Raw genomic sequence first — 115,343 nt, 5'->3', positions numbered from 1 at the left:
GTATTTGCCGGAAGTCGTCTGGGATACCAGCGCCTACAAAGGTAGAACTATGGAAAATCAAAGTTTGCAGGAGATCGAACGTGATTATTTGAATGGCTGGTATGTGAAGAATTTAGCCTTGCATTCTAATAAGACATTTGGAGTGGAAGATTATTATACAGATTTTGCGAGGGTAAATATTTACAACATCATAGACTTCAACGAAGCTCACAATCTTTCATTCACCACAACCACTACAAACCACCATCCAAAATTGCTTTTTTATAGTGCAGATGGACAACTCGTGGTTTTTGAAGACCGCAGGGTGAGGCAATTTCGTCAAACTTATTCCGAAGAAAAACTAATCGATGAGGAGATCGATACCAGTAGCTATGAAGTGATGATGCTTCTGGAAGATGGATTCTGGAGAGTTCGGCACATACAGCAGGTAAGATCATATTTTGAAAATGATGAGGTAGAAGTAAACGCTGACTGGCATATTAAAGGTGATCAACTTTATTTTAAAAATAGGAAGTTCCAGATCAAGGGCATGAATTACTATCCGCAGGATAGTCCGTGGGATATGTATGGTGAGAATTTCGAAATTGAGGTGATAGATGATGATTTCCAGTTACTTAAAAACGAAGGCTTGAATACTTTAAGACTGTTTGTGGCTTACGAAGATTTTGGTAAAGCAGGCATTATTCCTACAAAAATTGAAAAATTGCGTAAGGTGATGGATGCTGCAAATTCCAAGGATCTAAAGGTGATCCTCACGCTGTTCGATTTCTACGGAGATTATTCGGTTATGGACTGGACGCTAACTCATGAGCATGCGCGACAAATAGTAGATGAGTTCAAAGATCATCCTGCACTTATGGCCTGGGATCTTAAGAACGAACCAGATCTTGATTTCGATAGCAGGGGAGAAGCGCTAGTGAAACGATGGCTGGAAGAAATGGCTTTCCAGGTAAAGAAGATCGATCATAAACATCCAGTTACAATAGGTTGGTCCAATGCAAAGGCTGCTGAGAATCTTAAAGAAACGGTAGACCTGGTCAGTTATCATTTCTATGAGCCTATGGAGAATTTCAAGAATTCCCATCAAAAACTAACAGAAAAAGTCTCAAAACCTATTGTAGTTCAGGAGTTTGGACTGTCTTCCTATAATGGACTTTGGAATCCCTTTGGTGCAGATTTAACCGAGCAGGCTGAATATCATAAGTATATGCAGCAGCAATTCTCCAACTCAAAAATTCATTTTGTTTCCTGGACCTTGTATGACTTTCCTGAAATTCCAAGCGAGGTTGCTGGTTCACTGCCGTGGAGAAAGAAAAAACAGACGGCCTTTGGTTTTATTGATTTTGAGGGGAACGAGAAACCAGCTTTCGAATTTATCGAATAGATTCTCAAAGTAGTGCTGCTTCAAATTTAACTACTTCAATAGTTATCGTATTAGACATAAACCAGATAATTTTATTTCAGAAGAGATAAGAAGAGCTGCGAGGCATTATCTAAGTCGGTTAGGCTACAAACAAAAAAGGATAGAAATTTCTTTCTATCCTTTTCATCTAACCAATAACCAATAATCAACCTATTCAAACAAAATTTAAATTCATTTTAGCACGCAAAAGCTTCTGAAATTCATCAAGATAAAGCTGAGCGATTTTCTCCATTGGTAAACTGCAGGCAGCATCATAATTTACTTCTCCAATAGTTCTTCTGTGCAGATCGTTTTCTATGATCTTCTCCATAGAATCTGCCAGCGAATCCACATTTCCAGGTTCAAAGAACTCTCCCACATATCCTTCTTCCTCTACCAGCAATGCAAGATCACCCAGATTAGGCATGACTACTGCTTTTCCGTAAGAACCTGCCTGGTGCAGTACTCCAGAACTACCTGTAGTAGAAGTATAAGGAAAAGCTACTAATGTGCTTTCTCCAAAGATCACGGGAACATCTTCTTCTTCAACATAGCCGGTAAACGTAAGATTTCTCACATGATCATATTTTTTCATAACTCCGGCAAGATATCCTGGAGTATTCGGACTATCAGTTCCAGCGATCACAATTTCCAGTTCCTGGTTTGTTCTCTCTCTTAACTTTTCAACTGCTTCAATAAGAATATCTACTTTCTTATACGTTCCAAATTTTCCGAAGGTCATGATCTTTTTAGGTCCTTCAGGAAGATCAAAATTAGGTTCCGGCGGAGTTTCAAAAGATCCATGAGGCACCTGCATCACATTCTCTGCCTTATATTTATCCTTGATCACATCTACATATTTTCCTATGGTAAGAGCTACGGTATCTGCCTGCAGCAACACTTTAGTAAGCCCTGTACCCATCATGTTATATAATTTCTGAAGAAATTTGTTCTGTGTGAAACCAGCGTTTCCAAGATCTACCTGTTCCAGTATATTATGAAGTAATACGATCGTAGGGATTCCTTTTAACCTGAACAGCAAGGGTAATAAAAGTCCTAAAGCTGCCGGGATCTTTTTATCGCCGAATTTCATAAACTGAAGATTGAAAAGAATTGCATCAGGCTTTTGTTTTACCACATTTTTATAGATGCTGTATATGTTCTTGTAACTATTGAAGTTCCAGCTTTCCTTTACACTTACTTTACAGTTATCTGTATTAAAGTCTATTTGTTTAGGTTCCTTAGTATGATCTGTGATCAATACAAGTTCATCAACTTCTGGTTTTTGAGCGAATTGTTTAGCAAGATGATAACCATATTCGTTCAAGGTTACTTTGCTTGGCGGGTAAGCGGTGATTAGTGCAAGTTTCATAATAGTGGTTTTAATTAGATTCTATGTAAAGATCTCATCTTTATGTCTTTACTGAAGATATTTTCGTTCGGTTGAAGTTTAGTTTCGACTAATAGATCGTTTTATATGATAAAGAAAATAGATCCCCTGTACGATCAATAGAAGTGTCATAACAAAGATCTGTGCTTCTACAACCATCTCCAGGCTCTCATGTTGAAAGAAGATCACCGTAAGCTGAAGTAGGCCAAAAATTCCGGAGAGTAGTACAGGAAGGTATTTATCTAAAGAAAGGAAGTAGTACACAAAAACGTTAGCTATGGCAAAAAGTGAACTTGCAAGGGCATATTTCCATAAAAGTGATGCAACTTCCACATAGGCCTCTCCAAACAGGATATTAATGATCAATGCTGGAAACATAGCATTCACAACTACGATCGCAATAGCAAGAAATGTGATCATTCCAAGATATTTAAAGAATAACCTGGTCGTGTCCAGACCTTCTTTTTCCCGCTTAACTACTTCCGGTAGTAATAGCATGACGAACATCCAGGCTACAAAATACACAGCTCTTCCAATAAGTGCCAGTGATGAATACAAACCTGCTTCATGAGCATCAAAAAAATGTTTTACCATTAAGATGTCTCCATTATTAATAAGAATCTGGGTAAGTTCATAAAAGGCAGTGACCACAACGAACTTCCTTAAATGTTTTAATTCCGCAGAATTTATTGAAGGAAGCACTTTTTCAGAAATTCTTTTAAAAGGCAATAAACCTGGAACAAGGCTAAGCAGGATTCCAAGGGCTACCAATTCTGAACTACGAAAGGGTAACAACATAATAAAGGCCAGAGTTAGTAGCAATCTGCTCAACATCTCTCCCTGGTATGTTATAGAAAGTTTTATAAAATCCTGTTCTCCCTGGAAATAACCTCTGTTTACGCTCATCAAGAAATAGACTGGAACTCCCATTCCAAATATTCTGAACATTGTTGCTGAACCTGTATTAAAAAATGCCTGTAATTCTGATGCTCCAATCAAGATCACCGCACCTAGAAGCGCACCAATGATAATACTCCATTTCCTGCTGTATTTAAGAAATGCTTCTTTCTTGCCGCCATCAAAAGTCCCGATGAACTTAGCGACGCTTAATTGAAGCGTCATCGCTACAAATGATAGAATGAGTAGAAAGGTGATAAGGATCGCAGCATCTGCAAATGCTTCAGGACCAAGAAGTCTTCCTAATATAAGATTGTAGAGATAGTTTCCTACGTTAACAATCAATGCACTGATCATAAAAACCTGGGTGGGTTGCAGTACAATATTCAGTTTGTGTAATTTTAAGGTGATCATGGTGGTGGTTTTATCGGGTTCTAGGCACTCAGCTGGAAATAATTAAATTCAAATAGATTACATCCGGAATTTAAAAAAGCAACCTGGAGACTGGGATTATTCGCTCCTTTAAAGGTTAGATATTTTCCTTCTGCGGTAGCATGAAGTAATAGTTCGTAGAATGCATAAACTCCTGAAACATCCATATTATCAAGTAGAGTAAGGTTTATGATGACTCGGGATTTCATCTTCAGCATAATTTCAAAGTATTTCTTAACTTGTTCAGCATTGTAGGATGAAACCTTACCGTGTAACTCAAATACTCCTTCGTTCTCATAGATATTTAGCGACATAATTTTAGTTTTTCGGTTCTTAACTACCGCTAAGATCGTTTCTAAATCAGGGAATTAAAGCCAAGCTTCGATGAATGGCAGGTTGCTGTAGATGAATTATCGAAGATGTGTTTGTAACTTGCTTTCAAAGATTCTAACCACCCAAATCATGAATTTTAGATATTTATTTATTGTACTTGTTTCACTTATTTTTCAATCAAGATCCAACGCTCAGGAAATGGACCAGGGTTTTGGCTACCTGGAAAATGGAGAATTTGCTGCGGCTAAAGATTTCTTCTCAGAGATCCTCGAAAACTATCCTGATAATAAGACTGCCAGGCTTTGTTACGCCAGAGCGGTAGGATTGCTTGACGATCCCTCTAAAGCAAACGACCTATTTAGCGAACTACTGAAGGAATATCCGGGTGATCTCGAGATTCAGCTTAATTATGCCGAATCTTTACTTTGGAATAAAAACTATAAGGAAGCTGAAGTTTACTATAGGGAACTGGTAAAGAAAAATCCTGACAATTTCGGAGCCTTATTAGGTTACGCGAATACGCTTAGTAATTTAAAGGAATACGAACAGGCACTAAGCCTTATTAATAAATCACTGGAGGTATCGCCTCAAAATCCTAACGCGATGTTATCCAGAAAATATATCAGACTGGGATACGCCAATCAGTTTTTAACTAACCGCGACTATGAGACTGCGATTCGCTATCTGGATGAAAACCTGGGTGAGAATGAACAGGATCAGGAAAGCTTACTTAATAAGGCAAACGTTTATTTAATTCAGAAGAATGGAGCAGGGGCAAGGGAGGTTTATGAGAAACTGGCGCTTACCAAGAACGATAGTATTTTAGCATTCAATGGGATTTCTCTTTCTTACCATATTGATGGTGACGAAAAGGAAGCACTAAAATATGCTGAAAAGGCTTATGAACTTTCAGGATCTTCTTCTAATAATGAACGTGTACTCGACGCTGAAGAACGTTATATACAGGCTTTGACCTGGAATAGGAAGTTCTCTCAAGCTGAAGATCTAATCGCAAAACTAAAGCAGAAATATCCTGGAGAATCCCGTATCCTGGCGTTGGAAGCAAGTATGGGGATGTATACAGGCGAGTTTAGAAATAGTATAGAAAACTATAAATCGATACTTGCTCAGGATTCAGCTTCTTTCGATGGAAACCTGGGAATAGCTAATGCCTACTTTGCAAATTCTGAAATCATAAAAGCAAAGAACGCTGCTGAAAGGACGTTGGAATATTATACGAATCAGCAGGATGCACAACAGTTTCTTACAAAACTGAATAATACTTACAGACCATTACTGGAGGAAAACATAAGTTACTCTTTTGACAACGGTGATAACGAAGCCGTGGCTTCAACGACCAGGCTGGTACTACCATTGAGTACAAAACTGCAAGTTTCTGGAGCCTATACTTTTAGAGAGACCATGAATTCAAATTCAGATCTTGAAGCTACTTCTAATCAGTTTAATCTTGCTGCGAGGTATCGATGGAGTCCTGGACTAATGTTACGGGCTAACGCAGGTTTTGTAAAAGCTAATTCTTCCCAAACAGAATATACAAACGCTGTAGGTGAGATCGCTGCCGGGCTAAAACCATTTGTTAGAGATGATCTTGAGATCGGTTATCGCAGGGATATACAGGATTTTAATGCGGAATTACTGAACAGGCAGATCGCCGGGAATCATTTCTTTCTGAATAACAATTACTCAACCAGGTATGGACTAGGGTGGTATTTACAATATTTGCACACCGAGCAAAGCGATGATAACACCCGTGATCTCCTTTTTACTTCTTTCTATTACAGTTTTCTGAAAAAACCGGTGCTAAAAGGTGGACTTAATTATCAATTCATACAGTTTAAAAACCAGGTGCCTACCATATATTTTAGTCCCGAGCAATTTCATGCTACCGAGATCTTCCTGAACTTTTTAAGTAATGATCCAGATTCCAGGATCTCTTATGATCTTACAGCAGCCACCGGATTCCAGTTTATCGAAGATGATGAGAAACAGGGCACTTATAGATTACAGGGAAAGTTTGGATATAACATCAGCGATCGATTCATCGCAGGTATCTATGGGAATCACAGTAATATTGCCTCTGCTACAGCTGCTGGTTTTACCTATACTGAATTCGGTATTAATTTAAAATGGAACTTTACGAAAGCACCAATATTCAAGTACTAATTCAAAGCTTTAAATTGGGCTGATACCAGCCTTTTACAGGAAAATCTCTAATAAGAACCTCCAATTCATCTTCCGTAACCGGTTTGATGAGGTATCCAGATAACTCGCTGAATTGTTTTGCTTTTTCAAGATCTTCAGAATCATCTGAAGAAGTTAGCATGTAAATGTGCACCTCCTTTTCTATCTTTTCCTCGATGGATCTAAATTCTTTAAGAAATTGCCAGCCATTTAGAAATGGCATATTAATATCTAATAGCACTACATCTGGAAGCCCCTTCTGATTATCAAGACTATTTTTAATCCTATCTATACCTTGTTCACCGTCAAGAAATTTTTCAACTTTTACATCAGGATTTATTTTTTTCAAGGTCTTACTCGTTACGAACTGGAAGACCTGATCGTCGTCAATTAGGAAGAATGTCATGATGAATATTGTTTTGACTGAAGGTTAGTATGAATTTAGTGCCAACTCCTGGTTTGCTTTTTACCTGTATACCGGCGTTCAATGATTCTAATTGTGTTTTTACCAGGAATAGACCCATGCCTCTGCCCGAAACATTGCGATGAAATCTTTTATACAGTTTAAACATATCATCGTCGTATCTATCCAGATCAATTCCCAGGCCATTATCTTCAATGATCAAAATTCTTTCAGTTTCATTGATGGAAGTGCTAATCTTTATGCAACTTTTTTTAGCAGGATCCCGGTATTTGATCGCGTTCGAAATAAGATTTTGAATTATACTCTGCAGGTAGATCTTCGAAAATTTGATAGTTTTCCAACTACTGAAATCTAATTCTACCTGCACAGTTTGATCAAGAATTTCCAGGTATAAACCTAAGCAGTCCCTAATAAGAGGCTCAACGTGGATCTTTTCAGTTTTAACCTGGTCATCATTCAGAACCCTCACATAAACAAGTAAATCTTTTACAAGCGTATTAATACTACTGGTAATGGTATTCAATTTTGGAATGTAGGTTTTTAGTTCGTCGTAATCTTCAGACCCGCTAACCATGGAAACCAGGGCAGACATGCTCGTGGTGGGCGCTCTTAGATTGTGAGCAACAATGCTATTGTATTCTTTTAACTGCCTGTTTCTTAATTGTAATTTATTCTGAATAGAAGACAGTAAAATATTTTGATTTTCAAGCTTGTTCTTTTTCTCTTTTAGTTCTTGTAGATACTGAAGTTTAATAAGTTCATTTTTTGTTTCTCTATTTGAAACATATAGAATGATAAGTAAGAAGATAAAATTGATGAACAGTAAGGAAATGTAGAAGTTCTTAGCTGCAGCAAAAACAGTGGCATTTGAAATTTTAGAAATAAGAAACCATGAATTTTCAGTTTCAATATGTGCATATCCATCCTTTACCAGATTCAAATTAGAGGTAGCTTCTTCAAAATCAAGTCTTTCAGCAACCCAGAAACCTTCATCATCATTTATAACCTTTTGGTTAGTTTTTAATAAATTCCAGGTTTCCGGATGATCGATGTCAAAACCAACAGCCTTATCTGGAGTAATGAATTTTTCAAATTCTCTTGATCTATCTAATGAATTGGATAAATAATTTGCTTCATTATCAATAACATAAAAGTTCGAGGTCAGTTCTTGATTTAGTGATTTTAGAAGTTCTTTCGCATCGTAATTAATCACCACAATCCCTAATCGATGACCATTCCCGGAAAACAATGGAGCACTTCCTCTTATAACCGGTTTGTAAGGTTTTTCAACTTTACCAAATTCATTATTGAGATTAAGAGGAGATACATAGAGCGCGCCGCTATCCAGAGCTATAGTTTTCTGAAAATATCCGTTTTTGCTTTTATTCTGAAGATCCTTTCGCGTTTGAATCCCATCATCTGTTCTGTCAATTCTAAAGACTTCATTTCCATCTATATCAATCAGTCGGAATTGACTAAACTGATTGGTGCCTACCATAAAGTTTCCAAGTTTCTCTTCAAATTTACTATTACTACCGGGTATAAAGTCAGCTTCTAGAAAGTCATATTGACTCCAGTAAAAAATGCTGCTAATAACTGGCGTAATACTTTCGACAATAAGATTAGACTTAGCAGAAAGATCTTTGAGTTCTAAATCAGCGAGGTTCGACCTTTCATTATAAAAAATCCAAACCGAAAGCAAAATGCTTACTGTAAAGAGAGGTAGGTAGTATTTTAAAATTCTTTTAATCACTATGGTAAAGCGAATAAAACTGGTTAGGTAATGGAAGCTGATTCAATATTTTCGGGGGAAAGACTTGCAAAAATGGACAGTCTTCGTGATAAATATAAAATTAAATTTGTCAAACACTTGTTAAAAAAACTGATATTTAAGGTGATTTCCATAGATATTCAGGATTAATGGAGATTATAAGTTACTAAAAAACAATAAGCCAGGGACCCCTCCCTGGCTTATCAACCTAACCACCTAAAAACTTAGTGAGTAACCAACAAACTAAGTGTAAATTTATGCCTTCCATTTAAGATCAGTACACCTTTGTAAATCCCTGGATTTACAGCTCTTAATCTTACAGGTAATTCATTTTTTGTATGGACATCGTCATATATTTTTGAGTAAATTATCTTCCCGGTAAGATCGTAGATATAGATCTCTGCAGTTGCAGCTTCCATCGGCAGGACCACACTGGTTTCTGACTTAAATGGATTTGGATAATTATATGCTTTTTTCTGAACCAGGCTGTCCACTTCCGCGATATCGGTCACAGGCTCTGGTAGTGGTTCCGGCTCGTTCACGGTCACGCTTGCAGAGAACACAAGGTTCTGGATATGAAGGTTAAATTCCTGATAACTGCTATAATCACCCTGAACAGAAAATACGATCGCTTTTAACTCCTCACCTTTATAACCACCGGTATCATTTTTAAATTCTGATAGCGCTATACTCATTGCACTCAGCTCATCGCTGGAGTTCAACTTAACTCTATATCGATCATTCCAATCCTGAAGATCATTTGTTACCAGGATCATTTCTATTTCCAGGTTGTTTTGAATTTCGAAATTTAATGCTTCGAATTGAGATGGATCGAACACCTGATCTCCTGGCATGATACTTCTGAAGATATTAGCGGTACCAAGGATGCTTCCATTTACAACCACATTACGTTCAACATGATGCTCTCCAGCTGCTGCTGTATAATTTGAATGTTGTATCGCAAATTTGTCCACCTTAGTTTCAGTATCCAGGTAATCTATACCCCATGGGCCGTCTGCAAGGTAAAGTGCATCTGCCTGTGGTGAATTTTCACCGCGTATTTGCATACCAATGTCAAACAGTCCACCAGTTTCTACTGTGATCTCTTCTTCATAGCTTTTATCCAAACTCAATGTTTTGTTATAATCTATTTCCGAAGAAGTTTCAGTTTCTCTTATCTTTCCATCGATTGTGAAACCGGAATCACCTTCTTTATTTTTCACGATAAGATGAAGCCGGCTGCCCTCATAAAAACCACGTTTTACAAAGACAGTAGGGTACCTGCCGACTATCTTATCGCTTTCCAATGTCTGGAAGGCATTAATTTTATCTATTACATGACCAGCAATACTGCTCACCTGTCCCATATCTGCACCCCAAACCTGGAAGTTTAGGTAATCTCCTTCCGGGTAATCTGCAATGTTCCAGTAGGAGTGGAGTTTAGGACTGCCATCTAAGTGGATTGAAAAGTTAACCGCATATTCCAGTTGACCTGAAGCTCTCAGTATTTTAATCATAATAAGCTCGTGTCCCTTCAATTCTATTGTTCTAATATCTTCGAGGCTAGAGCTATTTAAACGGTCACAGATCACCTTGGAATGATCATAGATCCCATTAGAAGTACTGGTCATAAGCGCTGCCGCGACCCTTTTATCTCCCTGGTAATAATCTGCGGAAAATACCGCACTTGCATTGGTAATTCCCATTAGATCCTCAGGGCTGGAAATCCTGGCATTCTCGGTACCGAACATCCCAGTTTCAGGAATAAGCGAAGAAAGATCTATTCCTTCAGCATTTTTATGAACTGAATATTTTTGATGGAATTTTTCCTGTCTCGCTTTTTGAAATTTATTATAGTTCGTTTTTAGTCTTTTAAAGTTTCTTTCAGCAATCAAACCCGCTAGTTTTCCATTGCTTTCCAATCCTCCTTTGTTTGCTGAGCTTACATCTGTAGCGCTCTTAACGTCAGCAACATTATTCACTTTGATGGCAGAATATGGATTGGCAGTCACATAAAATATAGCATCATTAAAATCCTGGTCGCATGATGCATAATCTCTTCTTATATCTTCAAAGCCTAGATAGATTCTCTCGTTTTCAGGATCTGCAAGTAAAACGGTATGATGCCTTAATTGTTTTTGCTGTTCAGGATTAAATTGTGGATCTGAAAATACCTGCCACAATCCCCAACCAACATTATTACCGTTCCAGGCATTTGCAAGAAGAACCCAGCCAATCCCAGTACCGGCCTTGAAATCACCTAGCTTTACTTTATTTCCTTCTCTTAAACCACCACCAGACCACTCTTTTGAAGCATTTGGAAAGATGATAGTGATATCGTTATCTGTGGGTTTAGTGCGTTCGGAATCATTAACGTTATAGGTATAAAATCCCAGTACATTCTTATAACCAGCACCTTCTTTTACAAAGCTTACCCATACCGCTGCATCTTCTGCCAGTTCGATATTGGTATCATAACCAGCAGAGATGTAGTGCGGATTATAATCTGGAACCGGATAACTTTCCGGTAGGGCGGCATCGATCATTGCCATACTTTCAGCAGAGATGTAGTCGTCTACCGGCTCCAGATATTTAGGTACTCCCTGGCCATCATATTCACCAAGATATTGGAACTGCTGTGCAGTAACCTCTTGTATTAAGATGAGACAAAAAAAGTGTAGTAGTGTTTTCATAACCTGGGAGTAAAATTAATTTTTGATTTCTCTCTACCGATACTTATTCGTTTGCTGTAGGTAAGCAGACGATAAAAAAGTATTAAGTGTCGGTAAATGGTTTAGGCAAAATGAACACCGTAGCGTTCTATGACCTCGTTGCGGATGTTTTTGATCTCTTGTTCTTTTTCCTTCGGAACAATAAGAAGGACTTCATCGTTTTCAAGGATCATATAATCCTTCAGTCCGTCGACTAAAACCACCTTATTGCTTTCAGTTCTAATAATATTACCCGTGGCTTCAACTGGGATGAATCTAGTGTTTACCACTGTATTGGATTCGGCATCACCGGGAAGCTCATCTTCTAGCGAACACCAGGTTCCAAGATCGTTCCAGGAAAATGAAGCTGGAATTACCATCACTTCTTCTGAATTTTCAATGATTGCGTAGTCGATACTAATGTTTTCAGCGTACTGGTAATGACTTCTAAGGAAATTCGTTTCATGCGGATTGTTATAAAAAACCTGCCCGATTTTGAATAAGTTGTACATCTCGGGAAGTAACTTCTTAAATTTATTCAGGATTGTTTGCGCTTTCCAAACGAAGATCCCGCTATTCCAAAGGTAATTTCCCTGGTGCAGAAAACTTTGCGCCGTCTGGAAATCTGGTTTCTCTGTAAATCTCTGGACATCATAAACCTGTGCGGTTTTATTATGATCGTATTGTATATACCCATAACCGGTATTAGGGAAGTGAGGTTTAATACCAAATGTAATAAGTCTTTCACCTTCCTCAGAAGCTTCAAATGCCTTACACATATCCTGCTCAAAAAGATCTTCTTCCTGGATCCAGTGATCACTTGGTGCTACCAGCATTCTGGCTTCAGGATCCAGTTTATGAATTTTCATAGCTGCAAGCAAGATACATGGAGCCGTATTTCTCATGATTGGTTCTAAAACTATTTGCGAACCTGAAATTTCAGGTAATTGTTCCATTACGATATCCTTGTAAATTGCATTGGTAAGCACAAGAATATTTTCAGCTGGAATAAATCGGTTCAAACGATTAAACGTATTTTGAATAAGCGTTTTACCACTACCCAGGATATCCTGAAATTGTTTTGGATTGCTTTGTTTGGATACAGGCCAGAATCTGCTTCCAACTCCTCCTGCCATGATTACTGCATAGTTATGATTTTTCATCGCTTTCAATTTTAGATGTTTAGGTACTTATTTGATGTAAAGATACCGGCACAATGCGATGTGTGTGGGAATATTCGTCTAAGCAGAATCTAAGAGCGACGAATGGAAATTATGTAAAGATAAGTTGTTAAAGCAGGTTCAATCTTTTCATGAGTTCCGGGCGGTTACTACGGCTAACGGGAACAACATCTTTTTCAATTAGTACGCTATTATCTTCAATATCGATAATATGCTTTGTATTAATAACATAAGATCTGTGCACCTTCAGGAAGAGGTCTTCAGGTAATTTATTTTCGATCTTTTTCAGCGTAGAATGAACTGTATAGTTCTTTTCGAATGTCTTAATTTGTATATAATCACCTTTAGCTTCTATTAGGTAGATACTCGGAATATCGATCTTTATAAGTCTACGGTCAATATTCACATAAAGGTCATTCTCAGTTTTATTAACGTCTGATGTAATTTCGGTTGGCTCTGTAATAGCTTGTTTTGCAGGTTTAGAATTCTCAGCTTTTTGAACTGCCTTTTTAAAACGTTCCGAAGTTATTGGTTTCACTATATAATCTACGATACAGTCATATTCAAAAGCTTCTATTGCAAAGCTCCTGTCTGAAGTCGTTAAGATTACATTTGGTGGATTTTTTAAAGTTTGAATAAAGTCAAAACCTGTAAAATCTGGCATATGGATATCCAGAAAGATAAGATCCACTTCATTTTGGTTTAGATATTTGATCGCCTGCAAGGCGTTAGAGAAATCACCAACAAGGTTGAGTTCCTTATGAGTATCAATAAGCTGACTTATGATCATTCTGGCCGTAGCCTCATCATCAATAACTAAACATTTCATGAACCGGTAGTTTAAGACTTAGCAATAAAATCGCTCATATTCTGAAGGATCTCATTAAAGCTTTTGTGCTTTTTTGGATCATTCTCACGGAGTTCTTCTTCATAGATTTCCGCGAAGCGATAACTTTCTTCAAGGCCTAAAATACTAATTTTGTGCTTAAGTTTATGAACATTTGAGGCAGCTTCAGTAAAATTGCCTTGTTCTATATTTTGGTGATAAACAGCTTCTTCCTCAGGGAATTCTCTTTTTAAAACATCTAAGAGTTTGTTTTCAAACTCTTTATCTCCACCAGATAGCTGATGCAGGTAGTTTAAATTTGGTTGTTCATTCATTTTGGTAAAGTAAAATAAAAACTCGTTCCAACGTCTTCCTTGCTCTCCAGGCTAATCTGCCCTCCATAGAAATCGACCACTTTTTTGGCGATCGAGAGCCCTATTCCAGTCGAGTTCTGGTTAGTATCGATCTTTTCAAAGATCTTAAATATCTTATGGTGATGCCTTTCAGGAATTCCTTTGCCGGAATCCTTGATCTCGAATTTCCAAAGTTCGCCGGCATCTGCTACATTGATCTCGATCTTACCCTCATGTTCAATGCTTTTAACAGCATTGTGAATGATATTTTCGAACAGTTGCTGAATTCTAAACTTATCTGCCTTGATAACCGGAAGTTTTTCTGAAATTTCTACTTCAATACCATCTGGAATAACCAGCAGGTCTACAATTTCCTGGACCATGTATTTCGTATCCACCTGGTACTGTCCATGATCTGCCATCTCAATAGTGGAGTAGTTGAGGATGCCTTCAATTAGAGCATCCATTTTCTCTACATTCTTCAGTATCATATCGAAATGCTCTTTTCCTTCAGCAGTTAAACTGTCGTAATTGTCTGTCTTGATCCAGGAAATTAGAGTATCTACGCTTCGTAGTGGGGACTTTAGATCGTGGGATACCATATGAGCGTAATCTGTAAGCACCTGGTTTTTGTTTTCCAGGTTCTTTAGAAGCTGCTCCTGTTTTCTAGCGGCTATCTGTAATTCTTCACTTTGCTCACGTATATGCTCTGCTAGGTCTTTGATCTCAAATTCACCGTTTTCCTTCTCAAATTCTTTTAGATTCAAAGCCTGGATCGCAGTAGTGATGCTATCAAGAATATCCTTTTGATACATTACATCTGTGCGGAGCTGCTGGTTGGCATCAAAGAGTTCATCAGAACTAATGCGCATAGCACGCTGTAGCATGTTGAACTGTTCTTCACTGTTATTATAAGATTCATCGATAGCGGTGAGAAAAGCTTTAATTTTCGGGTCTTCCAAGGCTTCTTCATCCAGGTACTTGCTTACCTGGCGTTGCAACAAACTATTCATTCGCTTAGTAGGGTTAAAGTCATGGTTTGATTGTGTAGGGTTCCATTGCTTTCCCCATAAAAAGGTGCTATTTCACCATAGGAATAGAATCCACCAACGGCGACATCCTTTCCAATTACATTGATTACTTCCTCGATCTCTTCTTCTGCTCGTTGGCTAAGGACGAGTCGGCGGCCAATACAACTAACAAGAAGTGCCAGCTCAGGTTTTTTCTTTCGGTTCTGGTTGGCCAGACTTGCCGCATCCTGTGCACCATTAAGTAATGCATCTGCTGAAGCCATCATTAATTGAACTCTTGAACCCTGAGGTACATCTCCCGCCAGGATCATAGAATTGTTCTCTCTATCTATATTTAGAATGGTACGTACTACGGGGTGTTTTTTTCCTTTTTCTCTAACGTAAAGAGGGTAGAATAGGGAAGACTGCGGTAACTCAGCAGATTTTTCTCCCAGATATTTTGAATACAGATCAAGAGCTGGCTGTCCATCCAGTTCAAAAAGGACATTATTTTCAGATTTTGTGATAAGTCTTTCAGGACCAAAAGGAATCCATCCACCAACGCTTGCGAAGGATACTTCAAGATCATCGCCATAAAATCCTATGACCACAACTTCACCTTCTTCCGCAGCATTTAAACCGGCTAAGGTTTTCTCAAATCTTGGTCCGTCACCACACATACCACCAGTAACACAAAAATCTTTATGCTCCTCATGCTCCAGACCACGCAATAGATCACTTCCGTTAATAAAACTTCCTTCTGAAATCACAAAAACATGTTTAAGATTCTTATGATCCAGTTTACTGATCAACTCTTTGCCCAGCGCCATTCCATCCATGTTATAATTGTGAATGTTAGCAGTTTTAATTTCAAAATGTGATCTTTCAAGGTCGATAAGGGTGGCAACAGCCCCATTTTCACTAATTCTATCACCCAGGATCTCTCCGGCGGCAGTCCCGAAAACCAGGTTCTTATATGGAAACTGATCTTTACAAGCTTCAGTAAAACTTTGCTTTTCTAAAAGATGGCGATCACCAAATATTAAAACGATCGGGTTTTCTAGATCTGAAGTTTCAGTATTAGAATTCCAGTTTCCAGCTTCATATTTTGCCTGTGCTACTTTCATAAACTCTTTTTTATACTGAAATTAAAAGTGGTGCCAATTCCAGGTTTGCTTTCCAGCCAAACTTTTCCATCATAAAGATCGATGATCTTTCTTACGATACTTAGACCAATTCCAGTAGATTTCTTATGGTCTGAGGCAGTGTTGAAAATCTGGAAAATACGATCATGCTGGTCTTCTGGAATGCCAATTCCATTATCCTGTACAGAGAATATATATTCCATTGCATTTTCCTCCACATCCACTTCCACAATTCCCTGTTCCTTATCGATGTAGTTTACAGCATTAGATATAATATTCTGGAATAGCTGCTGAATTCTGGTAGTATCAGCCTGAATGACCGGTAATTTGTTCTTGATGGTCACTTGTATGTGATCTGGGATATAGATCATGGCGATGATATCTTCCACCAACGCCTGAACGTCTACTTTCTCGACGCTTGCTGAACTACGATCTATACTGGAATACTTCAGAATGTTCTCAATAAGGTGATCCATTTTTTCCACCTTATCCTGCATAAGATCAATATTCACAAGGCTATCTTCACCTAACTGATTCCTGAAATCTTCCTTAGTCCAGCTCAGTAGTGCCGAAATATTCCGAAGAGGAGATTTTAGATCGTGGGATACGATATGAGCATAATCATTTAATTCCTGGTTCTGAACCTCCAAATCCTTTAAAAGTTCCACCTGTTTGTTTTCAAGGTCCTTACGATCTGTAATATCGAGATGGATGAGGATGGAGCCAATCATCTCACCTTGCATATTATAATTGGGTGTACCACTTATAATCCATGTTCTTTTTTCACCAGTTTTATTAAATACCGTAATTTCATAACTAGTGGTAATTCCGGTTTTTTTATGGTCCTCTATTGTTTCAAGTAATTGTTTAGACTCATCAGTTAATAGAAGATCTGCTGGATGTTTACCCTTCAATTCTTTCTCTGTGTAACCACTAATATGCTGGAAACTCTGGTTCGCCATAATTATATGGTCATTATTATCCACTTCCAGCAGTCCCAGGTTCATATTCGCAATGATGTTACTATATTTTTCCTTCTGAGCCTTTAAAGATTCTTTATAACGTTTTCTAATAGTGATGTCATCATAGCTCCAAAGGTGCCCTTTATAGATGCCATCACTAAAAATTGGGATATAACTACGTTCGAGATAACGTCCATCTGCCATTTCAATCTCTTCTCCAATTACTGTTTCTCGTTTTTCTAGTAGTTTTTTTATTCTTAATACAAAATTTTCAGGTTCTGCAAAAAGCCTTTTAGATTGTTCTGCGGCACTAGAGCAGTCGGCACCGGTTAGAGCAGCAGGAGGAGCCGGTATTTCGAAGAGATCACAGAATCTCTGGTTCGTAAGACTTATCGTTCTATTTTCATCTTCCAGCAATACCGCACTCTGCATGTTCATAATAAGAGTGGACATCCTGTTTTCAGACTGTTTAAGTTTATTACTGGCTTCTTTGCGTTCTGTGATATCTTCAACAGTAGCCACAAGATATTCAGTAACACCATTTTCGTCTGGAACGGCAGTAACACTTGTATTAGCCCAAAGCAGAGAGCCATCTTTTTTAAAATAGCGTTTTTCCATCTGGAAAGACTGGATCTCTCCTGCGAAAAGCTTCTCCCTCAATTTTAATGTTTCCTCGCGGTGATCTGGATGGGTGATCTGGTTTACATCCACCTTCTCAAATTCTTCAGGCGTGTATCCAAACATCTTACTCATGGCACTATTAACCATAAGAAGGCCTCCGTCCATGGACCTGGCGAGGGACACCCCAATCGGGGAGTTTCCGAAGATAATATCAAGCTGTCTCTTCTGGTGTTGCATTTGCCGCTTCATCGCGGTTTCCTGTGTAATATCCCGTGCAATGCCCTGTGCAGCGACTGGCTCGCCTTTAGTATTATAAATGATGCTGGCATTTATCTGTACGATCTTTTCATCCCCATTCTTGGTAATGATCACCGCACGATAATTATTAAATTTCCCGTGGATGGTAAGCTCTTTAAAAGCTTCAAAAGTATATTCTTTGTATTGGTCCTTTACGAGTCCAATTAAATTAACATGTTCTTCTTCAGGGTCGAAACCAAGTAGGTCCTTGGCTGCCTGGTTCATCTTGATAACATCGCCAGAAAGTTCCATGACTATAAAGGCGTCGATCAAAGTTTCAAAAACCCCTTCCAATTCAGAAGTTTTTCTATTCAGCGTTTCCTCAAGTATTGAATTAGTTTGGCGTAATTCTTCTGAGACATTATAAAGCTCCAGAGACTTTTGCTCCAATATCGCTTCAGCCGCCTTTCGGGCAGCTTTCTCACGCACAAGTGCACGCTCTAAAATTTCAATGTTTTTAGCTAACTGCATGCGGCTCTTTGTAAATTCTAAATCTTACCTGTGTTCCATTTTCCTGAATCTTTTCCAGTTCGATCCTGGAATTTTCATGATAATGTGAAAAGGTTTGCTCCATGAGTGCTTTTGCAAACATATACATAGATCGATCTGAATAATACATCATTTCAAGAAAATGATCGTCCTGCTGAATGATACGAAAGGTGGGAAGCTCAGCTCCCGGATATAGTTTTCTAACTTCTACATGAATGTGATTTTCTATAGAAGCAAGCATTTCCAAAGGCCCACTATACAGGCTGAAAATATTTGCATGGTTCTTTTCCAGAACTGCAAAAAATGTTTTTCCGTAGGCATACAGAAGATCATTTACCCCCAAACCAGTTTTTTCTGAAAGCTTTACAATAAGGCTTTGCATTTCAATGAAGTCATAGGTTCCAACCGAAGTATATATTCCTCCTGAAGCCAAGTTAGACTCATTGATAATCTGGTCCAGAACTTCCAGGCCAAACTCTTTTTCTACCATCTCCAGAAACTCAGTAAAAACAATTCCTTTCATATTATACTTTAATTAGTTCATTGATACTCCAGTAATCCAGTACGCTTTTTAGTTTATACACATAATCATCATACTTAAGAGGCTTTATAATGTATCCTGCGATTCCAATATTAAAACATTCTAACAGATCCTTTCTGTTATTTGAAGTTGTTAGAATAATTGTTGGAATATACTTTAGATTATCATCCTGCTTCAAAATACTAAGAAATTCAATACCATTCATTTTAGGCATGTTTAAGTCCAGTAATATTATTTCCGGTAACCTATCCTTTTGTTTTAAAAATTCCAGCGCTTCTTCACCATCTCTTGCATTATGAACCACATGCTTTAATTCTACCGAATTCAGGGTGCGGTTTAGTTTCATTACCTCAATTTCATCATCTTCGATAAAAAGGATATTTAACTTACGTTTCATAGGGAATTGTTTTAGTCAACCAAAGATGCCATAATAGTCGAGTTTAAAGGCTTTAATTCGTTTAAGCAGGGTTTAGCTTCGTTCAGTTGCACCTTAGTGTAGACCAATAGACTTACTGCGAAAATGCCGGTTTAAAAGCGTTTACTATTAAATTCATTTAACTTTTAGCCATGTCAGGTTAACCATTATAATCCCATTTCAATACTCTAATCAACCATCTAAAAACAAGCGGCTTAAAACTATTGAAGTACTTTTTTAGCGTTGAAAATTCTTAATTCACTATGTTAAACGAGCTTAATATAGAAAGATTTTTCTTACTCATTTTTAAATTTTGTACATTTTATGTGCCTAAACGCATTAATTTTTACTGTTTAACGACCTATTACGTATATTTCAACTTAAATCGAGAGCATGCGAAAAGTTCTGGTCATCCAGGAAGATATCATCATTTTAAAGATTCTGGAAAGGCTTGTAACCGTAAATCATTTTGATTGCAAAGCCATAAGATCGCTGGATGCACTTACAATAGAGGATCAGGAAAGTGATTTTGAATTCATTATCACAGACATTCTTTTTGAAGGAATTGCACCTTTAGAATTCGTAGCCCAGGTGCAGGAAGTTATTCCGCATAAAAACTTATTAGTGGTTACGAATATGGGACAGGACAAGATCAAAAAGGAGATCTTCGCATTAAAAGATATAACAGGCTTTTACGCAGTGCCTATAGATCTGGACGAAATCGAATCAACAATTCAGGCATATTCATGACCGAAGCGGGAGTTTTGCTTTTTATTAAGTGCGTGCTGGCGATCCTGGTCGTTTACTGGATTTCCATAGCGGTCACCATGATCTATAGAAAGAATCGTATGCGAGCACTCGATCGCATTGAGCATACCTTTGCCGATGTCGTAAGCCGTTATCTCTATAATAATGTAGATGATCCCTTGCATATTAGTGAGATCAATGATCGCTTAAAAGCTGTTGGAATACGTAAAGGCAATAGAAACAACGTGCAGTATCTTATTCGATTGATGATACGAACCCAGCGAACTATACTTGGAGAGAATTATATCAAGCTCAAGAAGCTATATGCGCAGATCCCACCTTACAATGCTTCATTCACGAAAATTTCCAAATGGGGATGGTATTCCAAAGCTCGTGGAATTCGGGAGATCTACGAGATGAATCAGTCTCAGCACATGAATGAGGTCTTTAAATTTCAGAATAACAAAAACGTATTCGTGCGAAGAGAAGCACAGATCGCTATGGTTGTGTTTATGGGATGGGAATCGCTTAGGTTTCTTCCATACTTAAAACGTAATATCACCTTGTGGCAACAAATAAAGATCGTTGAAAAGCTCTATGATCTATATCCAAAACCAGAAATGAAATGGTTAAAAAGAGCCTATATGACCGATAAGCTTTTCGGTAAAAAACTGGTCATGAGAATTATTAGAAAATTTGAATTGCATACTGAAATTCCGTTTATCATGGAGCATCTGGAGCATGCTGATTATGAGGTACGCGAAACAGCTATTTACTGTATACAGACTTTCGCTCTGTCTACGGAAAGAATGGATTATATTAAGGATGTTTACGAAAGCGTTGCAGATCCCGTACAGCAGGCGCAACTTTTAAATTATATCTATGACAATTCTGATATTGACGTTGACTTCTACCTGAGACAGCTTAATGGAAATAATGAAGAGCTTAAACTGAACGTTGCTGAAATTTTATGGAACAATGGATATAAAGAGAAGGTCCAGGAATTCTATTACCAACAATACCCTGAAAATTCAAATTTAAATGTTGAATGATATAGAAAGGTTTTTTAGCGGGGAATATGTATTCCTGGCGGCAAACTATTTTTTCTTTGCATACGGGATCGCCCTCATGACGATGTATTTCGCAGGAGTGATCCTGGCCAGTCGTGCCATACGCCGAAATAAGAAGAAATCACGATTCCTTCAGGTGAATGATATTGTTAGTGCCACTGATATTCCTTCGGTATCGCTTATTGCACCTGCTTTCAATGAAGGTCTTACCATAATTGAGAACGTAAAAAGCTTATTATCCATACAATATCCATACTACGAACTCATCCTGGTAAATGATGGAAGTAAAGACGATTCACTGGAAAAACTCATCAAGGAATTTAAACTGGAGAGAAGAGATGCGACCTTTATTACGCAGCCAATTCCTACAGCGACCGTTAAATATGTATATAAGAGTACGCTTTCGAAGTACACGCATCTAACCGTACTCGATAAAAACAATGGTGGGCGTGCAGATGCTCTGAATGCCGGGATCAATTTTGCAACATCAGAACTGGTGGTTTGTACAGATGCAGATTGTATCATCGAGCAGGATGCCTTGCTTAAAATGGTTAGACCTTACCTCGAAGAATATCACAGTGAAATAATCGCCTGTGGTGGAGGTATTGGAATTGCGAACGATTCGGTCGTAAAGAACGGGGTGATGAAAGAACTTCGTTTGCCTAATAATCTGGTGCCCATGGTACAGGTCGTTGAATACATTAGGGCATTTCTGTTAGGTAGAATGGCCTGGAGCGAAATAAACGGACTCATGCTCGTGTCTGGAGCTTTTGGTATGTATCCTAGAAAAAGGGTGATCGAGGTTAGTGGGTTTGACGCAAAAACAGTTGGAGAGGATCTTGAGCTATGTATTCGCTTAAGGCGTTTGATGGAAGAAAAGGAATTACCCTATAAAGTGGTTTATTTACCGGAAACCTTATGCTGGACAGAAGGGCCGCCAGATTATGATATTTTAATTAAGCAACGTGATCGCTGGGCGAGGGGACTTTGGGAAACTTTGAAGATCCATAGGAAATTGTTCTTCAACCCTAAGTATCGATACATGGGAATTTTCTATTATCCTTACTGGCTGTTTTTCGAGTTTGGAGCGCCTATTATTGAATTTCTGGGAATCATTTGTATCATCGCTTTTGCTTTCTTCGGAATGATCAACTGGACGATGGCAGTGCTATTATTTACGGCCGCTTACATTGTAGGATGTATCTTTTCCACAGCTGCTATCTTTATGTATGTCAAGAACTTTAATCATTATACCAAGCCAAAGCAAGTTATAGAACTTTTACTTGCTGCTTATCTCGAACCATTCCTGTATCATCCAATACTGGTATATGGACAAATGAAGGGTTATTACAAGAAGATCTTCCGTATTAAATCTGGCTGGGGAACTATGACCAGAAAAGGATTTAAAGTTTCCGACACCTAGAATCTATAGCGATAGCCAACATTGCCAATGAATTGATCACCTTGCCTGTTTGAGGTGATATCTTCGAACAAATAACCGCCACCTACCTGGAAAATATGATGAGGTCCAATAGTGAAATTCAAGCCAAGATTTGAATAATATGCTTCCAGAGACGGGTTCTCCTGTACTTGCGTAAAAATTGTGGTCTCATCTGGCGAAATACCCGTTCCAAGTCTTAAAAAGAAGAAATTATCTGCATTATTAAGATAGTAACGAACGTTCAACTGGTAGTTCTGGGTTAACTGATCATTGATCTCCGGTCCAAGGAAAACTCTTGAGTTGATATAGAATTTACCTTTGTACATAGTAAGCCCCAGAATTCCGGAGTAATAATCCTCATCTGAGAAATGTAGTAATCTCGCTCCGGTTTCTAATTCAAAGATCGAGAAGATATTGACAAATAAAGAGGCGCTGGTTCTAAGGTCGGGATACAAAGTTCCGTCTGAAATTCCCAGGTTTAGAAATGCATATACCTTATTGCTGAAAACAGGGTAAGATTCCAGCTCATATAAAGTACTCTGGTCATAGCCACGATCTGTATAATTTACCCGGGCGATCACTGCACTGCTGTTGAAATAATGTTGAAACTCCGGACTAATGGTTTGCCAGTTCTCACGATTATACTCGTCACTAAAATAGATGTATTGATAATTTACCCCAATCTCATCCCTAATGGTTCTCTTTAATATATTCTGAAGGACATATCGCTTGTTTTGATCCAACTCACGATTATTGAAAAGGTCTAAAGCGATCTCTCTGGAAGCTTTTTTATCTTTATTCTGAAGTAAAAGTTCAGATTTAAGGATAAGCATATTCGCACTTAAACTCTGTGTTTTTTCTAATTGTTCAAGGTAAGCCAGAGCATCTTCAGGATCCTTTAATAATTTTGTATGGCGAACGGTAAGTTCTCTAACACCCGGGTAATCTTGGGCATTCTGCATCAGAAATTCAAGATCTGTAGTAGCCTGATCAATACTGTCCAGAGCCCATAAATTCCGAACCCTTAAGATTCTGATATCATGATATTCTGGAGCAAGCTGCAATCCCCGGTTAGTGTATTGTAAAGACTCTTGATATTGTTTATCCTGGTAGAGTTCGAGTCCCTGGAAATAAAGGCTATCTGTATTTTTTTCGGTGATTTGCTGTGCGTTCACCTTCACAAAAGCGAAGAAGAACAGGCAGAGTAAAAGTGATCTATTCATAGAAGTTGATTTGGGCAAAACCGGGGTGAAGATAATCATATTAAGCGATTTGCGACAAACCTGAACTAAAATTGTCCATGCTGCGTTGTAAAGCAGGCCAACGCAATAAATACGTATTTTTAATCAAATTCCATCTTATGAAATTGCTTTTCCATCTGACTTTTCTATTTCTTATCACTTATAATTTTCAGGCTCAGACTGAAGAAACGATCGAGTACAAAGATGGCAAACTTCACTACAGTACGTATGGGGCTGGAGACCCTGTTCTAATCATAAATGGTGGTCCTGGGATTAGTAGTGCTGGTTTTGGAGAACTGGCGAAATTGCTTTCAGAAGATAATATTACTATAATATACGATCAAAGAGGTACTGGAAATTCAAAGATTCATACCAATACAAATACCGACTTTACGATCGATCTCATGGTGGAGGATATTGAGATTTTAAGAAAACACCTGGGATATGAGAACTGGATCGTACTGGGACATTCCTTTGGCGGAATGCTCGCTTATGCCTATGCGGCAAAATATCCTGAAAGAGTAAGCGCAATGATACAGTCGCACTCAGGCGGCATGGATCTAAGATTAAGAGATTACCCGGATCTACGGGATAGATTAAGCAGATCCCAGCAAGATGAATTGAATCAGTTAGTTCTGAAAATCAGTTTAGGTGATACTTTGAGAGAAACTCGTTACCAGCGGGCAAAGCTAATGGCGATCGCTTATTTGAATGATTCCACCAGAACTTCGGAAGTAGCAGAAAGGCTTATGACAACAGATCGAACCATTAATTCGCAGGTTTGGGCTAATATGAACCTCATTGGTTTTGATGTTTCCGAAGAGATGAAAAATTTTAATAAACCTGTTTTGATCCTGAATGGTATAGATGAAATTGTTCATAAAGATATTGCGATCTATGCAGATAGTGTTCTTCCAGATTCGAGATTGATTTTAATGAAAGACTGCGGTCATTATGGTTGGATTGAAAAACCTGAAATTTATCTAAAAGAGGTTAAAGAATTTTTAAAGTCCAATTAGAGACTCAGATGTTCTACTTATACTCTTAACTTTCTCAAAAAAGAAGATGATGTTAGATAGTATTAGTAGTAAAATAGAATTGCATAACGGTTATAAAATGCCGGGTTTAGGGCTTGGGGTATATAAAGCCGATAACGGAGAAGAGATCAATAATGCAATTGCAGCTGCTCTTGAAACTGGTTACAGATTGATAGATACCGCAACATTTTACGGAAATGAAAAGGGAGTAGGGGAAGCGATTAGAAAAAGCGGTATTCCTAGAGAAGAGATCTTTATCACATCCAAGCTTTGGATAGAAGACCAGGGGATGGAAACCACACGCAAAGCTTTTGAAGAGACTCTGGAAAGAATGGAACTGGAATACCTAGATCTATACCTGATTCACTGGCCAAAGCCTGGTAAATATCTGGAATCCTGGAAAGTTTTGCAGGAGCTTTACGAGGAAGGAAAAACTAAAGCCATTGGAGTTTGTAATTGCATGATCCATCAGCTGGAAAGTATTAAAGAACTCGGAGGTGTGCAGCCCATGGTTTTGCAAAATGAATTTCATCCTAAACTAGTTCAGCAGGATATTCTTGACTACTGCAAGAAGAATAAGATCCAGTATCAGGCCTGGTCACCACTTATGCGAGGAGAAATATTAGAGAATGAGCTTATTGGAACTATTGCTGAAAAATATGGAAAGTCTGAAGCACAAATAGTAATTCGCTGGGATCTGCAAAAAGGGGTTGCGACTATTCCGAAGAGTGTACATAAGCAACGAATTCAGGAAAATGCCGATGTCTTTGATTTTCAACTAACGGAAGATGAGGTAGCTGAAATTGATGCTCTGGAAGATAATACGCGTACTGGAGCTCATCCAGATACTTTTATGGAAGAAATGGACCTTTAGTAAGGCTATTGTTTACTCGAAATTATTTTGAATTCTCTACGAAACCAGCTTATTTTTGCAAAGCAATCGAGATGTGGCGCAGTCTGGTAGCGTCAACGCCTGGGGGGCGTGGGGTCGCAGGTTCAAATCCTGTCATCTCGACAAAAGAAACCGGCAACAATTGTGTTGTCGGTTTTTTTATGCTTCGGAAGCACATGAAAATTACTATTGAGCAATATTTATATATTTGCGGCAGTTTAAGATTTTCATACATCGTTTGACCAATATTGCTGAATGCACCAATTAACTGTTATAGTTCCTTTATTTAACGAAGAAGAGAACCTGCTCCGCGTTGAGCAGAAACTTGGAGAGTTTGCAGAAAAATCCAGTGTTCCGACTCAAATATTACTGGTAAATGATGGGTCAACAGATCAAAGTTTGAAAATAGTCAGGGAAATCTGTGAAAGATCTGAACATTTCAGTTACATATCCTTTACGAAAAATGCCGGTCTAAGTGCGGCGATCAAAGCTGGGATCGACCACGTAACCACCAGTCTTACCGGATATATAGATTCCGATCTTCAAACAGATCCTGAAGACTTTGAAGTTCTGCTAAAAGAAATCAATAATTATCAATTAGTAAACGGGTATAGGAATCAGCGTAAGGATTCTTTTAAAAAGAATCTTTCCTCCACAGTCGCCAATAACGTCAGGAACTTTTTCACGAATGATGGGATGTATGATACGGGTTGTCCCCTAAAGATCATGCATACAGATTACGCTAAGCGAATTCCCTTTTTTAAAGGACTGCACAGGTTTGTACCGGCAATGATCATGTTACAGGGAGGTAAAGTGATTCAGATCCCAATTCGCCATTACCCAAGAGTAGCCGGAACAGCAAAATTTGGACTGCGAAATAGGTTGATCAAACCTTTAATAGATTGCTTTGGTTATTTATGGATGAAGCGAAACTATATTCATTACGAAGTAGGAGAGAAGCATTTTAAATAGATCATCTGCCAGTCTTACGCAATTTCTTGGGACCATACCAAAGCCAGAACCCGGTAATGGTAAATACTAGTAATGCAATCCCCATACTCACAGAGTAGATCAACTTAAAGTAGCCACCGGTGCCCAGGTAATCATCTACAATAGAACCATCATGAATATTCTCTATAACATCTGATCTTCTCTGGCCAATACTTAGCACTTCACCTGTAGCACCATCAAGTTGTATCTCGTGAATGTGATTTTCGAAAAGAAACTTTACAATACCTTTTTCCTTGCGAATATCCATCCTGTCAATATCGCTGGATAATGAAGATGAAACCGAGTCCTTCAATGTTTGTTGGGCAATATTTTCAAGGACAGCAATAGACTTCCATTCTTCAAAATTTGAAGTTTGTCCGCTTTGGGTTTCTGGAAGAATATAGCCAGCAGTATTTTTCTTGGCTCCCAGAAGGATACCGGAGACGGAAACGATAAAAAAGAATACGAATAAAAAAGCACCCATAGTACGATGGATCTTTCTGAAAATTCTTAAGATCCGGGCTTGTTTTATTCTTGATTTCTGTTTATTCATAGGGACTTCACCTTCCGACGAAAATAGGAAAATGTTTCAGAAAACTATCATACTACCTAAAATTTGATCTCCAGATAAAGAGCTGGCTCCTTCCGAAGAAACTTAAAGCTGTATAAGCATTATAAACCAGGCTAAATTTTCAGAAGAATGTAAACTTTGGATGCTAATTTCTTGGTTTGAATGCAGGTTCAAAGCTTCTCTCTGATTCTGTAAATCTATGCTTGAATTGAAAGTATACGAGTGATCCAATTACAGGAAATAAAAAGATCATAAGGATCAATAATACCTGCAGAATGGGAGAACTGAACCTGGTTTTTAGAATATCCACCAGTGCCCAGATCCATAGAACGAGGCTTAGAATGATCAAAGTGATGATGATAGTACTCCACATAAAAAATCTCGTTTTCTTAATTAAAGATATTTTCGAATTACAATTTAATAAAGGCTGATCAATTTGTCCAGTTAAACTGAGACGGATTCTTTTTAAATCTTCTAAGATCTCTTTTAGAAAAGTCCTGTGTAAAGATTTCCTGAGTCATTTCCATGGTGTATTCTTTGCCAGAATCGATAACTCCTGAATAATCTTTAGCATAGAAAATTGGCTTCAGAAAATTAAAATTAGCCTCATCCTGTTTCAATGCATTCTGGCGGTTTCCTTCAAATTTTTCACTATAAATGTAATTTACAGAAAAATCGAGTCGGTGTTTCTGGTCTTCGAATTTCTGTGCATCGCCAAGATATTGGTTTGGATATACCTCTTCTCCTGGAAGAACCTTGATTTCCTCCAAACCCTGGTAATTTGCATAGGTTCCGTCTTTATGCTCAATAATAATACTATTTCGTACATCCTGGGAGATACTATCAGCGCTTGAATTTCTTACTTCTACAACTACACCTTCCCTCATTGCGTGAACGGGAAAACTCTCACCTTTGGTGATTATATAGGAGATCCAGTTTCCGGTAACCATTGCTAGGTTTTCTTCTGCATTTTGTTGACTGGTCTCTACTATTCTGGCGGTTTCTGAAGTTTTCAAAGGTAACAAGTACTTAAAAGTTGAGTCCACTTCAGGATTTGGAATGCCCCGTATATAGGAGAAGGTATATGAATAGCCTATTTCCTCTTCCCGATTAATTGCACGCAATACGGTAAGATTGCCATAATCATGATCCAGAATCTGTTTGTGATCACCGTGATTGGTATTTTTAAGATCTGGAAACTCCAATTTTAGATAGTAAGTGCCTGGTTTATTCTTCCGGTAACTGAACTCGATACTTTTATCACCTCTGCGCTCATGCATGATCTCGATATCCGGAAGTTGCGCATTGGAGTTGGGTGTATAGAACATAAAACTAACAAGGATACTTAGAAACAGGTATTTCCACGTCATAGGTTAAAAAACTTTTTAAAATTGAACTGGATTTAAAATTGTTGAATTTATAGTTTTATTAGATTTTTTCGGCAGAGCTAATTCGTTTTTTCTTTTACAAAGATCAGGCAATGCTGCCAGGGTAAATTCTCAACATTCTGCTCCAGTTTAAAACCGGAGGCTTTAAATTCTTTTACGGCCTGTTTTTCACTCATTTTGTGAATTTCCTTGATCGGAATGCTCGCATCCTCAGCTTTATATTCGATCAAATAAATTTTACCATCAGAAGTCAGAGATTTGTGCATGGATTCTATCATTTCCTTCGGAAAATTAAATTCATGATAGACATCCACCAGCAATATTTTTGAAACTGAATTCTCATCCAGATTTATACTTTTTTCTGAACCCTGAATGGTTTGAATATTATTCACCTGTTGTTCTGACTGCTTTGTTGAAATCGCCTGAAGCATTTCTGGCTGTATATCCACCGCATAAGTAAAACCTTCGGTAGCCAATTTCGCCATTTTAAAAGCATGATATCCACTGCCGGCACCAACATCAGCGATCGTATCACCAGGCTGGATATTCATGTTCTTCAGTAACTGACTCGTATTTTCCTCCTTTTCGCGATCAGATCTTTCCAGCCAGTTTATTCCTTGATAACCCATGACATGCGCGATCTCTCTACCCATATACCACTTTCCAATTCCGTTTGGATCACCGTTTTTAAAAGTATAGGTTTCCTCTTCGTTGCTTTCTTTTTTTGTCTGTCCGCATGCTGTCATACTTAATACAAGCAGCAATAACAGGAACAAATTGTAATGATTTTTCATAGCATCTTTTTCATAAAGTTACGATTTAATGCTTTTTCTGAAGCTTTATTACCAACAGGCTGAATTTACTAACGATTTTCAAGTAAGATAACCGTACTGAGTCAACCGATTTAAATCATCGATTTCCCGAAGATTACCACTGTCCATAAGCATTATTCGATCTGATAGTGATATTACGTTGCGGTAATCATGATCTGTAATAATGATGCCTTTGTGTTCTTTTCTTTCCTGTATAAGTTGCGAGATTACTTCTCTGCTGGTAGGACTGAGTCCGTTAAAAGGTTCGTCCAGTAATAGAAATCTGGATTCAGAATAAAGCAATAGCAGAACTTCCAGAGTTCTTTTTTGTCCTAGACTTAGATGACCTACGCGCTCACTCAATATCGGCTTTACCATAGGCAAATCCAGAACTATTCTGCTATACTGCCGTCTAAGAAACAGTTTGATAGTACTCTTAACATTTATACTCTTAATTAAAAAGCTATCCTGCGGTAAGTACTTGATATCTTTTATAGATTTCGAGCCTGAATAAACCTTGTCATCAATTTTTAGAAACCGACTGTCAGCTCTCAATGACCCAAACATGATCTTCAGTAACGTTGATTTCCCACTTCCGTTTCTTCCCAGTAAACCAACCACTTCTCCTGTTGAACACTGCAGGTAGACATCGTTCAGGATCTTTTGACCATCATAAGCCTTTTGTACACTATCAAGTTGAAGTTTACTCAAAAAGCTGTGATATAAGGATCATTAAAACCGAAATAAAGATTGTACTTAAAAAGAGCTGAACTCTGGAGAATCCGTTATTTAGATAAAAATATAGTTCTTTAGGTGGATTGATGCTATAAACACTTAGGTGGATTAGAAGACTGCTAAGAAAGTAGAAGAATCCAAAATTTGAAAATTCAGAAGTTAGAGCGGCTATCAGTAAAGAAATAGGTAATGCTGTGAGCATAATATTTCTCTGAAAAAGCAATAAGTTCAAAAAGATTCTCATTAATTATATTCTGAAAATAGTTTTATCGATACTCAGGATTTTCGAAATTCCAGCGCTTCCCATCTTCCCAGCCTTCGGCCGAATTTCCATAAGCAGGATAACCACCTTGATCTTTGAGACTGGACGCCAAATGCATTAAATTATAGGTCATGAAAGTAGTATTCTTATTAGTGAAATTACTTCCAAAACCAGCTGGTGGATCAAGTTTATCGTCTTTCCACTCAGTATCACCGTAACTCGGGCCAGGGCCAACTTCTCCTATCCAGCCTGCATCTGCCTGAGGAGGAATGCTAAAACCAACATGTTGCATAGAATAAAGAATCCCCATCGCACAATGTTTGATCCCATCTTCATTCCCGGTGATAAGCGTACCTCCAACCTTACCGTAAAATACATACTGACCTTTATCGTTTTGAACACCGCTCATGGCATACAACCTTTCTATAAGTTTCTGGGCCATGGAAGATTTTTCGCCAAGCCAGATTGGTGTTCCAAGAACTAATATATCTGCAGCCATGATCTTATCATAAATAGCTGGCCATTCATCCTTATCCCAACCATGTTCTGTCATATCGGGATAAATACCAGTAGCAATATCATGATCGATAAACCTTATTTCTTCCACTTCCACATTTTCCCGCCGCATGATCTCTGCGGAAAGTTCTATTAATTTTGATGTATGGCTCTCCCTTGGTGATTTTTTCAGCGTACAGTTAATATAGATACAACGTAGATTACTGAAGTCTGGCTTACTCATGATCCAATTCTTTTATTAAACTTTTTTCAATTTAATAAAAATATGAAACTTTACTCAGCATTGGTGTTCACCGTTATTTAGTCTCTTTTTTTAGCTGGATCTTTATGATTCCATTAATCTCCTCGCTTGTATACTTTGCGATAGAGTCCTGATCTTTTAATACATCAATTTTCGCAATGGTTTCCGGATCCATATCTTTCAGCATTGAGCTATGTGCGGCTTTTCCATCGACTAGATACAAAACATCCTCTTGCGCCAGATAATCATTATCTCTAACGGTCTCCTGATAAGATTTGGTTTTGATCATGAGTACTCCGTTAAGCCCTTGTTTCCCAAACTTATCCTCAACATCGCTTTGTTCTTTCTTAAGAACAGCATAAGAGGTTATTTCAAATTTTGAAATACTGAGTGTATCTAGGATATCAGAGGTTAGAAGTTGTTCATTTAAAATGATGACAGGATCGCTGGCAATTTCTTCTTTCTGAATTAGATCTGCGATAAGGTCATGCAAATAGTTATCCTGACTTTTCTTTTCTGAAATTTCCTGAGCATTTAAGTTAAGTGAAAGTATTAAAAGCAGGCTTGCTAAGATTTTACTCATTTGGATGTCTATTATTTATAGCTGAAATATATGATTTACGATCAAGATAATTCCTGGTATTACATCTTATTCTATAAAATCTGGCGGGATAAATTTTATAATAGGTCGGTAGCTGCAGATTCTACGATGCTGAATCTTTGATCTAATTTATATTTTAAAAATAGCATGATCAAAACTGAAATGATCATGGAGACGACCATCAATTTATATTGTTGGCGTAGATCCCTGGCAGCATTGAGTTTTATTTCAGCAAGTACCTGCTCAAGTTCTTCTGAAGAATAATTTCTGAATTTCACGCCATCCAAACGTATACGATCACTATTGATCGGGTCCCGAAGATCTTCCTTGAATTTAGGTTTCTGTGAATACAGTAATGATTTATTGTGCTCGTGTAAACTTTTAGGACCTCGCTCTACAGACATGGAATAGTGATTTTCGTAAGACATTCATTTTCAATGTATTTAAAGTTAGTAAAATATTTGTAATTCTGTAAACTGAAGTTTTTGCACTATATCTGGTTTTAAGCATTTCGAATGAAAACTGCTTATTATCTTGCGAACTTTAAATTTTTCAGAAGTAATGAAACAAGAACGAGTTGATAATTTAGAAATTGAAATTTTATCTGATAACTGGTACACGCTCAAAAAAGTAAATTTTGACTTCAGAAAAAATGATGGTAATTGGGAGCGGCAAAGTAGAGAGGCTTATGATCGCGGAAATGGAGCGGCAATCCTACTGTACAATTTAGAAAAGAAAACTGTGATTCTTACCAGGCAATTCCGGATGCCTACTTTTTTAAACGGAAACTCTTCAGGGATAATGATCGAAGTCTGTGCTGGTCTGCTTGATCAAGATAGTGCTGAAGATTGTATTCGAAGAGAAACGCAGGAGGAAACCGGGTATGAGATCTCCAATGTCGAAAAAGTTTTTGAAGCTTATATGTCTCCAGGTTCGGTGACCGAGATCGTACATTTCTTTATAGCTGAATATCACGAAGACATGAAAATAAGCGAGGGTGGAGGTGTAGCTGAAGAACAGGAAGACATTGAAGTCCTGGAACTTAAGTTTTATGATGCGTTAAAAATGATTAAAACGGGAAAGATAAAAGATGGTAAAACGATCATGCTATTACAGCATTTACAATTGAAATTACTGCAGGCAGATTCATAAATCTTAGTCGCGCTTCTCTAAGATTTTTATAATTCGGTCGTAAACAATTTCAGAAATACTCCAGGTATAGCCATCAAAATTTGCGGTATTAACGAACTGGATCACTACCGTATCGATATTTGCATGATATTTTGCAATACTCTGGTAACCTGGGATGAGTCCGGTATGATCGTAAACATAGATGGAAGAATAAATCTCATTCTCCTCTTTGGTAAGTAATTTACCAGTATTCAGAGCTTTGACAAAGATTCCCACATCCTGCGCAGTAGCGATCATCGAATGATAATTAGTAGACTTGATATCTTCTTCAACTCCAACATAATAACCACTCATTAGCTTATCCTGATCAATATCATCCAGGCTGAAGAAAGTATTTTTCAGATTTAATGGCTCAAGAATTCTATCCTGTATCACCTGCGTATTGGAGTTATTGGTAACCTTCTCCATTAGCAAACCTAACAGGAAATAATTCGAATTTGAGTAAGCATAGTCGGTTCCAGGTGCGAAACTGGCGGGTTTGTCAAGAAAAAGTTTCAGGGTCTGCTCTGTATTTTCTGGCGGATTCATCCAGAAATCCGGGACATCAGTAAAATTAGGCATACCACTGCGATGCTGGACCAGCATTTGAACGCTGATATTTTCAGCATACTCAATTCGCCCGGCAAACTCAGGAAAATAATTAAGAATGCTTTCATCCAGGGATATAAGGTCGTCTGCTACTAGTTTTGTAATTGCGACCGCATCATACAATTTGCCAATACTCGCAATTTTGAAATAAGCTTCGGGATAAGCTCTTATAATGCGGTCGCGGTCATGCCATCCTGCGGCATATAATTCTGCTGGCTGATCTCCCTGCTGAATATAAACGATGCTTCCGTCAAAGCCATGCTCGATACCTTCGTTTAATTGTTCCTGCACATTGTCTGGTAATGGTAGTATCCAAGCCCAGATGAGTATCCAGGGAACGAAATAGAGCGATATCAAAGTACCAGCCAAAAGTATGGTTCGAATAACAATCTTACTTTTTGTAGCAGGCATTAATAGTACAGTTATCTATTAGAGTTCTTTCAAATATAACTTAAAATGAACTTTCAGGAATTTCGGAATGATAATCCAGTTTTCCAATTGATAATAAAATACAAGTATTTCTAAATTTATTTTGTCGCCCTCCTTTCTTCCAGCAGTTTCTCAATCTCTGGCAGGTTCTCATAGTATTCTTCAAGATTCCAGTCCATTTGAAATGATTGCTGCAAATAAGTTTCCATAGAAGGTAGTCCAAATTCAGCACGTAGTTTGTCAACTTCTTCAGGAATTTGAAGCGGCTGTACATATTTCTTACCGGTATTAGAATCGATAAAAATCTGGCTACCATAAATTTGTTTCTTTCCTTCACGAAGGGCCTTTCGATCTTTTAAAAGAGCCAGGTTCGCTGGGAATGTTTTGTTATCCTGAACAGCTTCTTCAATTACCGGAAGATATTCCTTTTGAGTTTGCAAATCGCCATGCTGAATCACCAGGAAAATTGTTTGATTCCCTTGCATGTTGAGATCATCTGGCCACCCGTCCTGAAGTATGTTTTCTACCTGGTACAGATTAATTGAATCCTGTTTCTTCATTTGCTGAATCAGATCCTTCATTTCATCTGAATTCATCTTTCCTTCCTGCTGAAGTTTTATGAGCCCGAATCTTATATCCTGGTCGGTCTTCCAGATCGAGTCCAGTTGTGACTGAAAATTTTGTGGTTGATTTTGTGATGTGGCGATACTACTTGCTACAAGCATCGCAAGGCTTATGATAATTTTGATCATGAATTATAGTTTTGATGGTGTACTAGTACAACGAATTAGACTTTAGTTTGTTACAACTTTTTTTCGAAAAATTAATTTTAACCTGAATATTTCGTGTAAAGTGCTTATAATCAAATAGCTGTAGATGTTTTCCTTCAAATGAATAATTTTACAGAAGCTAGTATTTAAGGTAACTTCAGTAAATAAAACATCATAACGGTTAGAACTACGGTATCTTGACTCTAAAGTATCATTTTTCGAATAGATCTTCAATAGCAATAAATAATTCCGTAGAAATTCAAAGTTTAATTAAGTAAAGGCCAGACGCCGCTCCATTTAATAATTGCCAGTAGTAGTGCGACAATTCCCAGCGCTATAAGGAAAACTCCCTGCCAGTAAAACGTTCTTATACCCCAGAATTTCCAAAGCCTTTTATCCTCAGACGGGTTCCCACGAACATCTTTAAAGAAGAATTTATGTACAATATATGCGATAATGATAAATGCGATGATGGTTGATATCCAGAAAAGTAGCATCTTATATTTTAGTTATTTAGTGAGGTAAGATAGATCATTAAATATCACTATATTCTAAATAATGGTAGGAATTAAGTCTAAACTTTTACGAACTCTTTCTAGTTGATCTTATAGTCCAGAGGAAGAAGTTCTGATATTCGTTTTTCAGACATTATACCTTTTAAAAGGATGGCTTCTGGTGGGGATGGATTCCCAAATTGATCTATGGTAAACGAATTTTTAGAAACGATGGCAGATTGCTCAGTTTTATCGTAGAGAATATTCAAGTCATCTTCAAGTAATTCTATTCTTCGATTTTTTCCTTCCTCGCTAATGTTGAAAAATTTATAGGTAGGCACCTGAAAACGTTTATGATAGATTGCAAAATTGTTTTCTTCTAGTTTTTGTTTATAAAGTGAGCACATAAAATGCAGTGATGAGCCATAGTAGCTACGATCTCTGTTTCTCAGTATCCTTCTGCCGGTTTTTTTCTTTAATGGCTGAAAGTAGGCTGAACCGGCAAAATAAGTAGAATAGGGTAGAAGTAAACCACCATTCATTTGAAATCTTAGTTCAAAGTCGGCAAGCCGGTATCTAATTGCGTAACCTAAATATTCGTTGTGTATGATTAAGGGCTCATTTGCGGTAGCGATTATTGTTTTTTCTGATGGGGAATATCTAAGCTTAATCGCGTCCTCGTTAACGATCTTACAGTTATATTTCGCGTAGTTCCGTCCCAGAAATTCTTTTCTAAAATGCTTGAGTTTTCGTGACCTGCTCCATGGGTCTATTTCAAGGTAAACTGTTTCCAGCTCCTCACGTTTAATAGGTAAGTAGTATTTTGAATTTGCCGATTTCTTTAATATTTCAGAAGCATCAAGTACAAGCGCTTCGTAACCAAGAGAAGTAATTATAAGTGCGGAATTATTATCCATAAAGGAGATATCAAAATTTCCATCCTGATTTGAAGAAACTCCAATACTGGTTCCGTCAAAGTATATGGAAGCACCCATAATTGCGGTTGAATCTTCAGCACTAAGAACGGTTCCAGAGATCCTATTCTGGGAATGGACTGTTGAGGCAGTCATAATCAATAGAACACAAATAATACTTAAGAATCTACTTCGGAAGAGAAATTTGACCATATATAATCATAATAACGCTCTAATATAAAATAATTAAACTTCAGAAAAGAAAAAGCCATCCGGAATTGGATGGCTTTTATGTCAAACGTTTAGAGTTTTATTGAACCAGGTGTTCGAATTTCTTATATTCATACTGAATGATCTCGGGTTCGGCATCTATGAACTCCTGGGTAGCAGTTTCATAATCATTGAAAGATTTCAGCACAATTCCATTTCTCTGGTTCTTGAAGGTGGAAAATAATTTGACTTCGAACCATACTTTATCCAGTATTTCCATCTCATGATCGCTCACCAGGTTAGAGCCGCTTAGAATATCGTTCATCCGCTTTTTTGCGATTTCGTTAACCTGATTGATCGCTGTTACATGTGTAGGCATATTTCTCAATGCACCAACAACTACAAGATTTTTCCCGTAATGTATCTCATTTATATACTGGTCTCCATATTTCAGTGAAAACAGTTCAGGGTTTTCGAGTCGTTCTGCATCAATAGCCAGCCTTTCGTCTCTGCTCAGGTCAATTAGTCCTGCCCGACCTTCATATTCTTTATAACCAACTATTAAAACCTGGTCTTCACTATATGGATACTGTTCAATAATAGATTGGTACATCTCAAAATTAACAGCATGCTGTACGGCAAATTTTGAAGATGGTGGGTGCAAACCTGCATACTTTCTGTAAGCGATCACATCATCCTGAGGATTAGCATTGAATTGCCAGATGGGACTATGGTTGATAGAGGTTCCTATTGCTAAGTAGCCGTTTTGAGGTTCATTAAAAGGATTAGCTTTTGGAGCGTGGTTACTCGTTAGAATACCCGAACCAAAATCATCCTGACCATTAAATTGCTGTTCCAGAATCATTTCAGAATTTTCGGTGATCTTTACGGTTTTTACCCCTGTTTCCAGATCATAAGTAGTCATACTTTTATCCCGGCCGTTTGAACTTATAAATTCAGTGGATGTGATTTCTCCATCTGTGTAGGTGTGTTTCGAAGTCCCAAGTGCGCTGTAAACGATTTTTTCTGAAACTAAACCATTCTCATACGCCGTTTCGAACCAAACATCGCCCTCAGGAGTATAGTACCTGGACCATAGAGGTCGGTTTTGCTCATCTCTTCTCACCTCCATATATAATTCCCGATCCTCATAGAAGTTATATACTTTAGCCGATTTGATGAATCCATTTTCATGATATTTAACCTCATGTATAGGTTGATCTTCTGAGTATATATGTTTTGCTTCTTTGATCCAGCCATTGTCGTACTGACTCAGAATTTTTAGATGATCGTTAGATTTTATGGAATAATCGATTGATGGTGTGCTATCATCTGCCGTGCAGGAAGAAAATAGAACTGTAACTGCCAGTAGCAGCGACATGTAAAATTTGTGATGCATTGATGTAATTTATGATGTTTGTCAAATTTAGAAATTCCCGTTTGATATCCAAATATAATTGACCTCCACACTTCAGCACTATTAGCAGTGTATAGGGAACAATAGAAAACATTCAGTACGCTAATTATTTGAACTACTAACGCTTAGAGTTAAACCTTTGCTTATTCGCTCATTCTCTTCGGAAAAAAATAAATTTTACTCTTCAGATTCAATAAATTCAATTTCTATCAGGTAATAATGCGGGATATCAAAAGCAGTCCCCAACTTTTCAGGATCAATTTCAGACTGTGCTACCCGGCAATAGGATCCCGACCCATCAGGATTTCTGTTAGGTGTTATAATCGCCATCAAATGAAAGGCTTTATTGATATCTTCCTGCAATATTTTTTTACTTCCGAAGAAATCTTTGGCGACATACCTGCCATTGTCGTTGGTAAGTGCGAAATGAGATTGTCTGCTGCCAAATTGTTGACCCCTTAGCCAGATCTTAAGATCACCTTGATCAATCTTACTCATCAATTTAAAGGAAGTATGACTGGAGTCGATCTTAAACATTTTGTTGCCACGCTCGTCGAAAAGACTACTGGTTTCAATTAATTTACCATCCAGAAATTCTTTCATTCTAAGCACATAATAACGCCCCTTGATAGATTCACCATTAAAACTGAATTCAGATTTATTGATATTCTCAAAATCATATAATAATTGCATTTCTTCAGTTTCCGCACGAGTCTTGATGGAAACATCGATCATAGCAGTTTCAGCCTGAATCTGCTTATTGATAACTTCTGAATTTTCGATTTGATCTGATTGTGCCTGGATCAACAAGGGAATAAATGCCAGGCTTATTAGTAATTTTTTCATTGAATTATTTTTATAGATTCGAGAGCAAAAATTCCGAAGTAGGTAGAAATATTCTGAAATAGGAACTGTCGAATTCGAATGACTTATTAGTCCATATTTGACTCAAGTTTGCTGATAAGCTTCTGAGCTTTGACCTTTAGAGAATCAAGTTCTGAAGTCTTGCCAGACACAACAAATTTGATGTTATCTACTTTTGTGGTTTTTATACGGACATTCCCGTTTATTTCAAAAATCAGGTTAATCTCTGTTGCAGGTGTGTTGTTTGCAAAAATCGTATCCAGAGAATTCCAATCGAACTCAGTTAATTCTATTAGTTTTTTAGTTTCGAATTTAAGTTCTGTAACCGAATAAGGAAGCCTTGGATCGGACTTCTGTTCCTGAGCATTTATGCCGGTAAAACAGAATAATAGTGCAATAATGACTACGAATTTGAATTTCATTGTTGGTGGTTTTAATTAATTTGAGATAAACTCATTGGAGCACATCAGTCTTCAGTCAATAGTTAAATATACATAACTGGCGGAAAAAACTGTGATTTAGTCTGAAATTCTTTCTGAAGACACTTCAGCAAAAAATTAAGGGTATTAGTTCGGTATTTTTTCTGCTCTGCAATTAACATCTTCAGAAGTTAATCAAGTTCTGGCTTCATAATTAATAATGCTTACGGCGTCGTATATAAATTCTGAAAAATATCTAAATTGAGAAGAATAGTGGATTTAAAAATTCACCATATAAATGTAGCTGAGCTTATTAAGGTTGGCAATAAAAGGCAAAAACTTTATAACATATCTGCCAGGAAAACAATCAGAAAGATCCATCCTAAGTATAAAATCGTATAGGTGATTGAGTAGGATATGGAGAGCACAATATTTCCGAAAGTTTTACCAGATCTGCTAAAAACCAGTTTTAATGCTCTAAAAAATATCCAGTAGAGCATCAGAATAAGGATGAACAAGGTGAACCAGAACAAAGCTTCCAGTAATATGAATAATAGGATCATGGCTATCGTCATGAGGATCCAGAGCAGAATGGAAATAAGAAAACCTGCTATCCCATCCCCCACATCTGAAGTGGGCATTTCAAAGTTACCCGGAGTATCATCACCAAAAAATTCTCCCTTTTTATAACTTCTGAATTTGGGGAAATTATCCTTGAGTCCGGCGCCTGTATAGAGACCATAAGTCATGAACAGGAATAGAATAATTCCTATCATAGATAGAGAAAGGTAGAGGTTTGTAGTGATTCCTCTATTATAAGTTATTCCACTCAGCCAGACACTTAGAAAAGTAGCGGTTACAACGAGAATAGAAATTATAAATACTGTTTTACCTTTGAAGTAGTTTTTCTTTATTGATTGACGCATTGATAAAAAAGTGAATTTATTTAAGTTGAACTACACATCTTACTAAGATAATATTTGCCATAATGAAGCAGTTTTTTTAAAGTGTCTTAAGACCTATGGTCATGGTGATTGGCAGATGGTCTGATCCTATATCTGGTCCTGTTGCTCTTTTAGTGACCTGAAGATGTTTAGATACTAAGAAATGATCCAGGGTTGTCTGTAAGACATTATGATCGGCAGGCCAGGTTGGAAGAAGACCAAAACCAATCCTACTATCCTTTAGATTTTGCTTCAGCAAGCTATCAAAATGAGGGGAAAAGGATGAAGTATTGAAGTCACCAGCAATAATTAGATTCTTAGAAAACCTGGGAATATCTTTGACAATATTAGACAATTGCTTATTCCGATTCAAGAAGGACTGCTGGCCAATTGGTGGAACGGGATGAGTCGCCACGACCGTAAATTCCTGTTCCATACCACTCACATTTCCAATAATAGAAGGTTTGTCATTGAGACTGAAATAGTCTACTGAGCTTTTCATTTGGTACTTACTCAATAGAGCGATCCCAAAATTATCGTTTCTGGGAACAATTTCTGTGTATTGATAGTTGCCGATCACAGGCTCAAGTGAGCTTAACCATTCCGGAGTTAGTTCCATTAAAATGAGTACATCCGGATCCTCATTTTCGATGTAATTAATGGTTAGTTCTCTATTCGAATTACTAGAAAGTAAATTAATACTTGAGATCTTGAAATGATTGTCAGTTGAAGGAATTGATGTTTCGGTGTAAAACGGAATGATAAAATAAAGATTCGACAGAAGATTGATGCTTAGTATTAGAATTGCCAGCACCTGTTTTCTCAACAGTATTAAGGTAGGAAAGACTAATAAGATCGAAATGATAAGAAGTTGCATCTTAAAATTTGAAAATATATCGATTAACCAGTAGTTGGTTATGATGTGGGGCATTACTGAGGCTAATAGAACTGCGATTAACACTATCCAAAAGATTCTTTTAAGAAAGGTTTTTTTCATATAACTGCTAAAAAGATATTTGTTCAAAGACTAATTTAGATAGCTAAGGAATGTCCTATAGACTATCTGATTATTATTTGAGCGTAAACAATCTATAGTGCATAAATACCGATAGTTTTATTAAAATAATAGTTTAACTCTGACTTTTGTCTGATCTCCTAAACAAATTGAAATGAATAGCTATATTCTATAGCCAATTTGAATTTAGTTGTGATGAATATCTACGCGCCTGGAAGGTGTCAAGCTTTTCGATGAACTAACTTTGGGTAGGATAGCTCTGGCTATAGAAACGGGATTACTTAAGTGGTTTTGATATCTGATTTGTTGCGTTAAGTTATTGAACTCAGGAATTTTTAAATTGCTTGCATTTAACGGTTTCGGTTGTCCCAAGTTGGGTTCAATATTCCTCATTCCATAATTTGTAGTTAGTGGTTATAGTTAGTCTCATTTACCCAATGAAACTTCCTATTAATTAATCTAAAGTCAGATTTAGGTTTTCTTTTAAATAGAATAGAGATAGAATCAGCATATATAGTTCCATTCAACTCCAGTTCTTGAGGATTAATAAACTTATATAAAAACCGATGTGATACAGAATCATTCTCACTTCTAAAAATAATCTCATTCAAATCGGAATTATTTTTAAAAAGATATCTGTCTATAGAATCTGTCATTTTTTTTATAGTAGCTTTATTCTTCTCATCAACTATTAAATACCTCCATCTATAAGTATCCGTTAGAAGTGGAGATAGAATATCCTTGTTCTTTACAAATAATTGTGTTTCCCAAATTCCATATAACTCTGATTTTTCCTTTAATTGTTCAGTAGCTTTAAATCTTATTAAGGTTTGTATTAATACCGCTCCCATAACTACAAAGACTAAAAATCTTTTACCGATTGTAATAATTTTTTTAAAATTTGTGTTTTTTAGTGGAACATAATATTCCACTTTTTCTATTGTTTTGTTTTTAAAGAAGAAATCAAACACTCTTTGACCATTAACTTGCAATAAAATCAGTGCCATTATGAATAGATGAGCCGAAACTAATTTTACTGGAATATCATAAGTCAGGTTCATCATAAGAACATTGCTCATTACCCCTATAATTACTAAACTGCCCAGAGTGACTGTTTTTCTGAAAATCAATAAGATTCCACCAAGGATTTCAATAAAACCAATAAAAATGTTATAAAAAAAAGAGTGCCCCATAAAAGTCCAGGCCAATCCCATAGGCGACATATTACCAACAGTTTCCACTAATCGTTCTAAACTATGGTCAGCAAATTGACCTTTATATACTTTAGCTAAACCATAAATAAGCATCGCGAATATAAGGGTGAGTCTAATGATAACTTGAAACCAGTAAAAAAGCTTATTATAAGAATTTCTTTTAAGGTCAATTATTGACCATATTAATACTATTGGAATGGTTAGGAATAAGTTAAAACCCAACCTAACATAATCAAAGGCTCTATCTCCACTTCCAGTACTTTCCATTGTAAAATCAGTTCCCCAATTCAAAACGTATTCAGCAAACCACCTTAACGGAGTGTCCAATAAATAAGAGGACAACAATAAAAGAATGTACAGAACAATGTAGGTGAATAGAAATTGAAAAATAAGTTTATTCGTAAAATTCCAATGCTCTTTTCGTTCTTGAGGTAAAATCATATTGTTGAGAGTGATTATTTCGGCTTGTTGCCAACGGTTTCCTTTACTTCGCTTATTAATAAATATACCTTTGAGATGAAGAAGGAGGAGAACTAAAACGGTCTCGAGATTACAGATCCAATAGCCGTAAGAGTCCTCCATTCTTCATACGGGCAGCAAGAACCATTTGGAATACCAGGTCTTATTATGGACCCGTTAAAGGAGTTAGTTAATGCGCCCTTCAAATAATAATTTTTTAAAAATATGAAAAATTACCAAGAAGTAATCGGAATTGATGTTTCAAAAAACAAGTTAGATGCCTATGCTTACAATCGTAGTTCCCATCGGGAGTTCAGTAATGATGTGAAGGGTTATAAAGCCTTGTTGCAATGGGCTAACGGTAAGGAACAAAAAGTGTTTTTCTGTTTTGAGAATACCGGTCATTATTCCTTGAAGTTAGCGTTGTATTTATCTTCAAAGAAGCAGGTATATGTACAGGAAAATCCTGTAGTAATCAAACGTTCTTCCGGAGTGATCAGAGAGAAGAATGACGTGGTAGATGCCATGATGATCGCCAGGTATGGCTGGCTTCACCGTGAGGAACTTTCACCGAGTGAGCTGAAAGATAATGAACTATTAGAAGTAGGCAGGTTGCTGGCTTTGCGTGATCAGCTGGTTCGTAGTCGTACGGGATTGAAGAATACCCTTTCAGAGCTGAAAAAGTTGCTCAGCAGCAGTTCTACAGATACCTGTTGTAAAACGCTTGTAAGCTCTATTACTCACCTGACTTCTCAAATAAATAAAATAGAGAAGCAACTAAAATCACTGATAAAGACTTCTGAGGCATTATCGCAAAATTATAAGTTGATCAGTTCTTTAAAAGGTGTTGGTTTAGTTGTAGGCGCCCAGTTGCTTTATCACACCAATAATTTTGAACGCTTTAATAGCTGGCGCCAATTCTCCAGTTATTGTGGGACGGCTCCCTTTGGTCATAGTTCGGGAAGCAGTATTCACAAAAAGCGAAAATGCCACCCGATGGGAGATCGGCAAATGAAGAGCCTGCTTAGCATGGCGGCCTGTACAGCCATTCAATATGACAGTGAATTACGGCAGTATTATAAGAAAAAGCGGGAGGAAGGTAAGTTAAAGATGATTGCGCTAAACAATGTCCGCAATAAACTGTTATCCAGAGTGTTTGCAGTGGTGAAGAGAGTGACGCCTTATGTGGAATTACAAAGATTTGCAGCCTGAAAAAATTAGCACAAAAGGCTTGGATTTAACCTTGGAATACGGTTATCGCCAGTTGGCGGAGTAAGGGACTCGGATTTGTCGGCTTAGTATTGGTTTGTTGGTCAAGATAATTATTTTCTTACTAACGCTGCCGCTTATTGGCGATGAACCGTTGTTGTAAAGCGTTAATTACTAGATCTTTAAATTTAATTTTATCGTCCACGTGAAATGTTAGATTCTTAAATTTTCTTTTCATTCCGTATAATCCAATTAATGTATTTTCTTTTTTTAACCTAATAATTAAGTTATGACTTTCTAATTCTCCTAAAAGAGATAGATTCCGAGTTTCCTTATTTAGCTCTACATCTTTTGATGATACTTCTATACTTTCGATATCTTCTATATTAATGGTGGCCTCCTTCATAATTCCATATCTAAGAAATAGTTTGTTATTTTCTATTGATATTGGTCTTTTAAACATTGATTTTAAGAATCCGAAAATTTGAATTCCAGTGTAAATACTTAAAAATGTCAAAATCCAAGCAGCAGTATTGCTCCATTTTGCTAATAAAATGTGTATTACAGCCGTTTCAATTGCTACTAAAAATATGATTACAATCATTAATGCGATTGTGCCGCTTTCTTTGTGGTAAGAAAACTCATTTTCTTTTAAATCTCTTTTTTTCCAATAAATAAACCCATAATAAAAAACCGCAATTTCTGTAACAACAGGGATAACAAATCCTTTGGGAAGTATTTCATAACAAGTGTTCTTTAATGTGGTAAAAAAATCAAACGATTCGGTTTTGTTTAAGTTGTAGTGTTTTATTCCTTTTCTGACATTGTATATTACAAATGATAGAATTGATATTTCAACGATAGGGAGTACCCAAGTTTTAAAAAGATTTAAATAATACTGATTTTCTGATGGGAGAATAATTGAACTTATTACGATTCCGAGTATTAAAAATGGAACTACCGTTGTTTTAGGAATATTTGTTTTTCTAATTAGCAAAAAATATATAAACGGCACTGTCAATAATAAGTCAAACGTTATTCCTGTGGCTAGATTATTTGAGTTATTTATAAATAGTTGTGATTTCGCAATGAAAATGATCAATCCAATAATCAGAAATGGTATTCCAAATATGATTAGGTTTTTCTGAAGATTTATTGTTTTGTTCATATTTTCATTTTAATGCTTTACAACGGTTACGGTTATCGCAAGTTGCGGGAGTAGGGACGCGGACTTGTCGGCTTAGTTATTTTCTTTCCTGGTTTCTAAAATTATACTTTTTCCGGCTATACCCGTTATTTGCGATGAACCGATGTTGTGCGTAGTTTTTATTCCGATTGATTATTTATCCAATCTATTAATTCATTTTTATTTATTGCATCCCAAGTGGAATCTGGATTCTTTTTTTGTGATTCATTGTCTTCTGGTTGTAAAACAATTAATTCTGTTTTTTCATTTCCTGCAAGTTCCAATTCGGCTAATAGTCCAACCATATCAGGTGAATTGTTGTCATACATTGTTTTAAGATGCTTTTTTAGCCAATACTTTATTGCAGGTTCTATATATGCTCTTACTGCATAACTAGTGTAAAACTTAATGTTCTCATTTTTTTCATCAAAATAGCTATAAGCTGAGAAATCGTAATAACCGTCGGGATTGTTTTTAGGTGTGCCATTAAGATGTGTTTCTAACATATAGGTAGCGAATGTTGGTTCCCATAAATTATTGCGTTGATTTCTTTTTTCTCTATCAAATTTATACCATTCGCTTGCCCAATCTAACACTGCATTACAAACTACAATACCTTGTATGTTTAATTGAAACCCATAATTATCTTCCTTCATAAATTCGATATGTTTCATTACCCTATGTCCCGACAATCCAACTCCAATAAAAAAGATATTTTCGTTAGGTAAATTGTATTTTTTAAAGACTTGATTGATTATTATATGTGAGGAGCGGGCAGATTTTTTAGAAAAATAAAAATCAAAAGGAATTTCATTTGAAACTGATAGAACTGCAAAATTCTTTTCAGAAGCCTGGTCATAAATCTGTTTTGAATTTTTATTCTTTTTATCGTATCCTGAATCTTCAAGAAATACTAATACACCTTTTATATCTTTACTTGTAGGTAGCATTAGTGTGTAGCCACTTTGAATGAATGGTAAAAAATCTTTTTCTCCTATTCCAATCCTAATACTATCATTTTTTCTTTGTTCATATTCTTCAACAATGTTCTGTGAGATGGTCTTATTACTGTAACTTATAATTAGATTGAGTAACAAGAATAGTTTAAAAATTTTGTTCATATCGCTGGATTCAAGGTTGTAACGCAACAAAGCGTATTAAAAGGTTAGGTATTCAAATATAATTTTTTTCGTTCAAGATCCATCATTTCCTGTGGCGTTTTAAACCCTAGGATTTTACGAGGTCTGTTATTGAGTTTATCCTGTATAATTTTCAATTGTTTTTCATCAATGGTATTAAAATTTTTTCCTTTTGGAAGGTATCTTCTAATGAGTCCGTTAGTGTTCTCATTGGTTCCTCTTTCCCAGGAAGAATAGGGGTGAGCGAAGTAGATTTGCATTCCTGTTTTTACAGTAATTTTCTTATGTGCTGCCATTTCAACTCCGTTGTCGTAAGTCATCGTTTTCTTAAAAACTGGATCCATTTGATTCAAGGTTTTGGAGAATTTTTTACTGACGTGATCAGCCTTTTTATGATCTAATTTCACAATCAATGTGTATCTAAACTTGCGTTCTATGATAGTCCCTATGACACTTTTGTGATTGGCTCCCACCATAAGATCACCTTCCCAGTGACCGCTTTCTTCTCGAAGGTTAATATGCGCTGGTCGCTGGTCAATGCTAACCTGATCGATAATTCTGCTTCCTTTTACCTTACGTTTTTTTCTTGATCTTCTACGCTGTGTTCCTCTGGCCAGAAGCTTGATGAGCTTTAAATTAAGCCTTGCTTGTGGCTTATTGTAGATGTGCTGATAAATAGCTTCGTGAGAAATAGTCATCACTGGATCATTGGGATAATCATCTTTGATCCTTCCGGATATTTGTTCCGGTGACCAGTCTTTCAAAAGACCTTTGTAAACATAAATACAGAGCCTTTTATAGGTGCTTATTTTATCCTTGTTTTTTTTATTGAGGTAATCGTCTTTAGCAATATAATCAGCTATATCAGCACTGTAATATTCCCCTGGTTTAGTGATCCATCTGTTCACTTCTCGGGTAATGGTTGAACGGGATCTACCCAGCTTGATTGCAATAAAGGATTTGGACCTATTTTCTTCTAAAAGAGTCTGGATAATCACCCTCTCTTTATGAGATAATCTCCGGTGTTTTTTTAGTTCCATACAACAAATCTAAAGTTATGATTTGTTGCGTTAAGTTATTGAACCCAGGATTTTATTTGCAAATTGGCTACAACGGTTACGGTTATCGCAAGTTGCGGGAGTAAGCACGCGGACTTGTCGGCTTAATATTGGTTTGTTGGTCATATTAATTATTTTCTTAATAACACTGCCGCTTATTGGCGATTAACCGTTGTTATGTATTGTGCCATTGCAGAATTATTTTTCTTTAGTAGCTAATTTTTCCAGTACTTTTTCATCCGAAAAATTTATTATTATTAGTCCGCTTTTTGCCCTAGCTCCGTAAAGAGATTGAGATTTCATGTCGTTTGAAAGTGATATGTTCTCAATGTTATTTTCAATTAAATGAGAATTAATCAGAGCAACTCTCTTTTTGCTTATATTACTTTCCAATAATATTCCTTCTGAGTTCTGCGATTTCAAGATATATAGCGGTCTATGTTGAGTGGTGCTTTTAAAGCCGTCAGGTAATTGAGTTTCGCCGTGAGCATTGGTCGGAGTATAAAAGATATTCGAATCAGATATAAGTCTTTCTTGGATTAATTTTATCTGCTGTTCTAAATTTTCAGTTTTAAATTTAATGTTCCACTGATCATTCTGTTCTTTTGTGTCAATAAATTTAAATTCTTCTTCCTGGCTAAATAAAGGATTGATAAAGAGTAGTGTGAGGGCGATAATAAGTTTTTTCATAGTGGGTTTTTCAAGTTTTGGCATAATACATAACGGTCTCGGTTATCGCAAGTTGCGGGAGTAGGGACGCGGACTTGTCGGATTAACTATTTTATTTCCTGGTTTCTAAAATTACGCTTTTCCGATTAAACCCGTTATTTGCGATCAACCGATGTTGGCAATTGACCTTAGTTGGTCCAATCTACAATCCTATTTTTCATGTTTTCATATTTAATTCGATAATTTATATAGAATAGGCAAGTCCATACTGCAGCCACTACTATACAAGTAATTGAAGTTAGAACAGTGGTGTTTTCAATTTCATTTTCAACCATCACTAATGAAAACAAAGTAATCAAAATCATTAGAATCAACATTATCGATATATAGCTTGCGACTTTTTCAAATCTCATTTCTAAGAAACCCGTCAGAAAATTCCAGCCTTTCAGTTTAGCAGAAATATCAGTTTTATTATTTGAAAAATCTACTTGAAATATGAGAGGTTTTGTAGTTGTTATTATAATATTATTCTCAATCTCAGAGTAAGATTCGCAGCATTTTTCTAAATGCTCGGTTAGTTGTGATTTTTTATTCATTTTATATATCGGGTTATTTGACTTTTTTAGACTGGTCTGAGTTTATTAAGAAGCAACTTTTAATATTTTCTTTAAGTTCAAGTTTTCATTGGTTTGTTGCCAACGGTCTCCTTTACTTCGCTTATTAATAAATATACCTTTGAGATGAAGAAGGAGGAGAACTAAAACGGTCTCGAGATTACAGATCCAATAGCCGTAAGAGTCCTCCATTCTTCATACGGGCAGCAAGAACCATTTGGAATACCAGGTCTTATTATGGACCCGTTAAAGGAGTTAGTTAATGCGCCCTTCAAATAATAATTTTTTAAAAATATGAAAAATTACCAAGAAGTAATCGGAATTGATGTTTCAAAAAACAAGTTAGATGCCTATGCTTACAATCGTAGTTCCCATCGGGAGTTCAGTAATGATGTGAAGGGTTATAAAGCCTTGTTGCAATGGGCTAACGGTAAGGAACAAAAAGTGTTTTTCTGTTTTGAGAATACCGGTCATTATTCCTTGAAGTTAGCGTTGTATTTATCTTCAAAGAAGCAGGTATATGTACAGGAAAATCCTGTAGTAATCAAACGTTCTTCCGGAGTGATCAGAGAGAAGAATGACGTGGTAGATGCCATGATGATCGCCAGGTATGGCTGGCTTCACCGTGAGGAACTTTCACCGAGTGAGCTGAAAGATAATGAACTATTAGAAGTAGGCAGGTTGCTGGCTTTGCGTGATCAGCTGGTTCGTAGTCGTACGGGATTGAAGAATACCCTTTCAGAGCTGAAAAAGTTGCTCAGCAGCAGTTCTACAGATACCTGTTGTAAAACGCTTGTAAGCTCTATTACTCACCTGACTTCTCAAATAAATAAAATAGAGAAGCAACTAAAATCACTGATAAAGACTTCTGAGGCATTATCGCAAAATTATAAGTTGATCAGTTCTTTAAAAGGTGTTGGTTTAGTTGTAGGCGCCCAGTTGCTTTATCACACCAATAATTTTGAACGCTTTAATAGCTGGCGCCAATTCTCCAGTTATTGTGGGACGGCTCCCTTTGGTCATAGTTCGGGAAGCAGTATTCACAAAAAGCGAAAATGCCACCCGATGGGAGATCGGCAAATGAAGAGCCTGCTTAGCATGGCGGCCTGTACAGCCATTCAATATGACAGTGAATTACGGCAATATTATAAGAAAAAGCGGGAGGAAGGTAAGTTAAAGATGATTGCGCTAAACAATGTCCGCAATAAACTGTTATCCAGAGTGTTTGCAGTGGTGAAGAGAGGAACGCCTTATGTGGAATTACAAAGATTTGCAGCCTGAAAAAATTAGCACAAAAGGCTTGGATTTAACCTTGGAATACGGTTATCGCCAGTTGGCGGAGTAAGGGACGCGGAATTGTCGGCTTAGTATTGGTTTGTTGGTCAAGTTAATTATTTTCTTTCTAACGGTCCCGCTTATTGGCGATTAACCGTTGTTGTGCGTAGGCCGTAAACTAGTAATTCTTCTATTCTATATTTTTGATTAACATTATTTTTTTACTATCCCAATTTAAAATAACACGGTAATTTTTGAAAAAATCAGCACCAAACCTCTTTTCTAAATATTGCTCTGAATACACTTGGACATTTTCTAAAGTTGAATTTCCAAATTCAATTTCATTGATAATTCCTATATAAGATTCCCTGGTTGTATTTTGTTCTCCATAAATTCCAGTAACACCTTTGGTCTTAGATTTTTTGAAATCTAAGATTTCGCCATTTTCTGTTTGCTTTTTGAATTCAGAAAATGGTACTACGATACCTCCATTATACCCTAAATCAACAGTGAAATTCCAAACTTTCTTTTTATTCAATTTACAAGCGATAGCGGGTACTCCTGCTACACCGATAAATAACTTGTTTTCAATTATGTTTTCAGGTATTTCTAATTTTGATTCTTTATCCGTTATTGTAATTTCTTGCTTTTTGAAGTCAATATCCCAAATAGCATGCTGCATTAAATTAGCTCCTATAAATCCGTCAATATTTAAAGAAGACCACACTGATACATCATTAAAATTATTGATTAAAGCAGTTGTTCCGGTAAAATCTATGTTTCCGATTTTAACATTCTCTAATCGGGTATATTTATTTTGGACCTTTTTGTTATAAACATCACCTGCTTTTGCAGAATCTATAGCTTTTAAATTCAAACTTTCAGCAAGTTCATTTGATACCAGATTAGGAGAGCCTGTGTCTAATAGAAAATCATAGTTTTTATTTTCGATTTCTACAGGGATAATTATAAAACCATTTTTAATTTCGAAAGGAAATGTAGCACTATAATTTTGCTGAGTTGTTTCACCTTCTTTAAGGTGCTTTACGGCTTTACTAAGGGAACAACTATTAAGTAGAATAATTGTTATAAAATAAATAAATACTCGTGCTATTTTCATTTTCTAAACTTTGGAACTGAATTTTTCTTACGGCTTACGTACAACGGTTCCGGTTATCGCCAGTTGGCTGAGTAAGGGACGCGGATTTGTCGGCTTAGTATTGGTTTGTTGGTCAAGATAATTATTATTCCTATTAACACTGCCGCCTATTGGCGATTAACCGTTGTTATATACTGTGGCGACAGTTACAATTTTAAATTTGAACTCTTTTTAGTTATTTAAATTGTTCCAACTATGAAATTAAGAAGTTGATATAATGCAATTCCTAAAATCACTCCAATTATTATCCAGGGAAGTCTTTATTTAAAGCTCAGTTTTAATACTTGAGAATCTACAAGATCTCCATTTTTATAAACTTTAAGTTTTATCTCTTTCATATCAAATTGCTTATAACTTGATATTAGTGAAAAATTATCTTCTTTTATTTTAAAGTTGTGATCCGTTCCAGAAAGAGAATATTTATTTGACTTTTCTTGTCCGTCAACAATTATTTTTTCTCTTCCAAGAATGGAATTGATAAATTTAATTTGGTTGGATTCAATTTGAAATACAGTGTTTATCATTTTTTAATGAGGATTTTTCCAACCATCTATTGCAGCTTCAAGAGTAAAGTCTAAAAATACTAATATCACAATTATCGAGAATATTATTCCTAAAATTTTTAATATGCTGATTTTCATAAATTAAAAATTAGTTTAGTAACCAAAGAGTCCTGCTTTGAAATGCTCCCAATCTGAAAATATGGTTCTAAATATTAAGAATGCAACTACGAATGTGATAAGAAAAATTAGTAGATGAGTTTTTTTTGATTTTAATATTCTAGCCATTGTCATTTTAGTTGAATGTTTTTGATTGTATTGAAATTGTTTATATAGATTATTTCAACTCTTTTTCTTTAGTTATTGGTTGATTTTTTGGAAAAACGTTACATTTTAATCAAATTTTGAACGTTAAAAGTTCGATTTTCGTTTTTGAGCCATTGTATATAACGGTCTCGGTTATCGCAAGTTGCGGGAGTATGGACGCGGATTTGTCGGATTAGTTGTTTTCTTTCCTGGTTTCTAAAATTACACTTTTTCGACAAAACTCGTTATTTGCGATCAACCGATGTTGCCTGCAGTTCTTTAGGATACTAAATATTACTCAAAAACTTAATACTAAATTAACCTTTACATTTTACCAAAACTTCCACCAGGATTTGAGATTTTTCTGTTCAAAGTCCTTACTTGGATAGATATCAATGATATGATTATAATTTTCAATATCTGTAGCAATCAATTCAAATTTTTCCTCAATTAAATTAAGGGCTTTTACTGAGCCTCCAAAATCAAAGACGAAGTTTCGATTGGAGCTATTAGTAATATGAACATTGTCATATTCTTTATCAGTCTTAGAAATGAAAACCATTATCCAATCACCGTTTTTAAAGTCGTAATTTTTATCAATCTGATCAGTTCTATAAAAACCCCGAGTAAACGGTGAGTGATTTTCAAGTCCTATTGGATATTCAATGTAATTTACGAAGTAATTGAATCTTTCGATGTCTGGAGTATTAGTGAATAAGATTAAAAATGAATCAGTAGTACCTTTTTTTCTGAATAGCTGAATTCCTCTAACAAACTCTGTATTAGCATACAGATTTGCTAAATTCATTAAAACATTTTCAATGATGTAAGTTTGGACATTCTCAACTATTATATAACATTTCATTTTTCTTCTTTGTAATACTATTGGTGAATTGCAGGCAACTGTCTCGGTTATCGCCAGTTGGCGGAGTAAGGGACGCGGATTTGTCGGCTTAGGATTGGTTTGTTGGTCAAGTTAATTATTTTCTTTCTAACGCTGCCGCTTATTGGCGATTAACCGTTGTTGCCCACAGTATTTTTTTATTTAGTTAATGATTGTTCAAAATTTTCAATCAAAATTTTACCATTGTATTCACTTGAATAATTTATTGATATGCTGAATAAATGATTTTTGACATAAGTATTATAAATTAGCTGAGTCAATAAAAGTTCATCCGTCTTTTCATTGTAAATTCTTTCTTTTATAATATAGAAATCATATTCTCCAATTTTCTTATTATCCAATTGTTGGTCAGATTTAATGCCTTTAATATCAGAATATGTGTCCTTTATTAAATTTGCAATGAATTCTTGATGCTCAGATAAGGTCATTTTCTTGGTTCCTTCCAATGGTTCAAATGAAGAAGAAAAGTAGTTGCTTTCGTCAATTCCAAACCCAACTAAATATGGTCGATTTTTACGTGCTTTTACTCCGTTAGGAAGATTTTCTTTTGCTGCATTATAGCCAATTTCTTCTAAATCTTGCTCAACTTTTAATAACCTTATTTCATAACCATCAGGTATTTTTATCTGCCAATCAAAAAGGTTGCATTTATAAATTCCATTTTCAATTTCCCCATTTTCTTCTATTACTTGAGAATTTGCATCAAAAGAAGTTATAAATATTGTTAAGAATAATAGAAATATCTTTTTTTTCATATTGTGGGCAACGGTCCCGGTTATCGCCAGTTGGCGGAGTAAGGGACGCGGATTTGTCGGCTTAGAACTGGTTCGTTGGTCAATTTAATTATTTTCTTACGAACGGTACCGCTTATTGGCGATTAACCGTTGTTACCTGCTGTGGCGACACCTCTTAATTTGTTGTTTATACTTTATATTATTTATTAGCGCTTTGATGTATTCTTCAACTTACTTTTTCTGTAATAAAAAAAGACTAGGTGGAATATAAGCATCGCAACCATAAGTTCGTATCCACTTTTCATTTCATAATCCCCATCCCAAAAAACAAGTTCTTGAAATGAGTCGAAAAATAGAATGATAATGCCAAACCCGAGAGCTCCTTTTAGTTCTTGTAATTTCAATTTCTCAATATTCTTAGTTACATTTTTTTCTTTAGAAAAGACGAGAACTATTAAAGCGATCAAGATTATATTTTTCAGGATCCAAACTAACCTGGTCTGATCGATTAATAATAAATCAACATATGAGTTTTTAAAAATTAATGCTATAAGCGTAATTATTCCGATACCTAAGGCAAACTTTTTAGAGTAATGAGGTAGTAAATTTTCGTTCATTTCTTAAAACTATATATTAATAAATTATTATTTGAAGGAAGATTTTTTTGTTTTGTATTTTTCGCCTGGATTGAGTTATCTATGATATATTTCACATTTTCTTTCTGAAGCCATTGCAGGTAACGGTTACGGTTATCGCAAGTTGCGGGAGTAGGGATGCGGACTTGTCGGATTAACCATTTTCTTTCCTGGTTTCTAAAATTACACTTTTTCGACTAAACCCGTTATTTGCGATGAACCGATGTTACCTGCAGTTTTTAACGCGAACATCTTGCATCCAAATACATACTTAAACTTCCAGTTTGTGATTTCCATTCATCCATTGCTTTTTGTCTGGAGTAGGTCTTGTGCAATGGAGATTTACTTGCAGGTATTGCGAAAAATTTACTTTTAGTTTTTGATTTCTTACTTTCTATCCATTGAAGAGTTACAAGAAATTCATCTAATTCTTTTTTTAGGTATATGTTGTATGGATCTAAATCAATTGATTTCCATCCAGTTTCTTCATTTGTAATTTCGATTATTATATTATCTGATATCATTAATTTTTGAGGTTTTCCGTCTTTCAAACTATAAATGTTAAGCCTTAGTTTTAGTTTTTCAAATTCGTTAGTGGATATGGCGAAATTGAATTTTTCTAGACGGCAATTGTTTTTCAGTTTAAAGTTCATTCCGATTTCTTTGCTTAATCTATCATCAACTTCTTTTTCTTTAGCTGTATAATAATTAAAGTGCATAAATCCCAGACCCTTACCTGTTCTTCCTAGTTTTCTGTTTTTGAATTTTTTAGTTTCCAGGACGACTTCTGCTAATTGGTTTTCTTCCGTTTCCATCCGAATTGATTTTCCTTGTTGCCTTATCAGATCTGCTACCGATTTCCTTAATGTTTTGAAACCTATATACGAAAATGCAACTGTATCCTTCTCTGATATATTTGAAGGTATTTTTAGCTTGAAACTACCATTCTCATTTGAAACTGTTCCAGTATTCTTATTTGGAATTCCAATATTTACGAAAGGAAGTGTTTCATTATTTTGATCCGTTACATTTCCTTGTAATATAATTTCTTGTGAAAAACCGTTGGAAACTAGAATTAAGAATAGTAGGCAAGTCAGATAAGTATTGTTCATTTATTCAGCTACTTTAATATATCTGGAATTCAGATTCGTCTCAATCCATTCATTTTCTGTAAAATCATAAACTTTAAAATCAAAAGAGATTTCAAATTCATCTTTATTTATTCTGCTGATTTCAAAATTTGTGATATCGTAATACTCAAATTCAGGGGTAGAATCAGATTCAATTTCAACATCATTATTTGTCAGTTTATAAATAAAATAAGTTATAATATTATCATATCTCATGTTCATTTTTGCGAAGTTGTCATTTCCTTGAAAAATTGAATCTATATGTTGAATTGGAAATCGAATGTCTAAAAATTGAGTGAAATTTGACTCATATCTTTTAGTAGGTCTTGCTACAGCAAAATTTTGACTCAATTCATTATCATATTTATAATCAATTTCATTACCGTTGAATGAAATATACTTTGATTTAATCTCTTGTAAATAATCGGTTGTTTTTAAACCATCATTATTTAAATCAATAGGGAGACTACTTGAAATCGATGTTATTTTATAGATTCCTTTAAAATCATTTATTTCAATTTCGTTATCATCACTATTGCAAGATATAGCAAAAGTTGATAAGATAATAAGGGTAAGTTTCGATAAGATTTTTTTCATAATTTAATTATTGTACTAGCCATTTTATAAAATTGCAGGTAACGGTCTCCTTTACTTCGCTTATTAATAAATATACCTTTGAGATGAAGAAGGAGGAGAACTAAAACGGTCTCGAGATTACAGATCCAATAGCCGTAAGAGTCCTCCATTCTTCATACGGGCAGCAAGAACCATTTGGAATACCAGGTCTTATTATGGACCCGTTAAAGGAGTTAGTTAATGCGCCCTTCAAATAATAATTTTTTAAAAATATGAAAAATTACCAAGAAGTAATCGGAATTGATGTTTCAAAAAACAAGTTAGATGCCTATGCTTACAATCGTAGTTCCCATCGGGAGTTCAGTAATGATGTGAAGGGTTATAAAGCCTTGTTGCAATGGGCTAACGGTAAGGAACAAAAAGTGTTTTTCTGTTTTGAGAATACCGGTCATTATTCCTTGAAGTTAGCGTTGTATTTATCTTCAAAGAAGCAGGTATATGTACAGGAAAATCCTGTAGTAATCAAACGTTCTTCCGGAGTGATCAGAGAGAAGAATGACGTGGTAGATGCCATGATGATCGCCAGGTATGGCTGGCTTCACCGTGAGGAACTTTCACCGAGTGAGCTGAAAGATAATGAACTATTAGAAGTAGGCAGGTTGCTGGCTTTGCGTGATCAGCTGGTTCGTAGTCGTACGGGATTGAAGAATACCCTTTCAGAGCTGAAAAAGTTGCTCAGCAGCAGTTCTACAGATACCTGTTGTAAAACGCTTGTAAGCTCTATTACTCACCTGACTTCTCAAATAAATAAAATAGAGAAGCAACTAAAATCACTGATAAAGACTTCTGAGGCATTATCGCAAAATTATAAGTTGATCACTTCTTTAAAAGGTGTTGGTTTAGTTGTAGGCGCCCAGTTGCTTTATCACACCAATAATTTTGAACGCTTTAATAGCTGGCGCCAATTCTCCAGTTATTGTGGGACGGCTCCCTTTGGTCATAGTTCGGGAAGCAGTATTCACAAAAAGCGAAAATGCCACCCGATGGGAGATCGGCAAATGAAGAGCCTGCTTAGCATGGCGGCCTGTACAGCCATTCAATATGACAGTGAATTACGGCAATATTATAAGAAAAAGCGGGAGGAAGGTAAGTTAAAGATGATTGCGCTAAACAATGTCCGCAATAAACTGTTATCCAGAGTGTTTGCAGTGGTGAAGAGAGGAACGCCTTATGTGGAATTACAAAGATTTGCAGCCTGAAAAAATTAGCACAAAAGGCTTGGATTTAACCTTGGAATACGGTTATCGCCAGTTGGCGGAGTAAGGGACGCGGATTTGTCGGCTTAGTATTGGTTTGTTGGTTAAGTTAAATATTTTCTTTCTAACGCTACCGCTAATTGGCGATTAACCGTTGTTAGCTGCTGGCCGATATAGTTCGAATATTCTATTTTCCTCATTGTCTTTATCGAATCGTTCTTTGTTCAATTGAAATTGATTTTTAATTAAAAGACTGATTGAACTTTTATTTTGGTTTTGAGTAAAGGCTTCTATCTTCTCAAGGTTTAATTTTCGAAATCCAAAATTCAGAACCGCAATCATAGATTCATTCATAATTCCTTTTCGCTGATATTTTGGATCCAAATCATATCCAATTTCTGCAACTTTTCTATCCTCTGAGAAATTCCACAAACAGATCGAGCCTATCATTTTCGTTTCATTTTTCAGAGTAATGCACCAATAAATTAACTCATTGTTGGATATCTTCAAATTTGTGTTTAGAATAAATTCGAGCGCTTTTTTCTGAGTGTCAGCCTTTTTTCTCTTGATAAATTGATTTACAATTTCATCAGAGCGCAAATACGAGACAGTTTCCCAATCGGATTCTTTGAGTTTTTTCAGAACTAATCTTTCCGTTTTTATAATGGGAAATGTGTTCATTTTTAGTTAATTACTTTGAAATAGGCTTGCAGCTAACTGTTTCGGTTATCGCCAGTTGGCGGAGTAAGGGACGCGGATTTGTCGGCTTAGTATTGATTTGTTGGTCAAGTTAATTATATTCTTTCTAATGCTGCCGCTTATTGGCGATGAACCGTTGTTAGCCACCGTGTTAATTGTGTTCTATTATCCAATCTGAAATAATATTTAAAACTTTGGGAGAAATAGTTTGTTCTATTTCGGAATATTCGTTGGGCAAACCTGTTTTACTTTCTTGGAAAAGATGATTCAAATTATCTAATTTGATAATATCTATATTTTTATTACCAATATCCTGAAATACTTTAGAATTTTTTAAAGCTGGAACCTGTAAATCATTTTCTCCAAATAACGCCAATACAGGAATATCTATTTTCTTTAAAGGTAATGAAGGATCATATTTGATAAAATATTTCATCCACGGAGATGTTAAATTTACAATCAAATTATTCAGTTGACTTTCTCCCATTGAATTATTGAATCTTTCATTAAAGTATTCTTTGAGATCATTTTTAAGTTGCTCATCATTTCCTTTAAAATTTGAAATGATGTTATAAGCACCTTTGAATATTTCTTGACTTTGATTTACAGCATCTTCATTGATTCCACTTTTTTCTTCAATTAATTTTTTTTGTAATAATAAAAGTTGTTTTCCACTCAAACCAGGCCCAGCTAAAAGAACTATAAAACTAACATCTTTGGTTTTTGACGCAATCATAGGAGCTATTGAACCACCTTCACTATGTCCAATTAGACCAATTTTATTTTTATTGATTTCTTTTCTGGAATGTAAATATTTGATTGCAGCTTTTGTGTCTCTAGATAAGTCCTTAGAAGTTGCTTCTGAATATTCTCCTTCTGATTCTCCAACGCCTCTGTCATCGTATCTCAATACTCCAATTCCATTTCTTGTTAAATAGTCTGATAATATTAAAAATGGCTTATGATCCATTATTTCCTCATTTCTGTTCTGAGGACCACTACCACTTATTAAAATTACAGTTGGAAAATCTTTTTTGTTCTTTGGTATAGTTAGAGTTCCTGCTAATTTAATTTTATCTATCTCATTATAAAATGAAATATCTTCAGAATTATAGGGATATGGTTTTTGAGGTTCTTGGGGTCTAATAATTTTTTTAATGGGTTTTTCTCTCGTTAAATTTAGCGTTAGCGACATTCCTCCTTGTTTGAAGGTGCCGTTTATTATTTCGTCATTTTTATCATAAACACCATCGTATTTTACACCTAAAGCTGAAATCTTCATTTCTAAAATTGAATCTTCATATTTCGTTTCATCAACTTTTATATCAAATCCACCTTGTTTAGGACTATCCATTGTAGATAGATAAGTAGAGTCATTTTTTTGTAAATGAAATACAAGTGGCAATTCCGTTCCCTGTATGTTTAAATTCCCATACCAATCACCAGTGATATCTTGTGCTTGAATGAAATTAATAGTTAGTAATAGGCTGAATAAAATATAAAAGTTCTTCATTTTCTTAATAGTAATATGGTGGCTAACGGTTACGGTTATCGCAAGTTGCGGGAGTAGGGATGCGGACTTGTCGGATTAACTATTTTCATTCCTGGTTTCTAAAATTACACTTTTTCGGCAATATCCGTTATTTGCGATGAACCGATGTTGGCAGCTGGCTTTTTGCGGGCTCACTTTTATTTAGTTAGATAAAGGGTTGGTCCTTTTAAGCCTATTTGTTTAAAGCCTTGTTCATTCATTTTATAATGCAATTCTGACATTTCGTTAAGATATTCTTCTAATGGTTTTAAGCCAATTTTTTCTCTTCTTTCATTTACACTGGAACTATCTTTTAATTCTTTTGGGTAAGCTTGGCAAATTTTCCAATTATAGTCAACTTGTGTTCCGTACAATTGTTTTTTTCCACTATTTAATCTAACTCTATCTACCAATAATCCATAACTGTTAGCGTCTGCATTTCCTTTTTCAACTTCTACCTTCATCTCGTCTAGGACTTTTTGTTGAAACTCAAGATCATTATCAGCGTGTTGAACCACCAACCAAAAACTTTGGGATCCTCTTTCTCCTGCTAAATCATATCCAACGTATCCATATTTATTAAATATTTCTTTTATTTTTTTCTGATTTTCTCTGTGAAGGCTATCTTGTTTAGATTTCCATTCTCTTTCAGATAATTTTTTATTTTCTCCTCGGGCTATATCAGAAGCAATTTGATCAATCTTTCTTATTTTCTCTAATTCATTTTCTAACTTTTTATTTACTTCAGTTTTTTCTACAACTATCTGTTCATTGGATTCTTTTTCTTTACAACTAAAAGTGAGTAAAGTCAGAATTAGAGTTATAAATATTCTTTTAATCTAAAATTTTGATTAAAGCTTGCTGCCAACGGTCTCGAATAATCGTCAGTTGTGGTTGAAGGTATTCGGATTAGTCGGCTTAGGATTTAAATTCTTGGTTACTAAAAATACTATTTTATTTGAAATGGCCACAATTGCGAATATTCGTTGTTAGCCACAGTTACATTTCTAGTTATTTCTAGGTTTACTATACTTTATTTCCCAAGTGTTTTTTTTCTTTTTAAAATACCAGCTTCCAGTCATCCCGACAATTCCAGTAGATAGACCGATTAAGAGATAAAAAATTCCATAGCTGTTTTTGAGATTGAGAATAAGGGGCAAGCGCGTAAAAATTTCTGCTGCAAAAGCACAATATAGTCCAATAACCGACCAATACATCCAGGATAAATGTGATACAATTGGTTGTTTAAAACCCTTTTTGTATAATGGAATCATTCCCAGAATGAGTGTAACTGTGCTAATAATTGCGAAAAAATGTAGCACTCCGAATGCATTGTGCACACGATATATTGAGAACGCTGATGCGCAAACTATAAGCATCGAAACACCATAAATTCTTCCTGTTCTTACATGAAATTCAGTTCCCTTTCGGTTGATCAAAATTAAACTTCCAGTTATTAATGCGATGATGGCGAAAATAGTATGTATCCATCCAATTGAATCGTGTGGCATCTTAGACAGGTTTTTATCAAAGATGAATATAAATTCAGATTGATTAATTTTTCTTCTACTGTACTGTAGAATTTAATAGATGAATTGTAAAAGTAATTGAGAATTAAAATTTACAATATGATATAAGCTTCCATAATGAAGCATTTCACAGATCAAAAGAGGAAATTGGATCAACGAATCGCAATATTGTAATTGTGGCTAACGGTCTCCTTTACTTCGCTTATTAATAAATATACCTTTGAGATGAAGAAGGAGGAGAACTAAAACGGTCTCGAGATTACAGATCCAATAGCCGTAAGAGTCCTCCATTCTTCATACGGGCAGCAAGAACCATTTGGAATACCAGGTCTTATTATGGACCCGTTAAAGGAGTTAGTTAATGCGCCCTTCAAATAATAATTTTTTAAAAATATGAAAAATTACCAAGAAGTAATCGGAATTGATGTTTCAAAAAACAAGTTAGATGCCTATGCTTACAATCGTAGTTCCCATCGGGAGTTCAGTAATGATGTGAAGGGTTATAAAGCCTTGTTGCAATGGGCTAACGGTAAGGAACAAAAAGTGTTTTTCTGTTTTGAGAATACCGGTCATTATTCCTTGAAGTTAGCGTTGTATTTATCTTCAAAGAAGCAGGTATATGTACAGGAAAATCCTGTAGTAATCAAACGTTCTTCCGGAGTGATCAGAGAGAAGAATGACGTGGTAGATGCCATGATGATCGCCAGGTATGGCTGGCTTCACCGTGAGGAACTTTCACCGAGTGAGCTGAAAGATAATGAACTATTAGAAGTAAGCAGGTTGCTGGCTTTGCGTGATCAGCTGGTTCGTAGTCGTACGGGATTGAAGAATACCCTTTCAGAGCTGAAAAAGTTGCTCAGCAGCAGTTCTACAGATACCTGTTGTAAAACGCTTGTAAGCTCTATTACTCACCTGACTTCTCAAATAAATAAAATAGAGAAGCAACTAAAATCACTGATAAAGACTTCTGAGGCATTATCGCAAAATTATAAGTTGATCACTTCTTTAAAAGGTGTTGGTTTAGTTGTAGGCGCCCAGTTGCTTTATCACACCAATAATTTTGAACGCTTTAATAGCTGGCGCCAATTCTCCAGTTATTGTGGGACGGCTCCCTTTGGTCATAGTTCGGGAAGCAGTATTCACAAAAAGCGAAAATGCCACCCGATGGGAGATCGGCAAATGAAGAGCCTGCTTAGCATGGCGGCCTGTACAGCCATTCAATATGACAGTGAATTACGGCAATATTATAAGAAAAAGCGGGAGGAAGGTAAGTTAAAGATGATTGCGCTAAACAATGTCCGCAATAAACTGTTATCCAGAGTGTTTGCAGTGGTGAAGAGAGGAACGCCTTATGTGGAATTACAAAGATTTGCAGCCTGAAAAAATTAGCACAAAAGGCTTGGATTTAACCTTGGAATACGGTTATCGCCAGTTGGCGGAGTAAGGGACGCGGAATTGTCGGCTTAGTGTTGGTTTGTTGGTAAAGTTAATTATTTTCTTACCAACGGTGCCGCTTATTGGCGATTAACCGTTGTTGTTGCAAGTATGTTATTACGAAATAGTTGTTGTTTGAATTTTGTCAATTACCCAATCACCTTCATTATTTTTTCTAATAAAAACTCTACATCCAATGCCATTTAAAATTCCCATCGAATAACCAATTGACATTACACCAAACTTCTTATTTATATCAAATTGTATTCTACTAATCGATACAACAGAGTTTAGATAAAATTTATAATCTGTTCTCCAAATTTCTCTTCCTTCAGGTAAGTCCGATCTATAGATGAACCTTATTTTATTGTCAGCATTTAATTTGTCAAGATCAATCTTATATTTTTCATTGGTATTTATAGTATCAATATCTGAATTATTAAGATTGTAAAATTTTAGTAGTTGGCTCTTTTCGCCTCCCTCTAGTAAAAAAGTTGAATCGCTAATTGCAGTCACCAATTTTACAGAATCTTTATAATATTCAAGTTTTAATCTATCAAATTCCTTCCAACTTTTTTGTGATTCAATTGTATCATACTCTAATCTATTACCAAGAGAATCAGTTTTATACGCCGGTGCAGGAATAGGTATTCTATTATCTCTATGCAGAGAATCCATTAATTGCGGAAAAACTTCATATGCCACTTGCTTTTCGAACTTTAGATGATCGAATTTTTCATTGCAACTGGAAAGCAATGTTAGGACGGTTATGAAAACTAAAAATTTCTTTAACATATTTGCTACAACGGTTTCGAATAATCGTCAGTTGTGGTTGTACGTATTCAGATTTGTCGGCTTAGGTTTTTGTTAGTTGGATTCTAAAAATACTATTTTATTTCAAAAGGCCACAATTGCGAATATTCGTTGTTATACACTGGTGCGACAGAGCCGAGTGAGAACCTGAGATAGGCCACTGTCGGGAATACTCTGACTTTTATAAAAAATATTGCTCGTTTTGTTACAATTATTGCGTCTGAGTAAGCGTCCGTTTCTTGGTACTAAGCTTCTTTTTGATGAAATTCTTAGTAGCTAATTTGTTTTTGAGTAGCTACCAAAAGCTTCTTTACTTATTAAATTTTTCCTGAACGATCTTTTAGAATTTTCGATAGAACCAGGATTTTCTAAGTTTACGATTTACAAAAGATTCTTAGTTGAGAATTATCAATTGAAGCTTTCAAAATCCGAATTTTTCAGATTGGATTCTTATTGTCTTTAGTAGCTAAAATCGTTGCGGAGCACTTGTGTATAACTGTTTCGGTTATCGCCAGTTGGCGGAGTAAGGGACGCGGATTTGTCGGCTTAGTATTGATTTGTTGGTCAAGTTAATTATTTTCTTTATAACGCTGCCGCTTATTGGCGATTAACCGTTGTTGTGCGTAGTCCCTTTTTCCTATACTTTTGGTATCTTAAATAGTGTTTTCTTTTTTTCAAGTAGTAATATATGGAACTTGACTTTTGTAATGATGAAGAATTCGATAAAAGGTTTTTGTCAGCTTCGAAAGAATTATTATCCGCTATTAAGCAGGACAATTCTACTAAGTCTTTGGAAAAAATCAAATTTCATAAACTTGATAAATTAGCTGAAGATCTTAGCATCTATTCCCCCGTTGACGATATACGTAAAGAAAAAAAATTACTAATTGAATATTTAAATACATTAAACTCAAATTCAATATCATCTTATTCATTTAGAGAGCTACTTGAAATGGAAAGAGATTATATTTTACCTAGTATTGATGGCAAATTGAGAGAAACCGGCTATACAACAAATTATGTTTGGTTTTTCGCTTCTTTAATGATTCTACCTCTAGACATTTTGTTAGCTTATTTCTTTGGTGAATATTATTTCTATATACCATTTTTCACTTTATACATTGCTATATCGTCTTTATCCGACAGAAGAAAAGCCAAACGTGAACGAAAATTATGGTAGATATTTTAGTGTTTTGATCCTCTTCTGAGTTTTATTTTAAATCGATATCAGTAATGTTATCAGATTATTTTCTAAGGGATTGCGCACAACGGTCTCGGTTATCGCCAGTTGGCGGAGTGAGGGACGCGGATTTGTCGGCTTAGTGTTGGTTTGTTGGTCAAGTTAAATATTTTCTTACTAACGGTGCCGCTTATTGGCGATTAACCGTTGTTGCCCACCGTTATGATGTTACTAATCTTGTCGCCTTTGATTGTTGAATAATCCCTCTTAATTTCTCCGTTCGCATTTATTTCTTCAAAATAACATTTTACACCAGTTGCGACATTCATGTTTTTTACGTTTTGAATATGAAAATGTAAATGTGGTTCAGAGGAATTACCCGAGTTACCACAAAGCCCTAAAACTTCTCCTTTTTTTACTTTTTGTCCCTGTTCAACTTTGATCGTATTTTGTTTAAAATGTGCAAAAAACAAATATTCATTATTCACGGTTTTTAAAATTACCGTATTTCCAGGTACATAAATTGGATTTAATTCTCCTGGCAGATTATCTTCAATCCCATCTACTTTTAAAACAACTTCTCCGTCACAAGGTGAAATTAACTTTTTTCCAAATGCGTAATAATCTTCGTTTGTCCTTCCGTCTGTTTTATATGATTTTCCATTTTCATCAGTCACTACGAAATCAAAAGCATTTTTCTGAGCTTTATTTTCAACGTGGTAATTTAATTCTGCAGTATCTCCGCCCCAAGTTACGGTCCATTCATCTTGAAATGGCAAAATTAGTTTAGTTAAATTTCGATCAATTATAGGAAAATTATCTTCTTTAAATGGTTCAATATAAAATCCATTTATTTTTGATTTATTATCAGTTGATATGTTCAGAGCGAAAACTCCATTTTCAAAAACTGTTTTGTAGGATGCAAAAGTTCCTTTTACATATTTTCTAAATTCTCGAAATTTTATTTCTCCTGCCTGATTCTTAAAATCAGATAGAAATTTGATTGCTTGATCGTTTGGTAAAGCTTTCTGCATCTCATTTGAAAAGGAATTAAAGATTTTCTCAAAATCATTTGAATTGAAGTTATTTTCAAACTTTTCTGATACAATTTTATCAATCGGTTTTTCTGTTTGTGCAGAAATCAGATTTACAGCTAAGAATAAAGTCGTTACTAAAAATGCTTGTTTCATAATTGTGGGCAACGGTTACGGTTATCGCAAGTTGCGGGATTAGGTACGCGGACTTGTCGGATTAACTCTTTTGTTTCTTGGTTTTTAAAACCACACTTTTTCGACAAGACCCGTTATTTGCGATTAACCGATGTTGGCTGTAGGTTTTTACTGGAAATAGGTGGTATAGATATAATTAGAGATAATATTTAGGATAATACTAAGCAATAATGTAATAAAATATTTACCCCATCTCATTCAATATTTTCTAATGCTTTTCGTTTTATTTTTTTCTGATTCTTTAGTTAGAAGTATGAAGCTAGGTCTATTAAAAACTTCAAATGAATCTAAAAATACGGCAGTAATTTTATAAATTATTAGTGTTACAATAAAGGAAGTAGCGATTTGAAAATAGTTGGATAGCAGATATGATATGTCACTGGAATTGAGGTTCGTTTGCCAGATAAAGGCAAAACATAGATTAATAATAAATAGTAAAGAGAATAATAAATATTCAATTCGTTCAGGATTGAACCTAAAGAAATTTAAAATTTTCGGATCTTTATTTACATAGGTCTTTAAATGTTTAATTATCAAATTTTCGATATCCGCACCCCAAGTCCTAGCTGTATGTTTGATTCTTATAAAAATCCGATTATGCCCTGGATAGTAACCCCCGAAATCTTCGTCGTAACTTATTGAATCTTGACTATTTCCTACAAGAGATATAGTAACTTCTTGCATTTCATAGTTTTTTTTATCACGAAATTTAATTAAATATTGCCAAGTTAAGTGAATGGACGTAGAGACAATTGGCAAAGTCTCATTATAATTTACAAGATGATCGAATCCAGATAAAGTAACTGACGAACTATCGTTGTAGCTTACTGTAGCTCTAAATTGAATTAATCTGGCATCATTTTGCTGAAGTATTCTATTATCCAATAATTGATGTAAAGAGATAATATCATCTTTTGTGAATTCAAAGCTACCATTAAAATTTTTAGTTATTGTTTGAGGTTTGCCTAGAAGGCTTACCAAGAAATCTTTAAATTGATTTTCATTAAATGGAAGTGCTACTTGCCCCATTTCCTCTTGATCTTTTTTTTCTATCATTTATTTCTGTATTTTCTTTAAACTTACAGCCAACGGTTACGGTTATCGCAAGTTGCGGGAGTAGGGATGCGGACTTGTCGGATTAACTATTTTCATTCCTGGTTTCTAAAATTACACTTTTTCGGCAATACCCGTTATTTGCGATGAACCGATGTTGTGCTTAGTTATCTAATCGCAAGCCTCTTTATAGAACTCTATAAAGTCGGATAGTTTTTCTAAACTAATTTCTTCATTTTTATATGCTCGAACTAATTCTGGACAATCAGAAAAATATTCCAAATACTTTCTAGTGAATTTTCTTCTTTTCTCTACAGGGATAAGTATTTGATCTTCCTTTGCTAAATATAAATATTCGGTTTTGGCTATTTTTAATGAAAATCCATTTTTAGTCCTCATATCGTTCATCCATTCTTCTGCAGATCTTAAATCATAATCTGAATAGAATAATTCTAGTTCCTTAGGAGAATTAATATAAATACTTAATTTATCTTTTTTAATCAGTTCGGCGAACATCTTATACCTATGCTTATAATTATTTAAGTATTGGAAAACTCTAGAATTAGTAGAATCAGGATAAGTTATAATTTTTTCAACCTCTTCGTAGTCAATTTTTCTCTCGTCAGCTTCCTCTGAGTCTCTGAATCTAATATCAAATACGGAGCTACTCATTCTAATCAGGCCTTTTTCTTCGCTTCCATCTTTAAAAAAAATTTTACTTTCAATTTTTGGTGAAATTCGTAATTGTAATCCTTGACTAAATGTTTTGGTGGAAAATAGGATAAATACTAAAAGGATGAGTTTTTTCAATTTTGAAGTTTTAAAGATTAGGAGGGCGAATTTATTCTTTAACGGTTTTAAATAAAAATTATATTAAAATTATTTAATTCCGTAGATAATTAAGCACAACGGTCCCGGTTATCGCCAGTTGGCGGAGTAAGGGACGCGGATTTGTCGGCTTAGAAATAGTTTTTTGATCAAGTTAATTATTTTCTTATTTACGCTACCGCTTATTGGTGATTAACCGTTGTTGTTGCAAGTTTTATTTCACGGACTTTTGATCTTTTTTATAAACTATGATTTTACCTTGATTTTTTGTCATCAATGAGAAAGTTCCATTTTCATCATAATTTATACCTTCTATGTAGGCACAGGATGAAATTCCATTTTCATCTATTATTTTTAAAAAGAAATCTTTATTGGAGAGCTTCTCTCCATCACAGTCTTTAGTAATTTCATATTTGTCGGATGACATTGATCCAGTTTCATCAGATCTTTCTAAAGTTCCATCTTTAAAAAAAGTTAATCTGTCTTCAGCGCTGTTTTCTAGATGCCAAGACCCGATAATCTGTTTTGCTAATTCATCTTTTGTCTGGTAATCTTGGGCGTAAGTAATGTTTGTGATAAGTAATAATAGAACAGTGATTTTAAGATATTTCATAAGTAAGTTAGAATTGAATTAATGGTTAAATTTTTTAGATAAGATTGATTGGAGTCCGTTTTATTATTAAACGATTTATTTTATTAATTATAAAACGAATCGCACTGATAAAATTTGCTACAACGGTCTCGTATATTCGTCAGTTGTGGTAGTGAAGATACGGATTTGTCCGATTAAGATTTTATTTCTTGAATTCTATAAACTTTCTTTTAGCTCAACGACCGCAATTGCGAATATGCGTTGTTGGCAACTGTATTTTCTTACTGTATCTTTTTAAATATTACTAAGATCTTGTCTGCCTATTATGGTCATTATCTCAACGAGATTATCTTCTATTCTATAATAAATTGAGTCTGATCCACACACGCATCTTCTATATCCAGGTTTTATAAAATCAACAGATTCGAAAGTAAAAGGCTGCTCAGCAATCAAATCAAAATATTCAAAAAATCTATTAAAGTATTTGTCGGCTTGAGTTAGTCCAAATCTTTTTACTCCAAATTGATGTATTCTAATCAAATCTTCTTTAGCAACATTACTTAATCTGTATTTACTCATTAAGCATAGATTTCGCTTGTGCTAAAATCTGTTCTTTACTATCTCTTGTAAATCCACTTTTCTCAGCTTTTTCAATCTTATTTTTGATATAATCAATTTGAATTTGTTGATTACGGGCTTGTCTTATTAGGTCATTTACCAATTCGCTTTTGCTAGAATATTCTTGATTATCAACTTGTGATTTTAACCATTCATCGTTTGGCTTTGTGAATGAAATACTTTGTCTTGACATAATTTTATTATTTGATGTAAAATTGCATCAAAATCGAATCAAATACAAATTTTTCTTGAAAATATTGTTGCCAACGGTTACGGTTATCGCCAGTTGGCGGAGTAGGGGACGTGGATTTGTCGGCTTAGTATTGGTTTGTTGGTCAAGTTAATTATTTTCTTACTAACGGTGCCGCTTATTGGCGATTAACCGTTGTTGTAAAGCGTTTTGTTATTTAATTGGTATTGGTGGTTCTTCAATATAAATATACCCGTATTCCTGTAATTTTATTTTAAGTGGTATCGAATCTCCGTTTGTATTTCTTATTCCGTTGAAAGCATTGGAAATCTTTAAAAGTTGCTCCTTAATATCTATAGATTTAAATAAGGAATCTTGGTGATAAAATATAATTGCCTTTTCAATACTCGTTGAGTATTTTGGATTCTTTCCTTTATTCAAAATATGATTATTCAATACTTTCTCAATGCTATCAAATGGTTTTGACATCTTATCGTTAATAATAATTGAGTCTCCTTGTATAAATATGATGTTTCGTTCTTTGTAATCGGCAATATTAAAAGCGATTGAACAATCTTTATCTATTAAAAATTTAAATATGGCGTCTTTATTCTCGAAATAAATTAAAGGTGATTTTGTATCACAGACAATTTCATCTGCTATGTTCAATAATTCTTCAAAATTATCTAAGCTGTCGAGCTCTACTTTTTTTAGTAATGTATCGTTTTGAAAATTTGCAACAGTTGGATAATAAAAAGTTTCTGTTGTAGAAGTATGATCTTGTTTAACTGTTTTATCACAATTAAATAGAGTCAGAGATAATAATAGTATGTAGTAAACTTTCTTCAAAATGCTTTACAACGGTCTCGGTTATCGCCAGTTGGCGGAGTAGGTGACGCGGCTTTGTCGGCTTAGTATTGGTTTGTTGGTCAAGTTAATTATTTTCTTACTAACGCTACCGTCTATTGGCGATTAACCGTTGTTGTGCGACGTTTTGTTTCGATATCTACTTTAAATCCTCCATAATTTCATTGGCTAATTCTCCCACCCAGCTTCCTCCACTTGAGGTTAGTAATACTACACCAATATTCTTTTTTGGGTTAAAGAAATATTCACAAGCAAATCCGTCAGCATCGCCTCCGTGTCCATATTTAATATTATCGCCTTTTGTTTCTTCGATAAGACCAAAACCATAGTGTAAGCCTTCATCCATTTTTGATGTTTGATTTGTCAAAAAGAGAGGGTTTTGTATTTCATTTTCTCGATATGCGTTTATTTGTTCATATAGTATTTTGGTTAGGTCATTTGCATTAGAATAAATGGCGCTTGCAGGTGTAGCCATTCCCATCAGGGATGCTTGAGTTTCTATAACTCTCTCAGTTTTTTTATAAGGTGTAACAAACATTTTTTGTTGTTGAGTGTCCAAATTTATTACGGTATTTTTTAGATCATATTTTTTGGTTACATATTTTTTTAAAAGTTCCTCGAATTTAAGACCGCTTACGTTCTCACAAATAAGACCGACTACTGCATATCCAGAATTTGAATATTGAAATGTTTTTCCGGGTTCAGTTTCGAGTTCAATGTTGTTAATGTCATCTATTAACTTCGTTCTGGGATAACCATTTCTCCACGCCTCTCCTTCAACTCTATCTCTGTAGATAGAAAAGCCATCTCTTGATAAACCAGCAGTATGGTTTAAAAGATTTTTTAATTTAATCTTTTTCAAACGCGTTTTATTTTTTCCCTGTATTCCATCCGGTAAGTATGTAGTAATAGGTTCATTTAGGTTTAGCTTTCCTTCCTTTAATAAGTTTCTAACTATAATGCCTGTAAACATTTTGCTTTGAGATGCAATTTGAAATATCGAATACTCATTTACTTTAGTACTATCAGCTCTTGAAATATTACCGAAGCCTTTCAATAAATCTATTTTTCCCTTTTTGATTACACCAATTGATAAACTTGGAACGTTATTCTCTTTTAATGCTTTAATGATTTTTCCATCAATGGTCTCTGGCTCTTTGGTAATTAAGTTGCAACTGAAAAGAATTAATAATGGGAAGATGCTTAGTAAAATATTTTTCATTTTTCATTTTTTCGGTTCTCTTCAATGACGATTTAACTTGCATTTTGTTACAAAACACGATTTTTTTCAAAATGACGCACAACGGTCTCCTTTACTTCGCTTATTAATAAATATACCTTTGAGATGAAGAAGGAGGAGAACTAAAACGGTCTCGAGATTACAGATCCAATAGCCGTAAGAGTCCTCCATTCTTCATACGGGCAGCAAGAACCATTTGGAATACCAGGTCTTATTATGGACCCGTTAAAGGAGTTAGTTAATGCGCCCTTCAAATAATAATTTTTTAAAAATATGAAAAATTACCAAGAAGTAATCGGAATTGATGTTTCAAAAAACAAGTTAGATGCCTATGCTTACAATCGTAGTTCCCATCGGGAGTTCAGTAATGATGTGAAGGGTTATAAAGCCTTGTTGCAATGGGCTAACGGTAAGGAACAAAAAGTGTTTTTCTGTTTTGAGAATACCGGTCATTATTCCTTGAAGTTAGCGTTGTATTTATCTTCAAAGAAGCAGGTATATGTACAGGAAAATCCTGTAGTAATCAAACGTTCTTCCGGAGTGATCAGAGAGAAGAATGACGTGGTAGATGCCATGATGATCGCCAGGTATGGCTGGCTTCACCGTGAGGAACTTTCACCGAGTGAGCTGAAAGATAATGAACTATTAGAAGTAGGCAGGTTGCTGGCTTTGCGTGATCAGCTGGTTCGTAGTCGTACGGGATTGAAGAATACCCTTTCAGAGCTGAAAAAGTTGCTCAGCAGCAGTTCTACAGATACCTGTTGTAAAACGCTTGTAAGCTCTATTACTCACCTGACTTCTCAAATAAATAAAATAGAGAAGCAACTAAAATCACTGATAAAGACTTCTGAGGCATTATCGCAAAATTATAAGTTGATCAGTTCTTTAAAAGGTGTTGGTTTAGTTGTAGGCGCCCAGTTGCTTTATCACACCAATAATTTTGAACGCTTTAATAGCTGGCGCCAATTCTCCAGTTATTGTGGGACGGCTCCCTTTGGTCATAGTTCGGGAAGCAGTATTCACAAAAAGCGAAAATGCCACCCGATGGGAGATCGGCAAATGAAGAGCCTGCTTAGCATGGCGGCCTGTACAGCCATTCAATATGACAGTGAATTACGGCAATATTATAAGAAAAAGCGGGAGGAAGGTAAGTTAAAGATGATTGCGCTAAACAATGTCCGCAATAAACTGTTATCCAGAGTGTTTGCAGTGGTGAAGAGAGGAACGCCTTATGTGGAATTACAAAGATTTGCAGCCTGAAAAAATTAGCACAAAAGGCTTGGATTTAACCTTGGAATACGGTTATCGCCAGTTGGCGGAGTAAGGGACTCGGATTTGTCGGCTTAGTTTGTTTTTGTTGGTCAAGTTAATTATTTTCTTTCTAACGGTGCCGCTTATTGGCGATTAACCGTTGTTGTTGCCAGTTTCATATAGTATAATTATGATTTTAACTAATCACTAAAGCTTAATTATCTAAGAACTTTGTTTTATTTAAGGCTTATATTTTTTAATTTAACAGCCTATATTCTTCTATTATTACATGAAAGCCATCTAATTACCTAAGTAAATGTCTTATGAAACTTATTAGATCCGTATTAATTATATTTTGCTTATTTCTAAGTGTGTCTTTTTATGGACAAATAAATGATTCTACGCAAAACGTCAAGGCTTTAAACTCTCATTTTTATACTTCTAGCCAATCTTTGATAGATCAACCTTATGTTCTTAAAAATTTGAACATAAATTTAGAAGGACAAGATCTCGTACTATATAATTCAACAACTAATTTATACGATGTTTATTTGGACGTTGATAATACTTATAGTTACAGCGGTTCAACGAGTATGTTCAGATCTAAGTCTAATTTTTTTACTACTGCGTTTTTAGGGAATAATTCAGGAATGGAGAATAATATTCTTTTACCTCGTACCTCAGTATTATTAGGAGAAAACGTTAATTACCCAGTTCGTGATTCATTTAATCCTCATGGAGCCTCTAACTTCAAGGAAGCTATTTTGGGTGGAGTTTTAGGCTTAATATTTAATTAATTGTAACCTTGAAGATTTCTATTTTTCTTTAGTTTTAATTTCCAGATTCAATTATAAAATTTGCTACAACGGTCTCGGTTATCGCCAGTTGGCGGAGTAAGGGACGTGGATTTGTCGGCTTAGAATTTGTTCGTTGGTCAAGATAATTATTTTCCTTCTAACGGTCCCGCTTATTGGCGATTAACCGTTGTTGCAAACAGTTTTAGATATCAATCATTAATAATAAATATATTCCCAATTTTGATCATTTCCAGTTCTCTTTATTGGAAAATTTAAAATGTTGTATTCATAGCTTAAATTTATTTGGTTAATTATTTCGGTACTTTCTCCATTAATCTTTTCTATAGAAATAGGATTATTTACAAAACCTGTGAAATCATCTATCAAAACGATGTTAGGTTCAAAGTTTAAGAATGGACTTTTCTGATGATCGTATGAGTAATTGGTAATGATATTAGATTGCAAATTTTCTCTAGAAATAATTCTTCCTTCTGAATCATATTCAATTTTTTCTAATGGTGATAATTCAGTTTGGTTGAAACCTTTATAATTTATTGTTTCAAGTAGATTTTCATTGTAATTATATTGGTATATTTCATCAACTTCACCACTGGATAAATAATCTTGTCTTTCTATTATCTGATTGTTTTCGTATACATAAACTTCTTTACTTCCAGTTGGATTTCCATTTTCGTCAAAGTATTCAGCACTTTTTATTTTACCATTTTCGTAATAGAATTTTTTAGTGAAATCATTTTGAGTACCCTCTAATTCTATGTAATCAACACTGTTTTCATTGTTATAATAAAAATTGTAAAATGCAGAACTACCCAGATTAATTGATTTTAAGTATACTTTTTCTTCTTGGTTCCTTTCTTCTTTTATTTCATTATCAGATTCTGAGCACGAAAGGATTAAAAATGTGAATAGAAGTAATAAAAGAGAATTGTTTTTTGACATGAATTTTGGTTTAAAATTGTTTGCAACGGTTACGGTTATCGCAAGTTGCGGGAGTAGGGACGCGGACTTGTCGGATTAACTATTTTCATTCCTGGTTTCTAAAATTATACTTTTTCGATTAATCCCGTTATTTGCGATGAACCGATGTTGTGAGCTGTTTGTTACACTAATATTTATGCATATCAATTTCATCGAAATCTTGTATTTCAGACAACTTTATCAAGTTTTCAATTTTAATTTTCTCCCAAGTTTCTTTAAAAACTTCCTCTTTATCTTGGGAATTCATATTTTCATTTTCTAAAACTTGTTTTTTCTTTGTTAGAAAATTAATACTTGTTTTGTAATTCACAATCGGTCCACGATTTTCACTTGATTCATATCCAATCAATTTAAAGTCTGATTCATCGTATCTAAAAATATACTCCCAATTTCCATATCGGCCATGTCCGTAATGAATTTTTAAAATGTTGTTATGAAGATCAATTGAAAGTTCTGGAGGATAATAAACGCCGCCATCTTCATTTTCAGAGGAGAAGCAATCTAAATTCTTTAAAATTGATTCATAACCATTTTCAGTGCCTAATAGCACAATTATTCCTCTTCTATTACGGTCAACTACATCTCCAAATCTATTTTCAATTATATTTTCCTCTTTTGAATTCTTTATAATTAAAATACAATCCTCTAATCCATCTTCATTAACATCTGCACTATACTCTTCAAACAATACATATCCGTTTGGAATAAATCCAGTTGTAGATTCGGTCTGAGCATTTCCAAGACTGTTATTGAAAAGTAAAGTTAGTAAAATTAAAAAATTGATATTTTGTTTCATTTTTGTTATTCTCATTTTTACAAATTGCTCACAACGGTTTCGGTTATCGCCAGTTGGCGGAGTAAGGGACGCGGATTTGTCGGCTTAGAATTGGTTTGTTGGACAATGTAAATAATTTCTCTATAACGCTACCGCTTATTGGCGATTAACCGTTGTTACCTGCCGTTATTGCTATTAATCAGTTGTTCTAAGTTGAAAATTGATTAATTGAACTTATTAATAGTATCTCTCAACATTTGTTGTATCTATCATATATCCGCCTAATTCTTTATAGCTTTTAAGAAAATTCTTAAAATATTTTTTTACAGCAGGACTAGCATTTTTATGAATATGATCTAAAATTATTTCTTCTGATTTACCGTCTTTTTCTATGTATATATAGTAATCAACATCGGCCCACGATTGAACTAAGTCTTCTTGAGTTAAATCTCCATCCAATAGTTCGGAAGGCACTTTCAATAAATCAGAGCTATTGTTGAAATTTTCCAGATCTAATTCTTCATTGAATGTTGTACTTGACCATTCTCCATATTCGTCTAATTCACTATCCGCATCTTTCAATAACACTTTTTTATTGATCATGTATAAATCCCTGCAGTCTCCTGCGCACATTCCATATATTCCTCCAAATATTACTTTGTCTACTTGTTGAGTTTCTGGTTCTGTGTTGTCGTCATTTTTAGAACAAGATAAAATGGATATTACTGAAAGGAGAGAAAATAGATACTTTTTCATTGTAGTTGTTTCTTTATAGATACTCAATTTTAAAAATGGTTGCGTATCTCGATGCAATAATTGCAGGTAACGGTCTCGGTTATCGCCAGTTGGCGGAGTAGGGGACGCGGATTTGTCGGCTTAGCATTGTTTTGTTGGTCAAGTTAATTATATTCTTATAATGCTGCCGCTTATTGGCGATCAACCGATGTTAGGTGTAGTTTTTTATTCTCGAATCCTTCTTTTTAAATCCATACTACCGTGTAATATTCTTGTGATTTCGATCTCATCTTTAGAAATTTCGCGATAAAATATAATATGTTTCTTTACTCTTAATCCGAGTAATCCAGAAGTAATTCCTTCATAGTTTTTCCCTAGGAATGGCTTTTCAGTTATTTCCTCAAAACTTTCAATCAGATTTTGGTAGTAATAGTCAGCTTGTTGTTCTGACCATTTTTCTAGTGTATATTCCCAAATATTAGTCAAATCAGCGACGGCCTTTTTGGTTAAATAGTACTTAGCCATTCAGACGTTTATTTGATTTTAAAGATTCAAGATGTGTTTTTGGATCAAAATTGTAATCAATTCCACTATCAATTCCTTCTTGAATTGCGTTTTTCAAAGCAGCAACTTTACTTTCTTCCTCTTCTAATAATCTCAATCCAGCACGAATTACTTCGCTAACATTTTTGTATCTGCCTTCATTTATTCTACCTCTCACGAATTGATCAAAGTAATCACCTAATGATATGGATGTATTTTTATTCATTTTCCTCTTTTTTCAAATATACCCAAAATTGGTAACTTTTACAAATTGAAAAATTACACCTAACGGTTACGGTTATCGCAAGTTGCGGGAGTAGGTACGCGGACTTGTCGGCTTAACCATTTTCTTTCCTGGTTTCTAAAATTACACTTTTCCTGCAATACCCGTTATTTGCGATGAACCGATGTTATGCTGCGTTTTTTACAAATCTTTTTTTAACTTTTTTGGATCCTGTCTTGTATCAAAAAAGGTAAGAATATGAATTTCTGTATCATCAAATTTGTAAAACAAAGTTGTTTGTTTTGTTATTACACATTTCCTTAAACCATCTTGTTTATCAGATTCTGGAAAACTTTCTGGCTGATTTCTGATGATTTGAATATTCTTGTCTAGTTTTTTTACGAAGTCAGATTTCACTTTGTAAGACCATTCTTCTAATAAATATTCAAAAAGTAATACTAGCTTTTTCTCAGCTATTTGAGAAATTTTAATTTTTCTACTCATTATCTATGTTTGGCCATAAATGATTCGTAGTCGGAAGATTTACCTTCTTTAATCTGCTTTTTAGCAGTTTTAATTTCCTTCTTTTGTTCTGAAGTTAGTTCGTCCCAAAAATCAGCAGTTTTTTCTTTCTTAAAAATTTGTTTTATAGATTGAATAATCTTTGGATTGTCAGTGTTTAATAACAATTTTGCCAATTCTATTTTTTCAGCTTGAATATTCATCTTATAATGATTTAAAACAAAAATAAGAATTCTAGCTTTATTTAAGTTCTTATTCGCCTGTTTTTAAATGCAGCATAACGGTCCCGGTTATCGCCAGTTGGCGGAGTAAGGGACGCGGATTTGTCGGCTTAGTATTGGTTCGTTGGTCAAGTTAATTATTTTCTTACTAACGCTGCCGCTTATTGGCGATGAACCGTTGTTGTGCACAGTTTAAATAATTGTTCATCTACTTCTTCAAGGTAAGCGGCATAATCTCCTAATTCGTTGTTATGACGTAGATATTCTATAGCTTTTCTATCTGCGAATATTTCATCACAATCTTCTAATTCAATATTCACCATTATTCTATTTAGTCTTACAGTAAGTTTTTCTACATTATCGCCATTCTGCTTTGAAAGGCTAAAATTCATTATTTCCAATGCTCTTGCATAATCCATTTGATCATAGTAAGTTAAACCTAGATTTGTTGCGGCCATTATGCTTGTAGAGTCAGAAAACATTAAAGATTGATTAAAATATTTTATTGCAGTATTATATATACCTCGATTATAATATGTTAATCCAATGTTGTTTAGAATTATTGGATTTTTCGGTTCTTCAAGAAGAGCTTTCTTCAGAACTTTTTCTGCTTCTTGGTATTTTTTCTTTATACCTAAATCAACTCCTTTACTATTTAATTTTTGGACTTTACTGCCTTCCTTAAAACCAAACTCATTATCTTTTTTGAAAGAAATAATATCATTTCCTGATTTTTGATAATTTTCTCCGGAAAAACTATTTTTATTATTTGAAAATTCACAACCTAAAAAGAGTGGAAATATAATTATTAGCAGCTTGTATTTCATCAAAAATCTTGCTTTTTAAATTGTGCACAACGGTCTCCTTTACTTCGCTTATTAATAAATATACCTTTGAGATGAAGAAGGAGGAGAACTAAAACGGTCTCGAGATTACAGATCCAATAGCCGTAAGAGTCCTCCATTCTTCATACGGGCAGCAAGAACCATTTGGAATACCAGGTCTTATTATGGACCCGTTAAAGGAGTTAGTTAATGCGCCCTTCAAATAATAATTTTTTAAAAATATGAAAAATTACCAAGAAGTAATCGGAATTGATGTTTCAAAAAACAAGTTAGATGCCTATGCTTACAATCGTAGTTCCCATCGGGAGTTCAGTAATGATGTGAAGGGTTATAAAGCCTTGTTGCAATGGGCTAACGGTAAGGAACAAAAAGTGTTTTTCTGTTTTGAGAATACCGGTCATTATTCCTTGAAGTTAGCGTTGTATTTATCTTCAAAGAAGCAGGTATATGTACAGGAAAATCCTGTAGTAATCAAACGTTCTTCCGGAGTGATCAGAGAGAAGAATGACGTGGTAGATGCCATGATGATCGCCAGGTATGGCTGGCTTCACCGTGAGGAACTTTCACCGAGTGAGCTGAAAGATAATGAACTATTAGAAGTAGGCAGGTTGCTGGCTTTGCGTGATCAGCTGGTTCGTAGTCGTACGGGATTGAAGAATACCCTTTCAGAGCTGAAAAAGTTGCTCAGCAGCAGTTCTACAGATACCTGTTGTAAAACGCTTGTAAGCTCTATTACTCACCTGACTTCTCAAATAAATAAAATAGAGAAGCAACTAAAATCACTGATAAAGACTTCTGAGGCATTATCGCAAAATTATAAGTTGATCACTTCTTTAAAAGGTGTTGGTTTAGTTGTAGGCGCCCAGTTGCTTTATCACACCAATAATTTTGAACGCTTTAATAGCTGGCGCCAATTCTCCAGTTATTGTGGGACGGCTCCCTTTGGTCATAGTTCGGGAAGCAGTATTCACAAAAAGCGAAAATGCCACCCGATGGGAGATCGGCAAATGAAGAGCCTGCTTAGCATGGCGGCCTGTACAGCCATTCAATATGACAGTGAATTACGGCAATATTATAAGAAAAAGCGGGAGGAAGGTAAGTTAAAGATGATTGCGCTAAACAATGTCCGCAATAAACTGTTATCCAGAGTGTTTGCAGTGGTGAAGAGAGGAACGCCTTATGTGGAATTACAAAGATTTGCAGCCTGAAAAAATTAGCACAAAAGGCTTGGATTTAACCTTGGAATACGGTTATCGCCAGTTGGCGGAGTAGGTGACGCGGCTTTGTCGGCTTAGTATTGGTTTGTTGGTCAAGTTAATTATTTTCTTACTAACGCTGCCGCTTATTGGCGATTAACCGTTGTTAGCCACAGTTTTTTACTCTTCATTTAGTTCAAGAATTTCACTAATCAAATCGTGATTACTAAATTTAGTCATCGCTTGATTAATAGAATAAGAGAGAGCTGTTTTAGTCTCAGGACAATATCCGACATACGTGCCGTAAAATCCATAATGTCCAAAATAGATATTCCCATTGTAATTTGTTTCATAGATTCCTAAACCATATCGATCCTCATTGCTTTTACTAAATTTTACGTCTATCATTTTTTCTAAAGACTGTCGATTTACTAGTTTCGAATTAAAGAGTGATTTTATGAATATTATCATATCATTATTGGTGGAAACTAAACCTCCACCTGACCAATCGAAAGAAGTATTCATTTTTGAAAAGTTCAAATTTCCTACATACTGATCAATTAAATTAGGATTCTGTAAAGGTTCCTCATAGAACTCGAAGTACGTTTCTCTCATTTGGAGAGGTTCTAATATTCTATTGCGTACAATCTGCGCTAGCGATTTTTTTTCAATTTGCTCAATTATTAAACCCAATAGGACATAATTCATATCTGAATAATACCACCCTTTATTGGGTTCGTTATGAGACATCTTATTTAAGTCCAAATTATAGTACAAATCAATGATTAATTCTGAAGAGTATCTTTTGTCTGGATTCTTAAGAAAATTATCGAAAAACTCTTCTTCTTTATCAGTATAGATATCTGCTAGGCCTGTTCGGTGAGAAAGTAAATTTTTTATGGTTATTTCATCTGCAAATTTTCTATCATTTATCGTATGCAAGTTTTCAAAATCAAGAAATGAAATACTTTTCAGATATTTTGATGCTTTTTCGTCTAACTCCAATTTTCCCTCCTCCATAAGTTGGAGAACTATTGTCGATACAAAAAGTTTTGTACTACTTGCAATTCTAAATTGCTCATTACCTGTAACTGGAATTAATTCTTCTTCTTTTATTCTTACTCCTGCGCTAAAACTTCTTCTTTGGTTCAAATGATCTAGTTGTATTAAGATGTTTTGGACTGGGTGTTCAAATGCTAAGTCAATTTTTGAATCAATTAATGCATTAGTTTGATCAACTTGACAAAATGTAAATAGCGGTAAAAGGGAGATTATAATTACTAGGGCTTTCATTATTAAAATTGTGGCTAACGATTTCGAATAATCGTCAGTTGTGGTTGTACGTATTCGGATTTGTCGGCTTAGGTTTTTGTTAGTTGGATTCTAAAAATACTATTTTATTTCAAATGGCCACAATTGCGAATATTCGTTGTTATACACTGGTGCGACAGAGCCGAGTGAGAACTTCAGATATGCCACTGTCAGGAATACTCTGACTTTTATGAAAAATCTTGCTCGTTTTGTAATAATTATTGCGACCGAGTAAGCGTCCGTTTCTTGGTACTAAGCTTCTTTTTGATGAAGTTCTTAGTAGCTAATTTGTTTTTGAGCAGCTACCAAAAGCTTCTTTACTTATTAAATTTTTCCTGAACGATCTTTTAGAATTTTCGATAGAACCAGGATTTTCTAAGTTTACAATTTACAAAAGATTCTTAGTTGAGAATTATCAATTGAAGCTTTCAAAAACCGAATTTTTCAGATTGGATTCTTATTGTTTTTAGTAGCTAAAATCGTTGCGGAGCACTTGTGTATAACGGTTACGGTTATCGCAAGTTGCGGGAGTAGTGACGCGGATTTGTCGGATTAACCACTTTCTTTCTTGGTCTCCAAAATTTCACTTTTTCGATTAAACCCGTTATTTGCGATGAACCGATGTTGCCCACAGTTTATTTAAAATTTACTATCTATTTCGAAATCCCTAATTAAGCCATCTAATAAATCTTCAAATGTTTCATTTGATGATCGCCCACCAGTAATGTTATAAATTAAACTCTTAATATTGAATTTGCAATAAGTACCTTTTCTAGGATTATATAAGCCTGCATACTTCCAATTTTGGGAATCACTTACTTGTTTTAAAGCCAAGTAAATGAAAAGTTGTTTTATATCACTAGATTGAAAATTTCGATTTACAGTTTTAATCTCGTAAAGTGTATCATCTATAGATAAATCAGCGGTTAAGTCAGGTATAAAACTATAACCAGTTAGTTTTGGCTGGAAAAGGACGTCAGATTTCTTAACTATGCTTATAAACTCTAACGTATTGTTTGAGATTTTTTCAATCTCATTCATCTCTGCTTCATTTAGCTTGAGATCTTTATCAGTATAATTCCCTGATGACCATATCGTAAGAGCTGTTTCTCTAACTATTTCATCTAGTTGTTCCTGGTCGGCAATTATTGTATCTATTTTTTTGTTTTTTTGATATACAATTTGAGTCAAATTAAATGATGTTTCGGCAACAATATCATATCTGACATTTGCTTTTACAGGAATTGACTCTGAATTTATCTTCTTTACTTGAGCTTCGTTAAAAACTCTCATAAAACTAGGAGTCATTAAAGGAAAATTTTGTTTCCAAATTGCACTAAATTTCTCAGATATATCTCTTTCACTTATCATACTAAAATAGGTCTTTTAGAATTTTTTCTATCTGAACACCAATCCCTAATCAACAATTCTTCTTTGCTGAATAAACCTCTATTATTTTTTCTCCAATGGGATCCTTCATCTCCTAAACAATAGGAACCATAAATAAATGCTCTACGCTCCCAAATTGTCAAAGTCGTAAATTGGTTTTTGATATCTACTAACCAATAGTGATTTTCCCAATTAGTCATAGCAATAATAATCTGTCTTTTTAAGAAATGATTTGTTTCCGACTCGTAAAGTTTCACGAATAATTCTTCTTTTTGATGGGAATGGCGAATAGAAAGTATTTGGACTATATAATTAATATTTAGTTCAATTTTAGTCAAATAATTCTCTGTGGCAAATAGTTCTATTAAAGAATTATCTACAATATCTTTACCTTCCTCTGAAAGCTCATCATAAATACTTCTTACAGATCTCATTATTGTTGTAAATACTGGGGAAAGCGTTGTGAGGTTATCTTTATCTAATAAAATTTTAACCGCTTGAACTTGATTTTCAGATGTTAGAGCTTTTACTGAATTGATTGCTTGTTTGGTAACTGTTTGGTCAATTTTAGTTTTATTAACTTCTCGTGATAAGATTCCAATAATATCGATTTGTCTGACAGCAACTTTTAGTGATTCATAATCTTCAACTGCTGTTGCAGAGTAAGGATCAAAACGAATAGAAATACTCAATAATTTTTGTTCTTCTTCTGAAATTTCGTCATCAGCAGGTTTTGGATCAAGAAATTGATGAATTTCTTGATATTCTGAGCTTGACATTATTTTTGTTTTTCCCTTTTGCAGGCTCAACTGATCATTGGATAATTTCTCCGAAAGTAAAACAAGAATTTTATATGCTTCTGATTCAGAATTACAAAAAATTGTATAATCATCTGCATAACGACAAAAATTAATACCTCTAGATTTTAAATGAAAATCAGTATGGTTAAGAGCAAGCTCAGCCAAAATTCTAGATGCTGGACCGCCAACAGGTAGTCCGTATGAAATAGTCCCAGTGAATATGCTCAAAAGCTTTATAATTCTTTTTGGAATATCTGTATCTGGATCAACTCGCTTTAATTCATTTTCAAGCTTATGATGGTTTATCCGTGGATAAAAATTTGATATATCAGTTTGTAATACATAATTATAGGATTTTGAGTATTCGATACATTGCATTTTATAACTTATCCAGGTGGTGTCTTTAAATAAGGAAGCTTTGTCATCATCCCAATCATAGCGGTAAGAAAAAATTTTATTTTCATTTTCATTTATTCTAGTTTTTTCAATTTTCTGGGCTAAGGAAATTACAAGGCCTAGAAAGTAAGCATTCCAGAATGGTTCAATCATCGTGGCCTGTCTAAATCCATAATATCCAACTGGGCTTAATTTTACTAAAGTTAATGGTGGATTTTCACTTATAGACTTTTCTAAATCTTTATGGATACTTTCTAATATGTCTAATGATTCCTTTTTTTTGTCTTCAAATAAATATCTTTCAAATGGAAAAGGAAAAATATCAGTATCTCCATGTTTTATAATATTTGATAAAGCTTTTTTAAAATGTTTCCTCATTATAAATATTTAGTAGTTAATCAGCTCGTTATAAATTGTGGGCAACGGTTTGCGGTTATCGCAAGTTGCGGGAGTAGGGACGCGGACTTGTCGGCTTAAACATTTTCTTTCTTGATCATTAAAATTACACTTTTTCGGCAATACCCGTTATTTGCGATGAACCGCTGTTAGGCTGCGTTATTTTCTAACGGCTTTATGTTATTAAACTCTTTCTCTTTTAAAAATCTTTCCTCTTCCAAATCATAATCATCTTGCAATCCCAACCAAAATTTTGCAGTAGTTCCAAAATATTTTGAAAGACGAAGAGCTGTATCAGCAGTTATTCTTCTTTTCTTTTTAATGATTTCACTTATTCTTGTCTGCGGGATAAATGTTTCTTTGGAAAGTCGGTATGCTGTAATTTCCATCGGATCTAAAAACTCTTCTTTTAAGATTTCTCCAGGATGTATGTTTTCAAGTTTTTTCATTTTTCTATTTTTTTAAGTTTAATGGTAGTCAACAATTTGCACCTCAAAAGCATTGTCATTTTTCCATTTGAACATTATTCTCCATTGTTTATTAATTCTAATGCTATGAAAACCTTCTAAATTTCCACTCAGCTTTTCCAAATGATTAGCTGGAGGAATTCTTAAGTCATTTATATTTTGAGCATTATTTACCATTCTTAGTTTTCTTCTAGCTACGTTTTGAATATTAGCAGGAAGCTTTCTTGATTGGGTTCCATTCCAAATTTTGTCAGCTTCTTTGTCTGCAAAAGATTTAATCACAAATAATTTTGTTTTACGTTACTAACGTCAAAGATAAGTAAAAAATTAGAAGTTTCAAGCACGATAAAAATTATGCTGCCTAACGGTTACGGTTATCGCCAGTTGGCGGAGTAAGGGACGCGGATTTGTCGGCTTAGTCTTAGTTTGTTGATCAAGATGATTATTTTCTTACTAACGCTGCCGCTTATTGGCGATTAACCGATGTTGGCTAGCGTCTTAATTGTACACAATTTCTGTTATAAATATTCGCTTAATTATTTGTTGATTGAAGCTCACATTTGCTTTTATCATATTCTCCGCTATAATGTAAAAGGCTATATCGCCAGCAGCTTCTTTCAGATAAATATAATCGTTTAAAAAATCACTTTTCGGATCATGAGATTTTAATTCATTAATGTAATTACTATAATAATTGAAAGAAATTTTATTTTTAAATGATTTTACAATTGAGTCTTTATCCATTCCAGGTTTAAAATACCCGAAATCACTATTTTTGTATTTGTAATTCTGCGTTGAGTAATCCCAACATTTTTCTTTCAAGTGTACAATGGAAAGATTTTCATCGATCCAAACAGAATCTGTTGAGCATTGCAATTCTTTTTTCAAAGTATTCTGAAATAGAGTCTTTCCCATTTTTGTTTTCAAATCTGATATCTCAATCTTTCTATCTAGAATATCTTTAAGAAGACGATGATAAGCCTTACTCGTTTCTAAATTTGGATAAATTTTATGAAGCTTATTTTTCTCAAAATCATTAATGAGGACTTTATACGGATGTACCTCTTTTCTATTAGTATTTTCATTAGTCTTACTTTTCTTTTCTAGAGATGAACAGCTCATATATAGGAAAGACAGAAGAAAAATTATAATTCGACTCATAGTATTAATATGCTAGCCAACGGTCTCCTTTACTTCGCTTATTAATAAATATACCTTTGAGATGAAGAAGGAGGAGAACTAAAACGGTCTCGAGATTACAGATCCAATAGCCGTAAGAGTCCTCCATTCTTCATACGGGCAGCAAGAACCATTTGGAATACCAGGTCTTATTATGGACCCGTTAAAGGAGTTAGTTAATGCGCCCTTCAAATAATAATTTTTTAAAAATATGAAAAATTACCAAGAAGTAATCGGAATTGATGTTTCAAAAAACAAGTTAGATGCCTATGCTTACAATCGTAGTTCCCATCGGGAGTTCAGTAATGATGTGAAGGGTTATAAAGCCTTGTTGCAATGGGCTAACGGTAAGGAACAAAAAGTGTTTTTCTGTTTTGAGAATACCGGTCATTATTCCTTGAAGTTAGCGTTGTATTTATCTTCAAAGAAGCAGGTATATGTACAGGAAAATCCTGTAGTAATCAAACGTTCTTCCGGAGTGATCAGAGAGAAGAATGACGTGGTAGATGCCATGATGATCGCCAGGTATGGCTGGCTTCACCGTGAGGAACTTTCACCGAGTGAGCTGAAAGATAATGAACTATTAGAAGTAGGCAGGTTGCTGGCTTTGCGTGATCAGCTGGTTCGTAGTCGTACGGGATTGAAGAATACCCTTTCAGAGCTGAAAAAGTTGCTCAGCAGCAGTTCTACAGATACCTGTTGTAAAACGCTTGTAAGCTCTATTACTCACCTGACTTCTCAAATAAATAAAATAGAGAAGCAACTAAAATCACTGATAAAGACTTCTGAGGCATTATCGCAAAATTATAAGTTGATCACTTCTTTAAAAGGTGTTGGTTTAGTTGTAGGCGCCCAGTTGCTTTATCACACCAATAATTTTGAACGCTTTAATAGCTGGCGCCAATTCTCCAGTTATTGTGGGACGGCTCCCTTTGGTCATAGTTCGGGAAGCAGTATTCACAAAAAGCGAAAATGCCACCCGATGGGAGATCGGCAAATGAAGAGCCTGCTTAGCATGGCGGCCTGTACAGCCATTCAATATGACAGTGAATTACGGCAATATTATAAGAAAAAGCGGGAGGAAGGTAAGTTAAAGATGATTGCGCTAAACAATGTCCGCAATAAACTGTTATCCAGAGTGTTTGCAGTGGTGAAGAGAGGAACGCCTTATGTGGAATTACAAAGATTTGCAGCCTGAAAAAATTAGCACAAAAGGCTTGGATTTAACCTTGGAATACGGTTATCGCCAGTTGGCGGAGTAAGGGACGCGGATTTGTCGGCTTAGTATTGGTTCGTTGGTCAAGTTAATTATTTTCTTACTAACGGTGCCGCTTATTGGCGATGAACCGTTGTTGTGCACAGTTTAAATAATTGTTCATCTACTTCTTCAAGGTAAGCGGCATAATCTCCTAATTCGTTGTTATGACGTAGATATTCTATAGCTTTTCTATCTGCGAATATTTCATCACAATCTTCTAATTCAATATTCACCATTATTCTATTCAGTCTTACAGTAAGTTTTTCTACATTATCGCCATTCTGCTTTGAAAGGCTAAAATTCATTATTTCCAATGCTCTTGCATAATCCATTTGATCATAGTAAGTTAAACCTAGATTTGTTGCGGCCATTATGCTTGTAGAGTCAGAAAACATTAAAGATTGATTAAAATATTTTATTGCAGTATTATATATACCTCGATTATAATATGTTAATCCAATGTTGTTTAGAATTATTGGATTTTTCGGTTCTTCAAGAAGAGCTTTCTTCAGAACTTTTTCTGCTTCTTGGTATTTTTTCTTTATACCTAAATCAACTCCTTTACTATTTAATTTTTGGACTTTACTGCCTTCCTTAAAACCAAACTCATTATCTTTTTTGAAAGAAATAATATCATTTCCTGATTTTTGATAATTTTCTCCGGAAAAACTATTTGTATTATTTGAAAATTCACAACCTAAAAAGAGTGGAAATATAATTATTAGCAGCTTGTATTTAATCAAAAATCTTGCTTTTTAAATTGTGCACAACGGTCCCGGCTATCGCAAGTTGCGGGAATAAGGACGCGGATTTGTCGGATTAGTGGTTTTAATAATTGGTTTCTAAAATAACAATTTTCAGCAATCTACCCGTTATTTGCGATGAGCCGTTGTTGCCTAAAGTACGAAACATATCAACTGTAATTATCTCAATTATTTTCAAGTCAAATTAGTTACGTCAATCCAAAGTAAATACAAATTAATGCTATAGTGTCAAAAAAACCGTGTACAGCAACAACAAACCACAAATCGTATTTGCGCAGGTAGAATAACAGTGCTAAAATCGCTCCGACAATTCCTGTAACAAGTTGCCCCGTAATTCCTTGGTAACTATGCATGAAGCCAAAAAAACAGGCAAGTAGGACAATATTAAAAACAATACTCACATTGCTTTCACCAAAGAATTTCACGAATTGTCGCATAAAATAACCGCGAAAGATGATTTCTTCTCCAAATCCCGCAGTAGCCCAAACTAATAACAATGCAATTAAACAGGCTGAAAGATCTCCTTCCAATTGATCAAAACTTGAATAATCTATAGGTGCGCCTGTGAGTTTTGTAATTCCTGGAACCAATACAAGCACATAAAAAATAAAGAGTCCTAGTGAGACTAATGGAGCAAGTACTAAGATGTTCTTTAGTGTGAATTTTTTACGTTGAAATCCAAGTGCTGAAAATGGTTTTCCTTTGTATTCTATATAATTCGCTATAATGATTAATATAGCAACAACGATGTTTTCAATATAACTTAAACGTATTGGTCCAAACCATAAAAAGCAGATGATTCCAATGGTAATTAATGGAATTAATGTTTGTCTTAAGGTAATTTTGTTCATTATTTTTTGATTTTAAATTCTAGGCGAAATAATGAACAAAATCTTTTAAAATCCCTTTAAATACTTATGGTTTTACTGAATGGTCGTGAAATTATAACTGAATAGTCGTTAGTTTTTGGCTTATTTTATTGAAACCAATTCTTAAATTCTTTTCGCTTGTAACGACTGATATTGATTTCAGCAATCGCATCGTTCTCTATGGAATCTTTTAACCTAATGCGCAATTTGCCATTTTCAATTTTTTCAATTTGGGTTACAGCATTTTTGTGTATAATAATTTGCCGATTGGCTCTAAAAAACAATTGATTGTTTATTTTTTCTTCGAGTTGATTTAATGTAAAATCGGTATTTAATGTTGTGCCATCATTTTGAACTGTATACACAATTTTGTTTTCGCTGTAAAAGCAAGCAATATCTTCATAGGTAAGTTTGGTCATTTTCGGGCCACTTTCAATGTTGATTTCAGCATCTTTTATGGATAACTTATATAAATTGTATATGTCTTGTGCATACATAGAGCCTATAAGAATGAAACTCAGTAATAAGGTAATTAGCAAACCGATTAATAAATAATAGAACTCTGTATTTCCACCCGCAACTATATTGAAAATAATATTTATAGGGATATACATGATTGTAATATATCCTAAAGTAGAAGCCATAAACCATACAATAGTGCCCATTTCTACTTTTCTAGTGAAATGCTTTTTCTTGTAAAATTTAAAATTAAATTCTGTTATGATTCCAATGAGAATACATAAAGCCATAGAAGACAGAAAACCTTCTATGGGAAATCTATACGACTCACTATCTGGAAAACTATCGCGTGTGGTTAAATGATTTACCACTAAAAAGAAGATAATTAATACAATTGCTTTCTGAAACCAACGCCATTCTGAACTTTTAATAATTGAATGCCATACTGATTTTGCTGTATTCTTGGTTGGTGGTGTCGTGCTCATGAATTAAAAGCTCTTTTATCAATCAGATCCAAAAGTAAAGAATAATTTCTCCATAGAATTTTAGCCAAGGATATTAATTGTTAGTCATTAAACTCGTTTTTAGTGTGCCTTTATTTATCAAATCTTAATATTAAATTGTAAAATAGAATGATTAATTAGGTAGAAAGTTATTAAGACGAATATTGCTTGAGTATTTTTGGCAACGGTTACGGTTATCGCAAGTTGCGGGAGTAGGGACGCGGACTTGTCGGATTAACTATTTTCATTCCTGGTTTCTAAAATTATACTTTTTCGATTAATCCCGTTATTTGCGATGAACCGATGTTGTGAGCTGTTTGTTACACTAATATTTATGCATATCAATTTCATCGAAATCTTGTATTTCAGACAACTTTATCAAGTTTTCAATTTTAATTTTCTCCCAAGTTTCTTTAAAAACTTCCTCTTTATCTTGGGAATTCATATTTCCATTTTCTAAAACTTGTTTTTTCTTTGTTAGAAAATTAATACTTGTTTTGTAATTCACAATCGGTCCACGATTTTCACTTGATTCATATCCAATCAATTTAAAGTCTGATTCATCATATCTAAAAATATACTCCCAATTTCCATATCGGCCATGTCCGTAATGAATTTTTAAAATGTTGTTATGAAGATCAATTGAAAGTTCTGGAGGATAATAAACGCCGCCATCTTCATTTTCAGAGGAGAAACAATCTAAATTCTTTAAAATTGATTCATAACCATTTTCAGTGCCTAATAGCACAATTATTCCTCTTCTATTACGGTCAACTACATCTCCAAATCTATTTTCAATTATATTTTCCTCTTTTGAATTCTTTATAATTAAAATACAATCCTCTAATCCATCTTCATTAACATCTGCACTATACTCTTCAAACAATACATGTCCATTAGGAATAAATCCAGTTGTTGATTCGGTCTGAGCATTTCCAAGACCGTTATTGAAAAGTAAACTTAGTAAAATTAAAAAATTGATATTTTGTTTCATTTTTGTTATTCTCATTTTTACAAATTGCTCACAACGGTCCCGGTTATCGCAAGTTGCGGGAGTAGGGACGCGGACTTGTCGGATTAACTATTTTCTTCCTTGGGATTTATAATTACACTTTTTCGGCGATACCCGTTATTTGCGATGAACCGATGTTGGGCACTGGTTTTATAATTCGTGATGTTCTAGACCAATTGATATACCTAAAGGATAAATTATATCTCCCCATCTGAAATCGACGAACATATTTCTTCCTTGTTTTCCAAATAGAACCATTATAATTTCTACACCCATTTCCTTATATCCTTTTAAAACACTTTCATAAATAATATCGTCCGCAACAAGTATAATATTATCATTATTAATTAATCTTTCTAATTGATCTACGATCTCAAAGGAAACAAAAGAATCGGTTTCATTTTTAAAAATATTGACCTGATTATTGTGTTTTGAAATAAATGAGGTTTGGCAATCAAAGCTTACCAACTCCTTTAGTGGATGATAACTACTTTCAATTACGTAACAGTTTACGATTTTCTTATCTGTCTTAAATCTATCATATTTTATTAGAATTTGTTCCACTATTGTTTTCAAATCAGGTTTAATGAATTCCTTATCAGGCCAAATTTCTGAGTAGACATTTTGTGTTTTTATTAGTGCATTTCTAAGAAAAACGCCATCAATCAATAATGTTGTATAATCTTTTATCTCAACTTGCTGAAGTTTCTTTTCTAGCTTTTCAGCTTGTTTTGAATCGAAAACTTTTTCTATGAAATATTCATTTTTAATTCCTTGAATACTTATTGATAAGGTATATTCATTTTTACTGTTTAAAGTCCAATCATCAATATCATTCTTCAAGAATAGAAATAAATTTTCCTCTTTAGTTTTTTCTGTTATCAAATAGATAAAAAGAACAAAGTTATCGTTTACATAATCTTTTGGAATTCTCACATTTGTACTTTCATTTTTTAGTGTTCTTCCTTTAGATTGTACATTTAAAAATCTAGTTTTTTTTGCACCTTTATTTTCAAGAAGAATTAAATCACTTCCGTATTGGTCATATGTAGGTTTTAAAACATTGAAATTGAACTTTAATAATTGTGATTTAATATAATTTTCAGCTTGTTCTTCTAGAGGCTTATTATCGATCATCGAATCTTGTTTAAAACTTGTGCCCAACGGTTACGGTTATCGCAAGTTGCGGGAGTAGGGACGCGGACTTGTCGGCTTAGTTATTTTCTTTCCTGGTTTTTAAAATTACCCTTTTTCGGTTAAACCCGTTATTTGCGATGAACCGATGTTGCCCACAGTTTTTTATTCTTTCATCCATTTTATAAGTTCTTCTTCATTTACAATTCCCCAAGAGTGAGGATGTCTTACTCCATCTGCACGATAGCCTTGATTTACTGTTTCTATAAGTTCTATATTTTTATTGTCAAATTCATCTCTTAATTTTTCCGAAAGCTTTTTGAGATAATAGGCATTTAGATCTTCATAATCATTATTTCTATTTTTTTTCCACCATTCTAGATCCGGTTCTGTGTAAAATCTTATTTTTAATTTTTCCAGGTTTTTTAAATTTTGGATATTTTGAGTCTCTAGAATAAAAGGTGAATATTCTTCATAATTACCAATTCCGTTTTCAGGATTTCCAAACTCCTTGTCAAAAGAATTCTTTATCCAACTAGCTTCTTGAATTGATGCCTCTGAAAAATTCATATCTAAGTTTTTTTGAGCCGTTTTATAGAGTGCTAAGAGATCAATTGGGGAATCCACCACAAAAACTCCTTTTGGTTGAATTTGGCTTTCACTTTCCATAAGATAATCGCTCATGATTAAACTTACATTTCCACCACTAGAAAATCCCCCAATGAATATATTTTTGTTTGGTAAATCATACTCTGAAACTATTTTTTCTAGCTGTTTTTTTAATTCTTTTTTTTCTGATAGGTTTAAATATAAATGGTGATTAAAGTTCATTGATAGAACTGAAAATCCATTTTCTACACTTATTTCTCCAATTTCAAGTTCTGACAACGTGTTTTTAGCATCACAAGGAAGACATGGGAATAGAATCAAAAGACCATTTTTTTTTTCTGACTTGATTAATTCAAAATCAGAAGTTGAAACTCTTTCAGAGTTAAGTTTTTCAGTTGACTTATTTTCTTCTTTGTCTTTTCCTTTACAGGAAATTAGAACTACAGCTAAAATTAATATGAAGTTTCTCATTTCTAAAATTGTGGGCAACGGTCTCGGTTATCGCCAGTTGGCGGAGTAAGGAACGTGGATTTGTCGGCTTAGTATTGGTTTGTTGGTCAAGTTAATTATTTTCTTTCTAACGCTGCCGCTTATTGGCGATGAACCGTTGTTACAAGCTGTAGCGACGCACTTGAGTGAGTACAAAAGTTGCTCGCAGTAGAATAGGGCAAATTTTTGTAATTCAATCGAAACAATTTTCTTTTTTATAATAATAAAATACATCGGAATGATAATACGCTTTTAATTTCTTGAATTTGTTTCTATAGAACTTAACTCAATTTTAAATAGAGAATAAAAAATAAAATTCCGAAAAAAAGAATTCCTACTATCAAAGAATAAAAACGATGTAAATGATCTTCAAGACTATCTCGAAACCCTGTAAATACCCAGATTAATAATGCCCCAACAAGTCTCATAAAGTATAATCCTCCAAACATGTTTTTTAATCTTTTACTTATATTACTTCAAGTTCTTTATTGAAAGACCGATATTCTTTCTAGTTGTTTTTTTATTTATAATAATTTGCATTTTGCCTATCAATCATAGTCTTGTATGATTTACATCAGACTTTATCATGATCTACACCAGAGAATAAACTTTTTGTTCCTTTTGCAAATTTATTAAATCCTTTAAGAGAAGAATTCATCATGTTTAATACGTCCATTTAATTCCAAATTTATAATTTTTTGTTCGAATTTGTCCGCTGAATACGGCTTTGGAGCTATTGCTTGTAACGGTCTCGGTTATCGCCAGTTGGCGGAGTATGAGACGCGGATTTGTCGGCTTAGTATTTTGTTGTTGGTCAAGTAAATTATTTTCTTACTAGTGTTGCCGCTTATTGGCGATTAACCGTTGTTGTTGCGCGTTTTATTCCTCGTAAATCAATTCTATAGTTGTCCGTTTTTCACTCTTAATTTTCTCATTTGGTAGGTTAACAATAGATGTTCTAATTGTATTAATCTTATGAGGAACACCAGGATTAAAATAATATTGATATTCACTGGAATCAAATGTGTTAACTTTGGCTTCCTTAGATATTGACTCTAGTTTATCCTGAGGAGCTCCCATCGCTTTTAAATATTGGACTGTAATATTTTTTACCATTTCTGGATTGAGTGAAATTTCTTCTTGAAATTCTATATAACCATTTTCTAAATCAACATAATTAAACGTCATTACTGCATCCGCCATAATTGGTTTACCACCAAGTAAATTTGGGTATTCTTGTTCATACTCTAAAGGTTCTGATATATCGTATTCGTATCCTAAAGGAGAATGAAAAAATTGGATTTCCGATACAAGTAATGATTCTATTCCTTCTGTAGAAGTGTATATATTCTTTATTGGTTTAATAGCATTTTGTAATCTAATAGAATCTTTTGGATTTTCTAATGAATATTTTTTTTCTATTTGATCAATCACAGTCTTAGCTAATATTTCAATTCCTTTTGAGTTTTCAATTCGGTTGAAAATCCCTAATTCATCGGTTGAGTATATAACAGAATTAAGATTATATTTTTGAAATATTGAATCTAAAGAACCATCTTTATTATAGTTATCTCTTAAATTGGTTATCCAATCATTAACAGAACTATTTTTGACTGTCCATTGTATTTGATAGCTACTCTCTGTAGAATCTATTACCTTAAAATTGACTACTTGGTTTGACGAATCTATTTTCGTTAGCTTACCATTTCTCCAATCTTTTTTAACCTTTGTAATTTGGAAATCATAACTGTCACCAATCGACCAATAAGCAACAAATGAAACATTAGAAGTGTCAATCTGTGATACACAAATGATTGGGTAAAATAGAATTGCAAATATTAATATCGTATTTTTCATATAAAATGCGCTACAACGGTCTCGGTTATCGCCAGTTGGCGGAGTAAGAGACGCGGATTTGTCGGCTTAGTGTTGGATTGTTGGTCAAGATAATTATTTTCTTTCTAACGGTACCGCTTATTGGCGATGAACCGATGTTATCAATAGTTATTTACGTTACTTACTTTCTTGTATAACTATATATTCTTGGCTTGCTTCATAAATCTTTTGTATCAAATCTAGACGCCTTGTTGGGCCTAATAACTCATAATTTAATGATTTAGATTCTAAATAATCAAAAAATAGATTACATCCGTTTTCGGGAATCCCCAAAGAATTTTTTAAATACTCACAATTTAAAGTATCGTCCGACGCAAATAATTCTACATAATCACTTAAGTGAATAATTCGTATCTCAGATTTTTTAGGAATTGACTTCTTGTTACCTGGTATAATACTAGCTAATAGATTTCCTTTAGGATTTGGTGGATAGTATATAAACCAATTCTTTTCTAGATCCGTTTGAAATGTTTTTTTTAATTCTCTATTTGCCGTTTTCACATTAAATACCTTTGAAGACGAACTAATAATTACTTCATCTAATAAGTTAATTATCTTCTTAAGTTCAATTACTAAAGTTGTTTGTAAATGATTTTCATCAACAATCAGTATTTGTTGTTCAAATTGTATCGAATTAAATACTAAAGTGTCTCCTAAGTCACTTGATATAGAAAAATATCCTTCTTGATTTGTAGTAGAAGAAATTCCGCTATTCATATTTACAATTTCAAAATCCGATACTCTTTCGTCTGAATCGTAAACGATACCTCTGATTTCCTGAGCTGTTAGACTTCGAACACAAATTAGAATTAAGATTATAAATATTCTCAAGCAGTTTCTCGGTTAAATAATTATTGCTAACGTTCACGGTTATCGCCAGTTGGCGGAGTGTGGGACGCGGATTTGTCGGCTTATTATTGGATTGTTGGTCAAGATAATTATTTTCTTACTAACGGTGCCGCTTATTGGCGATCAACCGATGTTGGTTGCAGTACTTTAACCGAAATGATATCTTAAATTATTACTAAAATCTTTATAATTTATCCCTATTTCTTTCAATATGTACAAAGTTAATATTGCTCTTAGTGTACGAGTTAATTCAAAAAGTTCTGATCCTTTTTTCGCTGTTCCTTCTAATTTTTGGTCATAATGAGTATAATAATTTCTTGAAGATGTAACTGCCCAGCAAAACTTTTTAAATTTACCAACTCTATTTTTAATAGTTGTAGAATCACTTTCTTTGATAAGTTCCATTAATCTATTTTTTAAAGTAGGTTCATTACCTTGTAATCTTCCAGCCAACCATTCGGAATCTTTGAGATCTAAATTAACATCATTAAGAATTCTATTAACTAATTCTTCAAATCTCTCTTGAGGTATCCTCTCATTATTAAAATTTATTCGATGAAAATTTTCAACCGCACGAATCGTATCCATGAATTTATCAGATGAAAATCTATATTTATCTTTGAAATGCTTTAAAAATAATAAAAGAACTGAATCTAAAGTTTCATAAAGATCAAACCATTTCGAAATTAAAGCTGGAAAATCAGATTCTACATCATCAAAGTCGACGATAAACTCACCTACATTTCTAGTTTTATGCTGAGAATTATAGAAGCTATTTTGATAATTACAATGGATTAGTTTTTGTTGTTCTATTTTTGATTTCTCTTTTTTAAGAGAGCTGTCTTTCAATGTGATTTTAGTTGGATAGCTTTGTTCATTTGTAAAGATTGTAATTGCGTCTATAAAAGTTATAATATCTTTTATAATAAGTTCTAACTTCTTACTTTTTTGATATTTCAAGGTGACATAAGCTTCTTCATGCAATTCCATTTTATTTGCTTTTCCTCCTAAGCTAACAGGACCATCAAAAGTTATACTCCCATCTATTTCATTGTTTAAAGAAAAATTAATATCATTAATAGCCTTGTAAGAGATAGAATATTCGTCAGAATTGTAATATTTAAAATCAGTTTTCTGACCTGTTTTCCCAATCCATTCGAAAAGATTAAAAACTTGAAAAATGACTTTATCAAAACTTATTTCATCAATATTTTTAAAATTATGACCTTCTAATATTATGTTAGGTTGATAGGTTCCAATAACTACATTATCTCGAGTAGTCTTAGTTTTTTTATACCAATTGTCAATTAAAGTAACTTTACCTTCTGAAGTATGTCCAATTATTATAGGCTGAGTCGATCTATCAAAAAGAAAGGGATTAAAACTTCCGAAAATTTCTAATTCAGAACCTCTTTCATGATCATATATTAATGTTCCATTAAACCATTCGTCTGAATCTGGAGTTTTAAATTTTCCCTTGTATGTCTTAGTAGTTATCATAGTGAGGTATTGCAACCAACGGTCTCCTTTACTTCGCTTATTAATAAATATACCTTTGAGATGAAGAAGGAGGAGAACTAAAACGGTCTCGAGATTACAGATCCAATAGCCGTAAGAGTCCTCCATTCTTCATACGGGCAGCAAGAACCATTTGGAATACCAGGTCTTATTATGGACCCGTTAAAGGAGTTAGTTAATGCGCCCTTCAAATAATAATTTTTTAAAAATATGAAAAATTACCAAGAAGTAATCGGAATTGATGTTTCAAAAAACAAGTTAGATGCCTATGCTTACAATCGTAGTTCCCATCGGGAGTTCAGTAATGATGTGAAGGGTTATAAAGCCTTGTTGCAATGGGCTAACGGTAAGGAACAAAAAGTGTTTTTCTGTTTTGAGAATACCGGTCATTATTCCTTGAAGTTAGCGTTGTATTTATCTTCAAAGAAGCAGGTATATGTACAGGAAAATCCTGTAGTAATCAAACGTTCTTCCGGAGTGATCAGAGAGAAGAATGACGTGGTAGATGCCATGATGATCGCCAGGTATGGCTGGCTTCACCGTGAGGAACTTTCACCGAGTGAGCTGAAAGATAATGAACTATTAGAAGTAGGCAGGTTGCTGGCTTTGCGTGATCAGCTGGTTCGTAGTCGTACGGGATTGAAGAATACCCTTTCAGAGCTGAAAAAGTTGCTCAGCAGCAGTTCTACAGATACCTGTTGTAAAACGCTTGTAAGCTCTATTACTCACCTGACTTCTCAAATAAATAAAATAGAGAAGCAACTAAAATCACTGATAAAGACTTCTGAGGCATTATCGCAAAATTATAAGTTGATCAGTTCTTTAAAAGGTGTTGGTTTAGTTGTAGGCGCCCAGTTGCTTTATCACACCAATAATTTTGAACGCTTTAATAGCTGGCGCCAATTCTCCAGTTATTGTGGGACGGCTCCCTTTGGTCATAGTTCGGGAAGCAGTATTCACAAAAAGCGAAAATGCCACCCGATGGGAGATCGGCAAATGAAGAGCCTGCTTAGCATGGCGGCCTGTACAGCCATTCAATATGACAGTGAATTACGGCAATATTATAAGAAAAAGCGGGAGGAAGGTAAGTTAAAGATGATTGCGCTAAACAATGTCCGCAATAAACTGTTATCCAGAGTGTTTGCAGTGGTGAAGAGAGGAACGCCTTATGTGGAATTACAAAGATTTGCAGCCTGAAAAAATTAGCACAAAAGGCTTGGATTTAACCTTGGAATACGGCTATCGTAAGTTGCGGGAGTTGGGACGCGGAGTTGTCGGTTTATTTGTTTTCTTTCCTGGTTTCTAAAATTACACATTTTCGGTAATACCCGTTATTTGCGATGAGCCGTTGTTGGCTGCTGGCATTAGTAGTTTAATAAACCAGAATACGGATCTCCTTGTATGTCCAATAATTTTGCGAACGCTGGTTCAGTTTTTAAACCTCTTCTTTTTAATTCAATTATAGATTTTCTAAACTCGGCATCTTTACTTTTCAATATTTCATTTTCTTTAATCATGTGGAGAAAGGCATCTTGTTGATTAGTAGGTATATTTTGTCCAAATATTTCGAAATCATAATTCTCCAATCTGAATTTAGCAACTACACTTTTTTTTTGATTAATATTTTTATTTGAAATCATGAATTTATTTTCTTTTGAAAAATTAGACTTTATATCAGTTTCGAATTTCTCTAGATTCCTGAAAAAACATATAATATCTAAATCGCTATCTTCAATGTCAATTCTTATTGGGATTGTTCCAACTAGTATAGGAGAATATTTTTCAAGTTTTTCTAATATTAAATTATCTTTTAAAATTCTATAAACTTCTTTTTGTTTAGAATTTCCGATTTTTAAATATTCAATATTTTTAAAATTTTCTTTCATCTTCCTTATCGTAGCATGTTTGCTTGCAGCCAACGGTCACGGTTATCGCCAGTTGGCGGAGTAAGGGACGCGGATTTGTCGGCTTAGTGTGTTTTGTTGATCAAGATAATTATTTTCCTTCTAACGCTACCGTCTATTGGCGATTAACCGTTGTTAGCTGCTGGTCTTATTTCTAAACTTGATATTACTTTCTATTCCTATCTCAATTTCACTTTTGGTACGATAATCTAGGGGAAATGGCATATAGGTAGATAATTGAAACATTTTGAAATTTAAATCCATTGGTTTATCAAAGTTTTTAAAACTAGTAATATTGTTAAGTTTATCTATTTCTTGTTCAGAGTCAATTGTCAAAACGTAACCATAAGGAGGATATGCTATTTCTGAACAATTTATAGGTATACCAGTTTTAAAATTACCTTTTACCACATGATGCATATACCTAATTTCTTCGGCTCTAGTTAGGTAACTAAAAACCTTAAATTTATCTGGTAATATTTTCGATTCTTTATCTGAAACAAATGTCGAGAGTTCAGAGTAAGCGTCCAAATACCATTCATCGTTAATTGCTAAAAACATTGAGATTATTTGTTTCAAAATTTTTAGAGGCTCAACTTGTTTAATTGTGTAATAATGCAAATGATATTCTTTGTCTAATAAAATTTCAAATCCCCCAATCACCCATTTTTTATAGGCTGGCACATATTCTGCTCCTAAGAAGTTATTGCATCTCTCACAAAAAGAATTGTAACCTATTCCACCTTGCTTAATTTTTCCTTTTGGAGGATCTGCTATGGGATTTTCAACTTTGATAAAATCTTCGAATGCTACTGATGAATACTTGGTACTACTATTAAATGTGGTTTTTGGCGGAACGTGTTCAAATGACAACATTGTTTTCATACCACAAAGTCGGCAAATTCCAGATTTCATCTTATGTCTACCCATAATCTTGATTTGACTTGCAGCTAACGGTCTCGGTTATCGCCAGTTGGTGGACTAGGGGACGCGGATTTGTCGGCTTAGTATTGGTTCGTTGGTCAAGTTAATTATTTTCTTTCTAAGGTGCCGCTTATTGGCGATTAACCGTTGTTGTGTGCTGTACTTTATAGGATAATCTTTCTAGTGTAGAATCAGTGAATAAATTTTATTAAAAACGATTCCTAATGTTATTTCAAGAGATCTCTGCTTTCAAACTATTCTTATTTTAATCCGAATTAAATTATGTTTTGCACCATATTCTGGTTTGATTTAATTTAAATAGTATTCATTGGAAAATCTAACTATCCATTTACCATTTTCATCAATAAATAGATATATGATTTTATAACTTTTGTCAATTTTAATATCGAAACAAGTTCCTTTTTGAATTGATTCGACTTTTAATACTGGAGTTTTAAAATCCTTTTGATAATTGTATCCGAAAGTTCTATCAATTTTATGAGAATCCGCTCCTATTTTTACGTATTCATCAAATACTAATTTGTCATTTACGTACCCTTTTATTCTCTCATTGAAGTCAGATAAAAATATAACTTGGAAATAATGTGATTTCTTGTCCGCTCGAGGGTTTTCATTTATAACTTTTCTATCCCATTGAATAGTTAGATCTCCGTTACAGGATATATTATTGAGGAATTTATCAGATGTTTTACAGGAAGAAACTGAGAATAGTAAAATAAGTAATATGTATCTAAAATCTTTCAAAAAGTATTGCACACAACGGTCTCGGTTATCGCCAGTTGGCGGAGTAAGGGACGCGGATTTGTCGGCTTAGTATTGGTTTGTTGGTCAAGTTAATTATTTTCTTACTTACGTTGCCGCTTATTGGCGATTAACCGTTGTTGCCCGCAGTTTATTCGTTATTACCAAAGTATGAAAGTACATTATTTTCCTTTGAAAGTTGAAAGTGAAAATGATAAGTTCCATCTTCGATAGGTTCCTTTAAATAGTATTCCCAATTTATATAATCATCTGTTTCATAATTTAAATGTTCATATGTATTTGGATTCGCCATTGGAATATTATAGCCTTCTATTATTCCAAGGTAATTTGTTGTGTTTCTTATGCTGTCGACAATTCTCTTTTTGTCCGACTCTGATATTTTTAGTTTGAAAGTGTGGGCATAATCTGTAAATCCTCCACTTTCGTTATCAATTATTTCAAAATCTTGTTTTAAATATATTTTTTGAAATGCTAATAGTTGTTTGGCTTCTTTAGAATTGAACATCCAATCATTTATCCAAGGATAATAAATCACTAGTATTACTAAAAAGGTCAGTGATGCTGAAATTATTTTTCCGATTTTATTTTTACCGTAAAAATTGAATATCCAGTAGCTTAGAAATATTATTTGGAAACCTAATATTAGTGGCCAGATAAAAATCACGAGAAAATCTAATTGACCAATTAATGTCCATAATATTATTATTCCTAAGATTCCAGCTGTTATTATAGCTATCCCTTTTTTTCCTTTTTTATATGGGAAATAAAAACATAATATTGTTAAACAGCATAATATTAAACTCGATATGATGTAAAAAGCATTCATATAAATTGAGGGCAACGGTCCCGGTTATCGCCAGTTGGCGGAGTAGGGGACGCGGATTTGTCGGCTTAGTATTGATTTGTTGGTCAAGTTAATTATTTTCTTTCTAACGTTACCGCCTATTGGCGATTAACCGTTGTTACCTGCTGGCTCCTTTTCTATATCAAAATACAATTGTGCATGATAGTTATTTGCTTGAAATCGTAAGCTTAAACTTTCATTAATGCTCCATACTCTCTTTTTCCATTCTTCTTTATAGAATTCATCCTTAGTAAGTTCTCCAGAACCATCGTTATCTAAACCAAAGAATTCTTCTAATCGTTGCACTAAATTTTTTATCTCCAAAAATGTCACAAAATAATTCGTTGGCTTATTTTGACTTAAATAAGTAAGTTTTGCCCCATCAACACCCTCAAATCTCGTAATTTTATTAAAAAAATCAAATAAGTAAATTGGAGGATACATTGTGTAAAATAGTCCACTGTCTGTTTTCTGTTCTATGAAATTATTGGATGAAATTAAATCCATAAAAATCTGTAAGTGAAGTTTGTAATCTCTACTACTCAAAAATTTATTATAATGATCTATAAATTCTTTTGGTTTTTGTACCCAAGTATTAATTTTTAGTTCATCATACACTTTAGAAGTTTTATTGAACGCTTTTTTATCATTTAATAAGTAAAAATCACAAGTGGAAGCGAAGGCCGCATGAAATGAATCTTCTGTTGTATTTTGAAATGTTTCTTTTCTTCCTTTGTTTATTTTAACCCTATCTTCTTGATAACCATGCATGTCTAACTGAACATATTCATTTGAAATTTCATTGAACCATTCAGGACTATGCTTTGACTCTAAGCTAGGTGTCTTCCTTTCGCCCCCAAATTTTTTGTAATGATTATCTAAAAAAGAATATGGATCTGAACTATTAAAAATTTTATCTCTATTCAAATTAGTACTCTCTTGAATAATATTTCTCAGCTCCTTATAATCTTCACCATCGTTCAATCCTTTAAGCATCTTATTAAAGTAATTAAACCATCCTTCCATTGTTAGATTATCCTTTAATCCTGGAAATAATCGGTTCATCATTTCTTTACTTTCTGGTTTTTCGAAAGCTTCTTTGAATGACGGGTCCAGTGGTATATTTTTTAGAGATTCCATAATTGGAATTCCTAGTTCTTTACCAACTTCGCTTGAGTTAAATAATTCACTTAATCCATCAATACTTATATCATTAAATAAGTCTTTTTGTTCGACGCGTTCTTGAAATAACTCTTTGGGATCATAATCTCCAGCTATAACTTTACCATCTGTAGAATTATACAAACATTTATTTTTAGTTATTTGAGAGATGAAGTCTAGATCAGAATCTATCAATTTTCTTTGTTCATCTGTTTCTTTAAAGCTGGAATAAATATCTGTTATATGTGATGTCGAATAAAATTTTAAAAATAAATTATCGTTTTCTAGAATTTCTTTTAATTCTGTATGTTGTCCATTTTTCATTTGGGACAATACGTTCCAATCTAAATAAATTTTAATCATTCTTCTGAGGAGCTTGCAGGTAACGGTCCCGGCTATCGCAAGTTGCGGGAGTAAGGACGAGGATTTGTCGGATTAGTTGTTTTAATAATTGGTCTCTAAAATAACTATTTTCAGCAAACTACCCGTTATTTGCGATGAGCCGTTGTTGGCAAACGTTTATTGTTACCCCTATACTTAATCAAACTATATATTTGTCCAATGCACAGCTGGAACTCTAAATTGATGTAGTTTATTCGATGAATCTATGTATATGTAATACAAAGTCTTTATTTTAGATAATCCACCTAAAAAGTACCAAGTATTTTGCTCTAATTTTCCTAATGTTGTCAATGTAAAATTTCTGCTTGGATCTAGATCTGGCCTCTTTCTCCATTTAAATCCATTTTCTTTGTTGAAATAGATCTTTCGTTTAGAATAATCAACTCCATTATGATGAACATTTGCAGTAAATGCGAAACTAGTATCGGTTTTTAATTTTTCAAAAAGTTCAGATGGATCAAGATTTGAAATATTGATTGTTTCACCATCTTTTACGATCATTCTTTCTAATAGTAAGGAATTGTCAACTTTGTCCCAATTCGGATTGATAATATAATTATTTGTAATAATTACATTTTCTTCCTCTGCACAACTACTAATAAAAAATAAGATAATCGCTATTAGAAAAGAACTCTTTACGTACTTCATAATTGTTAAATATAAACAAAGGCAATTATACTTGAAGAACTATTTCAATTTAGAGCTTTCATCAAAATTTCCTCGGCTTTTTATCATTTGAGTTTGAAATTCTAATTTTTTTTGATGGAAAATTTTTCATTTAAATGGTTGCCAACGGTCTCGGTTATCGCAAGTTGCGGGAGTAAGGACGCGGACTTGTCGGATTAGATGTTTTCTCTCCTGGTTTCTAAAATTACACTTTTTCGACAAAACCCGTTATTTGCGATCAACCGATGTTGCCTGCAGTTCTTTAGGATACTAAATATTATTAAAAAAGTTAATAGTTAACTAGCCTTTACTTTTCACCAAAACTTCCACCAGGCTTTGTGATTTTTCTGTTCAAAGTCCTCACTTGGATAAATATCAATTATATGGTTATAATTTTCAATATCTGTAGCGATTAATTCAAATTTTTCCTCAATTGAATTAAGGGCTTTTACTGAGCCTCCAAAATCAAAGACGTAGTTTCGATTAGAGCTATTCGTAATATGAACATTGTCATATTCTTTATCAGCCTTAGAAACGAAAACCATTATCCATTCGCCATTGTTAAAGTCGTAATTTTTATCAATCTGATCAGTTCTATAAAAACCCCGAGTAAATGGTGAGTGATTTTCAAGCCCTATTGATATTCAATATAATTTACGAAGTAATTGAAGCGTTCAATGTCAGGAGTATTGGTGAATATGATTAAAAACGAATCAGTAGAACCTTTTTTTCTAAATAGCTGAATTCCTTTAACAAACTCTGTACTAGCATACAAATTTGCTAAATTCATCAACACTTTTTCAATGATGTCAGTTTGGATATTCTCAACTATTATATAACATTTCATTTTTCTTCTTTGTAATACTATTTGTGAATTGCAGGCAACGGTTACGGTTATCGCAAGTTGCGGGAGTATGGACGCGGACTTGTCGGATTAACTATTTTATTTCCTGGTTTCTAAAATTACCCCTTTTCCGATTAAACCCGTTATTTGCGATCAACCGATGTTGGCAACTGACCTTAGTTGGTCCAATCTACAATCCTATTTTTCATATTTTCATATTTAATTCGATAATTTATATAGAATAGGCAAGTCCATACTGCAGCCACTACTATACAAGTAATTGAAATTAGAACAGTGGTGTTTTCAATTTCATTCTCAACCATCACTAATGAAAACAAAGTAATCAAAATCATTAGAATCAACATTATCGATATATAGCTTGCGACTTTTTCAAATCTCATTTCTAAGAAACCCGTTAGAAAATTCCAGCCTTTCAGTTTAGCAGAAATATCAGTTTTATTATTTGAAAAATCTACTTGAAATATGAGAGGTTTTGTAGTTGTTATTATAATATTATTTTCAATCTCAGAGTAAGATTCGCAGGATTTTTCTAAATGCTCGGTTAGTTGTGATTTTTTATTCATTTTATAAATCGAATTATTTGACTTTTCTAGACTGGTCTGAGTTTATTAAGAAGCAGCTTTTAATATTTTCTTTAAGTTCAAGTTTTCATTGGTTTGTTGCCAACGGTTACGGTTATCGCAAGTTGCGGGAGTAGGGACGCGGACTTGTCGGATTAACTATTTTCTTTCCTGGTTTCTAAAATTACACTTTTTCGGTTAAACCCGTTATTTGCGATTAACCGATGTTGGCACGACGTGCATCTTTTCTAATTATTTCTCTATAAACTTTTAATTTAAAATCAATTATTTCAGTGCTTTTCTCGTTTTGCTGGTCTCCGGTATCATCAGATAGTTTATCCCAGGTTATTTCATTAAGATATTCGGAGTGTAGAAATTCATCAATAATATCAACCTCGTTCGAAGTGAATTCTAAATCTGCTTCAAATGGTAATTCGGAGTGATTAGAATTGATAAAGTTTAATCGGAGTTGTCCGGCCATTTCATCAAACCATATGTAGTAAATTAAATTGGAGATAGTTTGAGAAACATTAATTTGTGACTTTCTATTCTTCTTTATGCGAGACAGAAAACTTATAAAATCGGTAACCTTGAGTTTAGCCAAATGCTTTTTAGAAATAGTAAATGATAGCATATTTTCATAAATCTCATTTTCTACTTGAGAAGTTTCATCAGTAAGAGAAATTTTCTCCGCGATATATGATTCGTATTGATTGAAATATTCTTCTTTACTCATAATCTTATGCATGCGTGCCAACGGTCTCGGTTATCGCCAGTTGGCGGAGTAGGGGACGCGGATTTGTCGGCTTAGTATTTTGTTGTAGGTCAAGTTAATTATTTTCTTTCTAACGCTGCCGTCTATTGGCGATTAACCGTTGTTGTTGTGCGTTTTCTTGTTACAATTTTGTTCGATAATCCTATAATCTAATTGGAATTAATTGATACTGTACCACTTTCATTTAAATATTATTCGATTGCAATAATGTGTTTTTATAGAACTCAGATCTTTTGCTTCAGAGCAATTTTTATATTTGATCTTTCAATTGAAAAGGTTGTAGAATTTTCATCTAGAAACTCCGATATCAGTATCGCTTTTTGAGCAATTTTTCTCTTGTTGTAAATTTCATAAGAATTATCTAATTCTAACTTTTGGATAATCTCATACATCAACTGCATTAGTTTCTCAAGGTTTGTTGAGTGAAGCTTTCTTAAATGTAGAATCAGATCAGAATTATTCATCTCACTTATTTCTAGAAGAGTGAATCCAATTTGATCATTAAGAGTCTGATTTGTATTCTGAATTTCACTTTCTATATTTATTGATTTTGCTCCTATGATTTTATTAATTAGGCTTATCAGTACCAAATTGAGTTTTTCAATCTCTCGCTTTATAAAATCTTTTTCCGTCTCCATATTTAATGAGATTTCGTTCTTGAAAATGCACTACAACGGTCTTGGTTAACGCAAGTGGCGTGGATTAGGGACGCGTTCTTGTCGGCTTTGTTGGTTTTTACTTGATGTCTAAAATATCACTTTTCAACTGATTGCCCGCTATTTGCGCTTAACCGATGTTGCCCACAGTTATTTTTTATGGGTTCTATAATACAAATTCCAACTGCCTGAGTTTGATTCAATGATATCTAGAAGTCCATCACTGTTCAAATCTCCAATTTCTATGTTGTATGTATCATCATTTAAATCTTCCCTCAATCCAATTTCTTGAAATCCTCCATTATCTCTGCCCATAAAAACATAATTCCGTTCTTCTGAATTTCCTTCTACTATGTCTAAGTTTCCGTCTTTGTCTAGATCCGCAACTTTTATAGATGAAGTCATACGATCTTCTTTAAATTCGAATGTTCTATCGAATGTCATTTCCTTATCGCCAAAATGAATAATATTTTTTGAGCCTAGATTTCCTGTAACAATATCTAAATATCCGTCTTTATCAAAATCACCAATATCAATAGAACGAGTTTCATCTTCCTCATTACCGAATTCTATTTTCTTTGAAAAATTCTGTTTTCCATCATTAAGATATATCTTGTTCTTAGTTTGTCTTTCTGCTGTAATTAAGTCTAAAAAACCATCTTTGTTTATGTCTATTATTTTAGTTTGAATTGTCTGGTTGGATTGATTTCCAAACGCTATAATTTTCTCAAAATTTCCTTTTCCGTCGTTTAGACAAATTTCGTTTTCAGCTTTTCTATTTGAAAGTATAAGGTCAAAATCTCCATCATTGTCAATATCTGCTATTTCAAGATTTCTTGAAGGAGATATGGAACCAAAAGAAATTCCTTTCTCAAAATTGTTATTAGCTGAACCGAAATATAGTTTATTGTCAATATTGTCATTAGCAACTGCAATGTCCATAAATCCGTCATTATTGAAATCCGCACTTTTTACAGCGTAAGATGCGTCAAGAATGTTTCCTATTGGAATTGCCATTTTAAAGCCTCCTTTGCTGTCATTATAAAAAAGGTAGTTCTGTTCTGCCCAGTGTCTTCCATTCGCAACAAGAGCGTCTAAATCTCCATCCTGGTCAATATCAAATAATGTTATTGATGCAGTTCTGTTTGATTGTGTTCCAATTGAAAAAACACCGTCAGCATTAAAAAATGATACGTCTTGTGAAAACCCATTTATTGAAAAGAATAGAGAGTTAAAAATTATTATATATAATCGAATTTTTCTCATAATTGTGGGCAACGGTTACGGTTATCGCAAGTTGCGGGAGTAGGGACGCGGACTTGTCGGCTTAACCATTTTCTTTCCTGGTTTCTAAAATTACACTTTTTTGACAATACCCGTTATTTGCGATGAACCGATGTTGGCAAACGTTAAATACCGAAATTCCAACTTAAGATTAGTTTTATAGAGTTAGTTTGTACTTTTCCATCTATACTTTGCGGAACTCCTCCAATATCTATTATTCCGAAATCATCTCTAATTTCTAGAATTAACCAATTTTTTTCATTTAGTGGTATATTTATTCCGGCACCAGCTGAGAATCCAGCATCTATATTATTCTTCTCTGTATATTCATTAATATTATCAATTGGAAAATCTGGTTTATAGGCATTATCTAAAAAGATATTCAAAAAACCTCCACCATTTAAAAAGAATTTGGAATTCATAAATTCATATTTTAATAAAACTGGGAAGTTTATAAATTGAGTTATTTCTCTAAAATTTTCTTTTCCTGTTTCCTCCGCGTTATAATCATAATAGGTTAATTGAAGTTTTTTAATTTTTCTTTCATAATTTAGATTTGATTTTAATGAAAGATTTTGATTCAAGTAATACTCAAGAGAAACACCTACTAAGTATCCTACTTTGAAATTATTATATTTTGCATATTCATTTCCTCTTATATCTGGATAATTTAATCCTGCATTAACTCCAATTTTAAAATCGTATTGATCTTGAGCATTTATATTAATCGAAGTAGTTAATGCAATAAGTAAGAATAAGAATCTTTTCATTCAATTATTTAATTATTAGTTAAGTACATAAATTTTAATGTTTGCCAACGGTCTCGGTTATCGCCAGTTGGCGGAGTAAGGGACGCGGATTTGTCGGCTTAGTATTGGTTTGTTGGTCAATTTAATTATTTTCTTTCTAACGCTGCCGTCTATTGGCGATTAACCGTTGTTGTGCTGCGTAATTTACTTAGAATAATGTTTGTCAAGTTCTTGCCAAACATTTGGATTGAAAAACGTTTTAATTTGTGATTTTGCACTTTTTGGATCCAGTTTTCTATTATGGGCGAATTTGTCTTCTTTTTTTATTTCTCTCATAATTGAATGGAAATCTGAATTTTGTTTGAAATCCTTATAACGCTTTCTACTTTTTTGGACAATCTCATTATAAGTCAATGGATATTTCTTTGTAATATCTTCCTCTGATAAATTGATTGGGACACCGTCAGAATCGTATCTCATTCCAATACCCTCAAGTGTTGTGTTCTTTTTAAAGTTAATATCAATTCCTATTGCTACGCTGAAATCTAAATCTTCTCCATCCGTTTCTGAAACTTTTTTCTTAAGGTAATTCAAGTAATTTTTTACTTCGTCAGTTAGAATAGCATTGGCCTCTATTTTCGAATCTACGTAAGCTAACGGCATTAGATAAAAATTATAATTTGAAAGATTAACCTTAGGTTCCCATTTTTTAATTAGTTCCATAAAGTTCTTAATACAAGCGAAACCTAATTCTTGTATTTCTTTTTCAATTTCGGAATCATTATGAAAGTGAATAGCATTGTCCCGAAGCTCTATTAAAGCGAATAAACTCTTGATCAAGTTAAGGCTTAGAGTTTCATTTTTTGCTCTTAATATATATATATTGACTCGGCTAAGCTAATTGTCATAGGGTTTTTAGCTCTATTCAATTTAGGCTGCATCAATTTAGACTTTTCTCCATTCTTCTTTTTTCTAGCTTCCAATTGATATATGGATTTCATATTATATTTGGACAATTTCAAAATCCTAGCTTTAAAAAGAAGTTCCCAACTATTTATGGTGAGAATAGCAAAAGTTTCCTCCCGATATTTGAAGTCAGGTTTATTATAAATCTCAATTGCTGAGAGCATTGAGTTTATAGATTTATCCAGTAAACTTTGGTAAGTTTTGTTAATTTTCATTCAAATATTTTATCGAAAGCATTCTAAATTATGCTGCACAACGGTTTGCGGTTATCGCAAGTTGCGGGAGTAGGGATGCAGATTTGTCAGATTAACCATTTTCTTTCTTGGTTTTCTAAATTACACTTTTTCCACAATTACCCGGAATTTGAGATGAACCGCTGTTGTGCACAGTATGACTATGATTCTAAATATTATTATTTAAATTCTCTTATCTAGATAGTAGGGTTCAAATTCACGACTGTAGCAGGGCTGCTCTATTTTAAATATTCCTTTGTTGTAAGCTTGTTTATGTATTTCTGGAAGCATTTTAAAATTCTTTTTTCTTTCCTTCTCAGATCGTTTTAAAGATTCAAAATCGTGGGTTCCGGTTAACATCATAATTACTTCTATTTGTTCACATCGGTCATCAAGCTCTATAGTTGCAGGATCTATTCCAACATATTTAAAGGAAATTTTATTTTTGTTAGCGGGTATTTCAATTTTAAAGAAACCATCTAAATCTGTTTTTCCAATTTTAATAGTATCATTTATAAAGATTGGAACACCAGGTAAAGTTTCCAAATTATTATCAATTACTCTTCCTTTAATAATTTTATTTTGAGAATTCAAATGACCAATTGAAACTATAGATATTATAAGTAAAGCTAGTAATTTCTTCATTGCAGAATTTCTGTTTTCATATTGTGCACAACGGTCCCGGCTATCGCAAGTTGCGGGAGTAAGGACGCGGATTTGTCGGATTAGTTGTTTTAATAATTGGTCTCTAAAATAGCAATTTTCGGCTAACTACCCGTTATTTGCGATGAGCCGTTGTTGTGCTGCGTTTAATAAATGCAATTTTGTTTTTTAGAAAGGTAATTCCTCTTCTTCAAAAACGGAATTAAATAATTTTTGATTTATATTTTGTCTTATAAATTGTACTTCTCCTTTTCTCATTTCAAAAAAAACATCTTTAGTTCTAATTGTTTTTAGTGCTGGTTTGTTGGGATAATCAAAATAAAGAGAGTAGATGTATACCCACCATTCTTCCTCTAACTTTTCATCTATTAGTTCTTTAACGAGAGCAAAATATTTATCTAATTTCAGATCATTTTTTTTTGAATATTCATAGCAAAGTAGAACGGGTAAACAATCTCGATCTTCAATCAAATATTTAGAATAATTTTCAAAATCTTCGATTTGAAAATCATATTTAAGCGAAAGATGTATTCCCCATAATGCGACATCGGATCGGGAATATTCTTTATGTTCTTTTAAAATAGAATTAATCTCTTTTTCTATTAACTCAATTATATCATAATGCAAAGAGTTCTTTGAAAGTATTTCATCAAAGACATCAATAAAATATGGATATATAAAGCAAACTCTGGATAAGTACATTATAAGCAGTATGTATAGATCTCTATCATTATATACTTTTTTAGATAAGATTTTTACGGCATATTTAATAGCAGAATCATTTGGATCTTTCTGGGCCAAACGTATTGCTAAGTCTATAAACTCACTAACGTAGTTTGTATGCTTATTTTTTAATTCATCCTCTTCAAGGAAAGTATTCGCATATGATTTTAGTTGTCTAATCCAATCTTCTTCTATTGGTACTGGAAGTTCGATTATTTCCGTCTTTTTTTGATTTAAACGCAAATTGAAATTTTCTAATTCCTTACTCAATTTATTAATAAAAGTATCTGCCTCCTCTTTTGATTTACAATAACATTTAAAATCATCGATATATCTAAAATATTTGTAATCAGATAGTTTTTTGTCTATTTGTGATAATATTAGTTCAGAGAATACACTTGAAGTGTCTGGGCCAATTGGTATTCCAACTGTTTCGTTTCTTTGTGTACTTCTTATTGCAAAATCTAGTTTATTATACCATAATCTTTTATCATTATTTCCCTTAGCTTCTTTTTTCCCAACTAAAGCCCAAGGTACTGCGTGAGAATAAATACTAGGATAGCAATTAGCAATATCAGCATGTACTAAATATTTAGCTTCAAAGGATTTTTCAAGAGTTAGAAACTTCTGATCGTTTGTTTGATCATAAGATAACATTGAAACTAATCTTTTACTAAGATTATTCGGTTTAGGAATAATCATACTTCTATCGAAATAATCATCAACTTCTCCTATTTTATTTGAAATTTCCATCCAATTATTTCGAATAGCTTTTGCTAATCTATGATATGCAATCGGATGTGGAATATTTAAAATTCTTGGAGCATTATTATTTCTTGTTAGGTGGAAAACTATGTTGGAGAATTCATTTTTTTGATATTTTTTAATATCATTTTCTCTTACCCAAGATCCGAAAGTATGACTAGTAAAAATTTTATCAATTTTTTCAGGAAATAATCCGTAGTCTAATAACTTTTCAAAAACTTCTTCTTTGGTTAAATCGTTCATTTGAACTAGTTTAATATTAAATGCTGCACAACGGTCCCGGTTATCGCCAGTTGGCGGAGTAAGGGACGCGGATTTGTCGGCTTAGTATTTTGTTATTGGTCAAGATAATTATTTTCTTTCTAACGCTGCCGCTTATTGGCGATGAACCGTTGTTCTACGCTGTTTTTTTCTCTCTTAATTTGAAAGCTTTTATATGTGTATAAATTCCAATTCCTAAGAATATGAATAAACAAGGTATTCCAAAATATGTAAAAAATAGAGGTGGGAAAATCCATAGTATACCGCTAATAATAAATAAAATTATCAGCCATTTATTTATGTCAATTTTCTCGGCTAACAGATTATTTGAGATAGCATTTGTGACTCCTATTATCCAGCCCGCGAAGAGTAAATAATCACTGTTCATATTTGTACTATCGAAAATAAAAGCTAGAACCAATAGAGAATAAGCAAGAATCAATGTTGGTAGTGCTATCTTTTGAAGAGTAGACATTTTATCTTTTGAAGATTAATTTCAATCTATTATTTTTTATCAAATTTTCTAAATCCGAATAGTTAGCATTTGAAATATCTATTCTATTTAAAGGTCTATAAATTTCAAAATTCCCTACAGAATAATCATCTTTAATAAATTGATATAAATCTGTTGAGTCGATACTTCTCTGTTTGATATTTATTCTTTTCCAGCTTTTTTCAATAACGCCGTAGTTTAAATTTGACTTATTTATAATTATATCATTAGATTCTACTTTATAAAATAACTCTTGATAATCTCCATATTGATCTTCTATTTCCATCGTATAGAATCCTAATCCTATAAAACCAATCAAAGCAAAGATTGAAATTGTCAGAACTATTAATCCGTATTTAATTTTTATGTTCAAATTTTTCTAAAAAATTGCGTAGAACGGGTACGTATATCGACAAGTGGCGCGGAATAATGGATGCGGATTTGTCGGCTTAGTAATTATGTTTATTATGAAAACTAATTTAATACTTTTCTTTCAAACCCGCCATTTGCGATATACGTTGTTGTAAACTGGAGCGACAGAAATTAACTTAAATTAGAAAATAAATACTTTAATATTCTGTTTTTTACTGATACTCATAAACTTTTCCGCTGTCTTGAATTTCAATCTTTTCTATATCGATCAAAGCTATTTCTCTAGTCAGGTTCTGTATTAATCTTGATCTAGCGCCTTTTAGCGTATCATTTTGTACGATTACAGTGTCAAATAGTAATATATTCTTTTTTCCATCTTTTTTTGTGATTCTCATTTCTAGTTTAGGGGAGTTTTCCAATTTCACTTTATTACCTTTTTTATCGAAAACCTCAATAGATTTTATACTATTAGCTTCGTAATTAAGGTTTCGATTAGAATTGGATTGTGAATAAAAACCAGGATGGTTTATTTCAACTGTTTTGAGTTGTCCAGAATCAGATTCTGTCATTTGTTTTTTAAAACTTTCTACTGGAACGGTATAGGTTTTACATGAGCTTACCAAAAGAAGTATCCCTATTAAAGAAAAGAATTTTATTTTCATATAAGTTTAAGTTATTGAATTTTGAACCACGAAAAAATAGTTAAATAGATAATTGGTTTCTATTTTATTTTTCCTACTTTTTTTAAAATCAATAGAATTATAGACATTATTATTCCAAATGCAATTGCTGCATAGCCTCCATATTTATCTTTATTTCCACGGATAAAATAAGGTTGCTCATTTCTATCAATAAATTGTACCGTTTTATTTAATCTTGAATCAGTATTCTTTTGAAATGGGGTTTTCTCTGCGTAGTAAACAGTTATTTCATCTCCGATTTTAAGCTCATCTAATTTCTCAAATTTAGGACTAAAATCTCCTGTTTCTTTTCCCACAAAGATGTCAAAAATAACAGGAAAATCTACAATGTGTATGAATCTATGATTCCCTTTATTCCTATAATTTATCTCCTGAAAAGTCTTGTCGAAATAGTCTATTTTTCCTTTGATACTCTCGAATTCGGATTTGTCCTTGGTTCCTCTTGTTGTAAGATATAATCCAAAAACTGTAATAAGTAAACAGGCAAGAATTGATTTTTTAAAAATTGGTTTTTGTTCTGTTTTTGCCATTAATTTTGATTTTCCCCGGCAAATATCAATCAAAATTTAACATGCTAACTTTAAAATATTCATTTTGTTAATAAAATTATTTGGCAATTTTTAATTAAAAAACAGTATAGAATATGGTCTTTTAGAAGCGAAAATTATGTGGAGCTCTTGTTTACAACGGTTACGGTTATCGCAAGTTGCGGGAGTAGGGACGAGGACTTGTCGGATTAACCATTTTCTTTCTTGGTTTCTAAAATTACACTTTTTCGACAATACCCGTTATTTGCGATGAACCGATGTTAGGGCAAGTTATCTTTTATAATGCTTAAATATTTAAATTCTTCGTGATCTAAAATATCCATTTCGTTTTTCGTTGCCAATTTGATTCTATTTCTACACTTTATCAATCTTTCAATCATTGGCTGTATGTAGGAATTGCTATGATTTACAAATTCATATAAATCTTTACTTGAACTTGGCAATTTATATCCTTTGTTTGAACTTGAAATTAGAATGCCTTTATCTCTCAATTTTGCGACAACTTTACTTCTAAAGTAATGCATAGTAATTGTAGTGCTGCGAAATTGATCAATATGATTAATTAATTCATATGTGGAAACATATGTTTCTGGATTAATGTTGGTGAAATGGAATATCAAATACTTGAGAAAACTTCTTTGGTCAATTGTAGCTGGATCAGTTGAATCTTTGGTGTCATCTAAAAATTGACTGGCTAGATTAATTCCTAGATCTGAAATTGTTGGATTAAAATTTTCAAAATCTCTTCCTGGATCATACGCGTAAGGTTTGTAATCAGGTGGCCAGAATTTAATTTCTGTTATTTTGTCTTTTAAGGTTTCGAGGAATTTTGATATATTATCACTTAATTTTTTAGTTTCATAGCATCTTGCTAAAGTCCCGGTAATGATATCTGCTAATTGGACTATTAAACTTGATTTGCTATTAGATAACTTAAACTCTGCCTGTTCAAATAAATTTGGAATATGTTTTCGATTGATATATTTGATAAAACCTTCTTTAAATTCCTGACCTCCGTGTTCATCTGCGACAACTTCTAAATCAGGAAAAACTTTAAAGATTTCTCTATCTACTAGAGAATGAAGAAATTTATAAAATGAACCTTTGTAATTAAAGCCTTCGCCTTTTAATTCTCTTTTATCAATTACAACAGAAAATATATGGTAATCTATGTCATTTAATTCTTTGAGAACCTTTAACCTTCTCGTATCATTATCTCCTAAACCAGAAGATTTCATTTCTCCAGTTTGGAAATTCGTTTTTCGAATAGTTTCAATTTTTTCTTCTACGTTCTCTTTTTTACTACTATCGATTAAAATAGCTGTAACTATAAAATGAGTGCTAACTCCTTCTTTTTCGAAATCGAGTCCGTTATTTCCGAACTCATCTATGTAGGCTATTTGATTCTTCATTGATAATTTGCCCTAACGGTCTCGGTTATCGCAAGTTGCGGGAGTAGGGACGCGGACTTGTCGGATTAACTATTTTATTTCCTGGTTTCTAAAATTACGCTTTTCCGATTAAACCCGTTATTTGCGATCAACCGATGTTGGCAACTGACCTTAGTTGGTCCAATCTACAATCCTATTTTTCATGTTTTCATATTTAATTCG

The 115,343-nt window shown here is 34.1% G+C and carries 121 protein-coding genes and 1 tRNA gene (2 of these 122 only partly in view); 20 read left to right on the top strand and 102 right to left on the bottom strand.

Annotated features, from left to right (window positions below; translation table 11 throughout):
• Positions 1-1,384, top strand: partial view of a cellulase family glycosylhydrolase gene (locus tag JM79_RS11185; protein WP_141878225.1) — the 3' portion only. It extends 164 nt beyond the left edge of the window; only the last 1,384 of its 1,548 coding nucleotides appear in the window; its start codon lies beyond the left edge, outside the window; it ends in the stop codon at positions 1,382-1,384.
• Between the two features lie 193 nt (positions 1,385-1,577).
• On the opposite strand, the gene JM79_RS11180 is transcribed toward JM79_RS11185, so the two are convergent.
• The 3 genes from JM79_RS11180 to JM79_RS11170 form a co-directional block, all read right to left on the bottom strand.
• A complete protein-coding gene (locus tag JM79_RS11180; protein WP_141878224.1) occupies positions 1,578-2,774 on the bottom strand; it encodes a glycosyltransferase in 1,197 nt (398 codons plus the stop codon).
• A gap of 78 nt (positions 2,775-2,852) precedes the next feature.
• Entirely contained in the window at positions 2,853-4,103 is a 1,251-nt protein-coding gene (locus JM79_RS11175; protein WP_141878223.1) for an oligosaccharide flippase family protein, read from the bottom strand.
• A 20-nt stretch (positions 4,104-4,123) separates the two neighbouring features.
• The gene (locus JM79_RS11170) at positions 4,124-4,435 is read right to left on the bottom strand and encodes an STAS domain-containing protein (protein ID WP_141878222.1); all 312 of its coding nucleotides are present in this window, start codon (positions 4,433-4,435) and stop codon (positions 4,124-4,126) included.
• Positions 4,436-4,583: 148 nt separating this feature from the next.
• On the opposite strand from JM79_RS11170, the gene JM79_RS11165 reads away from it, so the two are divergent.
• Entirely contained in the window at positions 4,584-6,638 is a 2,055-nt protein-coding gene (locus JM79_RS11165) for a tetratricopeptide repeat protein (RefSeq protein WP_141878221.1), read from the top strand.
• A 1-nt stretch (position 6,639) separates the two neighbouring features.
• Here the strand turns inward: JM79_RS11165 and JM79_RS11160 are convergent, their stop codons facing one another.
• From JM79_RS11160 to JM79_RS11110, 11 genes are all read right to left on the bottom strand, one after another.
• Positions 6,640-7,062 (bottom strand): response regulator, encoded by a 423-nt coding sequence (locus JM79_RS11160; RefSeq protein WP_141878220.1) that lies wholly within the window; start codon positions 7,060-7,062, stop codon positions 6,640-6,642.
• Positions 7,043-8,782 carry an ATP-binding protein gene (locus JM79_RS11155; protein WP_141878219.1) on the bottom strand — a complete coding sequence of 580 codons (1,740 nt, stop codon included), beginning with the start codon at positions 8,780-8,782 and terminating at the stop codon, positions 7,043-7,045. The genes JM79_RS11160 and JM79_RS11155 overlap by 20 nt, the downstream gene beginning before the upstream one ends.
• A 293-nt stretch (positions 8,783-9,075) precedes the next feature.
• On the bottom strand, positions 9,076-11,544 hold the full coding sequence (locus JM79_RS11150; protein WP_141878218.1) for a DUF4114 domain-containing protein: 2,469 nt from the start codon (positions 11,542-11,544) through the stop codon (positions 9,076-9,078).
• A gap of 101 nt (positions 11,545-11,645) precedes the next feature.
• Positions 11,646-12,725, bottom strand: a complete 1,080-nt coding sequence (locus tag JM79_RS11145; RefSeq protein WP_141878217.1) for a mannose-1-phosphate guanylyltransferase — start codon at positions 12,723-12,725, stop codon at positions 11,646-11,648.
• Between the two features lie 127 nt (positions 12,726-12,852).
• Complete coding sequence (locus tag JM79_RS11140; protein WP_141878216.1) at positions 12,853-13,572, bottom strand: LytTR family DNA-binding domain-containing protein; 720 nt, start codon at positions 13,570-13,572, stop codon at positions 12,853-12,855.
• Positions 13,573-13,583: 11 nt separating this feature from the next.
• Positions 13,584-13,904, bottom strand: a complete 321-nt coding sequence (locus tag JM79_RS11135; protein ID WP_141878215.1) for an Hpt domain-containing protein — start codon at positions 13,902-13,904, stop codon at positions 13,584-13,586.
• On the bottom strand, positions 13,901-14,935 hold the full coding sequence (locus JM79_RS11130; protein WP_141878214.1) for a HAMP domain-containing sensor histidine kinase: 1,035 nt from the start codon (positions 14,933-14,935) through the stop codon (positions 13,901-13,903). The genes JM79_RS11135 and JM79_RS11130 overlap by 4 nt, the downstream gene beginning before the upstream one ends.
• Entirely contained in the window at positions 14,932-16,059 is a 1,128-nt protein-coding gene (locus tag JM79_RS11125; RefSeq protein ID WP_141878213.1) for an FIST C-terminal domain-containing protein, read from the bottom strand. Before JM79_RS11125 ends, JM79_RS11130 begins: the two co-directional genes overlap by 4 nt.
• Positions 16,056-18,428 carry a PAS domain S-box protein gene (locus tag JM79_RS11120; protein WP_141878212.1) on the bottom strand — a complete coding sequence of 791 codons (2,373 nt, stop codon included), beginning with the start codon at positions 18,426-18,428 and terminating at the stop codon, positions 16,056-16,058. Before JM79_RS11120 ends, JM79_RS11125 begins: the two co-directional genes overlap by 4 nt.
• Positions 18,415-18,969 (bottom strand): heme NO-binding domain-containing protein, encoded by a 555-nt coding sequence (locus tag JM79_RS11115; protein ID WP_141878211.1) that lies wholly within the window; start codon positions 18,967-18,969, stop codon positions 18,415-18,417. Before JM79_RS11115 ends, JM79_RS11120 begins: the two co-directional genes overlap by 14 nt.
• 1 nt (position 18,970) lies before the next feature.
• Positions 18,971-19,384, bottom strand: a complete 414-nt coding sequence (locus JM79_RS11110; RefSeq protein ID WP_141878210.1) for a response regulator — start codon at positions 19,382-19,384, stop codon at positions 18,971-18,973.
• A 411-nt stretch (positions 19,385-19,795) separates the two neighbouring features.
• On the opposite strand from JM79_RS11110, the gene JM79_RS11105 reads away from it, so the two are divergent.
• The 3 genes from JM79_RS11105 to JM79_RS11095 are packed head-to-tail and all read left to right on the top strand — an operon-like array spanning position 19,796 to position 22,642.
• Positions 19,796-20,152, top strand: a complete 357-nt coding sequence (locus tag JM79_RS11105) for a response regulator (protein WP_141878209.1) — start codon at positions 19,796-19,798, stop codon at positions 20,150-20,152.
• Entirely contained in the window at positions 20,149-21,201 is a 1,053-nt protein-coding gene (locus JM79_RS11100) for a HEAT repeat domain-containing protein (protein WP_141878208.1), read from the top strand. The genes JM79_RS11105 and JM79_RS11100 overlap by 4 nt, the downstream gene beginning before the upstream one ends.
• The gene (locus JM79_RS11095; protein WP_141878207.1) at positions 21,191-22,642 is read left to right on the top strand and encodes a glycosyltransferase; all 1,452 of its coding nucleotides are present in this window, start codon (positions 21,191-21,193) and stop codon (positions 22,640-22,642) included. The genes JM79_RS11100 and JM79_RS11095 overlap by 11 nt, the downstream gene beginning before the upstream one ends.
• Here the strand turns inward: JM79_RS11095 and JM79_RS11090 are convergent.
• Positions 22,639-23,883 (bottom strand): YaiO family outer membrane beta-barrel protein, encoded by a 1,245-nt coding sequence (locus JM79_RS11090; RefSeq protein ID WP_185739490.1) that lies wholly within the window; start codon positions 23,881-23,883, stop codon positions 22,639-22,641. The genes JM79_RS11095 and JM79_RS11090 overlap by 4 nt on opposite strands.
• A 137-nt stretch (positions 23,884-24,020) precedes the next feature.
• Between JM79_RS11090 and JM79_RS11085 the strand changes: the two genes are divergently transcribed.
• From JM79_RS11085 to JM79_RS11070, 4 genes are all read left to right on the top strand, one after another.
• Positions 24,021-24,920, top strand: coding sequence for an alpha/beta fold hydrolase (locus tag JM79_RS11085; RefSeq protein WP_185739489.1), 900 nt, complete (start codon positions 24,021-24,023; stop codon positions 24,918-24,920).
• 46 nt (positions 24,921-24,966) lie between these two features.
• Positions 24,967-25,812, top strand: coding sequence for an aldo/keto reductase (locus JM79_RS11080; protein ID WP_141878204.1), 846 nt, complete (start codon positions 24,967-24,969; stop codon positions 25,810-25,812).
• A gap of 67 nt (positions 25,813-25,879) precedes the next feature.
• Positions 25,880-25,953: transfer RNA gene (locus tag JM79_RS11075), tRNA-Pro, on the top strand.
• Between the two features lie 132 nt (positions 25,954-26,085).
• A complete protein-coding gene (locus JM79_RS11070) occupies positions 26,086-26,802 on the top strand; it encodes a glycosyltransferase (RefSeq protein ID WP_141878203.1) in 717 nt (238 codons plus the stop codon).
• 1 nt (position 26,803) lies between these two features.
• Here JM79_RS11070 and JM79_RS11065 read toward each other — a convergent pair whose 3' ends face one another.
• The 8 genes from JM79_RS11065 to JM79_RS11030 form a co-directional block, all read right to left on the bottom strand.
• Positions 26,804-27,373 (bottom strand): PepSY-associated TM helix domain-containing protein, encoded by a 570-nt coding sequence (locus JM79_RS11065; protein ID WP_141878202.1) that lies wholly within the window; start codon positions 27,371-27,373, stop codon positions 26,804-26,806.
• Between the two features lie 163 nt (positions 27,374-27,536).
• On the bottom strand, positions 27,537-27,764 hold the full coding sequence (locus tag JM79_RS11060; RefSeq protein ID WP_141878201.1) for a PLDc N-terminal domain-containing protein: 228 nt from the start codon (positions 27,762-27,764) through the stop codon (positions 27,537-27,539).
• Between the two features lie 58 nt (positions 27,765-27,822).
• Entirely contained in the window at positions 27,823-28,761 is a 939-nt protein-coding gene (locus JM79_RS11055; RefSeq protein ID WP_141878200.1) for a M23 family metallopeptidase, read from the bottom strand.
• A gap of 77 nt (positions 28,762-28,838) precedes the next feature.
• Entirely contained in the window at positions 28,839-29,573 is a 735-nt protein-coding gene (locus JM79_RS11050; RefSeq protein ID WP_141878199.1) for a class I SAM-dependent methyltransferase, read from the bottom strand.
• Between the two features lie 78 nt (positions 29,574-29,651).
• On the bottom strand, positions 29,652-30,302 hold the full coding sequence (locus tag JM79_RS11045) for an ATP-binding cassette domain-containing protein (protein WP_141878198.1): 651 nt from the start codon (positions 30,300-30,302) through the stop codon (positions 29,652-29,654).
• 290 nt (positions 30,303-30,592) lie between these two features.
• Entirely contained in the window at positions 30,593-31,327 is a 735-nt protein-coding gene (locus JM79_RS11040) for a flavodoxin family protein (RefSeq protein WP_141878197.1), read from the bottom strand.
• A gap of 73 nt (positions 31,328-31,400) precedes the next feature.
• A complete protein-coding gene (locus tag JM79_RS11035) occupies positions 31,401-31,928 on the bottom strand; it encodes a TonB-dependent receptor plug domain-containing protein (protein WP_141878196.1) in 528 nt (175 codons plus the stop codon).
• Between the two features lie 95 nt (positions 31,929-32,023).
• A complete protein-coding gene (locus JM79_RS11030) occupies positions 32,024-32,374 on the bottom strand; it encodes a hypothetical protein (protein WP_141878195.1) in 351 nt (116 codons plus the stop codon).
• Positions 32,375-32,507: 133 nt separating this feature from the next.
• Here JM79_RS11030 and nudK point away from each other — a divergent pair, with 133 nt between their 5' ends.
• Entirely contained in the window at positions 32,508-33,098 is a 591-nt protein-coding gene (nudK, locus tag JM79_RS11025) for a GDP-mannose pyrophosphatase NudK (protein ID WP_141878194.1), read from the top strand.
• Positions 33,099-33,101: 3 nt separating this feature from the next.
• Here the strand turns inward: nudK and JM79_RS11020 are convergent, their stop codons facing one another.
• From JM79_RS11020 to JM79_RS10975, 10 genes are all read right to left on the bottom strand, one after another.
• Positions 33,102-34,136, bottom strand: coding sequence for a serine hydrolase domain-containing protein (locus JM79_RS11020; protein ID WP_141878193.1), 1,035 nt, complete (start codon positions 34,134-34,136; stop codon positions 33,102-33,104).
• A 116-nt stretch (positions 34,137-34,252) separates the two neighbouring features.
• Positions 34,253-34,906, bottom strand: a complete 654-nt coding sequence (locus JM79_RS11015; protein WP_141878192.1) for a DUF6624 domain-containing protein — start codon at positions 34,904-34,906, stop codon at positions 34,253-34,255.
• 284 nt (positions 34,907-35,190) lie between these two features.
• The gene (locus JM79_RS11010; protein WP_141878191.1) at positions 35,191-35,421 is read right to left on the bottom strand and encodes a hypothetical protein; all 231 of its coding nucleotides are present in this window, start codon (positions 35,419-35,421) and stop codon (positions 35,191-35,193) included.
• Positions 35,422-35,519: 98 nt separating this feature from the next.
• Entirely contained in the window at positions 35,520-36,488 is a 969-nt protein-coding gene (locus JM79_RS11005; protein WP_185739488.1) for a carboxypeptidase-like regulatory domain-containing protein, read from the bottom strand.
• Between the two features lie 154 nt (positions 36,489-36,642).
• Complete coding sequence (locus JM79_RS11000; RefSeq protein WP_141878189.1) at positions 36,643-37,941, bottom strand: hypothetical protein; 1,299 nt, start codon at positions 37,939-37,941, stop codon at positions 36,643-36,645.
• Positions 37,942-38,136: 195 nt separating this feature from the next.
• Positions 38,137-38,805: a hypothetical protein gene (locus tag JM79_RS10995; RefSeq protein WP_141878188.1), complete on the bottom strand. Its 669-nt coding sequence runs from the start codon at positions 38,803-38,805 to the stop codon at positions 38,137-38,139.
• A gap of 86 nt (positions 38,806-38,891) precedes the next feature.
• Entirely contained in the window at positions 38,892-39,245 is a 354-nt protein-coding gene (locus JM79_RS10990; protein ID WP_141878187.1) for a hypothetical protein, read from the bottom strand.
• 338 nt (positions 39,246-39,583) lie between these two features.
• Entirely contained in the window at positions 39,584-40,168 is a 585-nt protein-coding gene (locus JM79_RS10985) for a hypothetical protein (protein WP_141878186.1), read from the bottom strand.
• A gap of 76 nt (positions 40,169-40,244) precedes the next feature.
• The gene (locus tag JM79_RS10980; protein ID WP_260443422.1) at positions 40,245-41,063 is read right to left on the bottom strand and encodes an endonuclease/exonuclease/phosphatase family protein; all 819 of its coding nucleotides are present in this window, start codon (positions 41,061-41,063) and stop codon (positions 40,245-40,247) included.
• A 545-nt stretch (positions 41,064-41,608) separates the two neighbouring features.
• Positions 41,609-42,682, bottom strand: coding sequence for a DoxX family protein (locus tag JM79_RS10975; protein ID WP_141878184.1), 1,074 nt, complete (start codon positions 42,680-42,682; stop codon positions 41,609-41,611).
• Positions 42,683-43,099: 417 nt separating this feature from the next.
• Between JM79_RS10975 and JM79_RS10970 the strand changes: the two genes are divergently transcribed.
• Positions 43,100-44,086, top strand: a complete 987-nt coding sequence (locus tag JM79_RS10970) for an IS110 family transposase (protein WP_141878183.1) — start codon at positions 43,100-43,102, stop codon at positions 44,084-44,086.
• A 121-nt stretch (positions 44,087-44,207) separates the two neighbouring features.
• Here the strand turns inward: JM79_RS10970 and JM79_RS10965 are convergent, their stop codons facing one another.
• The 5 genes from JM79_RS10965 to JM79_RS10945 all read right to left on the bottom strand — a co-directional run bounded on the left by JM79_RS10965 (position 44,208) and on the right by JM79_RS10945 (position 48,731).
• Positions 44,208-45,251 (bottom strand): hypothetical protein, encoded by a 1,044-nt coding sequence (locus JM79_RS10965; RefSeq protein ID WP_141878182.1) that lies wholly within the window; start codon positions 45,249-45,251, stop codon positions 44,208-44,210.
• A gap of 158 nt (positions 45,252-45,409) precedes the next feature.
• Positions 45,410-46,390, bottom strand: a complete 981-nt coding sequence (locus JM79_RS10960; RefSeq protein ID WP_141878181.1) for a hypothetical protein — start codon at positions 46,388-46,390, stop codon at positions 45,410-45,412.
• A 44-nt stretch (positions 46,391-46,434) separates the two neighbouring features.
• Positions 46,435-47,448, bottom strand: coding sequence for an IS30 family transposase (locus JM79_RS10955; protein WP_141878180.1), 1,014 nt, complete (start codon positions 47,446-47,448; stop codon positions 46,435-46,437).
• Positions 47,449-47,664: 216 nt separating this feature from the next.
• Positions 47,665-48,156, bottom strand: a complete 492-nt coding sequence (locus JM79_RS10950; RefSeq protein ID WP_141878179.1) for a hypothetical protein — start codon at positions 48,154-48,156, stop codon at positions 47,665-47,667.
• 167 nt (positions 48,157-48,323) lie between these two features.
• Positions 48,324-48,731: a hypothetical protein gene (locus JM79_RS10945; protein ID WP_141878178.1), complete on the bottom strand. Its 408-nt coding sequence runs from the start codon at positions 48,729-48,731 to the stop codon at positions 48,324-48,326.
• A gap of 312 nt (positions 48,732-49,043) precedes the next feature.
• Between JM79_RS10945 and JM79_RS10940 the strand changes: the two genes are divergently transcribed.
• Positions 49,044-50,030, top strand: a complete 987-nt coding sequence (locus JM79_RS10940) for an IS110 family transposase (protein WP_141878138.1) — start codon at positions 49,044-49,046, stop codon at positions 50,028-50,030.
• 184 nt (positions 50,031-50,214) lie between these two features.
• On the opposite strand, the gene JM79_RS10935 is transcribed toward JM79_RS10940, so the two are convergent.
• The 7 genes from JM79_RS10935 to JM79_RS10905 form a co-directional block, all read right to left on the bottom strand.
• Positions 50,215-51,144, bottom strand: a complete 930-nt coding sequence (locus JM79_RS10935) for a retropepsin-like aspartic protease (RefSeq protein ID WP_141878177.1) — start codon at positions 51,142-51,144, stop codon at positions 50,215-50,217.
• Positions 51,145-51,443: 299 nt separating this feature from the next.
• The gene (locus JM79_RS10930) at positions 51,444-51,707 is read right to left on the bottom strand and encodes a hypothetical protein (RefSeq protein WP_141878176.1); all 264 of its coding nucleotides are present in this window, start codon (positions 51,705-51,707) and stop codon (positions 51,444-51,446) included.
• 613 nt (positions 51,708-52,320) lie between these two features.
• Entirely contained in the window at positions 52,321-52,797 is a 477-nt protein-coding gene (locus JM79_RS10925) for a hypothetical protein (protein ID WP_141878175.1), read from the bottom strand.
• A 233-nt stretch (positions 52,798-53,030) separates the two neighbouring features.
• Entirely contained in the window at positions 53,031-53,648 is a 618-nt protein-coding gene (locus JM79_RS10920; RefSeq protein ID WP_141878174.1) for a hypothetical protein, read from the bottom strand.
• A 185-nt stretch (positions 53,649-53,833) separates the two neighbouring features.
• A complete protein-coding gene (locus tag JM79_RS10915; RefSeq protein WP_141878173.1) occupies positions 53,834-54,244 on the bottom strand; it encodes a hypothetical protein in 411 nt (136 codons plus the stop codon).
• A 257-nt stretch (positions 54,245-54,501) separates the two neighbouring features.
• Complete coding sequence (locus JM79_RS10910; protein WP_141878172.1) at positions 54,502-55,374, bottom strand: carboxypeptidase-like regulatory domain-containing protein; 873 nt, start codon at positions 55,372-55,374, stop codon at positions 54,502-54,504.
• The gene (locus tag JM79_RS10905) at positions 55,375-55,989 is read right to left on the bottom strand and encodes a hypothetical protein (protein ID WP_141878171.1); all 615 of its coding nucleotides are present in this window, start codon (positions 55,987-55,989) and stop codon (positions 55,375-55,377) included.
• Between the two features lie 251 nt (positions 55,990-56,240).
• Between JM79_RS10905 and JM79_RS10900 the strand changes: the two genes are divergently transcribed.
• Positions 56,241-57,227, top strand: coding sequence for an IS110 family transposase (locus JM79_RS10900; protein WP_141878058.1), 987 nt, complete (start codon positions 56,241-56,243; stop codon positions 57,225-57,227).
• A 144-nt stretch (positions 57,228-57,371) separates the two neighbouring features.
• Here the strand turns inward: JM79_RS10900 and JM79_RS10895 are convergent, their stop codons facing one another.
• From JM79_RS10895 to JM79_RS10880, 4 genes are all read right to left on the bottom strand, one after another.
• Positions 57,372-57,905 carry a GNAT family N-acetyltransferase gene (locus JM79_RS10895; RefSeq protein WP_141878170.1) on the bottom strand — a complete coding sequence of 178 codons (534 nt, stop codon included), beginning with the start codon at positions 57,903-57,905 and terminating at the stop codon, positions 57,372-57,374.
• A 169-nt stretch (positions 57,906-58,074) separates the two neighbouring features.
• Positions 58,075-59,436, bottom strand: a complete 1,362-nt coding sequence (locus JM79_RS10890) for an alpha/beta hydrolase (RefSeq protein ID WP_141878169.1) — start codon at positions 59,434-59,436, stop codon at positions 58,075-58,077.
• A 176-nt stretch (positions 59,437-59,612) separates the two neighbouring features.
• Complete coding sequence (locus JM79_RS16315) at positions 59,613-60,134, bottom strand: DUF6624 domain-containing protein (protein ID WP_347707219.1); 522 nt, start codon at positions 60,132-60,134, stop codon at positions 59,613-59,615.
• A gap of 327 nt (positions 60,135-60,461) precedes the next feature.
• Positions 60,462-60,965 carry a DUF2306 domain-containing protein gene (locus JM79_RS10880; protein WP_141878168.1) on the bottom strand — a complete coding sequence of 168 codons (504 nt, stop codon included), beginning with the start codon at positions 60,963-60,965 and terminating at the stop codon, positions 60,462-60,464.
• A 411-nt stretch (positions 60,966-61,376) separates the two neighbouring features.
• On the opposite strand from JM79_RS10880, the gene JM79_RS10875 reads away from it, so the two are divergent.
• Positions 61,377-62,363: an IS110 family transposase gene (locus JM79_RS10875; RefSeq protein ID WP_141878167.1), complete on the top strand. Its 987-nt coding sequence runs from the start codon at positions 61,377-61,379 to the stop codon at positions 62,361-62,363.
• Between the two features lie 171 nt (positions 62,364-62,534).
• On the opposite strand, the gene JM79_RS10870 is transcribed toward JM79_RS10875, so the two are convergent.
• Entirely contained in the window at positions 62,535-63,212 is a 678-nt protein-coding gene (locus JM79_RS10870) for a hypothetical protein (protein WP_141878166.1), read from the bottom strand.
• Positions 63,213-63,918: 706 nt separating this feature from the next.
• Between JM79_RS10870 and JM79_RS10865 the strand changes: the two genes are divergently transcribed.
• Positions 63,919-64,410, top strand: coding sequence for a hypothetical protein (locus JM79_RS10865; RefSeq protein WP_141878165.1), 492 nt, complete (start codon positions 63,919-63,921; stop codon positions 64,408-64,410).
• Between the two features lie 200 nt (positions 64,411-64,610).
• On the opposite strand, the gene JM79_RS10860 is transcribed toward JM79_RS10865, so the two are convergent.
• The 8 genes from JM79_RS10860 to JM79_RS10825 form a co-directional block, all read right to left on the bottom strand.
• A complete protein-coding gene (locus tag JM79_RS10860) occupies positions 64,611-65,600 on the bottom strand; it encodes a peptidoglycan DD-metalloendopeptidase family protein (RefSeq protein WP_141878164.1) in 990 nt (329 codons plus the stop codon).
• Positions 65,601-65,837: 237 nt separating this feature from the next.
• A complete protein-coding gene (locus tag JM79_RS10855; protein ID WP_141878163.1) occupies positions 65,838-66,695 on the bottom strand; it encodes a hypothetical protein in 858 nt (285 codons plus the stop codon).
• Between the two features lie 168 nt (positions 66,696-66,863).
• Positions 66,864-67,502 (bottom strand): hypothetical protein, encoded by a 639-nt coding sequence (locus JM79_RS10850; protein ID WP_141878162.1) that lies wholly within the window; start codon positions 67,500-67,502, stop codon positions 66,864-66,866.
• A gap of 232 nt (positions 67,503-67,734) precedes the next feature.
• Positions 67,735-68,133, bottom strand: a complete 399-nt coding sequence (locus tag JM79_RS10845; RefSeq protein ID WP_141878161.1) for a hypothetical protein — start codon at positions 68,131-68,133, stop codon at positions 67,735-67,737.
• Positions 68,134-68,406: 273 nt separating this feature from the next.
• Positions 68,407-68,691 (bottom strand): type II toxin-antitoxin system RelE/ParE family toxin, encoded by a 285-nt coding sequence (locus JM79_RS10840; RefSeq protein ID WP_141878160.1) that lies wholly within the window; start codon positions 68,689-68,691, stop codon positions 68,407-68,409.
• Entirely contained in the window at positions 68,684-68,923 is a 240-nt protein-coding gene (locus tag JM79_RS10835) for a type II toxin-antitoxin system ParD family antitoxin (RefSeq protein WP_141878159.1), read from the bottom strand. Before JM79_RS10835 ends, JM79_RS10840 begins: the two co-directional genes overlap by 8 nt.
• 210 nt (positions 68,924-69,133) lie before the next feature.
• A complete protein-coding gene (locus JM79_RS10830) occupies positions 69,134-69,769 on the bottom strand; it encodes a hypothetical protein (protein ID WP_141878158.1) in 636 nt (211 codons plus the stop codon).
• Positions 69,770-69,926: 157 nt separating this feature from the next.
• Complete coding sequence (locus JM79_RS10825; protein WP_141878157.1) at positions 69,927-71,009, bottom strand: serine hydrolase domain-containing protein; 1,083 nt, start codon at positions 71,007-71,009, stop codon at positions 69,927-69,929.
• Positions 71,010-71,300: 291 nt separating this feature from the next.
• Between JM79_RS10825 and JM79_RS10820 the strand changes: the two genes are divergently transcribed.
• Together JM79_RS10820 and JM79_RS10815 are read left to right on the top strand one after the other, a co-directional pair.
• A complete protein-coding gene (locus JM79_RS10820) occupies positions 71,301-72,287 on the top strand; it encodes an IS110 family transposase (protein WP_141878138.1) in 987 nt (328 codons plus the stop codon).
• Between the two features lie 314 nt (positions 72,288-72,601).
• Complete coding sequence (locus JM79_RS10815) at positions 72,602-73,075, top strand: hypothetical protein (RefSeq protein ID WP_141878156.1); 474 nt, start codon at positions 72,602-72,604, stop codon at positions 73,073-73,075.
• A 216-nt stretch (positions 73,076-73,291) separates the two neighbouring features.
• On the opposite strand, the gene JM79_RS10810 is transcribed toward JM79_RS10815, so the two are convergent.
• The 8 genes from JM79_RS10810 to JM79_RS10775 form a co-directional block, all read right to left on the bottom strand.
• Positions 73,292-74,035, bottom strand: a complete 744-nt coding sequence (locus tag JM79_RS10810) for a hypothetical protein (RefSeq protein ID WP_141878155.1) — start codon at positions 74,033-74,035, stop codon at positions 73,292-73,294.
• A gap of 166 nt (positions 74,036-74,201) precedes the next feature.
• The gene (locus tag JM79_RS10805; protein ID WP_260443421.1) at positions 74,202-74,870 is read right to left on the bottom strand and encodes a hypothetical protein; all 669 of its coding nucleotides are present in this window, start codon (positions 74,868-74,870) and stop codon (positions 74,202-74,204) included.
• Between the two features lie 216 nt (positions 74,871-75,086).
• Positions 75,087-75,605 carry a hypothetical protein gene (locus JM79_RS10800; RefSeq protein ID WP_141878154.1) on the bottom strand — a complete coding sequence of 173 codons (519 nt, stop codon included), beginning with the start codon at positions 75,603-75,605 and terminating at the stop codon, positions 75,087-75,089.
• A gap of 204 nt (positions 75,606-75,809) precedes the next feature.
• Positions 75,810-76,109 carry a type II toxin-antitoxin system RelE/ParE family toxin gene (locus tag JM79_RS10795; protein WP_141878153.1) on the bottom strand — a complete coding sequence of 100 codons (300 nt, stop codon included), beginning with the start codon at positions 76,107-76,109 and terminating at the stop codon, positions 75,810-75,812.
• A complete protein-coding gene (locus tag JM79_RS10790; RefSeq protein WP_141878152.1) occupies positions 76,102-76,353 on the bottom strand; it encodes a type II toxin-antitoxin system ParD family antitoxin in 252 nt (83 codons plus the stop codon). Before JM79_RS10790 ends, JM79_RS10795 begins: the two co-directional genes overlap by 8 nt.
• Positions 76,354-76,551: 198 nt before the next feature.
• A complete protein-coding gene (locus JM79_RS10785) occupies positions 76,552-76,854 on the bottom strand; it encodes a type II toxin-antitoxin system RelE/ParE family toxin (RefSeq protein ID WP_141878151.1) in 303 nt (100 codons plus the stop codon).
• Positions 76,854-77,075: a hypothetical protein gene (locus JM79_RS10780; RefSeq protein WP_141878150.1), complete on the bottom strand. Its 222-nt coding sequence runs from the start codon at positions 77,073-77,075 to the stop codon at positions 76,854-76,856. The genes JM79_RS10785 and JM79_RS10780 overlap by 1 nt, the downstream gene beginning before the upstream one ends.
• A gap of 179 nt (positions 77,076-77,254) precedes the next feature.
• A complete protein-coding gene (locus tag JM79_RS10775; protein ID WP_141878149.1) occupies positions 77,255-77,920 on the bottom strand; it encodes a tetratricopeptide repeat protein in 666 nt (221 codons plus the stop codon).
• 239 nt (positions 77,921-78,159) lie between these two features.
• Between JM79_RS10775 and JM79_RS10770 the strand changes: the two genes are divergently transcribed.
• On the top strand, positions 78,160-79,146 hold the full coding sequence (locus tag JM79_RS10770) for an IS110 family transposase (RefSeq protein ID WP_141878058.1): 987 nt from the start codon (positions 78,160-78,162) through the stop codon (positions 79,144-79,146).
• 168 nt (positions 79,147-79,314) lie between these two features.
• Here JM79_RS10770 and JM79_RS10765 read toward each other — a convergent pair whose 3' ends face one another.
• From JM79_RS10765 to JM79_RS10740, 6 genes are all read right to left on the bottom strand, one after another.
• On the bottom strand, positions 79,315-80,427 hold the full coding sequence (locus JM79_RS10765) for a serine hydrolase domain-containing protein (RefSeq protein WP_141878148.1): 1,113 nt from the start codon (positions 80,425-80,427) through the stop codon (positions 79,315-79,317).
• A 657-nt stretch (positions 80,428-81,084) separates the two neighbouring features.
• Positions 81,085-81,816, bottom strand: a complete 732-nt coding sequence (locus tag JM79_RS10760; protein ID WP_141878147.1) for a hypothetical protein — start codon at positions 81,814-81,816, stop codon at positions 81,085-81,087.
• Complete coding sequence (locus JM79_RS10755) at positions 81,813-83,408, bottom strand: RNA-directed DNA polymerase (protein ID WP_221625450.1); 1,596 nt, start codon at positions 83,406-83,408, stop codon at positions 81,813-81,815. The genes JM79_RS10760 and JM79_RS10755 overlap by 4 nt, the downstream gene beginning before the upstream one ends.
• 167 nt (positions 83,409-83,575) lie before the next feature.
• On the bottom strand, positions 83,576-83,875 hold the full coding sequence (locus JM79_RS10750; RefSeq protein WP_141878146.1) for a HigA family addiction module antitoxin: 300 nt from the start codon (positions 83,873-83,875) through the stop codon (positions 83,576-83,578).
• A gap of 18 nt (positions 83,876-83,893) precedes the next feature.
• Entirely contained in the window at positions 83,894-84,175 is a 282-nt protein-coding gene (locus JM79_RS10745; RefSeq protein ID WP_141878092.1) for a type II toxin-antitoxin system RelE/ParE family toxin, read from the bottom strand.
• A gap of 216 nt (positions 84,176-84,391) precedes the next feature.
• On the bottom strand, positions 84,392-85,015 hold the full coding sequence (locus JM79_RS10740; RefSeq protein ID WP_141878090.1) for a hypothetical protein: 624 nt from the start codon (positions 85,013-85,015) through the stop codon (positions 84,392-84,394).
• A gap of 268 nt (positions 85,016-85,283) precedes the next feature.
• Here JM79_RS10740 and JM79_RS10735 point away from each other — a divergent pair, with 268 nt between their 5' ends.
• A complete protein-coding gene (locus JM79_RS10735) occupies positions 85,284-86,270 on the top strand; it encodes an IS110 family transposase (RefSeq protein WP_141878058.1) in 987 nt (328 codons plus the stop codon).
• Positions 86,271-86,404: 134 nt separating this feature from the next.
• Here JM79_RS10735 and JM79_RS10730 read toward each other — a convergent pair whose 3' ends face one another.
• The 9 genes from JM79_RS10730 to JM79_RS10690 form a co-directional block, all read right to left on the bottom strand.
• Positions 86,405-87,073, bottom strand: a complete 669-nt coding sequence (locus tag JM79_RS10730; RefSeq protein WP_141878091.1) for a tetratricopeptide repeat protein — start codon at positions 87,071-87,073, stop codon at positions 86,405-86,407.
• A 209-nt stretch (positions 87,074-87,282) separates the two neighbouring features.
• Complete coding sequence (locus tag JM79_RS10725; protein ID WP_141878145.1) at positions 87,283-87,945, bottom strand: CPBP family intramembrane glutamic endopeptidase; 663 nt, start codon at positions 87,943-87,945, stop codon at positions 87,283-87,285.
• 125 nt (positions 87,946-88,070) lie between these two features.
• Entirely contained in the window at positions 88,071-88,907 is an 837-nt protein-coding gene (locus tag JM79_RS10720) for a LytTR family DNA-binding domain-containing protein (RefSeq protein ID WP_141878144.1), read from the bottom strand.
• 343 nt (positions 88,908-89,250) lie between these two features.
• Positions 89,251-89,919 (bottom strand): hypothetical protein, encoded by a 669-nt coding sequence (locus tag JM79_RS10715; RefSeq protein WP_260443420.1) that lies wholly within the window; start codon positions 89,917-89,919, stop codon positions 89,251-89,253.
• Between the two features lie 168 nt (positions 89,920-90,087).
• Positions 90,088-91,074, bottom strand: a complete 987-nt coding sequence (locus JM79_RS10710) for a DUF4365 domain-containing protein (protein WP_141878143.1) — start codon at positions 91,072-91,074, stop codon at positions 90,088-90,090.
• A gap of 162 nt (positions 91,075-91,236) precedes the next feature.
• Positions 91,237-92,151: a hypothetical protein gene (locus JM79_RS10705; protein ID WP_141878142.1), complete on the bottom strand. Its 915-nt coding sequence runs from the start codon at positions 92,149-92,151 to the stop codon at positions 91,237-91,239.
• Positions 92,152-93,048: 897 nt separating this feature from the next.
• A complete protein-coding gene (locus JM79_RS10700) occupies positions 93,049-94,026 on the bottom strand; it encodes a hypothetical protein (protein ID WP_141878141.1) in 978 nt (325 codons plus the stop codon).
• A gap of 156 nt (positions 94,027-94,182) precedes the next feature.
• Positions 94,183-94,782 carry a carboxypeptidase-like regulatory domain-containing protein gene (locus tag JM79_RS10695; RefSeq protein WP_141878140.1) on the bottom strand — a complete coding sequence of 200 codons (600 nt, stop codon included), beginning with the start codon at positions 94,780-94,782 and terminating at the stop codon, positions 94,183-94,185.
• 279 nt (positions 94,783-95,061) lie between these two features.
• Positions 95,062-96,414 carry a HEPN domain-containing protein gene (locus JM79_RS10690; protein ID WP_141878139.1) on the bottom strand — a complete coding sequence of 451 codons (1,353 nt, stop codon included), beginning with the start codon at positions 96,412-96,414 and terminating at the stop codon, positions 95,062-95,064.
• A 228-nt stretch (positions 96,415-96,642) separates the two neighbouring features.
• Here JM79_RS10690 and JM79_RS10685 point away from each other — a divergent pair, with 228 nt between their 5' ends.
• Positions 96,643-97,629 carry an IS110 family transposase gene (locus JM79_RS10685; RefSeq protein WP_141878138.1) on the top strand — a complete coding sequence of 329 codons (987 nt, stop codon included), beginning with the start codon at positions 96,643-96,645 and terminating at the stop codon, positions 97,627-97,629.
• Positions 97,630-97,796: 167 nt separating this feature from the next.
• Here the strand turns inward: JM79_RS10685 and JM79_RS10680 are convergent, their stop codons facing one another.
• The 21 genes from JM79_RS10680 to JM79_RS10580 form a co-directional block, all read right to left on the bottom strand.
• Positions 97,797-98,351: a DUF4269 domain-containing protein gene (locus JM79_RS10680; RefSeq protein ID WP_260443419.1), complete on the bottom strand. Its 555-nt coding sequence runs from the start codon at positions 98,349-98,351 to the stop codon at positions 97,797-97,799.
• Positions 98,352-98,471: 120 nt separating this feature from the next.
• Positions 98,472-99,266, bottom strand: coding sequence for a hypothetical protein (locus JM79_RS10675; protein WP_141878137.1), 795 nt, complete (start codon positions 99,264-99,266; stop codon positions 98,472-98,474).
• Positions 99,267-99,569: 303 nt separating this feature from the next.
• Positions 99,570-100,025 carry a hypothetical protein gene (locus tag JM79_RS10670; RefSeq protein ID WP_141878136.1) on the bottom strand — a complete coding sequence of 152 codons (456 nt, stop codon included), beginning with the start codon at positions 100,023-100,025 and terminating at the stop codon, positions 99,570-99,572.
• Between the two features lie 148 nt (positions 100,026-100,173).
• The gene (locus JM79_RS10665) at positions 100,174-100,869 is read right to left on the bottom strand and encodes a hypothetical protein (protein ID WP_141878135.1); all 696 of its coding nucleotides are present in this window, start codon (positions 100,867-100,869) and stop codon (positions 100,174-100,176) included.
• 126 nt (positions 100,870-100,995) lie between these two features.
• Positions 100,996-102,411, bottom strand: coding sequence for a hypothetical protein (locus JM79_RS10660; protein ID WP_141878134.1), 1,416 nt, complete (start codon positions 102,409-102,411; stop codon positions 100,996-100,998).
• Between the two features lie 183 nt (positions 102,412-102,594).
• Positions 102,595-103,098, bottom strand: coding sequence for a hypothetical protein (locus JM79_RS10655; protein WP_141878133.1), 504 nt, complete (start codon positions 103,096-103,098; stop codon positions 102,595-102,597).
• 332 nt (positions 103,099-103,430) lie between these two features.
• The gene (locus JM79_RS10650) at positions 103,431-103,661 is read right to left on the bottom strand and encodes a hypothetical protein (RefSeq protein WP_141878132.1); all 231 of its coding nucleotides are present in this window, start codon (positions 103,659-103,661) and stop codon (positions 103,431-103,433) included.
• Between the two features lie 475 nt (positions 103,662-104,136).
• On the bottom strand, positions 104,137-104,544 hold the full coding sequence (locus tag JM79_RS10645; protein ID WP_141878131.1) for a hypothetical protein: 408 nt from the start codon (positions 104,542-104,544) through the stop codon (positions 104,137-104,139).
• A gap of 214 nt (positions 104,545-104,758) precedes the next feature.
• A complete protein-coding gene (locus JM79_RS10640; protein WP_141878088.1) occupies positions 104,759-105,277 on the bottom strand; it encodes a hypothetical protein in 519 nt (172 codons plus the stop codon).
• 263 nt (positions 105,278-105,540) lie between these two features.
• Positions 105,541-105,954, bottom strand: coding sequence for a hypothetical protein (locus JM79_RS10635; RefSeq protein WP_141878130.1), 414 nt, complete (start codon positions 105,952-105,954; stop codon positions 105,541-105,543).
• A gap of 168 nt (positions 105,955-106,122) precedes the next feature.
• Complete coding sequence (locus JM79_RS10630; protein ID WP_141878129.1) at positions 106,123-107,238, bottom strand: VCBS repeat-containing protein; 1,116 nt, start codon at positions 107,236-107,238, stop codon at positions 106,123-106,125.
• A 143-nt stretch (positions 107,239-107,381) separates the two neighbouring features.
• Positions 107,382-108,026, bottom strand: coding sequence for a porin family protein (locus JM79_RS10625; protein ID WP_141878128.1), 645 nt, complete (start codon positions 108,024-108,026; stop codon positions 107,382-107,384).
• Positions 108,027-108,209: 183 nt separating this feature from the next.
• Positions 108,210-108,845, bottom strand: coding sequence for a DUF3644 domain-containing protein (locus tag JM79_RS10620; RefSeq protein WP_141878127.1), 636 nt, complete (start codon positions 108,843-108,845; stop codon positions 108,210-108,212).
• Between the two features lie 29 nt (positions 108,846-108,874).
• Entirely contained in the window at positions 108,875-109,186 is a 312-nt protein-coding gene (locus JM79_RS10615) for a DUF3644 domain-containing protein (protein ID WP_141878126.1), read from the bottom strand.
• A gap of 201 nt (positions 109,187-109,387) precedes the next feature.
• Positions 109,388-109,849 carry a carboxypeptidase-like regulatory domain-containing protein gene (locus JM79_RS10610; protein ID WP_141878125.1) on the bottom strand — a complete coding sequence of 154 codons (462 nt, stop codon included), beginning with the start codon at positions 109,847-109,849 and terminating at the stop codon, positions 109,388-109,390.
• Positions 109,850-110,035: 186 nt separating this feature from the next.
• Positions 110,036-111,598 (bottom strand): RNA-directed DNA polymerase, encoded by a 1,563-nt coding sequence (locus JM79_RS10605; RefSeq protein WP_141878124.1) that lies wholly within the window; start codon positions 111,596-111,598, stop codon positions 110,036-110,038.
• 494 nt (positions 111,599-112,092) lie between these two features.
• Positions 112,093-112,482: a hypothetical protein gene (locus tag JM79_RS10600; protein WP_141878123.1), complete on the bottom strand. Its 390-nt coding sequence runs from the start codon at positions 112,480-112,482 to the stop codon at positions 112,093-112,095.
• Positions 112,483-112,693: 211 nt separating this feature from the next.
• The gene (locus JM79_RS10595; protein ID WP_141878122.1) at positions 112,694-113,143 is read right to left on the bottom strand and encodes a hypothetical protein; all 450 of its coding nucleotides are present in this window, start codon (positions 113,141-113,143) and stop codon (positions 112,694-112,696) included.
• A gap of 59 nt (positions 113,144-113,202) precedes the next feature.
• A complete protein-coding gene (locus JM79_RS10590) occupies positions 113,203-113,712 on the bottom strand; it encodes a hypothetical protein (RefSeq protein ID WP_141878121.1) in 510 nt (169 codons plus the stop codon).
• A 278-nt stretch (positions 113,713-113,990) separates the two neighbouring features.
• Positions 113,991-115,142, bottom strand: a complete 1,152-nt coding sequence (locus JM79_RS10585) for a DUF3800 domain-containing protein (RefSeq protein ID WP_141878120.1) — start codon at positions 115,140-115,142, stop codon at positions 113,991-113,993.
• Positions 115,143-115,292: 150 nt separating this feature from the next.
• On the bottom strand, positions 115,293-115,343 hold the 3' end of the coding sequence (locus JM79_RS10580) for a hypothetical protein (RefSeq protein WP_141878119.1). It continues 357 nt past the right edge of the window; only the last 51 of its 408 coding nucleotides appear in the window; the start codon falls outside the window, past its right edge — the gene reads right to left on this strand; the stop codon is at positions 115,293-115,295.

It is taken from the genome of Gramella sp. Hel_I_59 (genome assembly GCF_006714895.1).
Lineage (GTDB): Bacteria > Bacteroidota > Bacteroidia > Flavobacteriales > Flavobacteriaceae > Christiangramia.
This window is presented reverse-complemented; position numbering and strand designations above follow the sequence as displayed.

Excerpts from the sequence above, each read along its gene's own strand:
- JM79_RS10595 (WP_141878122.1), bottom strand. The coding sequence starts at position 113,143 with ATGAAAATAAAATTCTTTTCTTTAATAGGGATACTTCTTTTGGTAAGC.
- JM79_RS10780 (WP_141878150.1), bottom strand. The coding sequence starts at position 77,075 with ATGAATATTCAAGCTGAAAAAATAGAATTGGCAAAATTGTTATTAAAC.
- JM79_RS10785 (WP_141878151.1), bottom strand. The coding sequence starts at position 76,854 with ATGAGTAGAAAAATTAAAATTTCTCAAATAGCTGAGAAAAAGCTAGTA.
- JM79_RS10795 (WP_141878153.1), bottom strand. The coding sequence starts at position 76,109 with ATGGCTAAGTACTATTTAACCAAAAAGGCCGTCGCTGATTTGACTAAT.
- JM79_RS10920 (WP_141878174.1), bottom strand. The coding sequence starts at position 53,648 with ATGAAAAAAAAGATATTTCTATTATTCTTAACAATATTTATAACTTCT.
- JM79_RS10955 (WP_141878180.1), bottom strand. The coding sequence starts at position 47,448 with ATGGAACTAAAAAAACACCGGAGATTATCTCATAAAGAGAGGGTGATT.
- JM79_RS10800 (WP_141878154.1), bottom strand. The coding sequence starts at position 75,605 with ATGAAAAAGTATCTATTTTCTCTCCTTTCAGTAATATCCATTTTATCT.
- JM79_RS11140 (WP_141878216.1), bottom strand. The coding sequence starts at position 13,572 with ATGAAATGTTTAGTTATTGATGATGAGGCTACGGCCAGAATGATCATA.
- JM79_RS11000 (WP_141878189.1), bottom strand. The coding sequence starts at position 37,941 with ATGCATCACAAATTTTACATGTCGCTGCTACTGGCAGTTACAGTTCTA.
- JM79_RS10635 (WP_141878130.1), bottom strand. The coding sequence starts at position 105,954 with ATGGAGACGGAAAAAGATTTTATAAAGCGAGAGATTGAAAAACTCAAT.
- JM79_RS10945 (WP_141878178.1), bottom strand. The coding sequence starts at position 48,731 with ATGAATAAAAAATCACAACTAACCGAGCATTTAGAAAAATGCTGCGAA.
- JM79_RS10665 (WP_141878135.1), bottom strand. The coding sequence starts at position 100,869 with ATGAATGCTTTTTACATCATATCGAGTTTAATATTATGCTGTTTAACA.
- JM79_RS10700 (WP_141878141.1), bottom strand. The coding sequence starts at position 94,026 with ATGAAAAATACGATATTAATATTTGCAATTCTATTTTACCCAATCATT.
- JM79_RS10900 (WP_141878058.1), top strand. The coding sequence starts at position 56,241 with ATGAAAAATTACCAAGAAGTAATCGGAATTGATGTTTCAAAAAACAAG.
- JM79_RS10855 (WP_141878163.1), bottom strand. The coding sequence starts at position 66,695 with ATGATAGAAAAAAAAGATCAAGAGGAAATGGGGCAAGTAGCACTTCCA.
- JM79_RS10725 (WP_141878145.1), bottom strand. The coding sequence starts at position 87,945 with ATGAACAAAATTACCTTAAGACAAACATTAATTCCATTAATTACCATT.
- JM79_RS11035 (WP_141878196.1), bottom strand. The coding sequence starts at position 31,928 with ATGAGTAAAATCTTAGCAAGCCTGCTTTTAATACTTTCACTTAACTTA.
- JM79_RS10645 (WP_141878131.1), bottom strand. The coding sequence starts at position 104,544 with ATGAATAAAAAATCACAACTAACCGAGCATTTAGAAAAATCCTGCGAA.
- JM79_RS10975 (WP_141878184.1), bottom strand. The coding sequence starts at position 42,682 with ATGGAAAGTACTGGAAGTGGAGATAGAGCCTTTGATTATGTTAGGTTG.
- JM79_RS10735 (WP_141878058.1), top strand. The coding sequence starts at position 85,284 with ATGAAAAATTACCAAGAAGTAATCGGAATTGATGTTTCAAAAAACAAG.
- JM79_RS11065 (WP_141878202.1), bottom strand. The coding sequence starts at position 27,373 with ATGAATAAACAGAAATCAAGAATAAAACAAGCCCGGATCTTAAGAATT.
- JM79_RS10710 (WP_141878143.1), bottom strand. The coding sequence starts at position 91,074 with ATGATCGATAATAAGCCTCTAGAAGAACAAGCTGAAAATTATATTAAA.
- JM79_RS10685 (WP_141878138.1), top strand. The coding sequence starts at position 96,643 with ATGAAAAATTACCAAGAAGTAATCGGAATTGATGTTTCAAAAAACAAG.
- JM79_RS10765 (WP_141878148.1), bottom strand. The coding sequence starts at position 80,427 with ATGAAAGCCCTAGTAATTATAATCTCCCTTTTACCGCTATTTACATTT.
- JM79_RS10905 (WP_141878171.1), bottom strand. The coding sequence starts at position 55,989 with ATGAAAAAAATCTTATCGAAACTTACCCTTATTATCTTATCAACTTTT.
- JM79_RS11090 (WP_185739490.1), bottom strand. The coding sequence starts at position 23,883 with ATGAATAGATCACTTTTACTCTGCCTGTTCTTCTTCGCTTTTGTGAAG.
- JM79_RS11050 (WP_141878199.1), bottom strand. The coding sequence starts at position 29,573 with ATGAAAAATCATTACAATTTGTTCCTGTTATTGCTGCTTGTATTAAGT.
- JM79_RS10865 (WP_141878165.1), top strand. The coding sequence starts at position 63,919 with ATGGAACTTGACTTTTGTAATGATGAAGAATTCGATAAAAGGTTTTTG.
- JM79_RS11130 (WP_141878214.1), bottom strand. The coding sequence starts at position 14,935 with ATGAATAGTTTGTTGCAACGCCAGGTAAGCAAGTACCTGGATGAAGAA.
- JM79_RS10615 (WP_141878126.1), bottom strand. The coding sequence starts at position 109,186 with ATGAAAATTAACAAAACTTACCAAAGTTTACTGGATAAATCTATAAAC.
- JM79_RS10750 (WP_141878146.1), bottom strand. The coding sequence starts at position 83,875 with ATGAAAAAACTTGAAAACATACATCCTGGAGAAATCTTAAAAGAAGAG.
- JM79_RS11055 (WP_141878200.1), bottom strand. The coding sequence starts at position 28,761 with ATGACGTGGAAATACCTGTTTCTAAGTATCCTTGTTAGTTTTATGTTC.
- JM79_RS10820 (WP_141878138.1), top strand. The coding sequence starts at position 71,301 with ATGAAAAATTACCAAGAAGTAATCGGAATTGATGTTTCAAAAAACAAG.
- JM79_RS10875 (WP_141878167.1), top strand. The coding sequence starts at position 61,377 with ATGAAAAATTACCAAGAAGTAATCGGAATTGATGTTTCAAAAAACAAG.
- JM79_RS10860 (WP_141878164.1), bottom strand. The coding sequence starts at position 65,600 with ATGAAACAAGCATTTTTAGTAACGACTTTATTCTTAGCTGTAAATCTG.
- JM79_RS11105 (WP_141878209.1), top strand. The coding sequence starts at position 19,796 with ATGCGAAAAGTTCTGGTCATCCAGGAAGATATCATCATTTTAAAGATT.
- JM79_RS10835 (WP_141878159.1), bottom strand. The coding sequence starts at position 68,923 with ATGTCAAGACAAAGTATTTCATTCACAAAGCCAAACGATGAATGGTTA.
- JM79_RS10815 (WP_141878156.1), top strand. The coding sequence starts at position 72,602 with ATGAAACTTATTAGATCCGTATTAATTATATTTTGCTTATTTCTAAGT.
- JM79_RS10770 (WP_141878058.1), top strand. The coding sequence starts at position 78,160 with ATGAAAAATTACCAAGAAGTAATCGGAATTGATGTTTCAAAAAACAAG.
- JM79_RS10985 (WP_141878186.1), bottom strand. The coding sequence starts at position 40,168 with ATGCGTCAATCAATAAAGAAAAACTACTTCAAAGGTAAAACAGTATTT.
- JM79_RS11015 (WP_141878192.1), bottom strand. The coding sequence starts at position 34,906 with ATGATCAAAATTATCATAAGCCTTGCGATGCTTGTAGCAAGTAGTATC.
- JM79_RS11085 (WP_185739489.1), top strand. The coding sequence starts at position 24,021 with ATGAAATTGCTTTTCCATCTGACTTTTCTATTTCTTATCACTTATAAT.
- JM79_RS10810 (WP_141878155.1), bottom strand. The coding sequence starts at position 74,035 with ATGTCAAAAAACAATTCTCTTTTATTACTTCTATTCACATTTTTAATC.
- JM79_RS11145 (WP_141878217.1), bottom strand. The coding sequence starts at position 12,725 with ATGAAAAATCATAACTATGCAGTAATCATGGCAGGAGGAGTTGGAAGC.
- JM79_RS10910 (WP_141878172.1), bottom strand. The coding sequence starts at position 55,374 with ATGAACAATACTTATCTGACTTGCCTACTATTCTTAATTCTAGTTTCC.
- JM79_RS10890 (WP_141878169.1), bottom strand. The coding sequence starts at position 59,436 with ATGAAGAACTTTTATATTTTATTCAGCCTATTACTAACTATTAATTTC.
- JM79_RS10715 (WP_260443420.1), bottom strand. The coding sequence starts at position 89,919 with ATGAAACAAAATATCAATTTTTTAATTTTACTAAGTTTACTTTTCAAT.
- JM79_RS11070 (WP_141878203.1), top strand. The coding sequence starts at position 26,086 with ATGCACCAATTAACTGTTATAGTTCCTTTATTTAACGAAGAAGAGAAC.
- JM79_RS11100 (WP_141878208.1), top strand. The coding sequence starts at position 20,149 with ATGACCGAAGCGGGAGTTTTGCTTTTTATTAAGTGCGTGCTGGCGATC.
- JM79_RS10880 (WP_141878168.1), bottom strand. The coding sequence starts at position 60,965 with ATGCCACACGATTCAATTGGATGGATACATACTATTTTCGCCATCATC.
- JM79_RS10585 (WP_141878120.1), bottom strand. The coding sequence starts at position 115,142 with ATGAAGAATCAAATAGCCTACATAGATGAGTTCGGAAATAACGGACTC.
- JM79_RS10935 (WP_141878177.1), bottom strand. The coding sequence starts at position 51,144 with ATGAAAATAGCACGAGTATTTATTTATTTTATAACAATTATTCTACTT.
- JM79_RS11115 (WP_141878211.1), bottom strand. The coding sequence starts at position 18,969 with ATGAAAGGAATTGTTTTTACTGAGTTTCTGGAGATGGTAGAAAAAGAG.
- nudK (WP_141878194.1), top strand. The coding sequence starts at position 32,508 with ATGAAACAAGAACGAGTTGATAATTTAGAAATTGAAATTTTATCTGAT.
- JM79_RS11080 (WP_141878204.1), top strand. The coding sequence starts at position 24,967 with ATGATGTTAGATAGTATTAGTAGTAAAATAGAATTGCATAACGGTTAT.
- JM79_RS10825 (WP_141878157.1), bottom strand. The coding sequence starts at position 71,009 with ATGAAAAATATTTTACTAAGCATCTTCCCATTATTAATTCTTTTCAGT.
- JM79_RS10625 (WP_141878128.1), bottom strand. The coding sequence starts at position 108,026 with ATGAAAAGATTCTTATTCTTACTTATTGCATTAACTACTTCGATTAAT.
- JM79_RS10990 (WP_141878187.1), bottom strand. The coding sequence starts at position 39,245 with ATGAAATTCAAATTCGTAGTCATTATTGCACTATTATTCTGTTTTACC.
- JM79_RS11020 (WP_141878193.1), bottom strand. The coding sequence starts at position 34,136 with ATGCCTGCTACAAAAAGTAAGATTGTTATTCGAACCATACTTTTGGCT.
- JM79_RS11170 (WP_141878222.1), bottom strand. The coding sequence starts at position 4,435 with ATGTCGCTAAATATCTATGAGAACGAAGGAGTATTTGAGTTACACGGT.
- JM79_RS10930 (WP_141878176.1), bottom strand. The coding sequence starts at position 51,707 with ATGATAAACACTGTATTTCAAATTGAATCCAACCAAATTAAATTTATC.
- JM79_RS10915 (WP_141878173.1), bottom strand. The coding sequence starts at position 54,244 with ATGAACGAAAATTTACTACCTCATTACTCTAAAAAGTTTGCCTTAGGT.
- JM79_RS10940 (WP_141878138.1), top strand. The coding sequence starts at position 49,044 with ATGAAAAATTACCAAGAAGTAATCGGAATTGATGTTTCAAAAAACAAG.
- JM79_RS10980 (WP_260443422.1), bottom strand. The coding sequence starts at position 41,063 with ATGCAACTTCTTATCATTTCGATCTTATTAGTCTTTCCTACCTTAATA.
- JM79_RS10695 (WP_141878140.1), bottom strand. The coding sequence starts at position 94,782 with ATGAATAGCGGAATTTCTTCTACTACAAATCAAGAAGGATATTTTTCT.
- JM79_RS10740 (WP_141878090.1), bottom strand. The coding sequence starts at position 85,015 with ATGAGCTGTTCATCTCTAGAAAAGAAAAGTAAGACTAATGAAAATACT.
- JM79_RS10960 (WP_141878181.1), bottom strand. The coding sequence starts at position 46,390 with ATGAACAAAATTTTTAAACTATTCTTGTTACTCAATCTAATTATAAGT.
- JM79_RS10790 (WP_141878152.1), bottom strand. The coding sequence starts at position 76,353 with ATGAATAAAAATACATCCATATCATTAGGTGATTACTTTGATCAATTC.
- JM79_RS10995 (WP_141878188.1), bottom strand. The coding sequence starts at position 38,805 with ATGAAAAAATTACTAATAAGCCTGGCATTTATTCCCTTGTTGATCCAG.
- JM79_RS10755 (WP_221625450.1), bottom strand. The coding sequence starts at position 83,408 with ATGAGGAAACATTTTAAAAAAGCTTTATCAAATATTATAAAACATGGA.
- JM79_RS10870 (WP_141878166.1), bottom strand. The coding sequence starts at position 63,212 with ATGTTAAAGAAATTTTTAGTTTTCATAACCGTCCTAACATTGCTTTCC.
- JM79_RS11040 (WP_141878197.1), bottom strand. The coding sequence starts at position 31,327 with ATGAGTAAGCCAGACTTCAGTAATCTACGTTGTATCTATATTAACTGT.
- JM79_RS10760 (WP_141878147.1), bottom strand. The coding sequence starts at position 81,816 with ATGATAAGTGAAAGAGATATATCTGAGAAATTTAGTGCAATTTGGAAA.
- JM79_RS10610 (WP_141878125.1), bottom strand. The coding sequence starts at position 109,849 with ATGAAGAAATTACTAGCTTTACTTATAATATCTATAGTTTCAATTGGT.
- JM79_RS10805 (WP_260443421.1), bottom strand. The coding sequence starts at position 74,870 with ATGAAACAAAATATCAATTTTTTAATTTTACTAACTTTACTTTTCAAT.
- JM79_RS10650 (WP_141878132.1), bottom strand. The coding sequence starts at position 103,661 with ATGGTTTTCGTTTCTAAGGCTGATAAAGAATATGACAATGTTCATATT.
- JM79_RS11175 (WP_141878223.1), bottom strand. The coding sequence starts at position 4,103 with ATGATCACCTTAAAATTACACAAACTGAATATTGTACTGCAACCCACC.
- JM79_RS11150 (WP_141878218.1), bottom strand. The coding sequence starts at position 11,544 with ATGAAAACACTACTACACTTTTTTTGTCTCATCTTAATACAAGAGGTT.
- JM79_RS10640 (WP_141878088.1), bottom strand. The coding sequence starts at position 105,277 with ATGAGTAAAGAAGAATATTTCAATCAATACGAATCATATATCGCGGAG.
- JM79_RS11010 (WP_141878191.1), bottom strand. The coding sequence starts at position 35,421 with ATGCTACTTTTCTGGATATCAACCATCATCGCATTTATCATTATCGCA.
- JM79_RS10655 (WP_141878133.1), bottom strand. The coding sequence starts at position 103,098 with ATGAAGTACGTAAAGAGTTCTTTTCTAATAGCGATTATCTTATTTTTT.
- JM79_RS10675 (WP_141878137.1), bottom strand. The coding sequence starts at position 99,266 with ATGGGTAGACATAAGATGAAATCTGGAATTTGCCGACTTTGTGGTATG.
- JM79_RS10660 (WP_141878134.1), bottom strand. The coding sequence starts at position 102,411 with ATGATTAAAATTTATTTAGATTGGAACGTATTGTCCCAAATGAAAAAT.
- JM79_RS10970 (WP_141878183.1), top strand. The coding sequence starts at position 43,100 with ATGAAAAATTACCAAGAAGTAATCGGAATTGATGTTTCAAAAAACAAG.
- JM79_RS10630 (WP_141878129.1), bottom strand. The coding sequence starts at position 107,238 with ATGAGAAAAATTCGATTATATATAATAATTTTTAACTCTCTATTCTTT.
- JM79_RS11120 (WP_141878212.1), bottom strand. The coding sequence starts at position 18,428 with ATGCAGTTAGCTAAAAACATTGAAATTTTAGAGCGTGCACTTGTGCGT.
- JM79_RS10605 (WP_141878124.1), bottom strand. The coding sequence starts at position 111,598 with ATGAACGATTTAACCAAAGAAGAAGTTTTTGAAAAGTTATTAGACTAC.
- JM79_RS10690 (WP_141878139.1), bottom strand. The coding sequence starts at position 96,414 with ATGATAACTACTAAGACATACAAGGGAAAATTTAAAACTCCAGATTCA.
- JM79_RS11060 (WP_141878201.1), bottom strand. The coding sequence starts at position 27,764 with ATGTGGAGTACTATCATCATCACTTTGATCATTCTAAGCCTCGTTCTA.
- JM79_RS11160 (WP_141878220.1), bottom strand. The coding sequence starts at position 7,062 with ATGACATTCTTCCTAATTGACGACGATCAGGTCTTCCAGTTCGTAACG.
- JM79_RS11095 (WP_141878207.1), top strand. The coding sequence starts at position 21,191 with ATGTTGAATGATATAGAAAGGTTTTTTAGCGGGGAATATGTATTCCTG.
- JM79_RS10840 (WP_141878160.1), bottom strand. The coding sequence starts at position 68,691 with ATGAGTAAATACAGATTAAGTAATGTTGCTAAAGAAGATTTGATTAGA.
- JM79_RS11165 (WP_141878221.1), top strand. The coding sequence starts at position 4,584 with ATGAATTTTAGATATTTATTTATTGTACTTGTTTCACTTATTTTTCAA.
- JM79_RS11125 (WP_141878213.1), bottom strand. The coding sequence starts at position 16,059 with ATGAAAGTAGCACAGGCAAAATATGAAGCTGGAAACTGGAATTCTAAT.
- JM79_RS11005 (WP_185739488.1), bottom strand. The coding sequence starts at position 36,488 with ATGACTGCCTCAACAGTCCATTCCCAGAATAGGATCTCTGGAACCGTT.
- JM79_RS11030 (WP_141878195.1), bottom strand. The coding sequence starts at position 32,374 with ATGTCTTACGAAAATCACTATTCCATGTCTGTAGAGCGAGGTCCTAAA.
- JM79_RS11110 (WP_141878210.1), bottom strand. The coding sequence starts at position 19,384 with ATGAAACGTAAGTTAAATATCCTTTTTATCGAAGATGATGAAATTGAG.
- JM79_RS10925 (WP_141878175.1), bottom strand. The coding sequence starts at position 52,797 with ATGAATTTAGCAAATCTGTATGCTAATACAGAGTTTGTTAGAGGAATT.
- JM79_RS11135 (WP_141878215.1), bottom strand. The coding sequence starts at position 13,904 with ATGAATGAACAACCAAATTTAAACTACCTGCATCAGCTATCTGGTGGA.
- JM79_RS10775 (WP_141878149.1), bottom strand. The coding sequence starts at position 77,920 with ATGAAATACAAGCTGCTAATAATTATATTTCCACTCTTTTTAGGTTGT.
- JM79_RS10950 (WP_141878179.1), bottom strand. The coding sequence starts at position 48,156 with ATGAAAAAACTTATTATCGCCCTCACACTACTCTTTATCAATCCTTTA.
- JM79_RS10705 (WP_141878142.1), bottom strand. The coding sequence starts at position 92,151 with ATGAGAAACTTCATATTAATTTTAGCTGTAGTTCTAATTTCCTGTAAA.
- JM79_RS10590 (WP_141878121.1), bottom strand. The coding sequence starts at position 113,712 with ATGGCAAAAACAGAACAAAAACCAATTTTTAAAAAATCAATTCTTGCC.
- JM79_RS10895 (WP_141878170.1), bottom strand. The coding sequence starts at position 57,905 with ATGAACACATTTCCCATTATAAAAACGGAAAGATTAGTTCTGAAAAAA.
- JM79_RS10965 (WP_141878182.1), bottom strand. The coding sequence starts at position 45,251 with ATGAACAAAACAATAAATCTTCAGAAAAACCTAATCATATTTGGAATA.
- JM79_RS10845 (WP_141878161.1), bottom strand. The coding sequence starts at position 68,133 with ATGAAATATCTTAAAATCACTGTTCTATTATTACTTATCACAAACATT.
- JM79_RS11180 (WP_141878224.1), bottom strand. The coding sequence starts at position 2,774 with ATGAAACTTGCACTAATCACCGCTTACCCGCCAAGCAAAGTAACCTTG.
- JM79_RS10720 (WP_141878144.1), bottom strand. The coding sequence starts at position 88,907 with ATGAGCACGACACCACCAACCAAGAATACAGCAAAATCAGTATGGCAT.